Source organism: Arcobacter defluvii (genome assembly GCF_013201725.1).
GTDB classification, from domain to species: Bacteria; Campylobacterota; Campylobacteria; order Campylobacterales; family Arcobacteraceae; genus Aliarcobacter; species Aliarcobacter defluvii.
Window position 1 is genome coordinate 1843950 of the sequence record NZ_CP053835.1, and the last position, 115343, is coordinate 1959292.

The 115343-nt window shown below is 26.3% G+C and carries 112 protein-coding genes, 1 CRISPR repeat array and 1 riboswitch (2 of these 114 cut by a window edge); of the genes, 45 read left to right on the forward strand and 67 right to left on the reverse strand.

Annotated elements, in window-relative coordinates:
* The 22 genes from virB9 to ADFLV_RS09345 all read left to right on the forward strand — a co-directional run.
* A protein-coding gene (virB9, locus tag ADFLV_RS09245; protein ID WP_129012111.1) for a P-type conjugative transfer protein VirB9 crosses the window boundary here: on the forward strand, positions 1–134 show its 3' end. It extends 751 nt beyond the left edge of the window; 134 of the gene's 885 nt are visible here — the last part of the coding sequence; its start codon lies beyond the left edge, outside the window; its stop codon occupies positions 132–134.
* The gene (gene virB10 / locus ADFLV_RS09250) at positions 124–1296 is read left to right on the forward strand and encodes a type IV secretion system protein VirB10 (protein WP_129012112.1); all 1173 of its coding nucleotides are present in this window, start codon (positions 124–126) and stop codon (positions 1294–1296) included. Before virB9 ends, virB10 begins: the two co-directional genes overlap by 11 nt.
* Before the next feature lie 30 nt (positions 1297–1326).
* Positions 1327–2331, forward strand: a complete 1005-nt coding sequence (gene virB11 / locus ADFLV_RS09255; protein WP_172658817.1) for a P-type DNA transfer ATPase VirB11 — start codon at positions 1327–1329, stop codon at positions 2329–2331.
* Complete coding sequence (locus ADFLV_RS09260) at positions 2315–4147, forward strand: type IV secretory system conjugative DNA transfer family protein (protein WP_129012114.1); 1833 nt, start codon at positions 2315–2317, stop codon at positions 4145–4147. The genes virB11 and ADFLV_RS09260 overlap by 17 nt, the downstream gene beginning before the upstream one ends.
* 363 nt (positions 4148–4510) lie before the next feature.
* Positions 4511–5197 (forward strand): hypothetical protein, encoded by a 687-nt coding sequence (locus ADFLV_RS09265; protein WP_129012115.1) that lies wholly within the window; start codon positions 4511–4513, stop codon positions 5195–5197.
* Between the two features lie 24 nt (positions 5198–5221).
* The gene (locus ADFLV_RS09270) at positions 5222–5407 is read left to right on the forward strand and encodes a hypothetical protein (protein WP_129012116.1); all 186 of its coding nucleotides are present in this window, start codon (positions 5222–5224) and stop codon (positions 5405–5407) included.
* Positions 5407–6468, forward strand: coding sequence for a toprim domain-containing protein (locus ADFLV_RS09275; RefSeq protein ID WP_129012117.1), 1062 nt, complete (start codon positions 5407–5409; stop codon positions 6466–6468). Before ADFLV_RS09270 ends, ADFLV_RS09275 begins: the two co-directional genes overlap by 1 nt.
* A complete protein-coding gene (locus ADFLV_RS09280) occupies positions 6465–6677 on the forward strand; it encodes a hypothetical protein (protein WP_129012118.1) in 213 nt (70 codons plus the stop codon). The genes ADFLV_RS09275 and ADFLV_RS09280 overlap by 4 nt, the downstream gene beginning before the upstream one ends.
* The gene (locus tag ADFLV_RS15115) at positions 6653–10249 is read left to right on the forward strand and encodes an immunoglobulin-like domain-containing protein (protein WP_216833237.1); all 3597 of its coding nucleotides are present in this window, start codon (positions 6653–6655) and stop codon (positions 10247–10249) included. The genes ADFLV_RS09280 and ADFLV_RS15115 overlap by 25 nt, the downstream gene beginning before the upstream one ends.
* Positions 10249–10767 (forward strand): restriction endonuclease, encoded by a 519-nt coding sequence (locus ADFLV_RS09290; RefSeq protein WP_129011278.1) that lies wholly within the window; start codon positions 10249–10251, stop codon positions 10765–10767. Before ADFLV_RS15115 ends, ADFLV_RS09290 begins: the two co-directional genes overlap by 1 nt.
* Positions 10768–10951: 184 nt before the next feature.
* Complete coding sequence (locus ADFLV_RS09295) at positions 10952–11629, forward strand: TrbM/KikA/MpfK family conjugal transfer protein (protein WP_129011279.1); 678 nt, start codon at positions 10952–10954, stop codon at positions 11627–11629.
* Positions 11630–12118 (forward strand): lytic transglycosylase domain-containing protein, encoded by a 489-nt coding sequence (locus ADFLV_RS09300; protein ID WP_129011280.1) that lies wholly within the window; start codon positions 11630–11632, stop codon positions 12116–12118. It abuts the gene before it with no gap.
* A 34-nt stretch (positions 12119–12152) separates the two neighbouring features.
* Positions 12153–14327 carry a DNA topoisomerase 3 gene (locus ADFLV_RS09305; RefSeq protein WP_129011281.1) on the forward strand — a complete coding sequence of 725 codons (2175 nt, stop codon included), beginning with the start codon at positions 12153–12155 and terminating at the stop codon, positions 14325–14327.
* Positions 14328–14562: 235 nt separating this feature from the next.
* On the forward strand, positions 14563–20256 hold the full coding sequence (locus ADFLV_RS09310; protein ID WP_129011282.1) for an SNF2-related protein: 5694 nt from the start codon (positions 14563–14565) through the stop codon (positions 20254–20256).
* A 203-nt stretch (positions 20257–20459) separates the two neighbouring features.
* Positions 20460–21386 (forward strand): hypothetical protein, encoded by a 927-nt coding sequence (locus ADFLV_RS09315; RefSeq protein ID WP_129011283.1) that lies wholly within the window; start codon positions 20460–20462, stop codon positions 21384–21386.
* A gap of 109 nt (positions 21387–21495) precedes the next feature.
* Entirely contained in the window at positions 21496–22143 is a 648-nt protein-coding gene (locus tag ADFLV_RS09320) for a hypothetical protein (protein WP_129011284.1), read from the forward strand.
* 455 nt (positions 22144–22598) lie between these two features.
* Positions 22599–22799 carry a helix-turn-helix domain-containing protein gene (locus tag ADFLV_RS09325; protein ID WP_129011285.1) on the forward strand — a complete coding sequence of 67 codons (201 nt, stop codon included), beginning with the start codon at positions 22599–22601 and terminating at the stop codon, positions 22797–22799.
* Entirely contained in the window at positions 22796–23179 is a 384-nt protein-coding gene (locus ADFLV_RS09330; protein WP_129011286.1) for a hypothetical protein, read from the forward strand. Before ADFLV_RS09325 ends, ADFLV_RS09330 begins: the two co-directional genes overlap by 4 nt.
* 82 nt (positions 23180–23261) lie before the next feature.
* Entirely contained in the window at positions 23262–23387 is a 126-nt protein-coding gene (locus ADFLV_RS15245) for a hypothetical protein (protein WP_268812261.1), read from the forward strand.
* A gap of 66 nt (positions 23388–23453) precedes the next feature.
* On the forward strand, positions 23454–23717 hold the full coding sequence (locus tag ADFLV_RS09335; RefSeq protein WP_129011287.1) for a hypothetical protein: 264 nt from the start codon (positions 23454–23456) through the stop codon (positions 23715–23717).
* A gap of 56 nt (positions 23718–23773) precedes the next feature.
* Positions 23774–24403 carry an ATPase gene (locus tag ADFLV_RS09340; protein ID WP_172658761.1) on the forward strand — a complete coding sequence of 210 codons (630 nt, stop codon included), beginning with the start codon at positions 23774–23776 and terminating at the stop codon, positions 24401–24403.
* An 11-nt stretch (positions 24404–24414) separates the two neighbouring features.
* Positions 24415–24774 carry a hypothetical protein gene (locus ADFLV_RS09345; RefSeq protein ID WP_129011289.1) on the forward strand — a complete coding sequence of 120 codons (360 nt, stop codon included), beginning with the start codon at positions 24415–24417 and terminating at the stop codon, positions 24772–24774.
* Between the two features lie 3 nt (positions 24775–24777).
* Here the strand turns inward: ADFLV_RS09345 and mobP1 are convergent, their stop codons facing one another.
* The gene (gene mobP1, locus ADFLV_RS09350) at positions 24778–26004 is read right to left on the reverse strand and encodes a MobP1 family relaxase (RefSeq protein ID WP_129011290.1); all 1227 of its coding nucleotides are present in this window, start codon (positions 26002–26004) and stop codon (positions 24778–24780) included.
* Between the two features lie 2 nt (positions 26005–26006).
* A complete protein-coding gene (locus ADFLV_RS09355; RefSeq protein ID WP_129011291.1) occupies positions 26007–26564 on the reverse strand; it encodes a hypothetical protein in 558 nt (185 codons plus the stop codon).
* Between the two features lie 272 nt (positions 26565–26836).
* Here ADFLV_RS09355 and ADFLV_RS09360 point away from each other — a divergent pair, with 272 nt between their 5' ends.
* From ADFLV_RS09360 to ADFLV_RS09370, 3 genes are read left to right on the forward strand one after another with little or no spacing between them, the layout of a single operon-like run.
* Positions 26837–27103: a hypothetical protein gene (locus ADFLV_RS09360; protein ID WP_129011292.1), complete on the forward strand. Its 267-nt coding sequence runs from the start codon at positions 26837–26839 to the stop codon at positions 27101–27103.
* A complete protein-coding gene (locus ADFLV_RS09365) occupies positions 27096–27458 on the forward strand; it encodes a hypothetical protein (RefSeq protein ID WP_129011293.1) in 363 nt (120 codons plus the stop codon). Before ADFLV_RS09360 ends, ADFLV_RS09365 begins: the two co-directional genes overlap by 8 nt.
* Positions 27455–28057, forward strand: coding sequence for an ATPase (locus tag ADFLV_RS09370; protein WP_129011294.1), 603 nt, complete (start codon positions 27455–27457; stop codon positions 28055–28057). The genes ADFLV_RS09365 and ADFLV_RS09370 overlap by 4 nt, the downstream gene beginning before the upstream one ends.
* On the opposite strand, the gene ADFLV_RS09375 is transcribed toward ADFLV_RS09370, so the two are convergent.
* From ADFLV_RS09375 to ADFLV_RS09385, 3 genes are all read right to left on the reverse strand, one after another.
* A complete protein-coding gene (locus ADFLV_RS09375) occupies positions 28049–28228 on the reverse strand; it encodes a hypothetical protein (protein WP_129011295.1) in 180 nt (59 codons plus the stop codon). The two genes, ADFLV_RS09370 and ADFLV_RS09375, sit on opposite strands and share 9 nt — an antisense overlap.
* A gap of 611 nt (positions 28229–28839) precedes the next feature.
* Complete coding sequence (locus ADFLV_RS09380) at positions 28840–29625, reverse strand: SprT-like domain-containing protein (RefSeq protein ID WP_129011296.1); 786 nt, start codon at positions 29623–29625, stop codon at positions 28840–28842.
* A 559-nt stretch (positions 29626–30184) separates the two neighbouring features.
* Positions 30185–30685, reverse strand: a complete 501-nt coding sequence (locus tag ADFLV_RS09385) for a 3-isopropylmalate dehydratase small subunit (protein WP_014474487.1) — start codon at positions 30683–30685, stop codon at positions 30185–30187.
* A gap of 176 nt (positions 30686–30861) precedes the next feature.
* Here ADFLV_RS09385 and rpoD point away from each other — a divergent pair, with 176 nt between their 5' ends.
* Together rpoD and ADFLV_RS09395 are read left to right on the forward strand one after the other, a co-directional pair.
* Entirely contained in the window at positions 30862–32748 is a 1887-nt protein-coding gene (gene rpoD, locus ADFLV_RS09390) for an RNA polymerase sigma factor RpoD (protein WP_014474488.1), read from the forward strand.
* A 4-nt stretch (positions 32749–32752) separates the two neighbouring features.
* A complete protein-coding gene (locus ADFLV_RS09395; RefSeq protein ID WP_014474489.1) occupies positions 32753–33436 on the forward strand; it encodes a hypothetical protein in 684 nt (227 codons plus the stop codon).
* 8 nt (positions 33437–33444) lie between these two features.
* On the opposite strand, the gene ADFLV_RS09400 is transcribed toward ADFLV_RS09395, so the two are convergent.
* The 4 genes from ADFLV_RS09400 to hemL all read right to left on the reverse strand — a co-directional run bounded on the left by ADFLV_RS09400 (position 33445) and on the right by hemL (position 35977).
* Positions 33445–33993, reverse strand: coding sequence for a hypothetical protein (locus tag ADFLV_RS09400; protein ID WP_164968514.1), 549 nt, complete (start codon positions 33991–33993; stop codon positions 33445–33447).
* On the reverse strand, positions 33980–34282 hold the full coding sequence (locus ADFLV_RS09405; protein WP_172658780.1) for an AtpZ/AtpI family protein: 303 nt from the start codon (positions 34280–34282) through the stop codon (positions 33980–33982). The genes ADFLV_RS09400 and ADFLV_RS09405 overlap by 14 nt, the downstream gene beginning before the upstream one ends.
* Before the next feature lie 2 nt (positions 34283–34284).
* Positions 34285–34602 carry a pyrimidine/purine nucleoside phosphorylase gene (ppnP, locus tag ADFLV_RS09410; protein WP_014474492.1) on the reverse strand — a complete coding sequence of 106 codons (318 nt, stop codon included), beginning with the start codon at positions 34600–34602 and terminating at the stop codon, positions 34285–34287.
* Between the two features lie 94 nt (positions 34603–34696).
* Positions 34697–35977: a glutamate-1-semialdehyde 2,1-aminomutase gene (hemL, locus tag ADFLV_RS09415; RefSeq protein WP_129011297.1), complete on the reverse strand. Its 1281-nt coding sequence runs from the start codon at positions 35975–35977 to the stop codon at positions 34697–34699.
* Positions 35978–36106: 129 nt separating this feature from the next.
* On the opposite strand from hemL, the gene ADFLV_RS09420 reads away from it, so the two are divergent.
* Positions 36107–36817, forward strand: a complete 711-nt coding sequence (locus tag ADFLV_RS09420) for an energy transducer TonB (protein WP_172658781.1) — start codon at positions 36107–36109, stop codon at positions 36815–36817.
* A gap of 8 nt (positions 36818–36825) precedes the next feature.
* On the forward strand, positions 36826–37524 hold the full coding sequence (locus ADFLV_RS09425; RefSeq protein WP_129011298.1) for a hypothetical protein: 699 nt from the start codon (positions 36826–36828) through the stop codon (positions 37522–37524).
* A 53-nt stretch (positions 37525–37577) separates the two neighbouring features.
* Here the strand turns inward: ADFLV_RS09425 and ADFLV_RS09430 are convergent, their stop codons facing one another.
* On the reverse strand, positions 37578–38684 hold the full coding sequence (locus ADFLV_RS09430) for an FtsW/RodA/SpoVE family cell cycle protein (RefSeq protein ID WP_129011299.1): 1107 nt from the start codon (positions 38682–38684) through the stop codon (positions 37578–37580).
* 19 nt (positions 38685–38703) lie between these two features.
* Between ADFLV_RS09430 and ADFLV_RS09435 the strand changes: the two genes are divergently transcribed.
* The 8 genes from ADFLV_RS09435 (at position 38704) to ADFLV_RS09470 (ending at position 46232) form a co-directional block, all read left to right on the forward strand.
* Complete coding sequence (locus ADFLV_RS09435) at positions 38704–39690, forward strand: RluA family pseudouridine synthase (protein WP_129011300.1); 987 nt, start codon at positions 38704–38706, stop codon at positions 39688–39690.
* A complete protein-coding gene (locus ADFLV_RS09440; protein ID WP_228712384.1) occupies positions 39638–40918 on the forward strand; it encodes a fibronectin type III domain-containing protein in 1281 nt (426 codons plus the stop codon). The genes ADFLV_RS09435 and ADFLV_RS09440 overlap by 53 nt, the downstream gene beginning before the upstream one ends.
* Before the next feature lie 13 nt (positions 40919–40931).
* Positions 40932–42125, forward strand: coding sequence for a tRNA (guanosine(46)-N7)-methyltransferase TrmB (gene trmB / locus ADFLV_RS09445; protein ID WP_129011301.1), 1194 nt, complete (start codon positions 40932–40934; stop codon positions 42123–42125).
* Positions 42122–42784 carry a cell division ATP-binding protein FtsE gene (locus tag ADFLV_RS09450; RefSeq protein WP_014474500.1) on the forward strand — a complete coding sequence of 221 codons (663 nt, stop codon included), beginning with the start codon at positions 42122–42124 and terminating at the stop codon, positions 42782–42784. The genes trmB and ADFLV_RS09450 overlap by 4 nt, the downstream gene beginning before the upstream one ends.
* On the forward strand, positions 42771–43589 hold the full coding sequence (locus ADFLV_RS09455) for a hypothetical protein (RefSeq protein ID WP_014474501.1): 819 nt from the start codon (positions 42771–42773) through the stop codon (positions 43587–43589). Before ADFLV_RS09450 ends, ADFLV_RS09455 begins: the two co-directional genes overlap by 14 nt.
* Positions 43582–44895: a murein hydrolase activator EnvC family protein gene (locus tag ADFLV_RS09460; protein ID WP_014474502.1), complete on the forward strand. Its 1314-nt coding sequence runs from the start codon at positions 43582–43584 to the stop codon at positions 44893–44895. The genes ADFLV_RS09455 and ADFLV_RS09460 overlap by 8 nt, the downstream gene beginning before the upstream one ends.
* On the forward strand, positions 44892–45341 hold the full coding sequence (locus ADFLV_RS09465) for a YaiI/YqxD family protein (RefSeq protein ID WP_129011302.1): 450 nt from the start codon (positions 44892–44894) through the stop codon (positions 45339–45341). Before ADFLV_RS09460 ends, ADFLV_RS09465 begins: the two co-directional genes overlap by 4 nt.
* An 81-nt stretch (positions 45342–45422) precedes the next feature.
* A complete protein-coding gene (locus tag ADFLV_RS09470; RefSeq protein WP_228712385.1) occupies positions 45423–46232 on the forward strand; it encodes a DUF234 domain-containing protein in 810 nt (269 codons plus the stop codon).
* On the opposite strand, the gene ADFLV_RS09475 is transcribed toward ADFLV_RS09470, so the two are convergent.
* The 16 genes from ADFLV_RS09475 to ADFLV_RS09550 form a co-directional block, all read right to left on the reverse strand.
* Positions 46229–48016: an ABC-F family ATP-binding cassette domain-containing protein gene (locus ADFLV_RS09475; protein ID WP_129011304.1), complete on the reverse strand. Its 1788-nt coding sequence runs from the start codon at positions 48014–48016 to the stop codon at positions 46229–46231. The two genes, ADFLV_RS09470 and ADFLV_RS09475, sit on opposite strands and share 4 nt — an antisense overlap.
* A gap of 139 nt (positions 48017–48155) precedes the next feature.
* Complete coding sequence (locus ADFLV_RS09480; RefSeq protein ID WP_129011305.1) at positions 48156–49343, reverse strand: tetrahydrodipicolinate N-succinyltransferase N-terminal domain-containing protein; 1188 nt, start codon at positions 49341–49343, stop codon at positions 48156–48158.
* Between the two features lie 59 nt (positions 49344–49402).
* Complete coding sequence (locus tag ADFLV_RS09485; RefSeq protein ID WP_129011306.1) at positions 49403–51250, reverse strand: primosomal protein N'; 1848 nt, start codon at positions 51248–51250, stop codon at positions 49403–49405.
* Positions 51250–51564 carry a hypothetical protein gene (locus ADFLV_RS09490; protein WP_129011307.1) on the reverse strand — a complete coding sequence of 105 codons (315 nt, stop codon included), beginning with the start codon at positions 51562–51564 and terminating at the stop codon, positions 51250–51252. Before ADFLV_RS09490 ends, ADFLV_RS09485 begins: the two co-directional genes overlap by 1 nt.
* Positions 51565–51679: 115 nt before the next feature.
* Positions 51680–51889, reverse strand: coding sequence for a hypothetical protein (locus ADFLV_RS09495; protein ID WP_014474509.1), 210 nt, complete (start codon positions 51887–51889; stop codon positions 51680–51682).
* Complete coding sequence (locus ADFLV_RS09500; protein WP_014474510.1) at positions 51882–52082, reverse strand: hypothetical protein; 201 nt, start codon at positions 52080–52082, stop codon at positions 51882–51884. Before ADFLV_RS09500 ends, ADFLV_RS09495 begins: the two co-directional genes overlap by 8 nt.
* Before the next feature lie 47 nt (positions 52083–52129).
* Positions 52130–52546: a tellurite resistance TerB family protein gene (locus ADFLV_RS09505; RefSeq protein ID WP_014474511.1), complete on the reverse strand. Its 417-nt coding sequence runs from the start codon at positions 52544–52546 to the stop codon at positions 52130–52132.
* 80 nt (positions 52547–52626) lie between these two features.
* Positions 52627–53931 carry a sensor domain-containing diguanylate cyclase gene (locus ADFLV_RS09510; RefSeq protein ID WP_164968515.1) on the reverse strand — a complete coding sequence of 435 codons (1305 nt, stop codon included), beginning with the start codon at positions 53929–53931 and terminating at the stop codon, positions 52627–52629.
* Positions 53932–54024: 93 nt separating this feature from the next.
* Positions 54025–54366: a hydrogenase/urease nickel incorporation protein HypA gene (gene hypA / locus ADFLV_RS09515; RefSeq protein WP_129011309.1), complete on the reverse strand. Its 342-nt coding sequence runs from the start codon at positions 54364–54366 to the stop codon at positions 54025–54027.
* Positions 54366–55364, reverse strand: a complete 999-nt coding sequence (hypE, locus tag ADFLV_RS09520) for a hydrogenase expression/formation protein HypE (protein ID WP_129011310.1) — start codon at positions 55362–55364, stop codon at positions 54366–54368. Before hypE ends, hypA begins: the two co-directional genes overlap by 1 nt.
* On the reverse strand, positions 55365–55721 hold the full coding sequence (locus ADFLV_RS09525) for a nucleotide pyrophosphohydrolase (protein WP_129011311.1): 357 nt from the start codon (positions 55719–55721) through the stop codon (positions 55365–55367).
* A 20-nt stretch (positions 55722–55741) separates the two neighbouring features.
* Entirely contained in the window at positions 55742–57178 is a 1437-nt protein-coding gene (locus tag ADFLV_RS09530) for a hypothetical protein (RefSeq protein ID WP_129011312.1), read from the reverse strand.
* Between the two features lie 18 nt (positions 57179–57196).
* Complete coding sequence (hypD, locus tag ADFLV_RS09535; protein WP_129011313.1) at positions 57197–58324, reverse strand: hydrogenase formation protein HypD; 1128 nt, start codon at positions 58322–58324, stop codon at positions 57197–57199.
* Positions 58325–58328: 4 nt separating this feature from the next.
* The gene (locus tag ADFLV_RS09540) at positions 58329–58610 is read right to left on the reverse strand and encodes a HypC/HybG/HupF family hydrogenase formation chaperone (protein ID WP_129011314.1); all 282 of its coding nucleotides are present in this window, start codon (positions 58608–58610) and stop codon (positions 58329–58331) included.
* Positions 58611–58616: 6 nt separating this feature from the next.
* Positions 58617–59390 (reverse strand): hydrogenase nickel incorporation protein HypB, encoded by a 774-nt coding sequence (gene hypB, locus ADFLV_RS09545; protein WP_129011315.1) that lies wholly within the window; start codon positions 59388–59390, stop codon positions 58617–58619.
* 123 nt (positions 59391–59513) lie between these two features.
* Positions 59514–59906 carry a NifB/NifX family molybdenum-iron cluster-binding protein gene (locus ADFLV_RS09550; protein WP_129011316.1) on the reverse strand — a complete coding sequence of 131 codons (393 nt, stop codon included), beginning with the start codon at positions 59904–59906 and terminating at the stop codon, positions 59514–59516.
* 117 nt (positions 59907–60023) lie between these two features.
* On the opposite strand from ADFLV_RS09550, the gene ADFLV_RS09555 reads away from it, so the two are divergent.
* Both ADFLV_RS09555 and ADFLV_RS09560 read left to right on the forward strand, forming a co-directional pair.
* A complete protein-coding gene (locus tag ADFLV_RS09555; RefSeq protein ID WP_129011317.1) occupies positions 60024–60668 on the forward strand; it encodes a hypothetical protein in 645 nt (214 codons plus the stop codon).
* 122 nt (positions 60669–60790) lie between these two features.
* Positions 60791–62755, forward strand: a complete 1965-nt coding sequence (locus tag ADFLV_RS09560) for a methyl-accepting chemotaxis protein (RefSeq protein WP_129011318.1) — start codon at positions 60791–60793, stop codon at positions 62753–62755.
* A 16-nt stretch (positions 62756–62771) separates the two neighbouring features.
* Here ADFLV_RS09560 and ADFLV_RS09565 read toward each other — a convergent pair whose 3' ends face one another.
* From ADFLV_RS09565 to ADFLV_RS09610, 11 genes are all read right to left on the reverse strand, one after another.
* Positions 62772–63614: a YitT family protein gene (locus ADFLV_RS09565; protein ID WP_129011319.1), complete on the reverse strand. Its 843-nt coding sequence runs from the start codon at positions 63612–63614 to the stop codon at positions 62772–62774.
* Between the two features lie 7 nt (positions 63615–63621).
* Positions 63622–64860, reverse strand: a complete 1239-nt coding sequence (locus tag ADFLV_RS09570) for a BaiN/RdsA family NAD(P)/FAD-dependent oxidoreductase (RefSeq protein WP_129011320.1) — start codon at positions 64858–64860, stop codon at positions 63622–63624.
* Between the two features lie 60 nt (positions 64861–64920).
* The gene (locus ADFLV_RS09575; RefSeq protein WP_129011321.1) at positions 64921–65247 is read right to left on the reverse strand and encodes a DMT family transporter; all 327 of its coding nucleotides are present in this window, start codon (positions 65245–65247) and stop codon (positions 64921–64923) included.
* Positions 65229–65630 (reverse strand): allophanate hydrolase-related protein, encoded by a 402-nt coding sequence (locus ADFLV_RS15120; protein ID WP_129011322.1) that lies wholly within the window; start codon positions 65628–65630, stop codon positions 65229–65231. The genes ADFLV_RS09575 and ADFLV_RS15120 overlap by 19 nt, the downstream gene beginning before the upstream one ends.
* A 1-nt stretch (position 65631) precedes the next feature.
* On the reverse strand, positions 65632–66960 hold the full coding sequence (gene atzF, locus ADFLV_RS09580; protein ID WP_129011323.1) for an allophanate hydrolase: 1329 nt from the start codon (positions 66958–66960) through the stop codon (positions 65632–65634).
* Positions 66957–70553 (reverse strand): urea carboxylase, encoded by a 3597-nt coding sequence (gene uca, locus ADFLV_RS09585; RefSeq protein ID WP_129011324.1) that lies wholly within the window; start codon positions 70551–70553, stop codon positions 66957–66959. The genes atzF and uca overlap by 4 nt, the downstream gene beginning before the upstream one ends.
* Positions 70554–70654: 101 nt before the next feature.
* Positions 70655–71275 carry an urea amidolyase associated protein UAAP2 gene (locus ADFLV_RS09590; protein WP_129011325.1) on the reverse strand — a complete coding sequence of 207 codons (621 nt, stop codon included), beginning with the start codon at positions 71273–71275 and terminating at the stop codon, positions 70655–70657.
* 10 nt (positions 71276–71285) lie between these two features.
* Positions 71286–72008 (reverse strand): urea amidolyase associated protein UAAP1, encoded by a 723-nt coding sequence (locus ADFLV_RS09595; RefSeq protein ID WP_172658782.1) that lies wholly within the window; start codon positions 72006–72008, stop codon positions 71286–71288.
* A complete protein-coding gene (locus ADFLV_RS09600) occupies positions 72005–72742 on the reverse strand; it encodes an ABC transporter ATP-binding protein (protein ID WP_129011326.1) in 738 nt (245 codons plus the stop codon). Before ADFLV_RS09600 ends, ADFLV_RS09595 begins: the two co-directional genes overlap by 4 nt.
* 2 nt (positions 72743–72744) lie before the next feature.
* Positions 72745–73557 carry an ABC transporter permease gene (locus ADFLV_RS09605; protein WP_129011327.1) on the reverse strand — a complete coding sequence of 271 codons (813 nt, stop codon included), beginning with the start codon at positions 73555–73557 and terminating at the stop codon, positions 72745–72747.
* A gap of 15 nt (positions 73558–73572) precedes the next feature.
* On the reverse strand, positions 73573–74649 hold the full coding sequence (locus ADFLV_RS09610; RefSeq protein ID WP_129011328.1) for a putative urea ABC transporter substrate-binding protein: 1077 nt from the start codon (positions 74647–74649) through the stop codon (positions 73573–73575).
* A gap of 40 nt (positions 74650–74689) precedes the next feature.
* Positions 74690–74788, reverse strand: a riboswitch (guanidine-I (ykkC/yxkD leader).
* Positions 74789–74965: 177 nt separating this feature from the next.
* On the opposite strand from ADFLV_RS09610, the gene ADFLV_RS09615 reads away from it, so the two are divergent.
* The gene (locus ADFLV_RS09615; protein WP_129011329.1) at positions 74966–76078 is read left to right on the forward strand and encodes a DUF808 family protein; all 1113 of its coding nucleotides are present in this window, start codon (positions 74966–74968) and stop codon (positions 76076–76078) included.
* 82 nt (positions 76079–76160) lie between these two features.
* On the opposite strand, the gene ADFLV_RS09620 is transcribed toward ADFLV_RS09615, so the two are convergent.
* The gene (locus ADFLV_RS09620; RefSeq protein WP_129011330.1) at positions 76161–77672 is read right to left on the reverse strand and encodes a B12-binding domain-containing radical SAM protein; all 1512 of its coding nucleotides are present in this window, start codon (positions 77670–77672) and stop codon (positions 76161–76163) included.
* 83 nt (positions 77673–77755) lie between these two features.
* Between ADFLV_RS09620 and ADFLV_RS09625 the strand changes: the two genes are divergently transcribed.
* Together ADFLV_RS09625 and ADFLV_RS09630 are read left to right on the forward strand one after the other, a co-directional pair.
* On the forward strand, positions 77756–78058 hold the full coding sequence (locus tag ADFLV_RS09625) for a DUF3817 domain-containing protein (RefSeq protein WP_014474536.1): 303 nt from the start codon (positions 77756–77758) through the stop codon (positions 78056–78058).
* Positions 78059–78523, forward strand: coding sequence for a DUF420 domain-containing protein (locus ADFLV_RS09630; RefSeq protein ID WP_014474537.1), 465 nt, complete (start codon positions 78059–78061; stop codon positions 78521–78523).
* A 34-nt stretch (positions 78524–78557) separates the two neighbouring features.
* Here ADFLV_RS09630 and ADFLV_RS09635 read toward each other — a convergent pair whose 3' ends face one another.
* Genes ADFLV_RS09635 through thiI form a run of 3 tightly spaced genes read right to left on the reverse strand, consistent with a single transcriptional unit; the run spans position 78558 to position 82280 of the window.
* Positions 78558–80399 carry a hypothetical protein gene (locus tag ADFLV_RS09635; RefSeq protein ID WP_129011331.1) on the reverse strand — a complete coding sequence of 614 codons (1842 nt, stop codon included), beginning with the start codon at positions 80397–80399 and terminating at the stop codon, positions 78558–78560.
* Between the two features lie 16 nt (positions 80400–80415).
* Positions 80416–80808 (reverse strand): DUF3465 domain-containing protein, encoded by a 393-nt coding sequence (locus tag ADFLV_RS09640; protein ID WP_129011332.1) that lies wholly within the window; start codon positions 80806–80808, stop codon positions 80416–80418.
* Positions 80808–82280, reverse strand: a complete 1473-nt coding sequence (gene thiI, locus ADFLV_RS09645; RefSeq protein WP_129011333.1) for a tRNA uracil 4-sulfurtransferase ThiI — start codon at positions 82278–82280, stop codon at positions 80808–80810. Before thiI ends, ADFLV_RS09640 begins: the two co-directional genes overlap by 1 nt.
* Positions 82281–82407: 127 nt before the next feature.
* Here thiI and ADFLV_RS09650 point away from each other — a divergent pair, with 127 nt between their 5' ends.
* Both ADFLV_RS09650 and ADFLV_RS09655 read left to right on the forward strand, forming a co-directional pair.
* Complete coding sequence (locus tag ADFLV_RS09650) at positions 82408–82599, forward strand: hypothetical protein (protein ID WP_014474541.1); 192 nt, start codon at positions 82408–82410, stop codon at positions 82597–82599.
* A 10-nt stretch (positions 82600–82609) separates the two neighbouring features.
* Positions 82610–82864 (forward strand): hypothetical protein, encoded by a 255-nt coding sequence (locus ADFLV_RS09655; protein ID WP_014474542.1) that lies wholly within the window; start codon positions 82610–82612, stop codon positions 82862–82864.
* 31 nt (positions 82865–82895) lie between these two features.
* On the opposite strand, the gene ADFLV_RS09660 is transcribed toward ADFLV_RS09655, so the two are convergent.
* The 5 genes from ADFLV_RS09660 to ADFLV_RS09680 all read right to left on the reverse strand — a co-directional run bounded on the left by ADFLV_RS09660 (position 82896) and on the right by ADFLV_RS09680 (position 87543).
* On the reverse strand, positions 82896–84350 hold the full coding sequence (locus ADFLV_RS09660) for a potassium/proton antiporter (RefSeq protein ID WP_014474543.1): 1455 nt from the start codon (positions 84348–84350) through the stop codon (positions 82896–82898).
* A gap of 104 nt (positions 84351–84454) precedes the next feature.
* Entirely contained in the window at positions 84455–85951 is a 1497-nt protein-coding gene (locus ADFLV_RS09665; protein WP_129011334.1) for a DUF1538 domain-containing protein, read from the reverse strand.
* A gap of 3 nt (positions 85952–85954) precedes the next feature.
* Entirely contained in the window at positions 85955–86341 is a 387-nt protein-coding gene (locus ADFLV_RS09670) for a CBS domain-containing protein (RefSeq protein WP_014474545.1), read from the reverse strand.
* Positions 86342–86350: 9 nt separating this feature from the next.
* On the reverse strand, positions 86351–86701 hold the full coding sequence (locus tag ADFLV_RS09675; RefSeq protein ID WP_014474546.1) for a P-II family nitrogen regulator: 351 nt from the start codon (positions 86699–86701) through the stop codon (positions 86351–86353).
* Positions 86698–87543 (reverse strand): universal stress protein, encoded by an 846-nt coding sequence (locus ADFLV_RS09680; protein ID WP_014474547.1) that lies wholly within the window; start codon positions 87541–87543, stop codon positions 86698–86700. The genes ADFLV_RS09675 and ADFLV_RS09680 overlap by 4 nt, the downstream gene beginning before the upstream one ends.
* 176 nt (positions 87544–87719) lie before the next feature.
* Between ADFLV_RS09680 and ADFLV_RS09685 the strand changes: the two genes are divergently transcribed.
* Positions 87720–88118 (forward strand): DUF3010 family protein, encoded by a 399-nt coding sequence (locus ADFLV_RS09685; RefSeq protein ID WP_014474548.1) that lies wholly within the window; start codon positions 87720–87722, stop codon positions 88116–88118.
* Positions 88119–88152: 34 nt separating this feature from the next.
* Here ADFLV_RS09685 and ADFLV_RS09690 read toward each other — a convergent pair whose 3' ends face one another.
* From ADFLV_RS09690 to ADFLV_RS09790, 21 genes are all read right to left on the reverse strand, one after another.
* Positions 88153–88569 carry a hypothetical protein gene (locus tag ADFLV_RS09690; RefSeq protein ID WP_129011335.1) on the reverse strand — a complete coding sequence of 139 codons (417 nt, stop codon included), beginning with the start codon at positions 88567–88569 and terminating at the stop codon, positions 88153–88155.
* Between the two features lie 313 nt (positions 88570–88882).
* Positions 88883–91129, reverse strand: a complete 2247-nt coding sequence (gene hypF, locus ADFLV_RS09695) for a carbamoyltransferase HypF (protein WP_129011336.1) — start codon at positions 91127–91129, stop codon at positions 88883–88885.
* Positions 91130–91495: 366 nt separating this feature from the next.
* Positions 91496–95244: direct repeats of the CRISPR family, unit length 30 nt; unit sequence GTTTCAATACATTATATGTTTAAGTTCAAG.
* 165 nt (positions 95245–95409) lie between these two features.
* A complete protein-coding gene (gene cas2, locus ADFLV_RS09700) occupies positions 95410–95721 on the reverse strand; it encodes a CRISPR-associated endonuclease Cas2 (protein WP_129011337.1) in 312 nt (103 codons plus the stop codon).
* Positions 95718–96722, reverse strand: a complete 1005-nt coding sequence (gene cas1b / locus ADFLV_RS09705; protein ID WP_129011338.1) for a type I-B CRISPR-associated endonuclease Cas1b — start codon at positions 96720–96722, stop codon at positions 95718–95720. The genes cas2 and cas1b overlap by 4 nt, the downstream gene beginning before the upstream one ends.
* A 9-nt stretch (positions 96723–96731) precedes the next feature.
* Positions 96732–97232 carry a CRISPR-associated protein Cas4 gene (cas4, locus tag ADFLV_RS09710; RefSeq protein WP_129011339.1) on the reverse strand — a complete coding sequence of 167 codons (501 nt, stop codon included), beginning with the start codon at positions 97230–97232 and terminating at the stop codon, positions 96732–96734.
* Positions 97233–97350: 118 nt separating this feature from the next.
* Positions 97351–99540 (reverse strand): CRISPR-associated helicase Cas3', encoded by a 2190-nt coding sequence (gene cas3, locus ADFLV_RS09715; protein WP_129011340.1) that lies wholly within the window; start codon positions 99538–99540, stop codon positions 97351–97353.
* Entirely contained in the window at positions 99540–100256 is a 717-nt protein-coding gene (cas5, locus tag ADFLV_RS09720) for a CRISPR-associated protein Cas5 (protein WP_129011341.1), read from the reverse strand. Before cas5 ends, cas3 begins: the two co-directional genes overlap by 1 nt.
* Position 100257: 1 nt before the next feature.
* A complete protein-coding gene (gene cas7i / locus ADFLV_RS09725; protein ID WP_129011342.1) occupies positions 100258–101193 on the reverse strand; it encodes a type I-B CRISPR-associated protein Cas7/Cst2/DevR in 936 nt (311 codons plus the stop codon).
* Between the two features lie 14 nt (positions 101194–101207).
* The gene (locus ADFLV_RS09730; protein WP_129011343.1) at positions 101208–102935 is read right to left on the reverse strand and encodes a hypothetical protein; all 1728 of its coding nucleotides are present in this window, start codon (positions 102933–102935) and stop codon (positions 101208–101210) included.
* Positions 102932–103681 carry a CRISPR-associated endoribonuclease Cas6 gene (cas6, locus tag ADFLV_RS09735; protein ID WP_129011344.1) on the reverse strand — a complete coding sequence of 250 codons (750 nt, stop codon included), beginning with the start codon at positions 103679–103681 and terminating at the stop codon, positions 102932–102934. Before cas6 ends, ADFLV_RS09730 begins: the two co-directional genes overlap by 4 nt.
* Before the next feature lie 104 nt (positions 103682–103785).
* The gene (locus ADFLV_RS09740; RefSeq protein WP_129011345.1) at positions 103786–104667 is read right to left on the reverse strand and encodes a VIT1/CCC1 transporter family protein; all 882 of its coding nucleotides are present in this window, start codon (positions 104665–104667) and stop codon (positions 103786–103788) included.
* Between the two features lie 13 nt (positions 104668–104680).
* Positions 104681–106213 carry a Kae1-like domain-containing protein gene (locus tag ADFLV_RS09745; RefSeq protein ID WP_129011346.1) on the reverse strand — a complete coding sequence of 511 codons (1533 nt, stop codon included), beginning with the start codon at positions 106211–106213 and terminating at the stop codon, positions 104681–104683.
* A complete protein-coding gene (locus tag ADFLV_RS09750; protein WP_014474614.1) occupies positions 106197–106787 on the reverse strand; it encodes a hydrogenase maturation protease in 591 nt (196 codons plus the stop codon). Before ADFLV_RS09750 ends, ADFLV_RS09745 begins: the two co-directional genes overlap by 17 nt.
* Positions 106788–106872: 85 nt before the next feature.
* Positions 106873–107550, reverse strand: coding sequence for a cytochrome b/b6 domain-containing protein (locus ADFLV_RS09755; protein ID WP_041655243.1), 678 nt, complete (start codon positions 107548–107550; stop codon positions 106873–106875).
* Between the two features lie 19 nt (positions 107551–107569).
* Entirely contained in the window at positions 107570–109312 is a 1743-nt protein-coding gene (locus ADFLV_RS09760; RefSeq protein ID WP_014474616.1) for a nickel-dependent hydrogenase large subunit, read from the reverse strand.
* Positions 109312–110547, reverse strand: a complete 1236-nt coding sequence (locus tag ADFLV_RS09765) for a hydrogenase small subunit (RefSeq protein ID WP_014474617.1) — start codon at positions 110545–110547, stop codon at positions 109312–109314. The genes ADFLV_RS09760 and ADFLV_RS09765 overlap by 1 nt, the downstream gene beginning before the upstream one ends.
* A gap of 257 nt (positions 110548–110804) precedes the next feature.
* Entirely contained in the window at positions 110805–112160 is a 1356-nt protein-coding gene (locus tag ADFLV_RS09770) for a nickel-dependent hydrogenase large subunit (RefSeq protein ID WP_129011347.1), read from the reverse strand.
* 2 nt (positions 112161–112162) lie between these two features.
* On the reverse strand, positions 112163–113056 hold the full coding sequence (locus ADFLV_RS09775) for an NADH-quinone oxidoreductase subunit B family protein (protein WP_041654830.1): 894 nt from the start codon (positions 113054–113056) through the stop codon (positions 112163–112165).
* Entirely contained in the window at positions 113046–113636 is a 591-nt protein-coding gene (locus ADFLV_RS09780; protein ID WP_164968518.1) for a TetR/AcrR family transcriptional regulator, read from the reverse strand. The genes ADFLV_RS09775 and ADFLV_RS09780 overlap by 11 nt, the downstream gene beginning before the upstream one ends.
* Positions 113637–113733: 97 nt before the next feature.
* Positions 113734–114462 carry a hypothetical protein gene (locus ADFLV_RS09785; RefSeq protein ID WP_129011349.1) on the reverse strand — a complete coding sequence of 243 codons (729 nt, stop codon included), beginning with the start codon at positions 114460–114462 and terminating at the stop codon, positions 113734–113736.
* Between the two features lie 85 nt (positions 114463–114547).
* Positions 114548–115343 carry the end of a bifunctional aconitate hydratase 2/2-methylisocitrate dehydratase gene (locus tag ADFLV_RS09790; protein ID WP_129011350.1) on the reverse strand. Its footprint extends 1781 nt past the window's final position, so only the last 796 of its 2577 coding nucleotides appear in the window; its start codon lies beyond the right edge, outside the window; the stop codon is at positions 114548–114550.

The following is a 115343-nucleotide window of genomic DNA, read 5'->3' on the forward strand; positions in this document are numbered from 1 at the left end:
CAGCTAAACAGATGATTTTAAGAAGTGGTAAGAGAATAATTGGAATTTTAAATAAAAGTTTTGGAGTTAATCCTCTTGAAGATTTTAAAAATACTAATTCACCTAATATAGAAAGAGTTCTAAATGGAAAATAATACTAATAATGAAGAATTATCTATTAAAAAAGAAGAAATAAATATTATGAATCATAATAAAAGTGAATTAGTTGATAATAAAAATTCAACTGTAAAAAAATTACAGTTTTATATAATTATGATACTTGGTTTTATAGTTACTATTTTGATTATTTATTCATTATTTAAAAATATTATAATTAATTATAATAAAAAAGATGAAGTAAAAAAGATAGAGACGGCTAATGTAAAGGTTCTAAAAAAAGAAGATATTCCTTTAGAAAAAACTATATTATTTCCACCAGCTGAATGGAAAACTAAAGAAGTTGAAGATAAAAAAGAAGAAAAAATAGAAACTACTGACAATATGTTTTCAGTAACACCTAAAGAACCTCTTTTTAAAGCAAAAATAATAAAAGGTTCAACGGGTACTTTAGTTATTAATAATAATGATTTAAATTCCAAAGAGCAGAACAATTATAAACAACAAATAGATGAGTTAGTTGCTAATCAACAAAATATTAAAGAAGAAGATAGTAATAAAAATTTTACAGGGGATACATTTGTTCCAACTGCTGCTAAAATGAATGAATTTAATCCTGATTTACTTTTGCCAAAAGGTTCTTTTATTAGTTGTAGTTTAGATACACGATTTGTTTCTGCTATTGAAGGAAATACATCTTGTACAGTTAGCAACAATATTTACAGTTCAAATGGAAATGTTCTATTAATAGAAAAAGGTTCAAAACTTTTTGGAAATTTTAAAGGTGGTGAAACAAACGATGGAACAAGTAGATATTTAGTTATTTGGCAAGAAGTAAGAACACCTAATCATTTAAGAATACCTTTATATAGTGGAGCAACAGATGAACTTGGAGCATCTGGACTTGAAGGAGAGATTGACCATAAATGGTTAATGAGATTCGGTAGTTCAATAATGTTAAGTGCCGTTGATGATTTATTTAATGTTTTAGCTTATAAGTTAACAAATTCTAATAATAATGATGATGATATAGATTATAGCGAGAACACAAGAGATAATGCTTCAAATATGGCAACAATTGCTCTTGAAAAATTTATAAATATAAAACCAACTATTTATAAACAACATGGTGATTTAATAGGTGTTTATGTAAATAGAGATGTTGATTTTTCAAAAGTTTACAAACTTGAAAAAAAGTAGTTCAAAATGAATGATAAAAACGAAAATAATATTTCAAGGTCTTTAAAAATACAAACAGAATCTATTTTTGGAGATTTCTTAGCCGATGATTCAATAAATGAAATATGTGCGAATGGAGATGGTAGCATTTGGACTCAAGATTATAATGGAATTTGGGAAGAGCATAAAAAAGAAATACCTTATAAGCAAATGTTAGCTTTTGCAGTTCCAGTTGCAAGTCATAAGGAAGATACTATAAAGGCTAATAAACCTATTTTATCTGCAACTCTAAACAATGGAGAAAGAGTACAGATAGTTGTTCCTCCTGTTACAAAAAAAGATATGTTATCAATTACTATTAGAAAACCATCTAAAACAAGATATACAATTGAAGATTATGAAAAACAAGGAATATTTAGTAATATAATACATGAAGATGATGTTCAATTAACTTTAGATGAAGTTAATTTATCTAAATTATATAATGATAAAAAATATAAAGAATTTATTACTGAAGCAGTAAGAATTGGAAAAAATATTGTTATTGCTGGAGCAACTGGGTCGGGTAAAACTACTTTTATGAAATCTCTAATTGATTTTATTCCTTTAGAAGAAAGATTAATAACAATAGAAGATACAGAAGAAATAGTTTTTTATAAACATAAAAATCATGTACAGTTATTTTATCCTTCTGAAGCAAAAGAAGGAGACCCTGTTACAAGTGCTATTTTATTAAAAAGTTGTCTGCGTATGAAACCTAATAGAATACTTTTAGCAGAGCTTCGAAGTGGAGAAGCTTATGATTATTTAAATGTTTTAAATTCAGGTCATGGAGGAAGTATTACTTCACTTCATGCTGGAAGTGTAAGAGAGACTTTTACACGACTTTCATTAATGATATTACAAAATCCACAAGGACAAAAATTACCCTTTGAAATTATCCAAAAAAACTTAAATGATGTAATTGATATTGTAGTACATATACAAGCACATAATGGTAAAAGAAATATAAGTGATATCTATTACAAAGGAGCTAAAGATGAAAAATATAAATAAAGGAAGTTTATTATTTTTTGTTTTCTCTGTAATATTTTTTACATATTTAACATCAGGTCTTTTAATCTTTTTTTTAAATGGATATTTTAATCTTAATTTATTCAAATTGATTAACAATAATTATGATTTATTATTTACTTATAAAGCAATTATTAATAATTATCCAAGAATTTGGGAAGCTATATTTTATAGTGCTTCATTTTATAGTGTAGTTTTTTTTATTTTAATACTTTTACCAAACAAAAAAAGCTTACATGGAGAAGCTCGTTTTGCAAATAGAAATGAAATAAAAAAGATGGGTCTTTTTCAAGACAAAGGTTTAGTTGTTGGAAAATTAGAAAGTGGTGAACTTCTTAAATGGAAGAGTAGTGAGTTTCTAGCTTTAGGAGCTCCTACAAGAAGTGGTAAAGGTGTTGGTATAGTTATACCCAACTTAATGGAATGGGAAGAAAGTTGTGTTGTTTTAGATATAAAACAAGAATGTTTCGATTTTTCAAGTAAATATAGAAGAGATATCTTAGGACAAGAAGTTTATTTATTTAATCCTTTTGACTTTAGAACTCATAGATACAATCCTTTAACTTATATAGATTTAGAAAATGAAACAACAAGAGATAATGACCTATTAGACTTTGTGAATTTACTTTATCCAGCTGATGGAGATAGTACAACAGTTTTCTTTAACCAATTAGCTCAAAATCTTTTTATAGGTCTTGCATATCTTTATAAAGATTTAGCACTAACAAAGAATGGAAGAGAATTTTTAGAGGAACATAATTTAAATGTCGAATGGTCTATGTGTGGTTTATTAAATTTAAGTGCTGGATTTGATTTATCAATTCCAAGTGAAGAGGAAGAAGATACAAAAATTACAGGGCTTGATGATACTTTTGAATATTTAGAACATTTAGAAATAATTTCTAAACCGACTAAAGAAAAATTGAATAGCTATTTTACAATAGATAGCCAAAATACTAAATCAGGAGTTATGAGTTCTTTTAATGCTCCACTAATGATATATAGGAATCAACCAATAACAACTGCAACAGCAACAAGTGATTTTGATTTAAGAGATTTAAGAAAGAAAAGAATGACTATTTTTATAGGTATAACACCTGATAAACTTGCTATTGCAAGACCTATTTTAAATATCTTTTTTTCGCAATTACTTAGTGTAAATACAAAAGAGTTACCACAAAAAAATCCTGATTTAAAATATACTTGTTTATTGTTATTAGATGAGTTCACAAGCATTGGGAATATGCCAATTCTTAAAAAAGGTGTTTCATATATTGCTAGTTTCCATTTAAGAATTTTGATGATATTTCAAGCAATATCTCAACTTGAAGCTAGAACTCCTGATGGATATGATAAAGAGGGAGCTAATACCCTACTTCAAAATATGGGAGTAAAAATTTATTACACACCTAACGAATTTGAAGAAGCTGAAAAAATTTCAAAAAGATTAGGAGATACAACATTTAAAGCAATTTCTAAATCTTATAATCACGGTAAGTTTTTAGAAGCTGGAAGTTCTTCTCATTCTGTTAGTGAACAAAAAAGAGCCTTAATGTTACCACAAGAACTTATGGAGTTATCACAAAGTAAAGCTTTATTAATGATGAATTATCAAAAACCTATATTATGTAATAAAGCTTTTTATTACAATGATGAATATTTTATTAATAAATTTAGACAAGTTTCACCTTTTATGAAAAGTATTAAAAATCCTAATCATAAAGATTGGGAAAAAATGCTTCAGTTAAATGAAACTAATATAGAGATTCCTATTCAAACACTAAATAATAATTCTTAGACCAATTAAAATTGGTCCAGGTATTATTTAAAATTAAAAAAATTCAGAACTTATAAATTTAATCTATTTTAATAGATCAAATATTTATAAGTTTTACAATATACGAATTTATAATACTTTACTAGAAAAACAAAATATTAAAAAATTAAACTTTTTAAAATATTAAAAGAAATAGAAATAATATAAAAAAAGGTGGGACTCTTTTGAGTTTCACCTTTTTTTATATCCAAATTTTATTTAGGAGGTGTGAAATGTGAAATTAAATTTTAAAACAGAAAAGAAAAAATTGGTGAAGCTTTAAAAAGTTTTAGATTATAGAATATTTTCGATGATTAGTCGATGATAAACAAGAAGGACAATAAAATGGCATTTATAGAATTAACAAAAGAAGAAAAACCAAAATTAGCAGTTCAAGTGAATAATTCTTTAAAATATAAAGATGCAGCTGGAAATTTACAAGATAGACAAAAAGTAACAGCTTTAATTAATATCGTAAAAGAAGCTGGACAAGTTGCAAATATGAATAAAGGAGCTGTTACGGTTTCTTTAAATACAGAAAAAGGTTATAAAAACTATTTTGTAAATAAAACAGATAAAGATGATATTGCTTTAGTACCAATGGATAAAACTTTACAAGAGGATAAAGACAATTTTATTTACTTCAATAAAAAAGTAGATATAAATAATCCTGATAAATATTTTTATAATATGAGTAAAGCTGGTAATGCTGAACAAGTTGTTGAAAGTATAAAAGTTACTGCAACTGATAAATCAGCTTACTTAGGTGCAAGAGTTACTCTAAAAAATGACGAAATTAAAGATTTATTAATTGATAAAGAATTTGATACTAATCAAAGACATACAGCAATAATTGGAAAAAATAAACTTGAAATTATATCAAATGGAGAGCTTCAAGCTAGAAGAGAATCAAAACAATCTCAAGAGCAAGATAAAAGTAAAGAAGCTCCAACCAAAGATACTGAAGATAAAAAAAAAGCATTTAAACCACAAAATAAATCAAAAGTAAAAGAACAAGATATAGAGAGATAATCTCTATATCATAAAGGCTTACAAATGTATAAAAAAGAAGATTATTCTAATTATACAGGGTATTCAGATTCTGACCCTACTCCTAGCCCTAAGCTTTTTGGAGAAAAATCTGAAACTAAAGAACGAACAAACACCCCTCCTCCTCCAGTTAAACAAAGAACTTTTAAACCTAAACAGAAAAATAAAAATCGTGGAAATTTTAGTAGATAATGGCTTTAAATGCAGATAAAGAACAAGTGATGAATGCAATTTCATCACTTGGCTACAAAGTATTTAAAAATGGTAGTTTCCATTGGAATAGTTCAGATACTCCTGATATGAAAATTTGTGATGATGGAAGTATTCATTGCTGGACTACTTCACCATTTAAAAAAATTTTAAAAACAACTATTGGTGAAAAGGTTATAAAAACAGAAAATTATGGGAATCATGGTGATTTAATAGCTTTTATACAACTCACAAATACTAATATGGATTTTCCTGAAGCTCAAGAAGAAGCTTACAAATTATTAAATTTAGAACTACCATCTTTAAATGCTTATGAAGGACATTATTCTAACACAATAAAAAAAGATGGTTTTATTAGTAAAGAGTTTATGAAAGAGTTTGAAAAGCAAAGAGTAGAAAACTTTGATAGGTACAAAGAGTTATTAAAAGAAGCCTTACCTTCTTTAAATTTTGATAAACAAAAAAAAATAGCATTAATGTACCAAATTGGCTATATAAAACAATCAGATAGATTATGTATGCCCATTCTTGATGACTATGGAAATATCTTAACCCTTTGGAAATATAACAAAAATCCTAAACCTTTTTTTAATACAGATGGCAAAGAAATTAAATTATCTAAAGTTTTATTTTCTAAAGGTAGAAAAAGAACGACTTTTAATCTTGCAGATTTAAAAGAGTATCGAAAAGATAAATCAATTGAAGTATATCTATGTGGGGGAGAAAAAGATGTTTTAAATATGGTTGGTAATGGTTATAGAGCTGTTACTTTAGGAGCTGAAAATAATGATATTCCAAAAGAACATTTGGAACTATTTAAAGATTTAAAAATCATAGTCGCTTATGACTATGATAAAGCTGGGCAAGAGGGAACAGCTAAGATGTTGGAACAATTAAAAAATGTTGCAAAAAGTGTAAAATCTTGGAACTGGGAAGATGAAGCAAAAAAACATAAATTGCAACTTTTTAAAGGTTTCGATATGACTGATTTATTAGTATTTATTAGTGAAAAGATTAGAAAAAATAAGGAAATAAAAATATGATTAAAAATATTGAATTATCTTTAAGTCTTAGGAGTTTAGAAATTCTAATAGAAGCATTAGTGGGAGAGATATCTTTCTTATCTTTTCAACAGATTGGGGAAGACAAAAAAAATATAATAAATGAATACAATGAAGTATTAAATGAGTTAAAAAATTTAGAAAAAAATCAATTAAAGGAAAAACTATGGCAACAATTGCAGGAAGTGTAAAAAGCTTATCAAGTGGAATTTTTCATGCAAAAGATGAAAATGGTAATATTAGAGTTTTACAAGAAGGTGATACAATCTATGAGAATGACACGGTTTATGGTGACAATGGAAATTCTTCATCATCAAAAATAGAAATTCTTCTTTCTGGAAATGATGTTATTGTTTTAAGTGAAGGTCAAAAACAATTAATAGATTCTTCTTTAATTGAAACAGCTTTTGGAACAGAAGAGTTGTTTTTTACAAGAGAAGGTTTAGATTTAAAAGCTGATGAACATAATTCAAATGCTGATGTTGATATAACGAATGAAGCGACAGCAGAAGGGCAAGAAACAGTTGAAGATAAAGATAAAAAAGAAGATGAATTTTTAGAGAGAGATGCTGCTGAAACAAATGTTGTTAGTAACCTAAGAACACAATCCTTTACACCAATTGAAGTATTTAAAAAAGATGTTGAAACAAAAAAAATAGTTACAAATACAGATAATCTTGAATCTAATGAGGAGCAAATTCTTGAACCTGAACCAGTTCCAACACCTGAACCTGAACCAGTTCCAACACCTGAACCTGAACCAGTTCCAACACCTGAACCTGAACCAGTTCCAACACCTGAACCTGAACCAGTTCCAACACCTGAACCTTATGTTACAAAGATAGTATTATCTGCTCCACATGAAGTAATTGAAGGTGATGAAATAATTGTTACTGCAACAGTTGATAAAGCTCCTAAAACTGATTTATATGTACTTTTAGATAATGAGCAGCTTATAACTATTAAAGCTGGTGAACTTTCAGGAAGTGTTACAACTACACTTTATACAGATGATAGATATATTCAAGGTGATAGAACTTATGATATTTCAATTTCAAATGCAGAAGGTGGAGGATATGAAAAACTTGATACAAGTTCTAAATTAGACATTATTGTCAAAGATGATGCAGATGTTACAAAGATAGTATTATCTGCTCCACATGAAGTAATTGAAGGTGATGAAATAATTGTTACTGCAACAGTTGATAAAGCTCCTAAAACTGATTTATATGTACTTTTAGATAATGAGCAGCTTATAACTATTAAAGCTGGTGAACTTTCAGGAAGTGTTACAACTACACTTTATACAGATGATAGATATATTCAAGGTGATAGAACTTATGATATTTCAATTTCAAATGCAGAAGGTGGAGGATATGAAAAACTTGATACAAGTTCTAAATTAGACATTATTGTCAAAGATGATGCAGATGTTACAAAGATAGTATTATCTGCTCCACATGAAGTAATTGAAGGTGATGAAATAATTGTTACTGCAACAGTTGATAAAGCTCCTAAAACTGATTTATATGTACTTTTAGATAATGAGCAGCTTATAACTATTAAAGCTGGTGAACTTTCAGGAAGTGTTACAACTACACTTTATACAGATGATAGATATATTCAAGGTGATAGAACTTATGATATTTCAATTTCAAATGCAGAAGGTGGAGGATATGAAAAACTTGATACAAGTTCTAAATTAGACATTATTGTCAAAGATGATGCAGATGTTACAAAGATAGTATTATCTGCTCCACATGAAGTAATTGAAGGTGATGAAATAATTGTTACTGCAACAGTTGATAAAGCTCCTAAAACTGATTTATATGTACTTTTAGATAATGAGCAGCTTATAACTATTAAAGCTGGTGAACTTTCAGGAAGTGTTACAACTACACTTTATACAGATGATAGATATATTCAAGGTGATAGAACTTACGATATTTCAATTTCAAATGCAGAAGGTGGAGGATATGAAAAACTTGATACAAGTTCTAAATTAGACATTATTGTCAAAGATGATGCAGATGTTACAAAGATAGTATTATCTGCTCCACATGAAGTAATTGAAGGTGATGAAATAATTGTTACTGCAACAGTTGATAAAGCTCCTAAAACTGATTTATATGTACTTTTAGATAATGAGCAGCTTATAACTATTAAAGCTGGTGAACTTTCAGGAAGTGTTACAACTACACTTTATACAGATGATAGATATATTCAAGGTGATAGAACTTACGATATTTCAATTTCAAATGCAGAAGGTGGAGGATATGAAAAACTTGATACAAGTTCTAAATTAGACATTATTGTCAAAGATGATGCAGATGTTACAACTGTATCTATTAATAAAATTGAAGTTCCTGAAGAAATAACTATATATAGAGCTAATTCTACGACTGAAAATACAGGGAAAAGTAATTTAGTATATCTTGAAAATAGAACTGATAATTTACTACTTCAAGGTTATATTAAAGATGATGAATTGTATCAAATAGAAATGAAAGATTTTTATATTAAAAATAACGCTTGGGGTAAAGATGAACAAGGTTCTTTTTTAGAATTTGTATTAACAATTCCTGAACCAATTACAAATGATTTAATCTTTTTAGCAAATAATTTACTTAAACCTAAAAATAGTTTTGAAGAAAATAGTAACAATACAGAATTTATTACTATTAAAGCTGGAGAAACAACGGGAATAGGTAAATATTATATTACAGAGTTTAAGGATTTACCTTATACGGATGAACCTAGAGAGTATGGAACAGGAGCAATTTTTGCAGAAGATGCTTCTTCTTCTAATTATTCTTCTTTTTTTAGTATTGGTGGTAATGATTTTAAATTAAACATTAATGGAGATTCTACTATTGATACAACAACAATTGATATTGCAGAGGTTATAGATAACATTGATGGAACAATGACTTTAAAAATAGAGTTATCCAATCCCCCTATTGAGAATGGTAGAATTGGAGGAAGTGGTAGCGTATCTTTTTTTGTAAATGGAGAACATTATAGAATACCTTTTGAGCATGGTGTACAAGAATATTATTTAACAATAGAAAAAAAATTTGATACAAATGGTTCTATAAAAATTACACATTTTAATGCAGATGCATATTTTGAAGATATAAGTATTCCTGATAAAATGGGAGATTCTAGTGTTGCTGTTATTATAAAACAAGGGTATGATACTTATGAAATTGAAACTTCAAATCCCCCTGATGGAAATAAATACAACTTTGTTAATACATTTCCTATTGCAACAATAGAAAAAACTTCTATTGATTATAGCAATAATGTAACTAAAGAAATTTATGAAGTTAATTTAGATAAGAATGGAAAAGGTACTTTAGTTATAAATACAGATAGTACACAAAAATCAACTAATTTAAAAATTTTAGAAATTGGTGGAAATTTTGAAAAAGTTGATTTTGTAAATAATGATATTAATTTAAGTAATTTAGAAAATATTATTACAGATAATAATATAAACTTGAGAAATGAGAAAATAGATAATGTTAATATTACTTTAGAAGATGTTTTAAAACTTGCTCCACAAAAAGAACTTACAATTAATTGTGATAATTTTGACAATTTAAATTTTAAAAATACTATTTCTAATGGAACGGAAAATAATTGGAGTAAAGCAACTGGTTCAGGTATTGATAGTGGATATGATATTTATACAAATAGTGGAGATTTAAGTATTCAAGTAAAAGTTGAGCAACCTATTTCAGATGGAATAACTAACTAATGTTAAATATTTTTATTTTTTTATATAAAAAAATTTTCTTTTTGTTTAAAAAAGAAAAATACTCTCATAAATGGAGAAAAGATTCAGCTCATAAAATTCTAAAAAGATTAGATACTTTAAATGAAGCCCAAATATTTGTATATTTAAGAAAAATTGACCCTTTTACAATGGAAGAACTTATCTTAACTGCATTAGAAAAAAGAGAAGATATTAAAATAGAAAGAAATACAAAATATACAGGTGATGGTGGTGTTGATGGAAGATTTTATCTTCTAAATAAAAATAGAAAACCTTTAAAATGTATTATTCAGGCAAAAAGGTATAGTTCTTTAATTAATCCAAAGCATTTAAAAGAATTTGCTAATCAAATTAATCAAGAAAATGCCTATTTAGGTTTTTTTATTCATACTGGGAGAACCAGTAAGAACTCTTTTGCTTATGCAAAAAGTATAAATAATTTAAGAATCATATCAGGACAAAGATTAATTAAATTAATCAAATTTGGTGCAATAGACTAAAGCCAAAAACAATATTTTATTCCTTTCGGTATAGCTTAATTTTAGTCGCTATTAGCAAGGTATTTTTTTTGATAAAGTATATCTCTATCTCTAAAAATTTCCAACCTTATAGCCCCTTAGGGGGCTTATTAATTTGAAACACATCTCAATATTATAATTCAATATCATAATAAAAGGAAAATATATGACAAAAATTATTGTTGGAGCAATTAGTGCTTCTTTTTTAACATTAAATTTAATTGCAGCAGAAAATGATTTTAAAGCAGAACTATTAACTGGTGATACAAAACTAGCTTGCGAAGCTATTTTATGTTTAAGTTCAAGTACAAGACCTAGTGAATGTAATCCCTCTTTAAATCACTACTTTAGTTTAAAAGCAAAGAAGTGGAAGAATACTGTTAAGTTACGAAGAAATTTTTTAAAACTTTGTCCTGATGGTGGAGATGAAATTGAAGATTTAGTATATAAAGATTATAGAGATAATTTTTTACCTAATGCAGCTGACCCTAGAGAATGTACAGCAGAATATTTAAACAAACAATTGGAGAACAAAGAAGAATTTTCTTATTTAGAAAATAAATTTTCTTTAAGTTATAGAGTTAATCCAAATATGCCAGCACCATGTATTACTTTATTTAAGCATCCATATACAGCTATTTCAAAACCAAATTATATTTGTACAGGAGAATTTTATACTTCTTTAGAATGGAAATTAAATGCTAAATTAATACGAATTTCTTATAAAGATTATACATATCTACCAAATTATGAGAAATATGAAATCTATATACCTGATGGCGAAGGTGGATATACAAATTATTATAAAAAAGTTCCTTTTTCAAAAACTTGCTGGATGGATTAGATGTTAGAAACTTTATTTATTGAAGAATGTAAAAATATAAATGTTCGAACTCCTGTAGTAAGTATGATTATAAAAGAAGAAAGTTCAAAAAATCCGTATTCAGTGAATGTAAATAAAAATGGAAAAAGTTTAATTTCATTTTCTCCAAAAACAAAAAATGAAGCTAAAAAAATCGCTCAAAATTACATAAATGCTGGATTTAGTGTAGATGTTGGATATATGCAACTTAATAGTGATAATTTTAAGCTGCTAAATATAACTTTAGATGATGCTTTAGACCCTTGCAAAAATTTATATTTTGCTTCAACCGTATTCTATAATTTTTACAAAGATACTAATAAAAAAGATAGCTACATCGATAGAGTTAAAAAAAGTCTTAGTGCATATAATACAGGTTCTTATGAATTAGGTTTTACAAATGGATATGTAGCCAAATATGATAAATATTTAGAAGAAAAATATAAACCTATGTTAATAAAAAATATTTAGGAGTAAATATGGAAAAAAATAAGGAATTAGAAAGATGAAATTATTTATAGCAGAAAAACCTGAACTTGCAAAAGCAATAACAACAGGATTAAATGGAACAGTTCAAAGAGAAGATGGTTATTTTAAAGTTGGTGATAATCTAGTTACTTGGGCTTATGGACATATTTTAGGTCTTGCAATGCCTGAAGATTATGATGAAAAATTCAGAAGTTGGAATTTAAATGATTTACCACTACAAATAGATACAAATAACTTCAAATATTTACCTCTTGATAATTCAAAAAAACAATTAAAGTTAATTGTTGATTTGATAAATAGTAAAGATATAAAAACTATTGTAAATGCTGGGGATAATGATGAAGAAGGTCAAATACTTGTAGATGAAATATTAGCCTATGCAGATAATAAAAAACCTGTTGAAAGAGTTTTAATCTCTGATTTAACAGAAAAAGGTGTAAAAAAAGCTCTTCAAGATATAAAATCAAATGATGATTTTAAAGGATTATCTGATAGTGGATTTTCTCGTTCTCAAGCTGATTGGCTAGTAGGAATAAATTTTACTAGAGCTTACTCAAAATTGGCTCAACTTCAAGGTTATCAAGGTGTTTTAAGTGTTGGAAGAGTTCAAACTCCTATTTTAGGCTTAATTGTTGCAAGAGATAAAGAACATGAAAGTCATCAAAGTAGCTTTTATTATTCTATTAAAGGGACTTTTAATACTAATAATATACTTTTTAATGCAAATTTAAAACTAGATGAAAAAATTACAACTGAAGATGAAGCAAATAAAATTTTAAATGATTGTAAAGGGAGTTTAGGAACTGTTTTAAAAGCTATAAATGAGCCAAAGAGAACAAATCCTCCATTACCATACAATTTACTTGATTTACAAGCAGAATGCTCTAAAAAGTTTAGCTATAAACCTGATAAAACTTTAGAAATAACACAAAGTTTAAGAGAGAAGCATAAACTTATTACTTATAACCGTTCTGATTGTAGTTATCTTCCTGAAAATTTATTTGAAGAAGCTCCAGCAACTTTAGAAAGTATAAAAGCAAATTTATTAGATTTCAAAGATTTTATAGATCATGCAGATAGTTCTATAAAATCTCTTGCATGGAATACGGCAAATACAACAGCTCATCATGGAATTATTCCAACAGATAAAAGAGTAAAAATTGAAGATTTATCAAAAGATGAATTAAATGTTTATACTTTAATTGCTAGAAAATTTGTAGCTCAATTTTATGAAGCAAAAGAATATATCCATACTCAAATAGAAATATCAGTAAAAGATAATATCTTTACTACAAGTGCAAAAAGAACAACAAAACAAGGTTTTGAAGTGCTGTTTAAAGGTGAGATTGAAGATGAAGAAAATGAAGAGTTAGAAAATAATACTAACTTAGAAAACATATCTCCAAATGCTCCAGTAAATTGTGAAGATATAACAGTATCAAAAGAGAAGACTAAACCAAAACCATATTACACTGTGTCATCACTTCTAAAAGATTTAACAAGTGTAGCTAAGTATATAAAAAACCCTGAAATTAAAAAGCTTTTAATTGAAAAAGATAAAGACAAAAAAGGTGAAAATGGTGGAATTGGTACACCAGCTACAAGGTCGGCACATATTAAAAATCTTTTTGATAAGGGTTATATAGTAGAAGATAAAAAAGCTATTAAATCAACTACTACAGGAAGAAAATTAATAGAGTTATCTCCAGCAACTTTATCAAGTCCTGATATGACTGCTCTATGGTATGAACAACAAAAAGATATTCAAAATGGAACATTATCAAAAGAAGAGTTTTTAAACAATGTAGAAATTTATATCAATGATGAAATAAATAGAATTAAAAACTCTAATAAATTTGAATCTCTTGCAAATGAAAATTCTATTAAATGCCCTACTTGTGAAACTGGAGTTTTAAGAAGATTAAAAAGTAATAAAGATAGTAAATTCTTTTGGGGTTGTAGCAATTATCAAGATGGTTGTAAAACTTCATTTTCTGATGATAAAGGTAAACCTTTAATCATTAAGCCAAGTGGTCATAAATATAAATGTCCTGATTGTAAAGATGGAGATTTAATCAAAAGAAAAACTATAAAAGATAAAAAAACATCTTATTGGTGGGGTTGTTCAAATTATTCAAAAGGTTGTAAATATACAACTTTTGATGATAAAGGTAAACCTAAAAAGAAATAAATCAGAAGAATTATTAAGAAAAAAATGTAATTCCTTTGTTTATCAAATAGAAAACAATTAATAAACTGGCATAAATATAGTACCAAGATTTTATCCTGGTACTATATTTTTTTTTGGCTCATTTTTAATTAATAGTATTATCTAATATTAATTAATATTATTTAGTATTTATTAATATTTAAAGATATTTTTAAGCATTAATTAACATTAAAAATTATATTGTTAGGAAACTAAAATGGCAAAAGCAAAAAAGAAAAAAGATAGTGAACTTTATAAAGGTTTATCTTTATTTGATTTTGTATCAAATGAGATAGAGAATAAATTAATAGATTTAAAAGAAAGGGTAGAAGATGGAAAGAATACAAGCGGAAGTGAACTGGGATTATTTGGAAGCGAATTTAACACAAGAACTGTATCGGGAGATAGAGGACGAATTGGGGAACAGTGGAACAATAATGACTCCTTACAACTTGGAAATACTGGAGAGATGGATAAGGGAATTTCCAATAATCAAGACATTAACAGAATTAACAGGACTCTCAACAGCGATGAAATTACAAGGACAGATGGAGCTGGAAATATTGGAAAGCAATATAGCCAACAAGATGAGAGCGAATGGAATAACGGATATGGAGATACTAGAAGAGAGAGGGATAGACCCGTTCAAATTCTTCAAAGAAATAATGATTTAAAAATTGATTTTAAATCAAATGATGAAGTTATTATTACAGGTACGAAAGATAAATATAATAAAAATATAGAAGCTATAAAGCTTTTAAATATTCTTCAAAAAGAAAAAAGATATGCCACTCCTGAAGAACAATTAACATTAAATAATTATTCGGGATGGGGTGGTATTCCTCAAGCTTTTGACAAAAATTCATCTTCTTGGTCTAAAGAATATGTAGAACTAAAAAATATACTTACAGAAGATGAATACAAAAGTGCTAAAACTTCAACGATGGATAGTCATTACACTCCTAAAATAGTCATAGATACTATTTATAATGCTTTGGATAAATTTGGATTTAATAAATCAAAAGAAACTAAAGAAATACTAGAACCAAGTGCTGGTAATGGTGCCTTTCTAAGTTTTTCTAAAAATCATTTTAATAATTTTAATTTTGATTGTGTTGAACTAGATAAAACATCAGCTAATTTATTGAGGAAGTTATATCCTAACCAAAAAATTTATAATGTTGGTTTTGAAATTTTAGAATCTAAAAAGAAATATGATGCAGTAATTGGTAATCCTCCTTATGGACAAAAGAAGATATTTGATATGAATAATAATGATATATCAATGTTAAGTGTTCATAACTATTTTATGGCTAGAGCTATAAAAGAATTAAAAGATGATGGTATAGTAGCTTTTGTAACTTCTAGCTATTTCTTAGATTCTAAAGATTCAACATTAAGGGAACAATTAAGCAATGAAGCTTCATTTGTTGGTGCTATTAGACTTCCGAATAATACATTTAAAAATAAAGCTGGTACAGAAGTAACGACTGATATAGTTTTCTTTAAAAAAGGTATAGATAAAGATATACACAAAGATTTTAAAGAAACAACAATATCAACGCATCATACAAAAGATATTGAAAAACCTATTTTTATAAATAAATATTTTGAGGAAAATCCTTCAAATATTTTAGGAAAAATGGATTTTGTAATGAGTGGAATAGGAGAAACTACTCAATGTTTAGATATAGGTCTAAATATGGAAGAGGAACTTAAAAAAGCTATTTCAAGACTTCCTGAAAATATTTATAAATATCATAATGTTAAAGAACAAGCACAATATTTTGAATTAAAAAATCCTGATTCACATTTATTAGATTTAAAGAAAAACAATTATTTTTTAAAAGATGATGAGATTTATATAAAAATCAATAATTTAGATACGGATGATGGAAAAGTTTTATCGTATAAAAAACCTATATTAAACCAAAATGAAAAAAATAAAATACTTAAATTTATAAATATTAGAGATACTTTAAATTACATTATTGAACTTGAACAAGCTCCTATCGAAGATACTAATCCAAAACTTGTTGAACAAAGAGCATTACTAAATAAATATTATGATGAATTTGTAAAAAAAGAGGGTTATTTACATAAATCTACAAATAAAAAAGCTTTTGCAAATGATGTTGAAGCTCAAAAAATACTAGCTTTAGAATTAGAATATTCAGCTGGAGTTAGTAAAGAAGTTGCTAAAAAGAATAATATTGAACCTGTTGAAGCTAGTGCAAAAAAAGCTGATATTTTTGAAAGAAGAACTATATCGCCTTTTGTAAAAATAGAAGTAAACAATCCAAAAGAAGCTTTAATCTCTAGTTTAAATCAGTTTGGGAAAATTGATTTAAACTATATGGAAAATGAATTAAATATATCAAAAGATGTAATCATAAAAGATTTACTAGAAAAGAAATTAATATTCATAGACCACACAACTATCAAAAATGACGATGTTAGTTATGTTCTTGCAGAAAAATATCTATCAGGAAATGTTAAAAGTAAATTCCAAGAAGTTCAAGAGTTGGTTAAAGAGCATAGAGAATTAGAGAGTAATTTAAACAGTTTAAATGAAGTTTTACCAAAAGATTTAAAAGCAGTTGAAATTAGTGTTTCTTTAGGTACTTCTTGGATACCAAAAGAATATTATCATCAATTTTTTGAAAGTCATTATAAAACAAATAGGGATAATTGGAATTTATTACACAATAAAACTTCGGGTGAGTGGACATTTGACGGGAACGGGAATTATTTACCAAGAGATATAGTTTCAAAATATGGTACTTCTAGGGTTGGAGTATTTAGAATTGCTGAGAATGGTTTAAAAAATAGTCCTATTAAAGTATTTGATACTTACTTAGATGAAGAGGGCAAACAAAAACAAAAAATTAATCAAGAAGAAACAGCTCTTGCAAATTCTAAATTACAAATTTTAAAAAATGACTTTTCTGAATGGATTTATAAAGACATAGATAGAAGAACTGATTTAGAAAAAATTTATAATGAAACATTTAACACAGATGTAGAGCCTAACTATAATGGTTCTCATTTAACATTCCCTAATCTTAACAATTCAATTAAATTAAGAGTTCATCAAAAAAATGCGATTTGGAGAGCAATACAGGATAAAAATGTATTATTCGACCATCAGGTGGGTGCTGGAAAAACTTTAGTTACGATTTGTTCTATTATGGAACAAAAAAGAATGGGGTTAGTTAATAAACCTATTATAACTGTACCAAACCATTTGATTGGTCAATGGGAAAAAGAGTTTTACAAAGCATATCCTAACGCAAATTTATTAGCAACAAATAAAGAAGATTTAGAAAAAAATAATAGAGAACAATTTTTTGGAAGAATTGCTACAAATAATTATGATGCAGTCATAATGTCACATAGTCAATTTAAACTTTTACCAGCTCCTTATGAAATTGTAAAAGAGCAAATAAATGAGGATATTTCTATTTTAGAAGATATGCTTGAAACTCAAAAAGAAATAGCCCAAAGAGATGGTAAATCAACTAGAGGTTTTTCAATTAAAGCTACAGAAGGAAAAATAAGTAATTTTAAAGCTCGATTAGATAATTTATTGCAAGAAAATAAGAAATCAAAGAGTATTGATTTTGGAGATTTAGGAGTGGATTTATTAGCAGTTGATGAAGCACATACTTATAAAAATTTATTAATTACAACTTCTATGGGAGATATATCAGGATTAGGAAATTTGAAAGGTTCTCAACAAGCTTATGATATGTATTGTAAAACAAGATATTTAAATGAGAAAAACAATAAAATAGCATTTCTTACAGGTACACCTATTTCAAACTCGATAACAGAATTATATACATTACAAAGATATATGCAACCTAAAGAGCTTTCAAAAAAAGGGATTAGTAGTTTTGATAGTTGGGCTTCAACTTTTGGGCAAGTTACTTCTTCGTGGGAATTAGATAGTTCAGGAGTAAACTATAAAATAGTTTCAAGATTTAATAAATTTAACAATGTTCCTGAATTAACAAAGATGTATAAAACTTTTGCAGATGTAATCACAAACAATGATATTAAAAAATTTGCTAAAGATTTTGTACCAAAATTGTATAACGATAAACCAATTAACACAATAGTTCCAAGAAGTGATATAGTTGCTGACTTTATTGGAGTACCTGACTCAAACAATCAATATCAAAAAGGTTCTATTATTTACAGAATGGAACATCAAGAAGAAGATATACATAGAAACAATCTATTAGCTTGTACAACTGACGCAAGGAAAGCTGGACTAGATTATAGATTAATCAATCCAAATGCAGAAGATTATGAAAACTCTAAAGTGAATGCAGTAGTAAATAATGTTTATAAAGAGTATTTAGACTGGAGTGATGTTAAAGGTACACAACTTATATTTTGTGATTTATCAACACCAAAAATAAATTCTCAAAAAATAGAATTAAATGAAGCTCTAAATAGCAATAATAAAATAGAGGAAATAAATTTAAATGATTTGATAGATAATGAAAAATCTAAAAGCAATGATGAGCTTATAGCTGAAACTTCTAAATTTGATATTTATTCAGATATTTTAAAAAAACTTGTTTCGAAAGGTGTATCTCAAGAGGAAATTAGATTTATACATGATGCTAATACTGATTTACAAAAATCAGCATTATTTGATGATGTTAAAAGTGGTAAAGTAAGAGTTTTAATTGGTTCTACATTTAAAATGGGTGCTGGTACAAATGTACAAGATAGAGCTGTTGCAATTCATCATATAGATTGTCCTTGGCGACCATCTGATTTAGAACAAAGAAACGGAAGAGTAATAAGACAAGGGAATAAACTATTTGAAGCCGACCCTGAAAACTTTAGAATAAAAGAGTTTAGATATGCAACTGAAAAAACATACGATGCTAGAATGTGGCAAACTATTGAAAGTAAAGCAAAATCAATAGAGCAATTTAGACAGGCTGGGCTAAGTTTAAGAGAATTAGAAGATTTTACAATGGGTTCAGCAGATGCAGCAGAAATGAAAGCAGAAGCAACAGGAAATCCTTTAATTTTAATGCAAGTTCAACTCTCAAGTGATTTAAGAAATGAAGAAATTTTTTATAATAATTTCAAAAAAGAAATATTTAATAATGAAGAATTTTTGAATAGAACCATAAAAAATAAAAGTGATAGTGAAGTTGAATTAAAAGATTTATATTCATTAAAAGAGCATTTATCTAAACACACTATTGACAATTTTAAAGGTAGTTATTATTCTATTGAAGATGAAGTTAGAAAAAAAATAGATTTTGATATTCCTAAAGAAGATATTGATGAGTCTAATAAAATGGTTCAAACACAATTAAAAAATGCTTTTGATAAAAATGTGGATGAAATGTTAAAGTACAAAAGTGATATTAAATTCTTTGATTATAGAGATATTGCAATTTATGGTAATAGACTAGATAAAACAAAAGTAGAGTTTTATTTAAAAAATGAGAAAGATAGTTTAGTTTATGAACCATCTAATCTTACAATAAGAGCTGAATCAGATTTATTAAATGGACTTAAAGATTCAGTAACATTAACGGGATTAATCAAAAGAGTAAACAATTTTTATGAAAGTTTGGATGATAGAATTAATAACTCTAAATCATATATTACAAAATGTGAAAAAGATATTAGAGAATTATCCATTATTACAGGGGAAAATGCTCCTAAATATAAGAATTTTGATTATCTAACAGCTCTTAGAAGTGATAATGAAAGAATAATTAATGAAATAAAAAGAACATCTAAAGAAAAAGACTATGTTTCAACTTGGAAACCAAAAAGTGAATTAATAAAAAATAAACTTCAACAAACACAAGTGATAAAACCTTTTAAACTAAAAGAAAAAAATAACTCACAAGAACTTGAAAGATAAAAATATAGTACCAAGATTTTATCCTGGTACTATATTTTTTTTGGTTCAATTTTAAATTATCAATATTTTTTAACATTATTTAATATTAATAAATACTTTTAAGTATTAATTAATATTATAAATTATAATATTCAATTAGTGATATTAATTAATATTAATTAATACTATTTAATATCAAATAAATTTTAAGAAATGGAGAGAAAATGAACTCAACTAACAAAATTGATACAACTTTTATATCAAAAATATTTGAAGAAGATAGAATAAATAGATTAAAAGAAGCAAGAAGTAAATTTTTTATTCTTGATGATTTTATTGAATTTGAAACAAATAAACAAATTTTATATGTTCAAAGTGATTTAAGATTAGCTCACCAATTACTGCTTCAAAGTTTGAAATACATTGATGAATGCTCTAATACGAAATATCTAAATTTTAATAATTTTAAAAATCTATGTGAAAATTTAAAATCAAATTTTAAATCAATATTCAAATTTGAAAAAATAGAAAATGATGAATATGAATATAAACAGTATAGAGTTACTATTACAAAAAATAACTCTACTTACACAGCTATACTCACTGAAAATAAACATAAAGAGGATTGGAATTATAAATATTGTAGTTATGCAGCAATTTTTGATGTAAATGAAGATGAAAACTACTATTTATTTAAAGAAAATGTTACAGAAGAATATGATATGTCAGTATATAGAGATTCTAATAGATTTAACTTTTCTAAAATGATAAGACAAATTATATCAGGAACTAAAAAAGAAGATAAAGAGTATAAATTAGAATTAAGACAAAATAATGACTTTTTTATCTCTTCAAAAAAACAAATAAATCAAAATTTTAATGACCTATTAGAACATATTGAAAATAGTATTTCAGAATATGATGAAGAACTAAAACATATAGTAGATGGTAAAAAAGAGTATGTTTTTAAAGATAATGAATATGTTGGTGAAAGTACACTTAAATTAAATTCAAAAGCTCGAAAAGTGATTAATAAAAATAAATACACTTACGATTTATTTATAAAATTACTTGATATTAAATTTCCAAATATTGAAATTATCAAATTTACTTATTTCTTATTGCACTATAAATTAAAAGGAAAATTATGAATATAGAATTATTAGAACAGATAAGAGTGTATCAATCTGTTTCAGGTTATACAAAAAAAGCTCTATCAAAAGAAATTAAAAAAATAGAAAGTTTTGAGGAATAAAAAATATGGTACTTATAACAATTGCAAATTTAAGAAGTGGTGGAAAATCATCTATTGCAAGATTAGTAGCTGAAAAACTAAATACAACTATTTTAAACTTTGATAAAAAAAGAAATAGTGAAGCTTACAATGTAGTTTCAACAATAAATATCCCTGAAAATAAATCTATTACTAGAAAAGAGGATTGTTTAATTTTGAAAGATAAAACAACAGAGCAAACAATAAAAACAAAATCAAATTATTTGATTTGTGATTTAGGTGGATATTTTGATGAAAGATTAGTTGATTTAAAAAGTGATTTTTATATTATCCCCTCTTTTGATGATTATGAAAGTATTAGTGAGAGTATGAGAACAGCTCATTTTATTCTCAAGGGAAATATAAAAGCTAAAATAATCTTTGTACTAAATGGTGCTTTTATTGTAGATAAAACAACTAAAGATGAGAAAATAAAAGAGTTTCAGGAACATATAGAAGTAAATGGATTTAATAGATTCACTACTCTATTCTTACCAAAAACAACTTTAATGAGAAAACTGGTTGATATGGGAACAATGAAAAATGATTTAAAAGGTAAATTTGAACAAGATATTAAGTACAAAAATATAGATAAATTTATAAGTAAACTTGTTAATTTATTAACAACTAATTAGTGTTCATTTCATTTAACTGAAATGAACACTAATTAAAATATTAGGAACAAACAATGAAAATAACACCTTTAGAAAAATATGAAATTATTGGATTTATAATTGCTTTAATAATTTTAGCTTATGCAATATTTTCATAAAAAATAAAAAATAAAAGGATAAAAATGAGCGAAATTATAATTAATTATATATACCCTTTAATGATTTTGATTCTACTTTATATTTCTATTTTACAGGAATATAAAATAAAAGCTGTAAAAAAAGAACTTAATTTAATAAAACAATATATTAATAATTTGGAGAAAAATACGAAAAGGAATAATAATGACAATTTTAATAGATAATAAAAAAGTTTTAAAATGGAAATAACTTTAAATCTATCCCTAATACCAATCTTTTTATATGCAATAGTTATTGTTATGGTAATACATATTAGATATAAATATTGGAATTAATTAATGGCAACAAGACAAGCTCACGCAAGGAAAATGACGAATCAAAGAATTAAAAAAACAAAAGAAAAGATATTTAGCTGCATAAAAGGAATGTTTGCATTTGAATATCAAGATTCAAAAGGTAATTGGCTTATTTCAAAAATTGCAAAAGATACAGGAACAAGTCGAACAACTGTATATAAATATTTAAAGGAAATAAAATGATTGAAATAGTAATTTGTGGTTGGATTTTAACAGTAATATTTTTTCTTGTTGGATTTATAGTATTTTATCTTGAATATGAAGAAAGATATAATGAAAAATGCAATCTAGCAGAAGAACTAGAAGAAGTCTTATTTTTAGTAACAGATATTCTACATGATGAATATAAAAGAAGTCTTTTTACACAAGATGAATTATCATATATTCTTACAAATGCTCGTTTATTTACTAGATATGGAAGAGTAAGTATAGGAGCTCTACAAGATAACCCTACTTTTATAAAAAGAGATAAGGCATTTATAGAATATCTAAAAAATGATGTTTGGATTAAAATATATGGTAGGGCTTTTGATACATTTCAAGATATAAAAGATAATTTATAATGTTAGTTAGTATTTATTAATACTAACTAACATTATGATATAATATAAATAATAAAAGAGTTAATTAGGTCTTGGAATGTAAATGAATAATTTTAAAGATTACCTATTAAATACAAATAAAGTTAGAGTAAAAAATCTCGAAGAATTTCACACAAGAGAAAAAGAAATTACTTCAATAAATATAAAATATCTAATAATAAAGATATAAGTAAAGCAAGTATTAACTAATATTATAAAATATTAACTAATACTAAATAACATCAAAGGAAAGAAAATGGAAAAAAGAAAAATAGAGCCTGTAAAAATAGATGATTTGAATATAACTATTGAAACAAAAGAAATTTCAGATTCAAAATCAGAAAAAGTTGGGCGACCTAAAAAATTTACAAAGAAATTAAATACTCCTGTAAATATATATCTTTCAGAGGGTCAATTACAAGCTATTGATGATAAGTTAAAAGAGATTGGATTTAGTGTAAGACAAGATTATTTTAGAAAGCTTTTAAGAGCTGATATACCAAATTTCGATGAATTGTAATATATTTAAAATAAATATATTATTTAATTCTAAATAACATTAATAAGGATTATAAAATGGCAATAGATAAAAGTAAAGAATTTAATATTTTCGCTGGTGTAAATGGAGCTGGTAAAACAACTTTATATTTTAAACAGTTAGAAACAGAAAAAAATAAAAATTTTGGATTAAGAGTAAATATAGATGAAATTGTACAAGCAATAGGTGACTGGAAAAATCCAAAAGACCAAATCAGAGCTTCTAAAATTGCCTTAAAAATTAGAAATGAGCATTTAGAGAATGGTTATTCTTTTAATCAAGAAACTACTTTATGTGGGAAAAGTATTATCTCTTTTATTCATAAAGCAAAAGATAAAGGATATAAGATAAATCTTTATTATGTAGGGCTAGAAAGTGAACAAATAGCAAAAGATAGAGTGAAAATAAGAGTTGCAAAAGGTGGTCACGATATAGCTCCTGAACTTATTGAAAGAAGATACAAAGAATCATTAGAAAATTTAAAATCAATTTTACCTATTGTAAATAATTTATATCTTTTTGATAATTCAAAAGAATTTAAAAATATAGAAACAAAAAAAGATATTGAAAATACAAATTGGCTTAAAAATATTAATGTATTAGAAAAAATAGTTGAAAAAAAAAATTTAAACCAAAAGATAAAACAATATCTAAAAATCAAGATATAGAGAGATAAAAAATGGAAGCTGAAAGAATTTTTGAAAAATTTTTTGTTAATCAAGCTGAGATATTAATTGATAACTTATTATCTCATTATAATGCCTCGACATATTCAGAGTTAGCATCAAAAATAAATACTACACAACAATCTATTTCAAGCTGGAAACTTAGAAATTCTATTAATGCTATTAAAAAAAAATGTAAAGAACTTGGAATATATAACGAAATATTTAAAGATTTTAATAAACAACAAATCAATAAAAATGAAATCAAAATCAATGATACTTTACTAGAACAAGTAAAAGATAAAGCTTCAAAATTTGGCTTAGAGTTAAACAGTTATATAGAATACTTAATCATTCAGGATTTAAAGAAATAGAGATTATCTATCTCTATCATCTTTTTTAATAGGTTTCCCAAACTTATTAGGCTTTTTACCAGTCGAAATATTTAAGCCCTCTTTAGCTTCTCTCTCTTTTTTCATTCTTATAAATTCTGCTGTTTTATCTACAACTGTTTCAGTTCCATATTTAACTTTTCTGTTATTAGTTTTAGGAACTGATTTTAAATCTTTTTCAGCTCTTCCTAAAATAGAACAATCCCAAACATTTTTTAAAACCGATTTTGTATAAACAGTATATTTTTTAGTTTTCTTATCAAACTTTTTTAGTTTTACTTCAACAGGAACTCTATCTGTAATTTTAAATCTTACATATTCCCCTACTTTTATATCATTATCTTTTACAACTCTTTCTAAATCTTCACTCCATATATCAATTATTTCACCTCTAGTAGTTTTATATTTTACATAAAAACTATCTTTTGCATTTTCATCAAATTTATATTTAGCTTTTCCAAATTCTACAACTTCATAGTGATGATTTTTAATTTTATCTTCATCAGCTCCAGTTAAATTTTTGTCCTGTACTGTTCTATCAAAATTTTTATTTTTATCTAAATCATATTTTACATTTCTACTTGTTGCATAAGCTTCAATTCCTAAATCTCTTAAATTTTTAGCATAATCTCGTCTTAAATCATATCTATCTTTGTGCTTAAAATCTATTCTATGTCCATTAATATCTTGTATTCTTAAATCACAATGTATGTGTGGATTATCTGTATCACCATGAAAACTAAAAACTGCTGGATTGTTAGGATATTTTTCTCTTACACTTTTTATAACTGCTTCCATAAGTTTATCAGCTGGAGTTGAATTATGTTCTTTCATAGAAAATACAAAATTCATAACTTCTCTTCGTTCTTTACCATTTATATTTTCAAATTCAGGAATAGCTCCATCATGATTATATAAATCAATATAATCTTTTATTTCATCTTTTCCTTCGTATTTATTTCCATCATTATCATATAAAGGCAATTCATAATCTCTTGTAATATATTCAATATGTCTTTTAAATACATTAAGATTTTTTGAACTTCCAGTTATTTTTATTACTGCTTCTTTACCTCGTGGATTATCTTTATTTTTTGTAGAATTTTTATTTTTTTGTTTATGATTATATGAAGTTCTTGAAGCATTTTCTAATCTAGTATATACTCTTTTTGCTAATAGTTCATCTTCAAAAAGTCTATATCTTCTAGCCAAAATTAATCCCTATTATTTGCAAATTTTAAAATATCTTTTATTTCATTTGAGATTAAATCTAATTTCTCATTTACTTCATTTATACTATTTTGTAAATTTGTATAATCATCACTTTTTAACTCTTCTTTGAAATTAACTTTTTTATAAATTGAATTTATATTTAATCCAATTCTTTTGATTTGAAAGTTCAAATTAGAAAGTTCTTTTAATTCTATTGGTAAAAAATATTTATTCTTATAAATAGAATTTATCAATCTATATCTTATCTCGCTTGTTAAACTTTTGTTACCAGTTTTTTTTAATTGTTCTTCTAAAAATATTTTTTCTTTTTCTTTAATTCTAAATCTAATTTGTGTTTCAAAAGTATCATCTATATTTTTATAATCTTCTATAAATTCTTTATTATAATTTAATTCTTTTATTTGTTCTAGCTTTTCATTTAAAATAGAAATTACAATTTTTGTTAATGGTATGCTTGTTATTTTTTTTATATCTTTTAACATATTATAAAGTTCATCACCAACATTTAACTCAATTAAATTTAATTTTCTTTTATTCATTTAATCCTCATTTTTTATACTTAAAAAATATTTTTTCGTTAGAAAAAATCTAAAATCGCAGATTTTAGCTAAGAGCTTTGCAGAACAGGTGGGGAAATATATAACAAAAAAAGCCCTGCTTTTTGTGTTATAGTTTCCGTTCCTGCAATACAAATTAATTAAATAATAATACATTTTTAAAACTTTAGAACAATTAAAAAAATAAAATTGATTTAAGATTAGATAATTTATAATTCATTTAAATAGTTTATAATTTAATAAAAAGGAAAGGTATGCAAATAAAAAAAAGTGATGAGATAGTCAAAATTGAAGAAGCTTTAAAAAAAGCAAAACAAAAACAAAAAGAAGCTTTAAAAAAAGCAAATATAGAATTTACTGAAAACATTTTAGTAAAATTAAGCACAGATGATAATTTTAAAATTGAATTTAAATCTATTTTAGAAAAATACAATTTAATTAACTGCATTAATATATTAGAAAATAATTATGATGCATTCAAAATAAATCAAAAACAAATAAAAGAGAAAGAAAATGAATAAATTAAATTTAGATTATGTACCTAAAGAAGTTTTTAAGTATAAAGAATATTTAGATTTTATGGAAAGTAAAAAAGTAAGGAAGGGGAAAGATACAACTTATACATTACTAGATTTTGTTACAGAAGAACAAAGAGAAATTGATAAAAAAGAAAAAAGTATAATTAACAATTTAACTTCTTATGACCCAACACCAAAAGAGATTCAAGAACATTTTAATTTTGTAACAAAAACATTCAATTATTTAAAAGAAAAATATCCTAATGATGAATATTTAATATCTTTAGAAAATGAAGAAAATATGCAAATTATAAAATGTTCTTTTGATTGGTATAAAAAATATGGAATAGAGAAATGAAAGTTATTTTAATATTAGGAGTTAATGGAAGTGGGAAAAGTACATTTTATAGAAATAATCTAAAAGAGCATTTTGAAAAAGAAAATATTTTTTACATAAATGCAGATGAGATAAAACAACAACTTGTAAAAGATGGAATTGAAAATAACCAAGCAAAAATAAAATCAGGACAAATTGCAATTAGTCAAATGGGAAAATATATAAAAGAAAAGAAAAATTTTGCATTTGAAACAACTTTTACTGATGATGGAGCAATGGGAAGTATTGCAATTATGAAAGAACTAAAAAAACAAAACTATGAAATTGAAGGATATTTTATTCATTCAAAAGATGTAAATTTAAATATTGCAAGAGTAGAAGATAGGTTCAGAAAAGGAACTGGACATTTTGTTCCAGCAAATATAATAAAACATAGATATGAACTCTGTGTAAATAATGTAAAAGAATATTCAAATTTATTTAATAAATTAGAATATATTGATAATACGAATTTAGATTTTAAAAAATCAAATGAAAGAAATTTATTTGGAGTAAAAGAAAAAAAACTCTTCTCTCCAAAAGAGAAAATGAAAAATACAGATTTAGATATTTCAAGATAAACTTGAAGTATCTTTCTTCTTAATTATTCTATAAATCTTATTTGAAATATTATAAATAAACTTAGTAAATTCCCATAAAATTTTTAAGATTACTATAAATAATGTAATAAACATTATAATAGTTTTTACTGATTCAATTAAAGCAATTTGAGATTCTTTTTCTATATTCATTTTTTAATTTCCTTATAAAAATATTTTTCATTTTTGAAGATTTTGAGGGTTTGTCTTTTCTTCTTTTTTTTAATTTTTAAGAAGATTAAAAAACTTATCTCTTTTTCTTTAAAAACAAATCTTTTTCACTTTCGTTAGTTCATCGGGCTTTTTATTAAGTGTATCAGATATGTTTTTTCTTGGTTGGAGCTTAAAATTTTTTGAAAGGAGGGATAACGGAACAAAGTGAGTATATGCTCATTTAAAAAATTTTCAGAGTAAAGTAAGAAAATAACATATCACACTTAAATTTTATAAAAAGCTGAACTAACAAAGTTCATTTAAAAAGATTTAAAGAAAAGAGAATAAATAAGTTTTTCTTCTGTTGCATAGCAAAAAATTAAAAAGTTAAAAGAAGTCATTATATTTAAAATAGATAGTTCCAATTTTAATTGGACCAACTATTTTAATCAATTTACTTTACACATGAACTTATAAATTTAATCTATCTCTGATAGATCATATATTTATAAGTTCAATAAAGTATTACTCTGTAATTGTTTGTAGTAAAAATAAAAAGTTAAAAAATCTTACTTTTATGCAGCACTTCTTGTGCAGCATAAAAGACTATATTAAGTAACTATAAAAAAATCAATATTGCAAGAATTACATTTAATAGATAAATTAGGTTTTCCCCAAACAGAAGAACTACATTGTGGACACATATATTTAGTTTTTTGTTTTATTTCATTAAGAGCTCTAACTTCTTCAACTGGTAAGATGTCTTTTATTATCTCTCCAACTGTTGTATATAAATTTTCTAAAATTTTATCATCATCTAAACTATCTATAACATCTTGTAGCTCTTCTTCATCTAGTTCTTGATAATCTTCTTGAGAAAAAGGTGTTTTAACTGTTATTTCATTAGGAAACCTATCAAACCACTTAACATATAGTCCATCTTTAAATATTTTAATACATAACTTTTCAAATTTACCTCCTCTTTCAGGGTAATCATTCATCTTTTGTCCAGTTTTTTTACCTCCAGCTCTTCCTGTATCACTTGGAATTAATCCAATACTTTCCATTTTATTAGCCCACTCTTGGTTATGATAAGTTTTTCTTGATGGAGTACCAAATTCAAACTGCCAAAGATGACACATTTCATGAACTACTGTTTGAAAAATTTCTATAAAATTACAACTTCCAAAATATGCTGGATTTAAAGCTAATTCATGATTTTTCTTACCTTTATCATTTATCCATCTATCAGGACTAAAATATCCCATAACTTGTTTTTTTCTTTGTACTGTTATTAAACAATTAGGTAATGTATTATCAAACAGTTCTCTATTAAAAATATTATAGATTTCTTGTAAATCTTTATAAAATTCTAAAGTAGGTATTTTTTCATTCATATATTTAATCTTTTATATTTAATTTCTTAAATTATATCGTACGATACAAATAAATAAATTAAAATAATCTATTAAATAAAAAAACTACTACAACTGTAGTGTTACTTCTTTTTTGTATTAAAGTATTAATACTATGTATTTGTAGGAATACAAAAATCTATAGATACCAAATAAACATATTATTTTTGGCATACCATTAATTTTATAATTAATGGGGATAAATTAAAAAATTGAGTAGGTATTAATTTTATAATTAAGGGGAATTAGTTTGTACATTTGGTGGGTATTAATTATAAAATTAATGGTTAATTTTAAAATTAATAGTAATTTTATTTATAATTCAAAAGCTACTTTATTTTTAGCAAAATATTTATTTTTCTATTTTATAAGGACACCTAAAAAGACACCTTTTTTATAAAAATGAAAAGTATAAAATCATTTCTTCAAATAAAAGCCTATTTTATGGGCTTTTTAAATGGCGACCCCAGCAAGATTCGAACTTGCGTGTTCTGGAGGAAATCCCATCACCTTTGATTATTGATATATTGTAGTTTTTCATTTATTTAGCCTTTACCATTTCTGCTTTTGCATAATTAATTAATCCACCTGTTGCAATTAATTCTTGCATAAAAGGAGGAATTGGAATAAATTTATATGTTTTATTAGTAGTATTATTTGTAATTTCACCTTTATCTAAATCAATTGAAATTTCTTCACCCTCTTTAATTTCTAAAGATTCAGGTAATTCAAATATTGGTAATCCCATATTAAATGCATTTCTATAAAAAATTCTAGCAAATGAAGGTGCAACAACAGCAGCAACTCCTGCAGCTTTTAATGCGATTGGTGCATGTTCTCTACTTGAACCACATCCAAAGTTTTCACCAGCAACAATAATGTCACCTCTTTGTAATTTTTTTGGAAATTCAGGATCTGCATCTTCCATTACATATTTTGCTAAATGTTCAGGATCTGAACTATTTAAATATCTAGCTGCAATAATAACATCTGTATCAATATTTGCTCCAAAATTCCACACTTTTCCAGTAATTTTATTCATAATATATGTCCTTGTATTTGATAATTCTTAAAAGTTATCAAATAAATATTTTCAAAAAAAATGCATTTTAACTAATTTTTTAGTAATATTTGTTTAAATCTATTTTTTTTAATAAGATGTTTAATTAATTTGGGTATAATATCCGACCATCTTAATAAAGAGGATTTCCGAACACAATGAGCGTAAAAGATATAAATAAAACTATCGAGCAATTGGTAAAAGAATACAAAGATTCTATACTTACCTATGAGAAAATTATTAAAATCTTTCCTAAAGCACCTTCAGGTCCAAACATTAAAAAACTTTTAGCATTAATACAATTATATAATGTAACTGTAATTAGTTCTCAAGAACAAGCAAAAAGAATGAATGCTGAAGAAGCTAAAAAAAGAAAAGAATTAAGAGAAAAGTTAATCGAAAACGAAGATGACGTTTACGATTTATTAAAAAATAAAGAACTACTTGAATGGTCAAGATCAGATTCTCCTGTAAGAATGTATCTTAGAGAAATGGGACAAATTCCTCTTTTAACAAAAGAAGAAGAAGTTGAAATTTCTAAAAAAATAGAAATGGGTGAAGATATTATTCTTGATGCTATTTGTTATGTACCATATCTAATTGATTTTATTTTGGAATATAAAGAACCTTTAGTAAATAGAGAAAGAAAAGTAAAAGAATTATTTAAAAATTTTGATGATGATGATTCTGAAAATGAAGATGAAGAAAACTTAGAAGATGAAGATATTGAAGATGAAGATATTGATAGTGAATCTGATGAATCTGATGAAGAAAAAGTTAGTGGAAAAAAACAGAAAAAACTTGATAAAAGAGCACAAACTATTATTGAAGCCTTCAAAAATTTAGAAAAAGCTAAAAAAGATTGGCTTAAATTTTCTGTAAAAGAGACTGCAAAATCAGATGATGAAGTTGATCAAATGACTTTCAATCTTGCTGTTGCATTTAAAAAGAAAATTTTAAAAGAAGCTTTATTAGATTTAGGTCCAACTTCTAAACTTATTACTGAAATTGTAAAAGCGATGGAAACTGCACTTAAATCTGATACTGGTTTTGATAGTGAATTAAAAAGATTAGAATATAAATTACCATTATTTAATGAAACTTTATTAAAAAATCACAAGAAGATTTTAGATAATATTGTTAATTTATCAAAAGCACAAATTACATCTATGGTTCCAGAAGCAACTATGGTTTCTACTTATATGGAAATAAAAAAACTTTTCCAAACAGCAGAAGCAAGTAAGGGAGGATTTGATTTATCACCTGAAGAACTAAGAGATGTTCTTGAGCAAATAAAAAGAGGTAAACAAATTACTGATACTTCAAAAACAAGGATGGCAAAATCAAATCTAAGACTTGTTGTATCAATTGCAAAAAGATATACAAATAGAGGTTTACCCTTCCTTGACTTAATTCAAGAAGGAAACATCGGTCTTATGAAGGCTGTTGATAAGTTTGAATATAAAAAAGGTTATAAATTTTCTACTTATGCAACATGGTGGATTAGACAAGCAATTTCAAGAGCAATTGCAGATCAAGCTAGAACTATTAGAATTCCTATTCATATGATTGAAACTATTAATAGAATTAATAAAATCATCAGAAAAGGTATCCAAGAAAATGGAAAAGAGCCTGATGTTGATGAAATCGCAAAAGAAGTAGGACTTCCTGTTGATAAAGTAAAACAAGTTATTAAAATTACAAAAGAGCCTGTATCTTTAGAAGCTCCTATTGGAAGTGATGATGATGGTAAATTTGGAGATTTTGTTCCTGATGAAAAAGCTCCAACACCAGTTGATAATATCATGAAAGAAGATTTACAAGGTCAAATTGATCAAATTTTAGGTCAATTAAATGAAAGAGAACAAGCTGTTATTAGAATGAGATTTGGTCTTATGGAAGATGCAAGTGATAGAACATTAGAAGAAATTGGAAAAGAACTTTCTGTAACAAGAGAAAGAGTTAGACAAATTGAATCAAGTGCCATTAAAAAATTAAAGCATCCAAAAGTTGGTAAAAATCTTAAAAATTATGTAGAAAGTTAGAAAGATGAGTTTTTTTGAAGAATGGGTTGAGCTGGACTTAAATCCTGTATTATCTTTTTCATCTAGCTCTAAAATAATATATTCTAATTCAGAAGCTCAATTTTTATTAAATAGAATAAAACAAAAAGAACTATTTGATTTAGCGTTAACATATGCTCCAAAAACTTTTGGAGCATTAACTTCTTATATAGATTTAACAATTAAAAATTATACATTTTATGCAATTACAGTTATGTATGAAAATGAAGATGAAATTCATATGAAACTATATAAAAGTGCAATGGTAAAAAAAGAATCAAAATTAAATATAAAAAATATTAATAGTACAAATATTTTTACGTTAGTTGATTTAGCAATTTCTACAAGTAAAATTAAAACTGATATAAATTTTACAAAAAATTATGATCCTTCAATTCCTGAATTTAAATTAGACGCAAGTTCATTCATAAAAACGTTAAATCAGATTTTTGAAGCATTTACAGGAAGAAAACAAGTTTCTTGCTCTATTTTATTGAAAATTGGTGAATATATAAAAATTGATGGAAAAAAATATTCTTTAATTAGTGTAGAAATTGCCTCGAATGAAAGTGGAGATTTCTCAAAAATCAATCTAAAAGAGAATCATCACTCTTTTATATTAACTGCTGATGATAGTAAAGTAACTATAGATTTACCTCTAATTTTATAATTTCAAAGCTATTTTCTAGTTAGCTTTGAAATTAGAACTCCTAGTGGAACGATACCTAATCCAATTATAAAAGCAATTGGAATAAATATTTTATTATTATTCAATGCAAAAAAACCAAAAATCAAAAATCCATATCCAATAACTCTATAAAGAGATAAAAAACCACCTGTCGCAAAAAGTGTATTCTTAAATGTATTCTTTTTTACTTTTGATTTTTCATCATTTATTATTTCTTTAATTTTTTCAGGTGTAAGCTCTGATTCTGGAATTTCTTCATATTCAGTATATAAATCGTATGGATCATCAATTTCATCAATTTTATCTCTATTTTCTAAAGTAGATGATTTTGATAAATCTAAATTTGATAATCTATTTTGAATATTTTTTTTATAAGAATAAAAAGAAGCAATTGTAATAAATAAAGAAGATACAAAAGCTACTTGAGTATTTAATAACCAAATATTATTTTGAAAAATTAATGTATAAATAAAAATGCAAAGGTCTAAAAAAATAAAAACCCTTACAAATCTAACAACTTCTGGATTAATCTTCATCATCAAAAGATTTATCTCCATGTTTAGCTCTATATGAATATCTAGGATCGTTTTCCATCCCCTCAAACTCTTTTTGAGCTCTCTTATATGCTTTATAAACATTCATAAAAGCAGCTAAAACTCCCCAAAAAATACCAAGCCATAAAGTCCAAGTATATCCAGTTAATTGTTTTAAACCATATCCAATACCAAAACCTATTATAATTGCAGCAACAATAGATATACCTAATGATAGATTATCTAAAGCAGCTATTTTATCTTGATGTTTTGGTTTTTCATATTCTTCTTGCATAATTATCCAATATAAGTACAACAATAATCTGTTATTTCAATTACTTTTATATCAAAACTACAATTTGCTGGAACTTCAAAATATTCACCTGGTCCATATGTTTCCCAATTACTATCACCACAAGCAACAAGTACTTCAACTTTTCCTGCAATAATTTCCATATGCTCTGCTTCATTTGTACCAAATGTATATTCACCTGGCATCATAATACCTAAAGATTTTTTAATACCTTTTTCATCTACAAAACTTCTACTTGTAACTTTTCCATCGAAATAAATATTCGCTTTTTTTGTTAATTCTACATTTTTTAATACTGGCATAATTTTCCTTTTTATTTTAATATTAAATTTCTTTTAACACTTTGGCAAAGCCAAACTTAAAGAAACAAACTCTAGAGAGAACAACTAGTTGTTCTTACAACTTTTGCATAATTTCATCTGCAGCATTTAAGCATACATCTATATCTTCATTTGTAATAGTAGTACAAACAAAACCTGTTTCGTATTGAGAACAAGCGAAATAAAAACCTTTTTTTAACATTTCATGGTGAAATGTTGCAAATCTTTTAAAATCACAAAGCCCTACTTCAACAAAATTCTTTGGAGCTTTTTCACAAAAGAAAAATCCAAACATACTTCCTCTTGTATCTACTTGCATAGGAATATTATATTTTGTTGCTATATCTTTTAAACCATTTACCAATTTTTTTGCTTTTGCACTTAAATCAGCATAAATTTCTGAATTTGCTTTTAATTTTCTAAGACTTACTAATCCAGCAGCCATAGCAACTGGATTACCACTTAAAGTTCCAGCTTGATATACTTTACCTTCAGGTGATAAATGTCCCATAATTTCTTTACTTGCAGCAAAAGCACCAACTGGCATACCAGCACCTATTACTTTTCCAAATGTGATAATATCACCTTGAGTTTTTAAAATTCCACTTGCACCTTTTAAACTTGCTCTAAATCCTGACATAACTTCATCAAAAATCAGAAGTGCACCATATTTATCACATAGTTCTCTACAAGTTGCTAAAAACTCTTCAGTTGCAGGAACTAATCCCATATTTCCAGCAATTGGTTCTATAATAATACAAGCAATATCAGAGCTTTCTTCAAAACATTTTTTTAAGTTTTCTATATTATTATATTCACAAACTAAAGTATGTTTTGTTAAATCAGCAGGAACTCCAGGACTACTTGGTGCTCCAAATGTTGCCATTCCTGAACCTGCTTGTACTAAAAGAGAATCTGAATGTCCATGATAACAACCTTCAAATTTGATAATATCATTTTTACCAGTAACACCACGTGCTAATCTAATTGCAGACATTGTAGCTTCTGTACCAGAACTTACAAATCTAACTTTGTCGATATTATCGTACATTTCCACAATTTCATTTGCTAATTGTGTTTCAAGTTCTGTTGGTGCTCCAAATGACAATCCATTTTTTACAGTTTTTATAACAGCTTCTTCAATATCTTTATCACAATGACCAAATATTAAAGGTCCCCAACTTTGAACAAAATCTAAGTATTTATTTCCATCTATATCATATAAATACGCTCCTTCACCTTTTTGAATAAAAGGTGGTGTTCCGCCTACACTTTTGAAGGCACGAACAGGAGAATCTACTCCTCCAGGAATCACTTTACAAGCTTCTTCATAAGCTTTTATTGATTTTTCAAACATTCACATTCCTAATTAATCATTTATTAGCGGAATTGTACTATAATCCCGCTTATGAAAATTATTATCCTAGCTTTTATTATTTCAATATCTTTACATTTGCTATTATTAAAAAAATACAAAGATAAAGAATTGCCTGAAAATACACCTAAAAAAGAGATTGTAGAAAAAAAATCTGATGTGAAATTTGTAAAATTAAAAAAAAATGAGATTCAAAAAACTGAAATAGAAAAAATTGAAACTCAAGTAGAAAAAATTGAAAAACCACAAATTACAAAAAAAGTAGAAACTGTAAAAAAAGAGATAAAAGAGAATAAATCTACTCCTAAGAAGATTGGCAAAAAAGTTGAAAGAAAAAAAGAGATAGATATTGAAAAATCTAAAAAATTCCAAAAAAGTATTTTACAAGAACAAATTGTAAAAGAAAATAACTCTTTGCAAGAAAAAACTTTAGAAAATTTTTTATCACAAAAAGAACCTATAAACAAAGAAATTCTTAATGAATTAGAGAGATTATATGGGGAAGAATATCAAAATTTTACAAAAGTACAAAAAGCTTATTTAGAAAAAAATCTAAATAATTTTCAAGTTATTACACAAAGAGTTTTAGATAGATTAGGTTATCCAAAACTTGCTGCTAAACTTAAAATTGGAGGAATAAATATTGTTGAATTTATGTTTCATCCAGATGGAAGTATAAGTGGATTAAAAATTATAAATTCTTCTGGTTATGCTGTATTAGATGATTATACAATTGAATTAATTGAAATTGCCTATAAAGATTATCCAAGACCAACAACTCCAACAAAATTAAGATTTAAAGTATTTTATAGGCTATTTTAGGGAAAGAAATGATTTTAGAAAATAAAAAAAAATATTTAAGTAGACTTTTTAAAGGTGAAATTCCATTAATAATTGTTTTTTGGTTGTGGTTTGTTTTTATTTCTATCTGTATAGAAATTTGTCTTCAAGTAAATCTTATAAAATTTGAATCTGAATACTTACAGTTTTTTATTTATTTTATGGTTTTAATATATTCAATAGCAATATTTTATATCACCTTTAAAAGTGCTTCTAAATATACAGGTTTAAAAGTTTGGTCTTTTTTAGCAAAAATTATTGTTACAATAAATTTATTTTTTTCATTAGCTCTTATTATTGAAATATATAAATACTATTTTTTAGAAGATTATCTTATTGAAAAAGATATTGAAGACTTTAAAAATAATTTACCTATACAAGTTGATGCAAATAGCATTTTGATAGATATATATATAAAAGAAAAAACTATATTTTATGTATATACTCTAATTGGTGTTGATTTAACAGAAGAAAAATCTAAAAATATTTTCAAAAAACAAATTAATGATTCCCTTTGTGATAGTGAAACTACTTTAAGTTTATTAAAAAAAGATTATATTTTATCTTATAAATATACAAATGAAAATGATGAAGAGATAATAAATATTGAAACAAAAAAAGAAAACTGTGGAGATTCAATTTATGATTTAGACATTGTAAGTAATTTATTAGAAAAGCAAGGAGTTTAAATAAAATTTTTTATATTTTATTTAAACTCAAATTATTACTTAAAAATTTTATTTTATAACTTTCTTTCATAATTATATAAATTCATATATCTAAATGCTAATAAATTTTCTAAAATTGCAAATGTCACAATAAAATTTATAAAAGAACTTCCACCATATGAAAATAACGGTAAAGGAAGCCCAACAACTGGTGCAAAACCAATAACCATTAAAACATTAATACTCATATTAAAAAATATTAAAAGTCCTAAACCGGAGGCAAAAGCTCTAATTATATAATCATCTTTAAAAAAATAATTCATTGTTAATAAATGTAAAATAATCAACAAATATAAAAAAATCAATCCTATTGCACCTAAGAATCCATATCTTTCAACGAAATAAGCAAAAATAAAATCACTTGTTGCAATTGGCAAAAATTTCAATTGTGTTTGGGTTGCATCTTCACTATCTTTTCCCGTAAGTCCACCTGAACCAATAGCTATAATTGATTGTTGAACATGATAACTAGGCTTTTCAGAAATAAAATCATGAATTCTTTTTTTCTGATAATCTTTTACCAAATAAGTATACATAAAAGGAGAAGCAACTCCAACTATAACTATTATACTAACCCATATTTTCCAATTTACACCTATTAAAAATAAAATTCCATAACCAACAAAAAGTAAAACTAAAGCTGTTCCTAAATCTGGTTCAATTGCAATTAAAACAAATGGTAACAATATATAAAATGAAAAATATATAAAATCACTAAATCCATAACCATTTTTTGGTGGTGGCTTATGTTGTATTAAATATCCTAGCATCAAAATAAATATTGGTTTAATTAGTTCTGATGGTTGAATTGTAGTTCCAATAAATGGTATATAAATCCATCTTTTTGCACCTAGTTTTGAAATTCCTATAAGTTCAACAGCAATTAGTAAAATTATTCCTATCCAGTATAAAGCTGGAATAATTCTCACCTTTTTTCTTATAGGCAACATAAATACTAAAAGAAATGCAAATATAGAAATAGTATAATACACCAATTGTTTATTAGCCAATTGTTCGTTTGTTTCACTTATTAAATGGTATGATAAGAATATCAAAGGTAAAACAAATATTATTAACAAATAATCAAAGTGTGAAATAATTCTTTTATCAATTAAACGCATAGTGAAAGAGTATCTAAATATGGATAAAAATTTTATTGTTTTTGAAACAAATAGATTGGATAAATTTTTAGCTTCACAAATTGAAGCTTCAAGAAATCAAATTGAACAACTTATAAAAAAAGAGTATGTTAAAGTAGATGGCAAGACTGTAAATAAAACAGGACTAAAATTAAAAGAAAATCAAGTAGTTGATGTCCATTTTCCAAAAGCAGAATTTAATAATATAAAAGATGAAGAGTTTATAATAAACTCTTTAGAAGGAAAAGAGGTAGAAATTATTTATGAAGATGAACATATTCTTGTAATTAATAAACCTTATAATTTAACAGTTCATGATGCACCAAGTGTAAAAGATGCAACATTAGTTGACTGGTTAAAAGTAAAGAATATCTCTTTATCTACAATTAGTGGTGAAGAAAGACATGGTATTGTTCATAGAATTGATAAAGGTACAAGTGGAGTTATGGTTGTTGCAAAAACAAATGAAGCTCATGTTGGATTATCAAAACAACTTGAAGATAAATCTATGGGAAGATATTATCTTGCAATAGTTGATATGCCATTAAAAGAAAATACAATTATTGAAAAATCAATTGGAAGAAATCCTAATAATAGATTAAAAATGTCAATTGAAAAAGATGGTAGATTTGCAAAATCAGCTTTTTCAAAAATTGCATTAAGTGATAATGAAAAATTTGAATTAATTGCAGCAAAATTATATACAGGAAGAACTCATCAAATTAGAGTTCACTTAAGTTCGATAAATAGGCATATACTTGGCGATAATTTATATGGTTTTAAGGGCGAATTAAATAAAATAAATAGATTTTATTTGCATGCTTATTATCTTTATTTAACCCATCCCATAACAAATAAGCAAATGAGTTTCAAAGCAAATTTACCAACAGATATAAATGATTTTTTAACTAAAAACTTTCAAAAGGGGAATATAGATGTTAAAATTGATGAAAGCTACATCATTAACAGTTTTACTTTTTCTATTTAGTGGTTGTACCAACATATTTGATAATTTAAATACACCAACAAAACCTAAAATTAATAACTCAGTTGAAACTGTAGATTTTAATTCTATAAAATCAATTCCAGATATGACTTCAATTGGATTTGAATGGCAAAGATCGAATGACCCAAAAGTTGTAGGATATAATTTTTATCGAATGGATTTACAAAAAGATGGAAAAACTTTAAGACTTATTAAATCTATTGATAACAGATATGCTACACATTATGTTGATAAAGATCTAGAACCAAATACAAAATATGCTTACCAAATATCTGCGAGATTAGCAGATGGTAGTGAATCTCCTACAACAGATGCATACATAGCACAAACTTTACAAAGACTTCCTGCTGTTGAATTTGTACAAGCAATTTCTGATTTACCAAATAGAATAAAAATAATTTGGAGACCACATCCAGACCCAAGAGTTCAATACTATAGAATTGAAAAATTCAATACAACTTTAAATGAATGGATTTATTTAAAAACTATAAATCAAAGATTATCAGTTGAATATATTGATACAGGGTTAGACAATAATACAGCTTATAAATATAGAGTTAAAGCATTTACATTCAATGATGTTGAATCAGCAACTTCAAAACCTGTTGTAGCAAAAACAAAACCTCTTCCAACTGGACCTTCAAATGTAAGAGCTTCAAATAACATTCCTAAAAAAATATTTTTAGCTTGGGATGTTTCCCCAACACAAGATATTATTAAATACGATATTCACCGAAGTATTTATTCATCTTTTGGATATAAAAAAGTTGGAACTGTAAATTCAAATATTCTTGAATTTACAGATAAAACAGATGATGATGGAAGAGTTTATTACTATAAAGTTATTGCTGTAGGAAAAGATGGATTAGAAAGTTCTTTTGATATTACACCTATAAAAGGGATTAGTTTACCAAAACCTGCAAAACCAGTATTAACTCTTGCACAAATTCAAAATAATAGAGCTATTTTAAACTGGAAAGCGGGAGATAATAGAGCTGTATCATATAATATTGAGAAGAAAATCAAACAAAACTTTTTTGAATATAAGTTAGTAAAATTTAATAACATAACAGATACAAGATTTGAAGATACAGATATTGTAAGCGGTGTAGAATATAAATATACAGTTCAAGCAAATGATGAGTTTGGATTAGTATCTGAAAAAACAAATGAAGCGTCATTAACAATACCAAAAACAAATTCAAAATAATAAGAAAGAATAAATGCCACATATCGTATTTGAAAGAAAAGAGTTAATAAATACACCATCAGAAAAAGATGGTGTAGAGTTTAAATTTATAGCAAAGTCATATAACTTTACTCAAAAAGAAAGAAAAATAGAATATAGAGTTGCTGTTAAAAACCAAGGAAAAGAATTTTTATTATCTTTAAAACCTAAAGATGAAAACTTTATGATAAAAGCAGATAAAGTTACGAGATTATCACCTGTTACTCTTGTAAAAAATGCTTTAAATGCCTATGTAAATCTAAATGAAGCCAATGTATTATTTTCAAATACAAATAATCTTCAAGTAAAAAAAGAGACAAAACATGAATATCTAAAAGATATAAACTATTTTGTTGATGATTTTAAGACAGATAAAGAGATTCAAATAGAGATAGGTTTTGGAAGTGGAAGACATCTTTTACATCAAGCAAAATCAAATCCAAATGTTCAATTTATTGGTCTTGAAATTCACTATCCATCAATTGAACAACTTTTAAAACAACTTGAAATTCAGGGTATTACAAATGTTTTAGTTGTAAATTATGATGCAAGATTATTTATGGAATTTATTGAATCAAACAAAGTTGGAAAAATCTTTGTTCATTTTCCGGTTCCTTGGGATAAAAAACCGCATAGAAGAATCTACTCTAATGAATTTGTAAATGAAGCTTTAAGAGTTTTAAAAGTTGGTGGAACATTAGAACTTAGAACTGATAGTAGAAAATATTTTGATTTTTGCACAGAAGTTTTAACAAATCTTCCAAAAGGAAGAATTACTATTGATATAAATAAAGATTTAGCAGTTTCTAGTAAATATGAAGATAGATGGAAAAAACAAGGTAAAAATATCTATGATGTAGTTCTAGAGGCTTTTAATGAAGATAAAAACATCAATTTAAACTTTGATTTTTCATTTGATTCAGAAATTGATTTTAGTAAAATTTTAAAAGGAATTCCTACAAAATCACTTATTGAAAAAAATTATTTTATTCACATTGAAGAATTATATATTATTGAGAATAAAAATAATTCGGGATTAATAAAAGTAACTATGGGAAATTTTGATAGACCTGTTACAAAATATTTACTTGTTGAAGAAGGAGAAATTACTTATTATCAAGGAAATCCTCTTCCAACAAGCTCAAATATAAATGCACATAAAAAATTAAAAGAGATTTTAAGTAAATGATTGAAGCTAAGAATATTTACCTTACTTATGATGATAATAAATATATTATAAAAAAAGGAAACTTTTCAATAAAACCTAAGGAGTTCATATTTATAGGTGGAAACTCAGGTAGTGGAAAATCTACTTTATTAAAATCATTTTATGGAGATATTCCTTTAAAACATGGGAGTTTAAAAATTGAAAATCAAGAAGTTTTTGGAATAAAAGGTAAAAAACTAAGACTTCTTAGAAAAGATATTGGTATTATTTTCCAAGATTATAAACTTGTAAATGAATTTACAATAGAAGAAAATATCATGATACCACTTAAAATAAATGGCTATTCTCATGAAGTTTCAAGAGATCAAGCAAATAAACTATTAGCTCATGTTAGACTTACTCATCGAGCAGGATATTATCCAAATGAGTTAAGTGGTGGAGAACAACAAAGAGTTGCAGTAGCAAGGGCTTTAGCACATAATCCAAAAATCATAATAGCAGATGAACCAACAGGAAATCTTGATGATTATTCAGCTGAAGTTGTATGGAATTTATTAAAAGGTGCAAATGAACAATTAGGTATAACTGTTGTAGTAGTAACACATAGAGTTCCTAAAAATTTAGGAATAAAATTTAGACAATTATCTATTGAGGATGGAATCATTTATGAAGTTTCTTAAAAATATATTTGCTTTTTTAATTCCATTGCTTTCTATGTTAATTGCATTTTCAATTTTTTTACTAATAAATAATGTAGTTGATAATTATAAAACTCAAATTTCAAGAGATTATTCTATAGTAATTGTAAGTAATACACCTATTGAAAAAGATACATTTAGTGAACTTGCAGGTATAAAAGTTGAAAGAATACAAGCTTTGCCAAATGAAAAAATTATTGCAAATATCAAAACTAATTTATCAAATAATTCTATCGAATTACTAAAACAAAAACTTCCAAATTTTTATCAAATATATTTAGAAATTTTTCCAACAAGTAGTGAATTAGAGGAAATAAAACAAACTTTACTTCAAAATAAAAATATTAAAAAAGTAGAAGTATTTTATAAAAACCATAATCAAATTTATCTTTTATTACTTTTACTAAATAGTGTTTCATTTATACTATTTTTTATTATTACTATTTTTGCAATAATTATTATTGCTAAGCAAATAAAACTATGGTTTCATGAACATAATATAAAAATTTCTATACTTAGATTGCATGGAGCTTCTATTTTATACAGTGCATCATCTATTTTAAATTATGCACTTCTTAGTTCTTTTTTAGCATTTTTAATTACAACTTGTTTTCTTTATTATGTTTCAAATAATATGGATGTATTATTCCCTTTGGAATTACATGATATTGTTGATATTGAAATAAATTTACCATTTGAATTGATGAAAATATTTCTACTATCTTTTTCAATTTCAATTTTTACAATATTTGGTGTATTATTAAAATATAAGATAAAAAATGACTAAAATATTTTTTCTATTATTGTTTTTTGTAAATTTGATTTTTGCTTCAAATATTGATAAAAAAATCAAACAAAATAAAGAAATTTTAAACTCAAATCTTGAAAAAAAAGAGACTACAAATCTAAAAATAAAAGATTTAGCAGATAAAATTGAATCACAAAATACAAATATTATAAATTTAGAAAAAGAGATAAAACAAGTTAATGAAGATATAGAACAACATCAGAAATTACTTGAAGATTCAAAAAATAAACTTGATGAATTAAAATCGAAATCAACTGAATTAATAAAAGAAAAAAGTAGTAATGAAGAAGAAATAGTTGACACTATCATTGAAGAGTTTTCAGTATCAATGGCATTAAAACTTGCTTCTGAAAACTCTTTACAAGAATTAATTGATAATGAAATATATACTTTATTATCTCAATATTCAAAAGAAAAAGTAACTAAATTAAATAGTACATATACTGTTTTATATACAAATACAAAAAACAATCAAAAAGATATTGAAAAAATCTCTTCATATATAGAAGATAGACAAAAAACAAAAGATAAATTAACATCTTTAAAACAAAAACATTCAAGTTCATTAGCAAATCTTGAAGAACAACATAAATCTTATCAAATAGAATTGAATAAAGTAGTAAAACAACAAGAATCATTGAAAAATTTACTTGCTGAATTAAATATTTTAAAAGAAGAAGAAGATAAAAAAATTGCACAAAGAGAAGAAGAGGAAAAAAGAAAAAAATTACAAACACTTTTAAATACTAAAAAAGGTTCAACAACAACTCAAGAAGATACAGTAAATGATGATGAAATACAAACATCTGATGTTAGAAATCAAAAATATGCAAAGAATCTAAATTTAGATGTAAAAAAAATTGGTTCTTCAACTGATGGAATAAAAATAATAAAATATAGAGGTGAAAAATCTATTGCTCCATTAAAATCATTTAAAGTTGTAAAAAATTTTGGAACATATTATGACCCAATTTATAAAATAAAACTTTTTAATGAATCTATTGTTTTAAAAAGCAATGAACCTAAAGCAAAAGTTGTAGCAGTTTTAAATGGAAAAGTTGTTTATGCTAAAAAAAATGCAGGTATGCTTGATAATGTTGTAATTATTCAACATGAAGGTGGATTACACACTATTTACTCTCATTTAGATGAAATTTCTCCAACTTTAGTTGTAGGAAAATGGATAAAACAAGGATACGTTGTTGGAAGAGTTGATGATAGTTTAATGTTTCAAGTAACGAAAGATTCATCTCATATTGATCCAAAAGATTTGTTTAAAATATGAAACTTTTTATAGATGGTGATGCTTTTCCAAATTTGTTAAAACCAATTGTTTTAAGAGCTATTGAAAAACAAAAAATAGATACAATTGTAATTGCAAATAAAAAAATCAATATAGGCACTTCTAATTATATAAAATATATAATTGTTGATACAAAACAAGATGAAGCAGATGATAAGATAATTGAAATGTTGCAAGAAAATGACCTTGTAATAACAGCAGATATTCCACTAGCTGATAGAACTATACAAAAAAATGCCCATGCAATAGACCATAGAGGTGCAACTTATACGCAAGATAATATAAAACAGTATCTTGCAATTAGGAATTTAATGCAAGAAATAAGAGATAGTGGAGAAATGACAAAAGGTCCAGCTCCTTTTAGTCAAAAAGATGCACAACAATTTGCAAATTCATTTAATGCTTTTTTGCAAAAATATTACAAATAATAAGGATTTACCATAATTTTAATAGACCAATCAACAAAAAATCAATTTAGAATTTTTTGTAAAGAAAACAACATCACAGATATGGAAAAAGCTGTTCAATACTTTATAGTATTTGGTGGTTTAAATATAAAAATAGATACAAACAAACCAATACTAGAACTAATAGAACAACATATTTTAAATAACTATTTACAATTAAGAAATGAAATTCACAGTTTAACAGGTGGTTATAAAGTTGACCATGCTATTTTAACAGGAATAGCTCAAGGCGATAGAAGAACAAATTCATCTTTTAAAAGAGCATTTGTTAGTTTTGAAGAAGGTTCTAAATGTGTTGAAAAATTAGTTGAAAGAGGAATAATAGAAGTTGAATCATCTCAACATCACTTAGCAAATAAAAGAGGTGATGACAAAGTTGCAAGAAAACTTCTATTTACTACACCATTTTTAAGATTTTGGTTTGCTTTTGTTTCTCCAATTTATAAAGGTATAAAAGAGAAAAATTATGAAGAATTTTATACTCTTTTTGAAAACAAACAAGCTGAATTTGGGAACTTTGTATTTGAAGAATTATCAATGGAATTTATCAGAGATTTATTAAGTGAAGACCCAATAAAACAGTTTGGAAAATATTGGGATGAAAAAAGAGAAATAGATTTAGTTGCAAAAACAACAAGTGGAAAAATTATTGCAGGAAATTGTAAATATATAAACTCTAAAATCAAAAAAAATGAATTAAATAAACTAATGGATGATTGTAAAAGTGCAGGTCTAAATGTAGATATCTTTGTAATCTTTAGTAAAAATGGATTTTCAAATGAGTTAAAATCACTAAAAAGTGATTCTTTAAAACTATTTACGCCAAAGAGCTTTAAGCTATTATTAGCTTAAACCTCGTTCATTCTTCTTTCAAACTCTTTATTCATATCATCAAGTTTGAATTGAGTTGCTTCAAGTAATTCAAATTTTTGTTCAATCTCTTTTTCAATTTTTGGAATATCTCTTGAAAGTTTAACTCTTGCATCTTCTAGTGCATCTTCAAGTTTTTCTATTTGTTCTTCTAAATCTTGAATCTCTTTTTTAAGTGGTGCTGTTGCTTTACTTTTTTCAGAAACAATTGCAGCTCTTAATTTTTTGCTCTCTTTTTTATTTACTTTTGGTTTTTCAACTTTTTTCTTTTCAACTGTATCATCTTCATCCCAACCAATTTTTTCTAAAAATTCGTCATAAGTTCCATTGAAATAATCAGCTCCATCGTTTGTAAATACAATCAATCTATCACAAACAGCTCTTAATAAATCTTCACTGTGCGTTACAATAATACAAGAACCTTCAAAAGCTTTAATTGCATTTGTAAGAGCATCAATAGAATCCATATCAAGGTGGTTTGTAGGCTCATCTAGGAAAAGTAAGTTTACATCTTTTGCTATAATTTTTCCAAGCATTACCCTACTTTTTTCTCCTCCCGAAAGAAGTGAAATTTTCTTTTTAGCATTATCTCCACTGAACATCATTAATCCAGCTATTCCTCTAATAGTTGACTCAGGAAGTTTTACATTTGTAGAGTGAATTTCATCCATAATCGTATTGTTTTTATTTAAATGAGAAATATTTGTTTGCCCAAAATGTCCAAAAACTGTACTTGTATGATAATCAATTGTTCCAGTTAAAGCTTTTAATTCTCCTGCAATTACATTTAATAGTGTAGATTTACCTTTACCATTTTTCCCGATGATTCCAAGAGTTTCACCACGACTAAGAGCAAAAGAAATATCTTTAAACAAAATATTTTCAGGTGTATATCCAAAACTCACATCTTTTACTTCAAGTAAAAATTTTGCTGCTGTATCTTTATAATTGAAATTAAAACTTAGATTTGAATCATATTGTAAATCTTCCATAACTTCCATTTTTTCAAGGATTTTTACTTTTGATTGAGCTAGTGTTGCTGTTGCTGCACGTGCCTTGTTTTTTGCAATAAACTCTTCAAGTTCTTTGATTTTTTTCTCTTGAGCTATTTTTTGTTTTTCATAATGTTCTTCATTTGAAGCTAAAAGTTCATAAAATTTATGTGTACTTCCTTGAACCATAAAAGCACTTTTTCTAATAATACCCATAGTATGAGTACAAACACTATCCATAAAATCTCTATCGTGAGTGATAAGAATTACTTCACCTTCAAAAGATTTTAAAAAGGCTTTTAGCCATCTAATAGATAAAATATCCAAGTAGTTTGTAGGCTCATCAAGTAAAAGCATATTTGGTTCAGTTAAAAGAAGTTTTGCTAAGTTTATTCTGATTTGATAACCACCTGAAAACTCTTTTGGCGCTTTTTCTAAATCTTCTTGAGAAAATCCAAGTCCAAATAAAATCTTTTCAGCTTTATAAATGTTATATTTATCATCTTCACTCAAAGCTAAAGCTGTCTCATCAAGTAGAGTTTTTTCTGTAAAATCAAAGTATTGCTTTAAAGCACCTATCTTATAATTTTTAGGAAGTGCTATCTCACCACTATCTGGTTGTTCTTCCCCTAAAATTAGTTTAAAAAGTGTTGATTTTCCACTTCCATTTCTTCCCACAAGTCCAACTTTATTTCCAGCATTTAATCTTAAATCTAAGTTACTATAAAGTTCATTTGTTGGATAACTTTTTGATATGTTTACTAGTTCTATCATTATTCTTCTTTTATTGTATTATTCTGTTTTTTAAGGTTGCGATTATACGATATATGTGGTTATATGTTGATTAGAAAGTTAAAATAAAAAAAGGTAAGAAGAAAACTTCTTACCTTTTAATTAAAAAATACCATAAAAATTAGTGTAAATCAGCGTTTAGTTTGATTTCTCTTGTACTTCTCATAGCAATAGTTTGACCAGTTGAAGAATTTACTCTAAAGTGAACTCCATTTACTCCGATAAAATCGCTACCTTTCATAACAGTAGAGATTTCTTTTCCAGGATTTATAGCTTTTAATGCTTCAACAGCTTTATCAGATAATGCGATTTTTGTTCCAGGAAGGATTGTAACACCTGCATCTAAAATACAACCATCACCGATAGTTGTTCCAGTACAAGAATTTGCTCCTAAAAGTGTGTTTTCTCCAATAGTAACAGGCACACCATCAGTTCCAGATAAAACTCCTAGAATTGAAGCTCCTCCACCAACATCAGACCCAGCTCCAACAACAGCACTTGAAGAGATTCTTCCTTCAACCATAACTGAACCTAAAGTTCCAGCATTGAAGTTGATATAAGCAGCACCTGGCATAACTGTAGTTCCAGCAGCTAATTGTGCTCCCATTCTAACTTTTGAAGACTCTAAAATTCTTGTATTATCAGCAGGAATAATGTGTTGTAAGAATCTTGGGAATTTATCAACAAAATCAATATTTGGATATTTACCTGAAAGTTTTAATACAATCTCATTTGCTCTTAACCAATCTAATTCAATTGGTTGATTTCCAATCCAAGCGCAGTTGTGTAATTTACCAAATGCACCATTTAAATTAAGACTTCTTAATGCTGCTTTTCCAGTTGAAAGTGCATAAAGTTTTAAATATACAGCTTCTGTTGATTCAGGTGCTGCATCTTCAAAAATAAATACTACTCTATAATCATCAGCACTTAATCCTGAATCTATTGGTAAAGATGCTAATGTTGAAACAACTTGAACATTTTTATGTGCATCACCTTTTGCTTCTGGAATAAATGGTCTAAAAGCTTCAATACAAGAAGTTAAAAATTCATCTGAAATTTTGCATACTAATTCTGATTTTGATGTATCAACATCAACTCCAGCAACTTTTAAAGCGTTTAATAATACTGCTGCACTTCCAAAATTCTCATTCCAATTTATTACAGGGAAAGTCGCTTGTAGTATTTTATCTTTATTTATTTGTCCTCTATCAACTTTTGCAATACCAAATCCGATTGGATTTTTGTACCAAGGTTGTGATTGAATATCATCTACTAATTGTTTAAATTCATCTTTTGTATAAGCCATTAGTTCTCCTATTAAATTTTTGGTGTATTTTACAATAAAGTTGACTAATATAAGGTTAATTAATAAATTGTATCCATATCAATAGTTGCATTGGGCGTTTGTACAGAATGTAGAGCTTGTAATAATGCTTTTATATTTGAAGAACGAAGAAGTATCTCATATCTATATTTATTTGACATTTTGAAAATAGGACTTTGACCAAAACCTACAACTTCAATATCTTTATTTTCTTTAAAAAGTTTTACATACGAATCCATTTCATCTTTAACTTTAAGACCATTTGAGTGAGAAAACATCACTTTTGCAAGTTTTAAAAATGGTGGATAAAAATCTTTTCTAAATTCAAGTTCTTCTTCCAAAAACTCTAAATAGTTTGACTCATTTAAATAGTGATTAAAAAAATCTTGATTTTTTGTTTGAATTATTACTTCACCTTCACCACTTCGTCCACTTCGTCCTGCTATTTGAATAAGTAGTGAGAGAGCCTTTTCCCTTGCTTTATATGAATTCATATTTAAAACTGAATCAATTCCTAAAACAACAGCAAGTTTTACATTATGATAATCATGCCCTTTTGAAAGCATTTGAGTTCCAACAAGAATATCTATTTTTCCATCATTAAAATCATTTAAAACTGTTTTTAATTGATTATCAGTTTTTATTTCATCTCTATCAAATCTTTTAATAGTTTTATCAGGGAAAATTAGTTTTAACTCCTCTTCAATTTGAGCAGTTCCAACTCTTAGATTATGAATAATTCCATTATTACAAGATGGACATGAATCTGGAATTTTTTGAGTATATCCACAATAGTGGCATTTTAAAGCCAAATCATTTTTATGTAAACTCATAGAAACAGAACAAAAAGGACACTCTACAGATTTTCCACAAGTTGTACAAATCTGATATTTAAAATTTGCTCGTGTAGGTAAAAATACAATTACTTGATTATTACTTTTTAACGTTTTATCTATTTTATCTATAACTTTTGAAGATAAATTTGCATCGCTATCTTCAAAACTATATAATTTTTTTGTTTTGTGATAAGTCTCATCAAGTCTAAAAAATGGGATTTTATAAAAAGAACTTGTACTTACAGTTGCACTTCCAAGAACAAGTTGTAAATCAAATTTTTTTGCTATATAAATTGCTAAATCTTTAGTATGAAATCTTGGTTTTGAATCACTTTTATATGAATCATCATTCTCTTCATCAACAACAATTACTCCAAGATTTGAATATGGTAAAAAAAGTGCAGACCTAGCACCTGCTATTAGTTTTATGCTTCCTTCTTGTAGACCTTTTAAAATCTCTACTTTCTTTTTTTTAGTAATTTTTGAGTGCCAAATAGCTACACTTTTTCCAAAAACTTTTTCTAATCTTTTTTGCATTTGTGGAGTCAAAGAAATCTCAGGCATCAATAAAACAGCTTGTTTTTGGTTATTTAGATGTTCTTCAATAATTTTTATATAAATTTCTGTTTTTCCAGCACCTGTATTTGCAAATAAAAGTGCTTGTTTTTTTTCTTTTAAAAATTCTTTTGCTTTTTCTTGAAAACTTGATAAAACTATTTTACTATCAAATTTTCCTTCTATTTCAATTTTATTTATATTTTTATCAAAAGCATTATAAACACTTAAAGCTTCGCCAAGAGAACAAACATAATATTGAGAAACAAAAGATGAAATTTGAAGCATTTTTTCATCATAAAATTCATTTGTAATTTCGTTTATATCAGTACATTTAAAAGTTGGTTTTTCCACTTCTTTTATGATTACAGCTTCATCTAAAACTTTTCTTTGTCTTAGTTTTATTAAAACCTTTGTTCCAATTTCAATTTTATTTTCACTTTGATATGTCAAATTATTTAGAGGTGACCTTAAAATTGCAACTTCATAAAAATACACTATTCTACCTCTTTACAAATATTTTCTTCACTTTTACAAACAAAAGTTCCATTTTCAAAAGCAAATAAAACAGAATTTGAAGGTAAATAAAAAGTATAATTTTTTGATGAAAGTTTTGACCAACTTCCTATCTTTTTTTCAATTGTATCAGTTGATGTAACTGAAAAATCAACTATTTTTGAAAAAAGTTTTTCTGCTTTTTTATTTATTGAAGCATCATCCAAAGAATCAATTTCATTTGAATTTCCTAAAAGTACATTTTTACTTTTTAGTTTTGTTATTCCGTTTTGAATTAAATATATCTCAGATTTCAATGATACTAAACTTGATTTATTATTTATTTGAGTTAATTTGGGAATTGAAAAAGAGATAATTATAGCTATTACTACTATTGCTATAATTATTTCTAATAAAGAAAAACTTTTGATATTAAAACCTTGCTAGTTTATTTGTAATATCTTCAACATCTTTTTTAAAAAGATGATAATCTTGAGATAATTGAAGATATGCTATCAATAAATCTTTTGTATCATTATTTTTATTTAAATCTAAATATTTAGTTAATTCTTTGTATATTTTTTCATCAACATTTACAGTATAAGCCATATTATTTATATGGAATGTAACTTCTTTATTCACTCTTTTGTGCCTTTATCAATGTTAATGTACTATCGATTCTTAAAAACATATCTTGATTATTTCTAACTAATTCATCATTTTCATTTTTTAACTTCTCAAGTTCCTGAATCAACGAAAGATTCTCTAACTTTAGCTTTTCATAATCATGAATTAATTTATCAATTTTATTATTTAATGTTTCTATTATTTCCATAAGAAGATTTTATCTAAAATTTCTTATTATTTAAGTTTAAAATATTTTTATTGAATCTTTTTTTTCTCATTTATGAAAATTTTTGCTACTTCATAAAGCATAGCAACTGATTTTCCCCATTGAGAATAATCATTAACATCGTCTAAATCAATACCAAAACTTATTGATATTTTTTCCATCAATTTTTGTTCGTTTATATTAAAACTATGATCTATATGAATCAAAATCATTAATTCTAAAATTACAATTCTTTTACTCGATTCAGATTTAAAGTCTTTTAAAATATTATCTAAACTAAAATTTTCCATATCAAAAGAATCAAGATTTTCAATTCCCATTTCTGTACAATATTCAGATATTATTTCTTCTTCTCTTTCCCCAAATTTATTATCAATTCTTGCTAAATAGTGAGCTAATTGCAAGAAAGAAAACTTTTCTTTAGATTGTAACTTCATTAATAACATTTATTCATTTCCTATTTATATATATTTGCATATTATAATAAAAATAAGTTAACAATCAATAAATAATATTTTATATAAATCTAAATAACACAATTCTTTCCAACTCTTTTTGCTTCATATAAAGAATCATCTGCTCTTGAAATTAAATTGTCAATAGATATATCACCTTTTTGATAGTGCGATACTCCCACACTAATAGTAAAATTAAACTCTTTATTTTTATTATACTCATTAATTTTATCAATAATTTTCATTGCAACTTTTCTTGCATCTTCAACATAAGTATTTGGTAATAAAATAACAAATTCATCACCTCCTAGTCTTATTATCAAATCATTGTCTCTTATACAATTTTTTGATATTTTAACTAATTCTTTAATCACAATATCACCAATTTCATGTCCAAAAGTATCATTTATTTTTTTAAAATCATCTAAATCTAATAAGAGTAAAGATAACTCTTTATTTTCTCTTTTTATTATTTTTAAATATTGTTCTGAAAAATTATAAAGATACCTTCTGTTGTAAGCACCTGTTAAAGCATCTGTATTAGCTAAACTTTCTTGATAAGCTCTCTTTGTCTCTTCTAAAATCAATTCTTTTGTTCTGTTATCTAACTCTTTTAGCATTTTTGTGAAATTACAACTTAATCTATCTATTTCAAAAATTCCACAAGATTCTAATTCAATAGATGCATCTTTTTTACCAAAAGTTTTCGTTAAATCTACAATTTTAGATAATGGTTGATTTATTTTATAAACAAAATTTTTTGCATTAAAAGAGATATAAAAAAATGAAATTAAATAAAATATAACTATTCCAAAAATAAGTATAAACTCCAAATTTCTACAATACTCAACTAAGATATTAATCTCTTTTAAAATCTCTTTTTCATCTATAAAACAAACTAAATAAAAGGAAGAATTTGATAATTTTTTTGAAAAGATTAAATAGTTTTCATTATCTAATACAATTTTTTCTACGATTTTTTCAGCTAAGATATCTTTAAAATAATAACTTATTTTGTAAGTATTATTTTTGAAAATATCATCATCTTTTTCTATACCTAAAAGATTTCCTAATTTTGTATTGGTAAATTTTATTTTTCCTATATTATCAAGAATTATTATTTTACCATTGTATGGATAATTTTTATTTGATAGATATTCTAAAAATTGTTCAGTTTTTATTTTTGATTGGTTATCAATCATTAAAGATATAAATGTTTCAAGATTACTTAAAATCAAATCTTTACTTTTATTTACTATATTTTTATTGACTATAAAATAAAAAGATATTAAAAATAATCCAATAAAAAATACTGATATAAAAGATGTTTTTAAATACTTTCTATAAAGTAACCTTTCTAATGTAATTTTTTTCATTTTAAAGCCTTTCATATAGACTCAATGAAAAAATAATATCACAAATTTAGAGAAAAAGCTAATAAATCATAAAACAGAATAAAAAATAATCTTTTATTCCATTTCTAAACTCATCAAAAACATATCCTCGCCATCTGTTACTTTTATATTTACACTTTGACATTTGGGGCAAGAAAACTCATGTTTTTCTAAAGTTGATTTTGTATTACAATCAAGGCATAAAATCTCTATTTTTTGAACATTTATCAAAAACTGAGCATCATGGCAGACGGTTTGTTCTTTAAAAGTATCAAAGGCAGTTTGAAGTAAATCAGGCTCAACTCCACTTAAAACTCCAATCTTTACTACTACTTTTGTAACTTTTTTTGCGTCATTTGCCTTTACGTGTTCTTCACAACTTTCTAATAATGATTGAACTATACTATATTCATGCACTAGCAAATCCTTGGAAGAAGTTCACCAGTTGGTGTATCTAAAAATCTTTTTGTACCCCAAGAACTATTTAAAATAACTTTTTGTGGATATTGAGAAGTTACTTTTCCTATGATACAAGCATTTGAAGCCTCAGGAAAGTTGTGTAAAACCTCTATTGCACGTGCTACATCATCTTTTGATATTGCAAGTACAAATGTTCCCTCATTTGCTAGATTTGTAGCTTCAAACCCTAGCATTTCACAAATTCCCTTAACCTCATCGCTAACTGGAATATTTTCTTCTTCTACTTCAATACAAATATTTGATTGTTTTGCCCACTCGTTTAACACTGCACTCACTCCTCCTCTTGTAGCATCTCTAAGAGCTGTAATTTTAACTCCACTATCAATAAGTGCTTTTACTTGAGGATATAAAGAGTTACAATCACTTTTTAAGTTTGAGTGCATATCCATACCTTCTCGCGCAGTAAAGATTGTAGCACCGTGAGCTCCAATATCCCTGCTTACAAGTATCAGGTCATCTTGTGTGATACTATTTGAGCTAATTCCACTATAAAGTATCTCTCCAATTCCAGTTGTATTTATAAAAATTTTATCAACTGCACCACGTGGTACTACCTTTGTATCTCCACTTACAATAATCGCTTCATTTTTAGCTAACTCTTCTTTCATAGAGTTTACTATGACTTCAAGTTGTTCTACTTCAAAGCCCTCTTCTATGATAACTGAACAAGTAAGATATTTTGGCTTTGCACCCATCATGGCTAAGTCATTGCAAGTTCCACAAATAGCAAGTTTTCCTATATTTGCTCCATTAAAAAAAAGTGGACTAACTGTAAAACTATCTGTACTAAAAGCAAGTTTTCCATTTTCTATGATAGCTGCATCTTCACTTTTTTCTAATATCTCATTTTTAAAAGCATTGTAAAATACCTTTGTTATTAGTTCATTGTTTTCAGCTCCACCATTTCCTTGGGCTAATGTAATTGTTTTTGTCATTTATCTGTTTTCCCTACTCTTACTATATTTTTTGCTTCCACCTTGTGATGTTTCTGCTGGATATTTAGCTTCATTTTTTGTCATCTTATTTAATATAGCTTCTTCAAGATTTATATCAAGCTTCATACAAATTCTTATAAGATAAATAGCAATATCTGCAACCTCTTCTTTTGTATGTTCTTTTACATCATCAGGTAAGTTTATTGACTCTTCAAAGTTTAACCATTGGAATATTTCATTTAACTCTCCAACTTCTCCACTTAAAGCCATAACTAGATTTTTTGGATTGTGAAATTCATCCCAATTTCTATCATCACTAAATTTTTGTATTCTATGTTTTATTTTTTCTATGTTCATATTTTAAATTCCTATATTTCCTAGACATTATCTAAAATTTTTATTGCTTTATCAAAATTTTTTTTCATCACTTCTATTCTATATAAAATTATAATAACAGAACTTATCGTATTTGATATTATTCTTCTTTGTCCATCTTCACCCCAAAAGAACTTATTCATATCAATATTATAATGTGCTAAATAATTTCTTGTACTATAATAAATAGCTAAATATTTTTCTAAAGATATTTCTGGTCTAAAACAAATTTCATTTAATTGAAACATACTATTTAATATATTTGATTGAATTCTATAGTTGCTCCACTTGATTCTTTTTAAAATATAAATTCTCTCATCTTTTTCAATTAAGTTATCTAATAACTTTAAAAGTTCATTTCCATTTGAATATTCTTTCTCTTTTATTCTAAAATTCTGAAAAAGAGTACTATCTTTTGCTAATTTCTCTAAACACATATCAAATTGTTTAATTGATATATAATTTTTAATAACTTCTTCAACACTTAATACAATACTTCTTGTTATAGCACCCATTGTATGTTCATTCATTTTATTAGCATTAAGTCTGTTATCAAGTTCTATACAAGAAAAAAGAATATCCTTATGCTTATCATTTTTTGTAAGTATTGACATAAAATCATTTATATCAATATTACTATTAAATAATTTATTTATCTTCGTTAAATATAATTCAAAATGATTTTTACTCTCTTCTACATACAGAGGTTTATAAATATATATTTCATGTAAAACTGAATAAGTACCTCTCATATACTTATAGACTTCTTCATATATTTCTTTTAAAGAAATTTCTTTATCAAGTAAAAGTACAATTGTTTCTTGTATATAAACTTCTATATTCCACATAAGTTTATATTTTTCATTATCCTTTAATTCTTGATGAAATCTATATAAGAAATTTAAATATTCATATAACTCTTTAGTTTCATATTCTGATTTTTTCAAATACTCTAATAAACTATCATGTAAAGAATTTTCTATATCAGAAACTTTTCCCAATTCTTTAAAATTGATATAATTTCTTACATTTCTTATAATATAATTTTTGTATCTTATTTCTGCAATATATTTAAAATACTCTAAATATTTATAAAATTCTTTTTCATTAATAAATCGTACTTTTTCTTTTTTTATACTAATGAGAAACAACAACCATTCAGGATATACAAGATGTTCAGTTGAATTAGCATTTGACTTATAAATATTTGATAAAATCATATTATTAATTTCATCAAATTCATATTTATAATTATTAATTACAAATAAATCTTGATGTATATATAACTTATGTTCTTCTATCATCTCTTTAATATCGTCATCATAATTATCATTTAGTTTATTTAATTTGTAATATTTTTTTAATTTTTTTTCATCAAAAAAAATTTTTGAATTAAGTATTTTAAATTCGCTATTCAATTCTATTTCAAATAAACTCACTGTTTTGTTCTCTTTTTTTTAATTTATCAAATTCCCATATTTATAATAAGCACTACAAGCACCTTCACTACTAACCATACAAGAGCCAACTGGGTTTGTTGGAGTACATACATTTCCAAAGATTTTACAATCAGTTGGTTTTGCAACTCCCATTAAAATCTCAGGGCATTTACAAGCTTTATTCTCTTTTACTTCGCTAGTTGGTAATATATCTTTATAAACTATTTTTGCATTATATTTACTATATTCATCTTTTAGTTCATAACCACTTTCTTCTACCTCACCCACTCCTCTAAATTTGAAAGGAACTTTTTTGAAGTATTTATTTATAAGCTCTTGTGCTTTTAGATTTCCCTCATAAGAAACAAGTCTTTTATACTCTACTTCTAAATTGGCTCTTTTTTCTTTAAACTGTTTTACTATCATAGAGATACTTTGCATCACATCTACTGGTTCAAATCCACTTACAACAACTGGTTTATTATAATCCCTTGGAAACTCTTCATATATTTTACTTCCACTTATTACGCTAACATGTGATGGTCCTAAAAAAGCATTTATCTTACAATCACTATTTTGTACTAATACACGCATAACTTCAGGAACTGTTATATGATTTATATGAAAAAGAATATTTTTTATATCTTGTTTTATAACTTGTTCTAGTAAAGCACAAGTCATTGGAGTTGTTGTTTCAAAACCAATTGCAAAAAATACTACTGTTTTATCTTGATTTTCATCTGCAATTTTAAGACAATCCATAGGAGAATAAACAAATCTTACATCAGCACCTTCACTTCTTGCCTTTTGTAAACTTCCCTTACTCCCTGGAACTTTTATCATATCTCCAAGTGTTACAAGTATTACATCTTTTTGAAGGCTCAACTCATAAGCACTATCTATTCTATCTTTTGGCATAACACAAACAGGACATCCTGGACCATGGATAAAGTTTATTTTTTTGTTTATTAGTTGTGGTATTCCATACTTCATAATAGTATGTGTATGTCCTCCACAAACTTCCATGATATTTATAGTTCCATCATAATCTTTTAAATCTTCATCAATGATTTGTTTAAATGCTTTTATAGTTTTAGCATCTCTAAAACCATCGTATAAATCTTTTAATTGTAATTCTTTTTCCATGATATTATCTATTTGGGCAATTTTCAGCTTCTTCAATAGTTGCTAAGCGATCATTTTCTTCCATCTTATCTATGATTTCTTGATAGACTTTTAAAGATTCTAAAGCATCCTCTTCATCTATTTTATTCATTGCAAAACCAATATGAATTAAAACATAATCTCCAATTTTTACATCTTGGTCTATTAAGTCTAAACTAGCACTTCTTTCAACTCCCATAGTATCAACTACGCAAGTGTTCATTTCTGTATCTATACTTTTAATTTTTGAAGGTATTGATAAACACATATACTTCTATCTCATCTTTCTTTTGAAATTAATCCAATCAATTACATTTTGAAGTGATTGTTTATCTTTGATATTTACTTCTAAAATATCTACATTTGGTTTTAGTTTTCTAGCTTCCATTTTCTCTTTTTCAATATCATAATCAAAATATGGAAGTAAATCTGTTTTTGTAATAAGTATTAAATCAGCACTTCTAAACATAACTGGATATTTTGCTATTTTATCTTCTCCTTCAGGAACTGAAACAAGAACGATATTTAAGTGAGTTCCCACATCATAAGATGCTGGACATACTAGATTTCCTACATTTTCCACAAAACAAACATCAATACCATCTAAAGAGATATCATGTAAACCTTTATGAACCATAAACGCATCTAAATGACATGCACTTCCTGTTTGTATTTGAACAGCATTTATTCCTTTTGCTTTTAATCTATCTGCATCCCTTGAAGTTTCTAAATCACCTTCAACTACTGCAAATTTAAAATCTACCATATCAGCAATATTTTCTAAAAGCGTAGTTTTTCCACTTCCAGGACTACTCATTAAGTTTATTCCTAAAACTTTATGATTATCAAAATGAGCTCTATTGTGAGCTGCTTCGTGGTCATTTTTATCTAAGATTTTTTGAATAACTGAGATTGTTTTTGCATCATTTAATTGAGGATTATGATGAAGTGTTTCGTGAGCTGCTTGGTGAGATGCACTATGTTCATGTGAATGATGTTCATGATGATGTTCTTGTCCTGCTATTGTACAACCGCAATCTTTACACATATATTTTTCCTTTTTGTTTAAACTATTTTTGGTGAATATTTATTCATTTTAAATAGTTTAACTCAAAAAGTCTAAATATCATATAACAATATTAAATCACTTATATATATTTAGAACAAGTTTTTAAATAAATTGTGCTGATGTTTCTTTTAAAATAGTATTTACATCATTTGCTTCACCATTATATTTAACAAGTTTTATACCTTGAGAAGTAAAAGAGTTTGCTGTATTTTTACATGCTTTTTTAACAACTATATAATTGCACTCTTTTAGTGCTATCCCCATTTTATTGTGTTCTTTTATATGTTCTTCATCATCATGAGCATGCTCACAAGCATGATCTTCTTCTGCATGGTCATGATCCAAATCAGTTCTTGGGTTTGTTATTATAGAATTTAACTTAAATGATTTAAATATTCCTGAACCTAATAAATCATATATAGCAAATTTTGGAGTATGTCCTGCATTATTAAAAAATGTCAAACTTTCATCTTTTACTGGAATTGCTATTTTCATTTTTGTACCACCTTATTTTTGTTTAAATATATCTTACCTTAATATTTAGATAATGCAATTATCACTCCATATAAAAATTTTATTATTTAATAATACAAAAATGATAAAATACTTCTTATGATTTGCCCAAACTGTAAAAATACTACCTTTTATATCCTTGCAGATGATTATATCAAATGCAAAACTTGTGCAAAAAAATTATCTCTAAAAAAAATAAAAAAAGATGAATCTATTATAAAAAAATTTTGTGAAGATAAAAATGCACTTGAAACAGCAAAAGAATTGAGATTAAATTACAAAACTGTAAAAGATAGATTTGATTTATTTAGAAAAAAAATTGCTATTTTTTTAGAAGAAGAATATCACAATTCAATAAAAGACTATACAGAATATGAAGAGTTTTATTATATAAAAGAAAGAGAAAAAAAGAAAAAAAGAAAATCTTTAAGCCAAGCAGTAAATATTATAGGTTTTTACTCAAATGAAAGAATCTACACTTTACTTATGCCAAAAGTTGGAAATCGAGCTTTTGATGTAGAAGATGGTTTTATTCAATATCTAAACTGGTATAAAATACACTCAAAAAACTCTCATCAAACAAAATTAAATGAATTTTGGAAATATCTTGAATCGAACCTAAAAAAGTATAAAGGTTTTGATGAAGATAACTTTTTTTTCTATTTAAAAGAATATGAATTTAAATTTAACTATCAAAAAGAAGAACAAATAGAGATACTAAATCAGTTATTTTTTCTTTCTTAAAAAATTATATTATAATTTTATTTTATCTTAATTATAATTTTTTTCTTCATACTTTAAGCTATATTTATGGTATTATTATATAAATTCACTTATTATTATATTTTTTCTTAAAAGGTGTTCTCATGTTAAAAAGTTTCTCAACGAAGAAGAAGTTATTTCTTTTACCTGTAACATTTATCATTATTGTTATTGTTTCAGCTTTTGTCTTTAGCTATTTTAATAGTATTTCAAATGGAAGAATTCATGTTGCTTCACAAACAGATTTGTTCATACAACAACTATTAAAAGGTCGTATTTCCGTCTATCAATTTCTTAGAACACCTAGTGAAAATACAGCCCAAAATGTAAAAAATGACTTCAAAGAGTTTGATAATTATGTTAACAGTTTAAAACCTCTATTGATTGAAAAAGAAAATATTGATTTATCAAATAAAATCTTAGAATTATCAAAAAAATACATTGAAAATTTTGATAAATTTTATTCTAAAAGAGTTACAGAATTTAATAATGATATATTAAAAGAAAGCCCTGAAGTTCAAAAAATAATAAAAGATATGGTTGATGTTGGACTTGAACTTGAAGATAAATTATCAATTATAAATAAAAATGCTATCGAATTAAAAAATTCATCAGAAATAACAATGAATAATGTTTTAATTATTATTGCCATAATAGCAATATTATTTTTTGTAACTTTCTCAATGTTTTTATCAAATCAACTAATTAACTCTTTAAATAATTTTCAAAAAGGATTATTAAGTTTCTTTGGTTATGTAAATAAAGAAAACTCATCAGTTGAAATGTTAGATGATAGTTCAAATGATGAATTTGGGAATATGGCAAAAGTTGTAAATGAAAATATTTTAAAAACAAAAACAACTATTGATTCAGATAATAAATTTTTATCAGAGATAAATGAAGTAGTTGAAGTAGTAAGAAATGGTTTCTTAAACAAAAGACTTGAAAATAAAGTTCAATCTGAAAGTATGGAAAAACTTAGAGTTCATATCAATGATATGTTAATGAGCTTACAACTTAGAGTTTGTACTAATATCAATGATATTTCTCATGCACTAGAAAGATATGCAAAACTTGATTTTACACATAGAATAAGAGGTTGTAATAGTGGAGTTACTGTTGGATTAAATAATCTTGCTGATATTATAAATGAAATGCTTGTTGAAAATAAATCAAATGGATTAACTTTAGGTGAAAGTAGTCATATATTACTTAAGAATGTTGATACATTAAATAAAAATTCAAATGAAGCTGCTGTTGCTTTAGAAGAAACTTCTGCTGCTGTTGAAGAGATTTCAAGTAACATTTCAAACAACACAGATAATATTATTCAAATGTCAAGACTTGCTTCAAGTGTTACAAGTTCTGTAACAAATGGACAAACACTAGCAAGTCAAACAACAAGTGCAATGAACGAAATAGACAAAGAAGTAAATGCTATAAATGAAGCGATTACAGTTATTGACCAAATTGCCTTCCAAACAAATATTCTTTCACTAAATGCTGCTGTTGAAGCTGCAACTGCTGGAGAAGCTGGAAAAGGATTTGCTGTTGTTGCACAAGAAGTGCGAAATCTAGCAAGTAGAAGTGCTGAAGCTGCACGTGAAATAAAAAATCTAGTTGAAAGTGCTACACAAAAAGCAGATCAAGGTAAAAAAATATCAGAAGATATGATAAGTGGATATAAAGCATTAAATGAAAATATTATACAAACTATTGAACTTATAAAAGGTGTTGAATCTTCAAGTAAAGAACAACTTGCAGGAATTGAACAAATAAATCATGCCATCAACTCTTTAGACCAACAAACACAAGAAAATGCACAAATTGCTTCACAAACATATAGTGTTGCTGTTCAAACAGACACTATTGCTAAATTAGTTCTTTCAAATGCAAATGACAAAGAATTTATAGGAAAAGATGAAGTAAAAGCAAAAGCACTTTCAACTAATGAAGATATTGAAACAAAAACAATAACTAAAAAAGAGATAAAAAAAGTAACTTCTTCGAAACCAAAAGATGAAATAAAATGTGCTAAAGTAGATGAAGATGAGTGGACAAGTTTTTAAAACTTGTTCATATCAGCTATTTTAAACCTCTGCCTAAAAACTCTGAAGCTTCTGTTATTATCATAAAAGCATCTGGATCATATTTTGTTATCAAATTTTTTAATAAATCAATTTTACTAGCTTCAACTGTAACATAAATAATAGTTTTATTTTGTCCTTGATGAAGTCCAATTCCTGTTAAAATCGTACCATGTTCTTCGATTCTTTCTCTTATTTGTTCTTTTAAAACTTCTACATTATTTGAAACAATATTTACTATTTTTTTAGAAGGACGCCCCGTTAAAATCATATCAATAACTCTAATCCCAACATAAACACTAAGCATACTATAAAGGGATTTATTTATATCGTTGTAAACAAAAACCGATGCAAACATAATAGTCGCATCAATAACAAGTAAAACTTCTGCTGCTTTATATTTTGTTTTTTTTGCAACTATTTCTCCAACAACCGAAGTACTTCCAGTTGATGCTCTTCCTTTTATTACAAAACCAACGCCTAAACCTATAAAAATCCCACCAAAAATTGCAGCCAATAAAATATCATTTGTCATCGGTTTTACGTGTAAAACTTCTTTTAAAACGTCTGTAAAAGTTGATAAAAGTACTACTACAATAAATGTTTTAAATAAATAGTATTTTCCAAAATAAACATAAGATAAAATCAAAAATGGAATACTTACCATTGCCATAAAAATACCTAAAGTAATTTGAGGAAAAAGTGCATGTAAAAGTAAAGAGATTCCTACTCCTCCACCTGTAATTATCTGATTTGGAGACAAAAAACATACTGTTCCAAATGCCATTGCTAATGAACCTAATACTATAAATATATAATGTTTTAAATTTATTTTTTTCATATTTTTCCTAATTTTTATTTAATTTTCCAGCTAAAAACCCACTTGAAAAAGACCATTGAAGATTATATCCACCGCAAGGTCCATCTATATTTACAACTTCCCCACAAAAATATAAACCATCTATTATTTTACTTTGCATAGTTTTTGAATCTATCTCTTTTAGTTCAACTCCACCTCTTGTAATCATGGCATTTTTAAATCCCTCATGACCTATGATTGTAAAAGGTGTCCAAGCCAAAGTTTTAACTAATTTTTCTCGCTTAATTCCCTCTATTTGTTTAAATCTCAAATTTAAATCAATTTCACAAATATTTAAAACTTGCGTTGCTACACTTGTTGCTAGTAAAGTTTCTAAATTTTCTAAGATAGTATGTGTTGAATTTTTTGCTATTTCATTTTTTAGATGAGAAAAAATCTCTTCTTCATTTTTCCCTTTTAAAAAGTTTATCAAAAGTGGAACTTCACTATGTTTTGCTAAAATAGGAGTAATTTCTCTAGCAAAATCCAAAATAACTGGACCTCGTAAACCTTCCTTTGTGAAAATCAAATCACCAACAAGTTTTAAGTTTTTGTATTTTGGAATATTTACTTTTAATATAGCTTTTGCGATTGTATCAGCTTTACAAGAAGCAAAGTTTTTCTCTTTTGTTATTAGTGGCATCATAGCTGGATGTGTTGAAGTGATTTTATGCCCAAAATCTTTTGCATAGATATATCCATCACCCGTTGCTCCTAAAATTGGATAACCCAAACCTCCAGTTGCAATGATGATATTTTTTGATTTATAGATTTTATCTTTTGAAGTAATGATAAAAATATCTTCTTCTTTTTTTATAGTTTCAATAGCAACTGAACACTCAACTTCCACTCCAACTCTTTCTAACTCTTCATCTAAAGCACTTAAAATTATACTTGAACTATGATTTACAGGAAATACTCTAAAACCATCCCTAGCTATTGTTTCAACTCCAATTTTGGCAAAAAAATCTCTTAAATCAGTTGCATTAAAAACTTCCAAAGCATGGCTCATAAAACGACCATTTTTACCAAACTTTGCCATAAACTCTTCAGTTGATAGAGTATTTGTAAGATTACACTTTCCTCCACCTGTTGCTTTTAGTTTAGCTGCAATTTTTGGAAGTTTTTCAAGAAGTAGTACCTTGTTATTTTCACTAGCACAACTAATACTAGCTAAGATTCCAGCAGGTCCGCCACCAAGTACTATACAATCATAAATATCATTCAAATCAATCTCTTTATATTTTTTTCGTATTATATATAAAGCTTTAAGTGCATCTTCTTAATACTATGATATTTTTAAGCCTACAATTCCAATCAAAATAAAAAGTATAGAGATAATTTTTTGAAAATTTAAAACACCATTTAGATAAAAATACTCTATTAAAACCAAACTAACTATTCCTATTGCACACCAAATTGCATAGGCAAAACTAACTGGTAATACTTTCATAGCTTTTGAAAGAAGAAAAAAACTTGAAATTACCAAACATAAGGTCAAAATAGTAGGAATTGGTTTTGAAAAGCCCTCGCTATATTTCAAACCAATTGCCCAAAAAGCTTCAAGAAGTCCAGCTATAAAAAGATAAATCCAAGCTACTGTTGTTGCTGACATAAGAAGTTTCTCCAGCTTCCTAAACTTGTTATCTCTTTTGAATTTTTAACATAATCTGCTTCACATAAAAAACCATAAACACTACTTTCATCTTCTAAAAATACCGTTCCTATTCCAAGTGGACTTGCTATTTGTTTCATAAACTTTCCAAAATTTTCTACTTTCATAGACCAAACTTCAAGTTCTAATTGACTTGAAACTCCACTATCATAAATCATTCCAGGTCGAATTGGAGTTTTATTTTCAAGTAAAAAAAGTCTATAACCTTTTTTTGTTTTGCATTTTTTTACAAAAGTGGCTTCCAAATCAGTTAATTGCCAATTTAAAGGCAAACCACTCATATGAGCTCCACAAACTCCTATTAAAATCTCATTTTCATTCATCTTAAACTCCTAAATATTTTGAAGTATAACTTAATAGTTTTTCTTCTTCAAAGTTTTTAGCAACTACTGTAACTCCAAAAGGTAAGCCATTTTTCCTAAATCCAGCAGGAACTGCAATAGCACTTAAATCAAGTAGATTCATATAATTTGTGTAATATCCAAGATTTGTATTTAGTTCTATTGGATTGTTGTTTACTTCTTCTATTTTATAAATCGTTCCTGTTGTTGGTGTTAACATAAAATCAAACTCTTCAAACAATTTTTCAGCTTTTTTTCTATTTTTTTTCAAGATATATTCTGATTCAAAATAATTTATTGCATTTATATTTTCTCCACTACTTATGATTTTTCTAACAGTTGGCTCAACTACTTGTGGAGTTTTTGTAATAACCTCTTTTATAGCTATAAATCTCTCCGTTACCCAAGGTCCACTATAAAGTAAGTTTGCACTTTCATTAAATGGCTCATAATCAATCTCAAAAGCCTTTCCACCTAAACTTTCAAACTTTTTAACTGCCTCATCAAATAGATTTTTTGCTTCCTCATCACCAAAAAATTTTAATTGCTCTTTTTTTGGAACTGCAAAAGAGAATTTTGCTTTTTCTTCAAACTCTACTTTTTCATAATGTCTACTATAAATATCCTCTTCATCATAAGCATTTGCTACTTTAAATACCTCTTTTATACTATCCAACTCTTTTGCAAATACTGTCACACAGTCCAAACTTCTACAAGCGGGAACAACTCCAGAAGTGCTAAGAACTCCTTTTGTAGCTTTTAATCCTATTAGATTATTAAAAGCTGCTGGTACTCTTCCACTTCCTGCTGTATCAGTTCCAAGTGAAAAACTAGCCATTTCAAGAGCTACTGCAACAGCACTTCCAGAGCTTGAACCACCTGAAATATACTCTTTGTTTATTGAGTTTTTACACTCTCCATAAGGACTTCTAGTTCCCACAAGTCCCGTTGCAAATTGGTCAAGATTTGTTTTTCCAATTGGAATAGCTCCAGCTTGGATTAACTTTTCAACCACAAAAGCAGATTTTTTTGGAGTATAAGAAAATTCAGGACAAGCAGCCGTTGTAGGAATATTTACTAAATCAATATTATCTTTTATAGCAAAAGGAATACCATAAAGTGGTAAATCCTCTATATTTTTATTTTCTAAATTTTTTAAATAAAAACTTATTTCTTCTTCAGTTAAAGTATAAATCCAAATATTATAATCTCTTGTTTGCTCTATTTTCTCAAAAATAGATGAAATTACTTCTTTTACAGTAACTTCACCACTTAAATATTTTGCTCTTAAATCTTTAATATTAAGTTTCATAAATTATCCTTTTTGATGATTACTAAAACATCACCAGAATTTATATTATCACCCTCTTTAAAAAGAATTTTTTCAACAGTTCCACTAATATTTGTTTCAATATCAACTTCCATTTTCATTGATTCTAAGATAACTAAAACTTCACCAGCTTTTACTTTATCTCCCTCTTTAACTTCAATTTTCCAAATATTTCCAGACATGATAGATTCAACGGCTTCTTCATTCTCATTTAAAATGATTTCATCTTTTACTTCAATAACATCAGCTTGAACATTAAATTTATCAAGTCCTTTTTCTTTCCACATCAATCTTTCATCTTCAAAAGCTTGTTTTCGCATTGATTGGAAACTTGTATGCTCTTTTTTGTTGTTTTCTAAAAACTCTTTATATTCTTTTAGTTTAAATGTTCCATTTTCAATTTTTAAAGGATATTTTCCATATAAAAACTTCTCTCTAATATCATGTAACTCATCACTAGAAACCAAATAAAACCGAACTTGGTCAAAGAATCTTAATAACCAAGGTTTACTAAACTCATTTGTACTTCTATATGTATTCCACATTTGTAAAGTTCTTCCAAAAAGTTGATAACCTCCTGGTCCCTCCATTCCATAAACACATATATAAGCTCCACCAATTCCAACAGAATTTTGAGCTGTCCAAGTTCTTGCTGGATTATATTTTGTTGTTACCATTCTATGAGCTGGATTTAATGGAGTTGCAACAGGAGCACCTAAATAAACATCACCTAATCCCATAACTAAATAAGAAGCATCTAAGATAATTCTTTGAACTTCATCAACATCTCTAAGTCCATTTATTCTTCTAATAAACTCAATATTTGAAGGACACCAAGGTGCATTTGATCGTACTCCTTGTTGATATTTATCAATTGCTAATTGAATTGATGGGTCATTCCAAGAAAGTGGTAAATAAACTGTTCGTGATTCTACTTCTAAATTTTCAATATCTTTTAGTGAATTTATCGCTTCTTCTACAAGTTTTAAAATCTCACTTCTATCTATCTCTAAAGAGTTAAAATGAATTTGTAAACTTCTAATACCTGGAGTTAAATCAATGATTGAGCTTAAATTTTTCTCTTCAATATAAGTCATTAAAGCGTGAATAAAAAATCTTAATTCAATATCAAGTTTTAACTCCCCTGCTTCAACTAATACAAACTCATTTCCAGCACTTCTAATAACAATATCTAAATCTAACTCTTTATAATTAAAAGTTTTTATAATTGGCGTTGCTTTTTCTTCATCAAAATCAATAATAAAATCAGCCAAATTTGGTAAAACTTCATTTGTTTTTATAGCTTTTTCAAAAGCTAAATTCATCAAATCTGCATTTTCTAAACTAACTGGCTTAAACTTGATTTTATCACCAGTTTTAAGCTGACCAATTTTATGTAATTCGCAAGAAATAATTGTAGCAGGACAAACAAATCCTCCAAGACTTGGACCATCAGGTCCTAAAATTACTGGCATATCTCCTGTAAAATCTATTGTTCCAAAAGCATAAGCATTGTCATGGATATTTGAAGGATGAAGTCCCGCATCTGCTCCATCATTTCTTGCCCATTTTGGAGTTGGTCCTATTAATCTAACACCCGTTCTACTTGAGTTAAAGTGAACTTCCCAAGAAGTAGCAAAAAATTCTTTTATATCAACACCCGTAAAGAAATCAGGGCTTCCATGAGGACCATAAACAACTCCGATTTCCCACTCATTTACTAAATTTATTTTATTTACAAGCTCTTCATAAACCTCATCTTTAGTTTCAAAATAGTTTAACACATCACCTGCTTTAAGCGCACGTCCTGAGTGTCCTCCAAACTCACCTAAAGTAAATGTTGAAGCACTTCCAAGATATGAAGCTACATCAAAACCACCTTTGATAGCTAAATATGTTCTATTTCCATTTCCAATAACTTTTTTAAACTCTAAAATATCATTCTCTTTTACATTTATTGCTTTATACATCTCTACACTATTTCCATTTAGTGTTGCTTGCATATCTGCCCCACCAAAAGAAATAGTTGTAGCACTTCTAAATTTAAAAGTAGCTCCCATAAAAGTCATCTCAATAAATGCAGCTTTTTCATCATTTTTTAATAGATGATTTAAAAGTCTTGGTGTTAGATTGTCCATAGCTCCAGATGGTGGAATACCAACTGCCCAGAAGTTTTGTCGTGCAGGATAATCTTGAATAGTAGTCATCGTTCCTGATTTTAAAATATCAACTTTAAATGGTTTATATTCTAATTTCTCTAATACTTTTGTATAAAAGCTTGAATTTTTGAAAAAGTCTTGTTTTAAAATTGCTTCTAAATATGAAAGATTTGATTCAATTCCATATATTTTTGAAGTTTTTAAAACCTCTTGTAATTTTGCTAAATTTTCCTCTCTACTATTTCCATAAGAGATTAATTTTGCTAAAAGTGGGTCATAAAATGGACTTACCTCACATCCATCTTCAATCCATGTATCTATTCTTAAATCTTTTGGAAATTCTACTTTTGTGATAAGTCCAGTGCTTGGTTGGAAATTTTTACTTGCATCTTCAGCATAAACTCTAAGTTGTATTGCATGACCTTTTGGATTATGAATATAATCAAGTAGTGGTTTATTATCACCATATGCAATTTTTATCATCCACTCAACTAAATCAACTCCACAAACCTCTTCAGTAATTCCATGTTCAACTTGTAATCTAGTATTTACCTCTAAAAAGTAAAACTTATTTGTTTTTGTATCATAGATATACTCAACAGTTCCAGCACTTTTATAATTTACTGCAAGTGCTAGTTTTTTTGAAGCTTCAAATAACTCTTTTCTTAACTCATCACTGATATTTGGAGCTGGTGTTTCTTCTATAACTTTTTGGTTTCTTCTTTGAATTGAACAATCTCTCTCACCTAAAGTTTTAACATTTCCATTTCCATCACCAAAGATTTGAACTTCAATATGACGAGCTGTTTCAATATATTTTTCTAAAAAAACTCCACCATTACTAAAGTTTGAAGTAGCCAGTTTTATAACGCTTTCATAAGCTTGAACTAACTCTTCTTCATTAAAGCAAAGTTTCATTCCTATTCCACCACCACCTGCTGTACTTTTTAACATAACAGGATAAGAAATAGTGTTTGCAATCTCTTTTGCCATTTCTAAACTCGTAAGAAGTTCACTTCCCTCTAACAATGGTACATTATTTGCTTTTGCAATATCACGCGCAGTGTGTTTTAATCCAAAATCTTCTATTTGTTTAGAAGTTGGACCAATAAATGTAATACCGTTTTTTTCACACTCTTTTACAAAATTTACATTTTCACTTAAAAACCCATATCCTGGATGAATAGCATCAACATTATACTCTTTACAAATCTCAATAATTTTTTTATAGTTTAGGTAAGTTTCTTCTAGTGTAGTTCCATGAAGTTGTACACTTATATTTGCATTTCTTACAAATGAAGCATGTTTATCTGCCTCACTATAAATCGCAACTGACTCAATACCCATCTTTTTTAAAGTTCTAATTACTCTATTTGCAATCTCAGCTCTATTTGCAATTAATACTCTTTTAAACACTTTATATCCTTGAAGTATAATTTTGGGCCGTCCCGTATGAATATATCTTATAAGTCGTCTAATAAGATAAAAAGAATTAGCTCTTTTGGGCTTTTAACTAACTATTTGTCCCAAATAATTAATTGTATTGGAGTTGGGTTATATCCATTACATGGATTGTTTAATTGTGGGCAATTTGATATCAAAACTAAAGTATCCATATGTGCTACCATTTCCACATAATCACCTGGTTTTGAAATACCATCTACAATTGCTAAATGTCCATTTTCTTCAACAGGAACATTCATAAAAAAGTTAATATTATTTGTGATATCTTTTGGACTCATTTCAAGTTGTGCCACAATTGTTAAGTAATTATCTCTACAAGAGTGCATATATTTTTTATCTAATCCAAATCTAACACTATTACTCTCAGCGCTACAATGTCCACCTAAAGTATCGTGATTTCCACAAGTGTCTTCTGTAATTTCCATTAAAACATTATCATCTATAGAGATTAGTTTTGTACCAGTTGTAATAAAAATACTTCCTTGTTCTCTAATAGTATCATTTGCACTATATCTATCATTGTAATTATCGTTATTGTAAAAAAGTGTATCTACTGCTTGACAACCTTCTAAATCAACAATTCTGAAAGTTTGCCCTTTTTTAATAACACCTGCCCATGGAAGACCTGATGGTAATTTTTCATTATAAATTGCATTTTCTATATTTTTTGACATCTTTTAATCCTTAAACAAAATATCTATTTGTATTTATAAAGCCTCTTTTAGCTTCATCACTATAGTTTTTATAATCTTCATCTTTAAACTCAACACTATCAAAAATAGTTATTTCAATATCACTTGGTTCATAAACTCCACTTTTATCCATAGCGTGTGGTGTATTTGATAATACAAGTAAAACATCCATGTGTGCTGTTAATTCTATAACATCATTCTCTTTTGCTTTTCTGTCACTTAACACGAGTTTTGAACCCTCTTTAACATCTACTTTTCTAAATAGATTTAGTGCTGGAATTAAATCTTTTTTTGTCATTCCATATTTTCCAAGTTCAATTAAAAAGTTTTCTTTATCACTTTTATAATAACCATTTCTACAACTTTGATAAGTTGCTTCTCCTCCAAAATTTTCTTTGATAGTTCTTTCATTTGAAATTCCACCTAAAATATCAAATAAACCATCAGTAGAATCTTCCGTAATTGCAAATAAAACTCTTCCCATTTCAGAAAATAGAACTTTTTCTTTTCCTAAAAAAGCATTCCATTGGATTTTTACTGTATCTGCACTATTAAATCTCTCTGCTACATTTGAAGCGTTGTAAAACATAGCACTTAAACTTGCATTTTCACCTTTTGCTTTTAGTTGTATTGTTTGCCCTCTTTTTATAATTTTTGACCATTTAACACTTGAAGGGAAAATTTCATTTAAAACCACTTTATTACTTCTTATCATTTCATCTTTCCTTTTTCTTTACTCGAATCTATATCATTTATTATTGTTGAGCCATATCTATTTGGGAAATTCTCATCAACTTTTATTTTGTCAAATACCAAAACTCTTGTTCCTAATTTAAAAGCTTCACTAATATCATGAGTTACCATCACAACCCCAAAATTTAGTTTTGAATGAATATCTAAAAGTAACTCATGCATATCTTTACTAATTCCAGGGTCAAGCGCACCAAACGGCTCATCTAAAAGTAAAAGTTTTGGCTCTTTTACAAGTGATTGAGCAATAGACAATCTTTGTTTCATTCCACCACTTAACTCATGTGGATATTTAGTTCTTGAGTGATATAAACCAACTGCTTTTAAAATCTCATCAGCGCTTTCTACAGCCTCTTTTTTTGCTTTTCCAAAAAGTTTCCCAAAAAATGGTGACTTTTTAAACTCTAAACCAATAATCACATTATCAATCACATTTAAGTGATTTAGTGTTGAATATCTTTGAAAGACTATCCCTCTATCATCACTTGGCTCTTTTGGATACTCTTTATCTTCAAAAAACAACTCACCTCGTGATGGTTGTTCAATCCCAAGTAACATTCTTAAAAATGTACTTTTACCACAACCAGATGGTCCAACTAAAGTACAAAACTCTCCACTATTCATAGAAAAATTTACTTTTTCTAAGATTATATTATCACCATAATTTTTCCAAATATTTTTTGCTTTAATTAATCCCATAATCACTCCTTTCCAAACCAAGGAAATAGTTTTTGATTAAATTGTCTTAAAACAAAATCTATTAAAAATGCTAATAGTGTAATCCATACAACATAAGGCAAAATCACATCCATAGCTAGATATCTTCTTACTAAAAATATTCTATAACCTAAACCTTCAGTTGCAGCTATTGCTTCAGCTGAAATCAAAAATATCCAAGCAGTTCCTAAAGTCAATCTAATAGAATCAATCAATCTTGGAAATATTTGAGGAGTTACAACTCTTGTTATTATTTGCCAAGTATTAGCTCCCAAAGTTTGAACTTTTATAATTTGTTCACTTGGTATTTCTCTTACTCTTTGATAAATATCTCTTATCATAATTGGTGTAATTCCCAAAATAATCAAAACTACTTTTGAAATCTCACCTAAACCAAATACTATAAAAAGTATCGGTAAAATTGCCATTGTTGGAATCAAAGAAAAAAACCAAATAAGTGGTGATAAAGTTGAAGTAATCATAGGAATAACTCCTATAGAAATACCAACAACTAAAGCAATAACTGCACTTATTCCTACACCTAAAGCCAATCTTTTTAAACTTGAAACTGTGTCATCATAAAGGATATAACTTCCAGTTCTTTTATCCTCTTCAAAAGCCAATTTACTCATACTTTCAATACATTTTTCTATTGATGGCAATAGTTTATCATTTGGATTTTCAGCAAGTCTAGCATTTGAAGAACCTATATAAACTATCACTATTAATAGAAAAGGTAATAATCCCAAAAAAATATTTGTTGTTTTTGATGGAATTTCATTTATTAACCTTTTCATATTTTTTCCTAAAAATTAAAGTTTTCCCTCTAGTGCCATTTTCATATATGTATCATCAAATCTAAGTTTGATATTTCCTTTATCTCCAATAATTTTTCCATTTGGAAACTCAATTCCTACAAATCCATAATCACTTGCACCCTCTCCATATAAACCATGGTCAAATGAGAACTTAGCAACAAACTCCATAGTTTTTACTATTTCATCACTATTGTTAAATTTAACAGCTTCTGCTGGTGTGTAATACATATTTGTAGTTTTTAATTGGTCTTCAAATCCAGCTAAATCCGTTCCAGATGCTTTTGCCATAATTGTTTTAGCTTCGATTGATTCTTTTGAGTTAGAAGTCATTAAAGTCATCATTTCATACCAAGCACCAACTAATGCTTTTCCAAATTCTGGATTTTCTTTTAAAGTTTGAGTGTTAGCAACCATTAAATCTATAATCTCACCAGGAATTTTCGAACTATCAAAAATAGTATTTGCATTTGGCATTTTTTGAATTTCACTCACTTGTGGTTTCCAAGTAACAACACTTGTAACATCAGCAGTTGTATAAGCAGAAACCATATCAGCATCACTTGTATTTACAACTTTTATATCTTTTTCACTCATTCCATTTTTTTCTAAAGCTCGAGCTAATAAATAGTGAGAAATTGATAATTCAACAAGATTTATATTTGTTCCTTTTAAATCTTTGATTGATTTTGCAGTTTTAGAAATAACAGCATCATTTCCGTTTGAATAATCTCCAATGATTAAAGCAGTTGAATCAACTCCACCAGCAGCAGGAATTCCTAATGCATCAGTATTTGCCATCACACAACCATCAAATTCACCTGAACTATATTGATTGATTGATTCTATATAATCATTTATTTGAACTATTTGCACATTAATTCCATATTTTTTAGCCCATTTATCCATGATTTTTTGAGATTCTATAACATCCCAAGGCATCCAACCAACATAGATACTCCAAGCAACTTTGAAATCTTTTTTTGTTCCAGCAAAAAGCGAAGTTGATGTTAATCCTAAAAATAGAACAACCAATGATAGTAGTTTAAAGATTTTTGAAATCGAAAGTTTCATGTATTACTCCTAAATAAAATTAAACACGAAAGAGGTTTTCACCTCCCGGGCTTTTATCCCTCCGTGTAACTCTAATTTAAGAGTCGATAGCTCTTGGACCAGTCAACTTAAAAAGTTCGGAACCCTAGCCATCTTTGCAGTTCTTTAAGAGGCGAAATTGCCTCTAACATGTTTGATAAAGTAATTATAAATAAAAATTAATCTTTATTGAATAGTTTTATTGTTTAAAAAATATACAAATAAATTTTTTAATAAAAAATCTTTCTAAGTAACTATTAAATATCATTACATATTAAATTATTTTGAAGGATTATAATTGGCTGGAATATTAGGCTATTTATCAGTTTTAGCAGATGATATAAGTTCTCTTGCTGGAAAAACTATGGCAACAACTGCCAAAAGTTTAGCAACATCACTTGATGATATAGGATTACTGTTTGATGATATTGCAACTTACACAAAACTTGCAAGTGTAAAATCTAGTGGTCTTTTAGTTGATGACTTAGCTGCTATTGCAAATTTTACAAATGAAACAACTTCTGATATTTTGAAAAAAGAGTTAGAAAAAGCAAAATCTGTTGAAGAGTTCAAAGAAAACATCGAAAAACTTGATGTTAATGAACAAAAAAAGATTTTAGCTGAACTAGAAAATATAAGAAATATTGCAATGCTTGAAGCAAAAAGAAAAGCAGCACTTAGGGAACTTCCTATTGTTTATAAAATTGCACTTGGAAGTTTTAAAAATAAATTTATCATTATCCCTATTGTATTAATTTTAAGTTATCTTGCTCCTTTTTTAATTGCTCCTATTTTGGTACTTGGTGGTTCTTATTTAGCTTATGAAGGAGTTGAAAGTATCTTAGAAAAGTTTGGTAAACATCATGAAGTAGATGATGTTAAAGAGACAATAAAAGAGCTTTCAAGTGAAAAACTAGAAGATATCAAAGTAAAGAGTGCAGTTAAAACTGACTTTATTTTATCTTTTGAAATTATAGTTATAAGTCTTAGTTTGATAGAAGAAACTGAGTTTTTAACAAAAGTTTCTGTTTTAATTCTTGTTGGAATTTTAACAACAATCTTTGTGTATGGAATTGTTGCATTTATTATAAAACTTGATGATATAGGATTTTATTTACAAGAGAAAAAAAGTGCAATGTTAAAAACTATTGGTGATGGATTTGTAAAATCAATGCCTTATATCATAAAAACTATCGGTATTTTAGGAACGATTGCAATGCTTGCTGTTGGAGGAGGAATTATCTCTCATGAAACACATATCTTACACTCATTTGATGAGATTTTAAAAGCTATTCCTCTTGGAGGATTTTTAAGTGAGATTATTTTAGGGACGATTGTGGGTTATGTTGTTGTTTTAATAGTTCCAATTATTTCAAATATCTTTTCAAGATTTAAAAAAAGTAACTCTTAATAATATCTGCTAAAATATAAAGCATTAGTAAAGTGAAGATAATCTTATTGTAATTCATAAGATTATCTTAGCTAAAAATATTTTAATTTTCTTGTCTTAACACTTGTCTTTTATTTGCTTTTGAAACCTCTTTTTGAGCGAAATCATAGTTTTCTGGAATAATTTTCTTTAGAAATGGTGGAATTTTTCTTCCCCCTACTTTCATAACATCTTCCAAAATTATATTTGCAATTTTTTCTTTATCAAATTTTACACTCATATATTCAAATAAAAACTCAGCCATTCTATCAAGAGAGATTTTATAAGTAGATTCGCTTCTTCTATAAAGCCATTTACTCAAATCATAGAAGTTTTCAAAAACTTTTCCATCTTCAAAAAGTAAAGCAGTTGTTTTTTGAAAATTTCCACTATTGTAAACTATATCCCAAAATCTAGCAAATCTTTTCATCTCTTGCATCAAAGAAAAATCAATCAAATCATTTTGTAAAATATCATAAGGAGGTAAATCACTATAAACCATACCGTAAACTTTATCATGTCTATCAAGCGTAGTACCTGATAATTTTTTCAAAATACCAACTTGAATTTCACCAGTAGAAAGGGTATAAAGTAAATCAAGATTTTTTCCAAAACTCTCAATAGTTTCACTTGGAAGCCCAATAATCAAATCTATATGCATATGAGCGTGAGTTTGGGTTGATAAGAACTTTAGATTATCTTTGATTTTATCAATTCTTAGATTTCTATGAATCTCTTTTGCCACATCTAAATTTAGAGTTTGAATACCAACTTCAAGTTGTAAACTTCCAGCTTTAAACTGTTTGATTAATTCTCTTAATTCTTCAGGGAAATTATCAGGAATTACTTCAAAATGTAAAAAATACTCTTCTTCTTTCTCTAAAAAATAGTTTAAAATAGCTTTTGCATAAGAGATTTTGATATTAAAAGTTCTATCAATAAACTTGAAATTTCTTGCACCTCTTTGCCATAATTTATCAATTTCTTCTAAAAAAACTTCAATAGACAAATATCTCATTTTTGTATCAATTGAAGATAAACAAAACTCACATTCAAAAGGGCAACCTCTTGCCATTTCCACATAAATATGTCTATTTTTGATATCAAAATCTGTATAGTCATCATAAGGTAAAACAATATTTTCTAAATCAACTTTTGGTGAATTTATAACTCTTGTTTCTTTACAATTTCCATTTAAAATATCAAAACATAAATTGTAAAAACTTACTTCTCCCTCACCTGTGATTATATAATCAGCCATATCAAAATTTACTCGTAAAGGAGTATAACTAACCTCGGGACCTCCTAAAACAACTATTGTTTCAGGTGATACTTTTTTTATAGTTTGCACAAGTTCAGCAACATCAGTTGCATTCCAAATATAAACAGCAATTCCAACTATTTTTGGTTTATGTTCTAGTATTTGTTCTGCTATTGTTTGATTTGATGAGTTTATAACAAACTCTAATATTTTAGCTTCTTCTTTTAATTCTTTTAAATTTGCATATAAATATCTCAAAGCTAAAGATGTGTGAGAGTATCTCGCGTTTAATGTAGTAAGTATTATATTTTTCATTCGCGATTGTAACACAAAGTTATTGATATTAACTTTTCATAAACTAAAGTTCATTATACTACGCCTTTTAAAAAAGGATAATTATGTTAAACGATACTTTTTCAAGATTTAGAGTAATCTCATTTGTAGAAGGTCTTTCTTACTTAATTTTAGTATTTATTGCAATGCCTTTAAAATATTTTGCTGGTTATGAAATTGCAGTAAAAGTTGCTGGAATGACTCATGGTATTTTATTTATTTTATTTTTTATTGCTTTATTTATGGCAATGAAAAAATATAATTGGAAGTTCTTAAGTTTTCAACTTTTTGTTTATTCATTAATTCCATTTGGTTTTATTTTAATTGAAAAAACTATCATGAAAACTCCACCTAAAAAGTTAAAATAGATGTTTTTTTCAAAAGGTTTTTTGGGAACATCTGCTCCATTTTATTTAGATTTAGCAACAATTTATTTTGCAATATTACCTTTTTTATTAGCTATTAGTATCTATTTTGCTATTAAAAAAGAGTATAACAAACACTTTCTTTCACAAGCAATAATATTAGGTATCACTTTATTTATTGTTGTTATTTTTGAAATAGGTGTTAGAATAACTGGTGGATTTATTGAATATTCAAAATATAGCAATATCTCTTTTGATTTTATGGTAATCTTTTTAGTAATTCATATTTTAATAGCAATTGCAGCTGTTGGTGGTTGGCTATATTTATTTATCTCTTCATATAAAGATTATGTTCATCGAAAACTTAATCCTAAAAAACATAAAAAAATGGGTAAAGCTATTTTCTTAGCATTAACTGTAAGTTCTATTATGGGAATTTTTATCTATTTATTTTTATTTGTATTTTAAATATTAAGGTTTTAAACCTTAATATTTTTTCTTTTTAGTGTGTAACTATTTCAATATCAGCTATTTCTATTGGATAGTTTTGTTGATCTAAATCACCTGTCTCAGGAACTATTTCATAAGCTTTTGCTTTAATATCAACATCATTTAAAGCACCTGCTCTTAAATTTATTTCTAAAACATCTAAATCTTTTACATCTATTACTAAACTGAACTCTTTTTCGATAGCTGTATCTGTCCAGTTTTCATCCCATCCTTCAACTAATAAATATGATGAGATTACATTTTTTTGTAATCCACCATTCCAGATTTCACTTCCTGCATTGTAAAAATTAATTTTGTCAAAACTTTTTGTTGAATGTTTTTTAATTCTTGTTGCATCTGTAAGTTGAGGGAAAGAAACAGATATTCCTCCACTTGAAATTACTTCTAAATTAGTTAAATATTTAAAATTTACTTTTAAAAGATTATTGCCAATAAACTCATAATCATAAAATACACCTTTTCCTGTATCATTTTGTCCTAATGTTGTATCATTAAAACTCTTTTTTTCAGGAAAAACTAATTCTTTTTCATCTAATACTTTTTTATTATTTACATAAACACCATCATTTTTCAATTCTGCTTCAAATCTTTTTAAATTATTAGGAGCATCCATAAAATCTACTTTTGAATCTGGTTGTTTTAGATTTAGTAAATTTTTTACATTTAGTGCTGTATCATTATCTAAATCTATTGCCAATTTTATAGTTTCAAAAATATCTTTTATATTTTTTGCATCTTCAATAGAACCATTTTTATTTAATCCTAAAGATAATTCATATTTTAAAGTATCAAAAATCTTTTGATTTTTTATCATATAATTAGTTGCACTTCCATTTGATGATACAGAAATTCCGCTTTGAAATAAAGATTTTAAATACTCTTGATAATTTTCATCTTCTAAATATTTTGTTATTTCATCTAATTTTTTTATTGGTAATTTATCAACTACAAAATTTAAAGATGTTTTTTTCAAATTAGCAATTTCTTCATCATATTTTTTTGCATGAATTTCATCAAATGATATTTCACTTTTTCCTGAAACATTAAGTTCATCTTTTTCTGTATTTGATTTTATTACTACATTTTTGATATTAAATGATAAATCAGAACTTTGAAACTCAAAATTTTGAATAGTCAAATCTGAAACTTCTTTTTTATCATCAAAAATATAATCCAAATTTAAATTATCTAATTGAAGAAAATCTTTTGCAGAATTATCTGTACTTGATAATTTTACTAAAGGTAATTTCATATTTTTACTATTTCCTTCTAAACCACGAATAGTTAAAAACATTAAATTTGGAATAACTGTATCAATATCTGCCAATTTATAATTTGCATTTCTATCAATTGTTACTTTTAGTTTTTTATCTTTTACAAAATTTAATAACCAAGTATCAGCTTGACTATTTGGATTATTAGCAAGTAAATACATATTTTTTTTAGATAATTTAGATAAATAGATATTTGTATTTACATCCATACTTAAATTATTAATTAAAAAATCATAATCAAAAGTAATACCTTCAAAAAATTTCTCTTTTTCATATAAAGAAACTGAATTAAACTCTTTTTCTAAAGCTTTTTTTATTTCTTCATTTTTTATTTTACTAAAAATATATAAAGCTACTTTTTCAGGATAAATAACTTCAATTTGTCCATTTCCATTTGTTTTTAAATAATTTGATGTTTGTTTATGAGTTACTAAAAATCCATTATTATTTAGCTCTTCAATTTTTGCTTTTATCAAACTATCAGATTTTATTTTAAAACCTACAACTACAGCTATTATAACTACTAAAATAGCTATTATTCCTAAAATAATTTTTTTCATACTTCCCCCTTTTTTCTTATTGATAAATTGTTCCTTTGTGTTTTAACCAGCCATCTTTATGTTTTTTTCTTGGATCATGGTGAGTCCAATGAATTACTCCACCTTTATTATTCCACTCATATTCTCCATAAAATTCGACAGTATCACCAACTTGTAAATCATCTATTCTTTTAGCTAAATCTATATTATGAGCAACTAAAATTGATAATTTTGTTGGTAATTTTAATATAAATCTTTGATGTTTTGAACCTTTTGTATCATCTTTTAAAATTTTAATAACTTTTCCACTTCCTTGAACTTGAATATCACTTTGTTTGTTATGATATGCTTTATCTATAATTGGATTTGCAAAAACTAAACTTGTTGATAAACAAAATGCTGTAAAAAGTGCTAATAAAAACTTTTTCATTATTTAATCTCTGGTCTATAAACTTTTATATTTGTATAACCTTCACTATCTCTTAAATATTGGGCATGTAATTGACTCATTATTCCTTTATCACAATAGAATAAATAAGTTTTATCTTGAGGTAGTTTTTTTAATTCATTTTTTAACTCATAAAATGGAATTTTTAAAGTCTCACAAGAAGTTTCTATACAATCAGGAGTTTGTCTAATATCTATAACTGTGTAATCTCCACTATTTAAATCAGTAATTATCTCCATTTGCCCTATTTCATTTACATCTTGATCTATTTCATCTACATTTACAAATACAGATTTTTTAACAGATTCATCTAAAATAGAATAATCAAAAGCTTTTGCTTCTTTTTCCATTCTTTCATAACTTCCATGAGTTACTGGATTTTTTGAAATTACTCCACAATACTCAGGCATAGATTCTGCAAATCTTCTTGTTCCAATTTTATAAGCAATATCAATAATATCTGGTTTACTCATCATTGCAAGTGGTCGTAAAACAAGTTTATTTGTACATTGGTCAATTAATGCTAGATTTCTTAATGTTTGACTTGAAACTTGTGCAACACTTTCACCAGTTACTAAAGCATCTATTCCCATACTATTTGCTATTTTTTCACTTGCTGTTAGCATCAACCTTTTTAACATAACTCCCATATAAGGTTGACTCACACTTTTAAAAATTTCAGTTACAACATCATCAAAAGGTACACTAATAAATGAAACCCTATGAGAACTTCCAAATTTATTCCAAAGATAATAAGCTACTTGTTTTACTCCAATTTCATGCGCTATTCCACCAAGATTAAAAAAAATAAAGTGAGTTTTTATTCCTCTTTTCATTGTAAGATATGAAGCAACTGTTGAGTCAAATCCACCTGACATCAAAGATATTATACTTCCTTGAGTTCCAATAGGAAAACCTCTAAGTCCCATATGTTTTTTTGTAATAATATTTAACTTTGTATGTTCAAGCTCTATGTTTATAGTTACCTCAGCATTTTTTAAAGCAACACCTTTTGTTTCTGGGTTCATTGCTAACATATAACCACCAACAGTTTGTTCTATATTTGTAGATTTAAAATCTTGTGTTCCAGTTCTTTTTGCTCTTATAACAAAAGTTTTACCTTTTATTTCATCTGCCATCATTTCATTTACTTTTACTTTAATATCATCTAAAGTATTCATATTATCAAATTGCAATGCTTCTAATATTTGTTCTATTCCTGGAGTATCAAGTAGTTTTGTTCGAACTTGGTCAACTACTTCTATAGGACAAACTATTTCTACTTTGTCAAAAAATTTTTTGATTTGTATATCACTTGAAATTCTTGATAAAAGATTTACAAGATTATTATAAACTTGGGCTATCATCTGTCTTTTTGCAGTTGTGCCTTTTATCATAATTTCTGTGAAATATTTTATTATGAATTTTTGTGTTTTGATTTGTGATTTATCCATGTATTTGAAAGACCTTCTATTTTTTATTGGTGCGAATTATAACATAACAGTTGTAAAGGTAAGTATTTTTATTTTTTTCTATAATTTTTTTTGACATAATACCCGTTTGTAAAAAAAGGAATAAAGTATGCAAGAAAACCAATATGAAAAAATTAGATTATTATTTTTTAAACTAATTGCTGAAACTAAAGAGTTAACAACTAATGAATTTGAAAATATAATAAATCAAGTTTTTGAAGCAAATCCATCAATAACAAAAGAGATGAAAGAAAGACTGGTTATTGATATTACAAAAATGAGAGAAGATTTATTAAAATAAAGAGGAAAATATGGATATAGATACTTTAGAAGATTTAGCTAAAGAGTTAAAATCTGATGAAAATGAAAATGCACTAGAACTTTTTAAAGAGTATGCAAAAATCAACAAAATTGATGAAGAAGAATTAGAACAAATTCTTTCAAAAAAATATGATTGTTTCAAATGTGAAAGTTGTGATAAATTTTATTGTTATGATGAGTATTCATTTTTTGATGAAAAATGTATTTATTGTTGTGATACAGATACAGAAGATGAGGATTATTAAAACAAGCTCAGAATATAGAGCTTGTTTTCTTTTATGGTTTAAATCTTTTTAGAACTTTTTTATATCTATTTTCACTATTACATTGGATTAATAACATATCATTTTCTTCTAAGATTGTAGAACCAGTTGGTTTTAAATAATCATTTTCTCTTTTTATTAGAAGAATCAAAAAATCAGCAGGAAGATTTAATTCCACTATACTTAAGCCAATAACTTTCGAATTTTCTTCAATATAAAATTGTTTTAAAGTATGATAAAAAAGTGGTGAAGCTATAACATTATCTGGTTTAAAATCTTTACTTTTTGATTCAACATTTAACCATTTTGCCATAAGAGGAAGAGTTGTTCCTTGAATCAAAATTGAAAATAAAACAATAAAAAATACTATATTAAAAATCAAATTTGATTTATCAAATCCTTGTAAATATGGGTATGTTGCCAAAATAATTGGAACAGCTCCTCTTAAACCAACCCAAGAAATAAAAGCTTTTTCTTTTATGGTAAAAGAACTGAAAATCGTACTTATAAAAACCCCTGCTGGTCTTGCTATAAACATTAAACAAAAAGCAATAAGTAAGCCAGATAAAGCAATATCAGGAAGTTCAGATGGGAAAACTAAAAGTCCAAGAGCTAAAAAGACTGTTATTTGCATAATCCAAGATAAACCTTCATGGAAACCAATTAGATTTTTTTTATGTACAAACTCTTTTGTATTTGCAACAATACCTGCTAAATAAACAGCTAAAAAACCATTTCCTTCTAATAGTGATGTACTTGAAAATAAAAATAGAATCCAACCAATAGTAAATACAGGATATAATCCATAAAAACTCAAATGTATTCTATTTAATATGGGAGGTAATAATATTCCAAAAATATAACCTAAAGCTCCACCTATTATAAATTGTAAAAAAAATCTCAAAATCCATTCTGTTATACTTGAGCTTTCAGGTAACATCAAAATTTGTAATATAGCAACTGTTAAAAAGATTGCCATTGGATCATTACTTCCTGATTCAAGTTCTAAAAGTGGAGTAAGTTTCTTTTTTAAAGAAATACCTTTTGCTCTTAATATTGCAAAAACTGCAGCTGCATCTGTTGAAGAGATAATCGCTCCAACAAGTAAAGATTCCAAAAAAGTAAATCCAAGTATATAATAAACACAAATTGCAACAAAAAAAGCTGTTAAAAATACTCCAACTGTTGCTAAAATCAATCCATCTTTTAAAACAGGTTTTATTGATTTCCAAGCTGTATCTAAACCACCACCAAATAAGATAAAAATAAGAGCTAAAGTTCCAATATGTTGAGCAAGTTCTACATTGTCAAAATGTATGCCTAAAATTCCATCTGAACCAGCTAACATTCCAAGCCCTAAAAATATAAATAAAGAAGGTATTCCAAAATTACTAGATAGCTTACTAGCTACAACACTTAAAAGCATCAAAAAAGCAGTAATTAATAAATAAAATTCAATAGATGCCATAAAACTCCTCTTTTATAAATAATAAAAATTATATCTTAAAAAAATTAAATTATTATAGTCACTATTGATTAATAAAAAGTACGAAATAGAAGTATAAAAGCTTTCTATGTAGCTTTTATACTATTTATTAAATTTATGATTATACTATAAGTCATAACTGTAATCATTGGAAAAACTGAAGCAAAAGCAATAAGACCAAATCCATCCATTAAAACATTTCTTCCTTCTATATTTGAAGCTAAAAATATTCCAAAAGCAGTTACAATGGGAACAGTAATTTCAGAAGTTGTAACTCCTCCTAAATCAAAAGCAAAAGCAACTATTTGTTTTGGTGCAAATATAGTTAAAATTACAACTATACTATAAAGAATAGTTATCAATAACCAAATATTATATCCATTTACTATTTTATAAGCTCCAAATAAAATACCACTTCCGACTCCTATGGCAACTAATAATCTGATAATTGTTACATTCAATCGAATACTTGACATTTTATCAGCTTGTTTTATAACTGCAATCAAAGCTGGTTCTGCCATTGTTGTTCCAAATCCAATTAGAAATGCGAACAAATATATAAAAAATACATTATTCATTTGTACTAGATTATTTGCTATTGATTCACCAATAGGGAAAAGTCCTAGTTTTATTCCAACGATAAAACCATATAAACCAATAATTAAAAAAATAAAACCAAATATCACACCTGAAAGATTTGCTAAAGGCTTTTTAATAACTAAATATTGAAATATTAAAATCGTAGCAATTATTGGAACCAAATTTAGAAAAGTTTTAAATAAATCTATAACTATTCCAAATAGAGTAAAACCCTTGTCATAGTGTGCTTCATCTTCAACATTTGATATAAATTCTATAGTTTCACTTCCAAAATCGCTTCCTAAAGCAAATATTCCATAAAGTTGAATACTAATCATAGGAGTAATAGCTGCAAGTGCAACAAAACCAAAACCATCTTTTAAAACACTTCTTCCTTGTAAAGCAGAAGCAATACCAACACCTAAAGCGACGATTAAAGGAACTGTTGCTACATTTGTAGCAACTCCACCAGAATCATAAGCTAAGCCTATGATTGCAGTTGGTGTAAAATAAGTCACTATTAAAACTATTAAATATCCAATTATTATAATAACTGCTATATTCCAACCTATAATTGTTCTTATTATTCCAAAAGCAGTAATTAATCCTACACTTATAGCAATTATTATTCTTAAAGTTAAAGGATTTAAGGCTCCTTGAGTAATCTCTCCTGCTTGAGAAGCTACAGCAATAATTGCAGGTTCTGCAATAGATGCACTAAAACCTAAAGAAAATCCAAAAAGTGCAAATAATAGTATAGATTTTCTTTCTAAAAATTCACTAGATAAATTATTGCCTAAAGGGAAAATTCCTATTTCTAGCCCCATTAAAAAAAATGTAACTCCGACTATTACAATTATAAAACCTATACAAATTGAAATTACATCTTGTGGTAAACTTTGAAAAACAAAAAGTTGAAATCCTATGATTATTAATAAAATTGGAATTAAATTTACAGCTGATTCTACTAAAGTATATCTAAACTGTTTTATTAACTCATGCACATTTTACTCCACCCAAGTCATCAAATAGTTAGTTAAATCTGTAATTGACAAAACACCTTCAAGTTCATTATTATCTGTAACAACAACTCTTTTAATATTATGTTCTATCATTATTTTAGCAGCATATTTAACATCAATTTTTGAAGATACACTAAATGCAGGCTTTTTATATAAATCATAAACATTTAATAAATCAATATCACCATCTTCAGCTACAATTGCTTTTAAAATTTGTGTATTTGTGATAATTCCATAAGCATCAGATGGAGAATTTTTTTCAACAACCAATACTTTTAAATTTTTTTCTTTCATAAGTTGTAATGCTTCTTTTAAAGTTGCATAAGGCTTAATAGTCGTAACATCTTTTTTCATCAAATTTTCAACTAACATACTTTTCCCTTATAAATCATCTTCATTTTTTATTGTATCTTCAAATTTTTTTAAAACTTCTCTATCTAAACCAATGATATGAGATATTGGCATTGTAAAAGCAACACAATTTGTACCTTTGTTCAAAATCTCATTATTTATTGCTTTAAGCACCTTTTTTGATAATCTTTCTTCAAGTACATAAAGAATAACTGTTTGATTTCCATCAAAAGTTAAGGAAAAAAAACTCTTTTTATTCCCCGAACTACTTCCTCTTGCTTGTACAATAGTTGCTCCATCAGCACCATATTCTTTAGCTACTAATTTAATTTTATCTTCATGTTCAGAAGATGCTATAACAACTAATGTAACAAATTTCATACTATATCATCCTCTAATATTTTATAAATAATTACATCTTTTGTTGAGTGTTCTAATAAATCAAATGAAAAAATACTCAAACTACTTCCAACAGACAAACTTAATAAATCAATTGTTTTATATTCAATTGACTCATCAACCATTGTTTTTATATCTATAAATTTTTTTGCTTTTGTAAATAGTTTTATATCTTTTGGAATATCTAAATTATTTATAAATTTATTCAAATCATGTTCTGCTTCTGTTGCATAAAAATCCACAAAGTCATGAATTTCATCTTCATCAAAACCATATAATTTAACTCTATCTTCAAAAAATGTTTTATAATAATGCTCTATATGAAAATTTGCTTCAGGAAATAAATTCACTAAATACTCTATATTTTTTTTTGAAGATTTAGATAAATCTGTTGGGATTAATATATTTTTATACTCTGGTTTTTCTTCTGTTTTTACCACAAGAACTGGAATATCAAGCTTTCTTATTATTGAACTTAGATTTGAACCATTAAAAATATCTTCAAAAAAAGTTCTTTCTCTTTTAAATCCAGCAATTACAGTTGAGATATTATGTATTTTTATATGTTTTTTTACAATCTCTATAAAATCTCCACACTCACAATAAACATCTGCTTTATCTTTATAAATATCTTTTAATATAGATTTACTTTTTTCCAAAGAACCTTCTGTTTTTTCTTTAAAGAATTTCAAAAATGATTCATCTTCTACGTGAAGTACATTTAACTCTTTGTTATATTTATCTGCTAAAAATATTGCTTTTTTTGCAACAATTTCAGTAAATTCTCTTAGATCACTTAAAACTAAAACTTTGTCTTTTTTCATAATGTACTCCTTTTTTACAATTGATAATTGTTATTATTTTGATTGTACTTACTCTATACTTAATATCATTTGAAAATTTTAATTATTTAATTATTTTATTGCATTTTGTAATAAAATCAATTCAAAATAAAATAGTTCACTATAATTTGATTAATTTCTAATAATAAAGGGAAAATATGAATATTTGTGGTATAGAATTAAAATCTAATAATCTTATTTTAGTAATTCTAAATGATAAAAAATATCAAGATAATAAAATAAAAAAAATTATATTTGAAGATGATGAGAAACAAGAAAATATCAGAAAATTTTGTAATGAATTTTTAGATTTTTTACAAAAAAATCAAATTGAAAAAATTTACATAAAAAAAAGAGCAAAAAAAGGAAGTTTTTCAGGTGGAGCAGTAACCTTTAAAATGGAAGGACTAATACAATTAAATCCTATTTGTTCTGTTGATTTAATCTCAACTCAAACTATAAGTTCTTTTGAAAAGAAAAATCAAATAGTATTTCCAAAAGAGTTAAAAAAATATCAAGAACAAGCTTTTTTAACTGCACTTTGTATTAGCAACTAATAATTGCTAATACGACAAAAATATCTTTATTTTTCTAAAATACAAAAGCAATCTCTTTTATACTAATATTATAAATATTCACTTTCACTCCGTCACTATCAACAACACTATAAGAAATAATCAAATCATTTGGATTTTCAATTGTTTCATTTTCTTCAACAAATTTTACATATTTATCATAATCAATTATGCTATAAATAAATTTTGCTTTTTCAATAAATTTTTCATTGTTTATATATTTTTCATAAATTTCTTGATAAGTATCTTTATCATATTTATTATGAAAATTGTTTTTATACATCAGTTCACAATAAGCAGTTTTTTTGAAATCTTTCGAAGAATACAAAAGATAATCACCAGCAATTATTGGTTCTAAATCTTCATGAATTTCAAAAAGATTATATTTTTTATATCCATTTTCATCTGATATTAAAGAAGTGGTTTTAATCATAACAAGCTTTCCTATTTTTATTTTTATTCTATCATACTCTAAATTTATATTTACTATTTATCTTTTTATGTATAACATATAAGATATAATTATTTATATACTATGTATAAATATTTTTTGATTTATTTTATATTTATTTAAAATATTTTTTATTGATTTTTTTGAAAAAATTATTTTTTCTACAAAAGCCTATCTTATAGCATATTTAAATATTTTTATTACATTTTATATCTATCTTATAGAATATTAAATATTTATATTATGTATAATTTATATGTTTTATATAAAGAAGATTTTTCTTGATATTTATACTTTATTCAAATTGATGGTAAATTTGACCAATACTGATACCGCCATCATTTGATGGGATATCAATATTAAAGTAAAATTCCCTACCCTCTTTTTCAAATTCATCAAGTAAAATTTCAAGTAAAAGTTTATTTTGAAAAACTCCTCCACTTAAAACAACTGGAAAATTTTTATAAATATTTGAGATTTCTAAAATAAGATTTACAAGAGTATTTATAAATTTTGTACAGATAAGCTTTTTATCTTTTTCATTTATAATTTCTTTGATCATAGGTCTTAAATCAATTTCTTCTTCAAAAATTTCATAAGTGTATGAAGAAATAATTGATTTATCATAATTTTGCTCTATTTGTAATCCAGTTTCACCCTCATAAGTTTGAACTTGTAGAATATCTGCAAATGATGAAATAGCATCAAATAAACGACCTATAGAACTACATAAAGGGCTATTTAAACCTTTTTGCCACATTGTATAAAACATTTTTATCTCTGTATCTTTAAATGCTTTTACTGTTGGAATATCCATAGCAAAAACTTCATCTAAAGAAAAAGTATCAAACAACAGACTTAAAGCCACTCTTTTGGGTTCTTTTACAGCAATTTCACCACCAATTAGCCTAAAATATTTGATATGTTTTACTCTTTTAAACTCTTTTCTAGAACTAAGTAATACCTCTCCACCCCAAATATTTCCATCATCTCCATAGCCAGTACCATCAAAAGCAAATCCTAAAACTTCTTTTTCGATATTTTCTTGTGCCATAACAGATAATATATGTGCATAGTGATGCTGAACTTGTACAAGCTTAATATTTGGATTTTTTTCTTTTATTTTCATTGCAAATTTTGTAGATTCATAATTTGGATGTTTATCACAGATTATAACATCTGGTTCAAAATCATAAAATCTTTTAAATGTATTTATAGTTCTTTCAAAATATTCAGATGATTCAATAGAATTTAAATCTCCAATATGAGGTGATAAAATTAAATTATTTTTAAAAGCAATCGAGATAGTTGATTTTTGATTTGCACCAAGAGATAAAATCTTTTTTTGAAGTTCTTTTTTCAATTTTATAGAAGTTGGAGCATAACCTCTAGCATTTCTCAGTTTGATATTATATTTTCTAACATTTTGTATAATAGAATCATCACAAGTGTTTATAATTTCTCTATTATAATCTAATACAAAATCTATTACATCTTCTAGTTTGTCTGTTATCTCTTCTTTTGTTCTTATTATTGGTTCATCTTTAAGATTTGCACTTGTTGCAACAAGTGGTTTATTTATATATCTAAATAATAAATAATGCAATGGTGTATAAGCGATAAAACATCCTAATTTATTAACATTCGGAGCAACGAATTTTGAAATAATAGTATTTTCTTTTTTATTAACAAGAACTATTGGTCTCTCTTTTGAAGTTAATATTTGTTCTTCAATGATATTTATTTTTGTATATCTTTTAATAGTATTTATATTATTAAACATAAGAGCATATGGTTTCATTGGTCTATTCTTAACTACTCTTAATTTATTAACAATATTATCATTTGTTGCATCACACATCAAATGAAAACCACCTAATCCTTTGATTGCAATTATATATCCTTTATCTAATAATTCTGCTGTTTTTTTAATAGCTTCTATATTGTTAGATATTACAATATTATTTTTATTATACAAAGTTACATTTGGGCCACAAACTTCACAAGAAACAGGTTGTGCGTGGTATCTTCTATTTGCTGGATTTTCATACTCTTCTTGACAATTTTGACATAATTTAAACTCTTTCATAGAGGTATTACATCTATCATAAGGAATTGTTTCTATTATAGAATATCTTGGACCACAATTTGTACAATTTGTTAAACTATAATTGTATCTAAGATTATTAATATCATTTATATCTTTGATACATTCCTCACAAATTGATATATCAGGAGAGATAATTGTAGTTTTATTTTTTGATGTTGAACTATCTATTATTTCAAAGCTTTTATATTCTTGTTTTTTAGTTATTTTTCTTATTCTTATAGAATCAATTTTTGCCAAGATAGGAGAATTTGATTTTAATTCTAATATAAAATTTTCAATACTCTCTTCTTGTGCATATAATAAAATATTTACACCTTTTTCATCATTATTAACCCAACCTTTTATATCATGTTTAATTGCTAAATTATATACAAAAGGACGAAACCCTACTCCTTGAACAATGCCTTTTACTTTTATAAAAAAAGTTACCATTAAATCCTCAATTTTTAATATTTTTGATTATAAAAAATTATAGCTTTATAACATATTGTGATAATTTTGTTTTTATATGAATCTGTGTAAAATCCACTTTTTATAAGTAAAATAAAGAAATAAATTTTTATGTTTACAAGTGCTATAAAAGAAGAACTTTTCCTAAAACTAACATATCATATAAAAAAAGCTTATGAAGAGAGTTATTATATTCTTTAAGATTCAAAGATTGATACTTTACAATCTTTATTAAATTTTTTGACACTTGAATATAATATTGTATGTTTGCATTCAAGTTTTAAAGCTTTTTATTTTATTAAACATTGTTCAAGTAAGAAATGGTTTTGAACCTAATGAAATTTTGAGGTTTCAATACATTATATGTTTAAGTTCAAGAGGCATTAATAGCTGCATCACTAAGAGGTAAATCCTGTTTCAATACATTATATGTTTAAGTTCAAGTATCTACTTTATCTCTTCGTTTTTTTTCTTCTTCCGTTTCAATACATTATATGTTTAAGTTCAAGGATTTCTAGCATCAACAATAATATTTATTATTTGTGTTTCAATACATTATATGTTTAAGTTCAAGTAAATACAGCAACAACTACCACTGTAAAAGATACTAGTTTCAATACATTATATGTTTAAGTTCAAGAATTAGAGGATGAATTAAAAACTTTAACTGATACGTTTCAATACATTATATGTTTAAGTTCAAGGAGAGCTCTTAGCCGAAAGAGAACAGCCTGAGATGGTTTCAATACATTATATGTTTAAGTTCAAGATTAGGAGGAGCGTCAGGAACACAAGTTTCACCATTGTTTCAATACATTATATGTTTAAGTTCAAGATTATCCCTGCTACTTTTGCAGAAGGACTAAGAAAGTTTCAATACATTATATGTTTAAGTTCAAAGCAACTAATTCACCTAAACCAGAAGCTTCAGATTAGTTTCAATACATTATATGTTTAAGTTCAAATAATCCATCTGGCAAACTAAATTATAATGGTCAAGTTTCAATACATTATATGTTTAAGTTCAAAAATTTTCCATAACGACATCTCTTCTGAGTATTATTTGTTTCAATACATTATATGTTTAAGTTCAAAACAACTCAAAAGGGATTTGCTGTAACTATAAAAAAGTTTCAATACATTATATGTTTAAGTTCAAATTTAAACAATTTCCAAAAGTATCATCAATACATCCGTTTCAATACATTATATGTTTAAGTTCAAATAACTCCCCTTGAATATATCGGGCATATGTTTGATAGTTTCAATACATTATATGTTTAAGTTCAAGTTAAGACAAATTGGAGCAGCTCTACAAATTCCTTAGTTTCAATACATTATATGTTTAAGTTCAAGTCTTAATCTATTTACATCCTCATACCAAGATTGATGTTTCAATACATTATATGTTTAAGTTCAAGCCAAAACGAAAGAATAGCTATTGCAAAAATGGGAAAGTTTCAATACATTATATGTTTAAGTTCAAGCTTTAGTTTTAGATTATGTAAATGAAATAGTTTAGTTTCAATACATTATATGTTTAAGTTCAAGTTGAAAGATATTGCAACTTCATTTATAAATAGCTTGTTTCAATACATTATATGTTTAAGTTCAAGAATTTCATATCGTCAAATTCAGCCGTGTTATAGCGGTTTCAATACATTATATGTTTAAGTTCAAGGAAAATGAAGGTGAAAGATATGACTGGTGGGCTGAGTTTCAATACATTATATGTTTAAGTTCAAGACATTTACCAAAATTTAATAAAACTCCTATTTTTATGTTTCAATACATTATATGTTTAAGTTCAAGTTAATTCCTTCAACTTTTAAAAAGTCATTTATTTCGTTTCAATACATTATATGTTTAAGTTCAAGTTATTACTAGTTGGATAAAGTGCTTTTTCTACGCCTGTTTCAATACATTATATGTTTAAGTTCAAGTAGTGGTACAATATAAGGCAAATTATTAGATAGCGGTTTCAATACATTATATGTTTAAGTTCAAGTTTTGTTTATTTAATTGTTTAAATTGTTCATTAATGTTTCAATACATTATATGTTTAAGTTCAAGAAAACCCAGCTAATTATGTAATTATCCCAAAGTTGTTTCAATACATTATATGTTTAAGTTCAAGTTTTTTTATCAATCTTCTAAATTCAATATTTCTGCGTTTCAATACATTATATGTTTAAGTTCAAGTTTAGAGATTTACTAGATGGTATTGATTTAACAACGTTTCAATACATTATATGTTTAAGTTCAAGTAACTCTGGTTTTGTTTTTTTCCATTTGAAATAAGTGTTTCAATACATTATATGTTTAAGTTCAAGTAATGCGTCCGAACTATCAATTTTTATTTTTAATGAGTTTCAATACATTATATGTTTAAGTTCAAGAAAAAATGCTTATTGGTTTTACATTTGTTCATATGTTTCAATACATTATATGTTTAAGTTCAAGAAGCGTAAACAATAGCGCAAAATTTAAAGTTGATTTGTTTCAATACATTATATGTTTAAGTTCAAGGACTTGCCGTTAAGCGAACTTAGTGAAGTTATTAAGTTTCAATACATTATATGTTTAAGTTCAAGAATTTTTCATTTTCTTTTATGTTATTAGATACGCTGTTTCAATACATTATATGTTTAAGTTCAAGCAGCTCTTAATTCAGCGTTTAATTTTCCTTGTGATGTTTCAATACATTATATGTTTAAGTTCAAGAATTTAAATCAATAAATGTTATCGAATCTGAAGAGTTTCAATACATTATATGTTTAAGTTCAAGTATGCTCAATCACATCTAGTCTTTGATTTACTTCTGTTTCAATACATTATATGTTTAAGTTCAAGATACTTCAACTTTAAAAAACATAAAGACTCGTTAGTTTCAATACATTATATGTTTAAGTTCAAGCTCATTATGGTGATTTTGAAGCAAATAATTATAAGTTTCAATACATTATATGTTTAAGTTCAAGAATGTCAAATGGTTCTATCATTATATCAATTCTCGTTTCAATACATTATATGTTTAAGTTCAAGCTCAATTCATCTAACATATCATCTTTAATTGTTACTGTTTCAATACATTATATGTTTAAGTTCAAGTCAATACTAAATCACACCATTTATTCTGAATTTGGTTTCAATACATTATATGTTTAAGTTCAAGCTATGGAAGAGGTAGAGCCTATCGTTTCTAGTCAGTTTCAATACATTATATGTTTAAGTTCAAGAAATGCGGTTACTTTTTATAGTCAAACTTATATTAAAGTTTCAATACATTATATGTTTAAGTTCAAGTGAAAACATTAATGAGTAAAAGACTTGTAATAGCGTTTCAATACATTATATGTTTAAGTTCAAGTATAGTGATATATTAAATTTTTTTGATAAAATTGTGTTTCAATACATTATATGTTTAAGTTCAAGGTTGAATTAGATATGCAAGACGGTAAAAAAAACAAGTTTCAATACATTATATGTTTAAGTTCAAGTTAATGATAGTAAGTTATATCACAGCAGTTACACTAGAGTTTCAATACATTATATGTTTAAGTTCAAGTTGTTCTAAAAGAACTTTCATCAAGTCCTATTACAACGTTTCAATACATTATATGTTTAAGTTCAAGAATGGAAAATTTAAAGCCTATTGATTATTTAGTTAGGTTTCAATACATTATATGTTTAAGTTCAAGTTTTATGATAAGTTGATTTTTTAGGTTTTGTATTTCTGTTTCAATACATTATATGTTTAAGTTCAAGTATTTTCCATGACCAATACAATCACAAATTTTAGGTTTCAATACATTATATGTTTAAGTTCAAGTCTCTATGTTTCATACTTCTTTTTTTTAAATCATTAAAGTTTCAATACATTATATGTTTAAGTTCAAGTTACAGCTGATAGGTTAATTGGAGGTTTTCATTAGTTTCAATACATTATATGTTTAAGTTCAAGATTTTCTTCTATGTTTATGAAACTAAAGTTTAGTAAGGTTTCAATACATTATATGTTTAAGTTCAAGCTTGTATTTAATTACTTCTTTGTACTTAATATCAGGGTTTCAATACATTATATGTTTAAGTTCAAGGAAGAAAAAATCGACATACTACACATCAATTATCCCTAAAAATCGGTTTTAAAACTAATTTTTCCAATCAAAAGTTCAATTAACAATAAGTTGTAAAAGAACTCTTCAAATTGTCGATATTATAGCAGTTTGATTATTAATTTCATTTATAAATAGTTGGAAAAATTAGATAAAGATTGATTCTACTTCTTTTTTATCATTTCCCAAAGTCTTTTCTACAAAACTCCCACTATTTTGCACTTTTATTATAGAAATAAAATCCAAATCTTTATCTATCACTTTTTTTAGTTCGGTTTCTAGTTTGAGCTGATTTGCAGGAGTGATATTTCCTCTGAAAATAGATTTTTGATGATGTTTTAGATATTTTTTACAGATTTTAAAAACTTTTGCAACTCTATATTTTCCAGCTTCACTAAATTCATCGGCAATATCATAAAATAAAAAAGCGTAGTTGTAATTAAACTTATCTTTACTCACATTTTATCCTTTAGTCTAAAAGGCACAAACTCTTTTCCTTCTACGATATATTTGATAAGTTTATATCCTTCAAGTTTTAAACAATGTTTATATGTAGTTTTTCTTTTTAGTTTGGGATGCATAAAAGTTTCATTTAGCCTTGTTTCAAAAGCATCTATAAATATTTTTTTACCATCTTCATTTAAAAGTGCATAGTTTAAACTTTTATCAAAATGTTTTTCCACTTGAAGCTGTTTTCTACCAACTAAATCAAAAATAGTTTTAAACACAATCACAGGTTTAAAAGCCTCACTTATATCTAAACACAAGCTAAATCTTCCTTCTCTTGGACTATGCAAAAAACTTATGGCTTGATTTAGATGAGTTGTATATATAGCACTTATTGTTTTTGTATAAAGCAGTGTATTTCCAAAACTCACAAGTGCATTCATAGGATTATCTGGTGGACGCTTTACTCTTTTGTTCATCAAAAAATCTTCACTTAAAAAATGTTTAAAACTATCATAAAACTTATTCCAAATCTGCCCTTCTATAAACATAATTTGCTCTATAGTTATATCTTTATCCAAAAACTTTTTTGGTTCACTTTTGAGCCAATCAAGAGTTGGTTTCAAATCTTTTTTATCGTGTCTATAATAATGATATAAAGTTTCATGAATATTATCTGCAATTGCTTGAACTATTGATTTTGCAATTTTCAATCTATTTTCAACATAACATAAAGCTTGTTTTATACATAAATCTCCACTTATTAATTGCTCTTTTGGATAAAAAGTTCCACTATAATTTCCATGATAATTAAACAAATGCAAAGTAATTCCAGCACGACTAATAAAATCCAAAAACTTAGTATTGAAACTAACTTCATTCATACAGTAAACTTCTCTTGTATCTTGTACAGGAATATAAAAATTGCCTTTTTCATTTCTAAAAGCTATTGAATTATCTTTGCGTTTTAGTTCACCCATTGAGAAGATATAACGTGTATGATTTTTTGCCACTATTTACTCCTATATAAAACAGTATTCAAAATAAGCACATTTTTTACACTTATTCTCAAATTTTGGTTTTGGTGGAATTGATTGATTTATAAGATTTTCGATGTTTGTTAAAACTTCTAAAAGTTCTTTTTCATTTACTTCATCAAGTTCGATAAATTCTATCTTTTTATCGCCTCTTTTTTCTATGTATTCAATTTTGCCTTTTTTCTCTACACCTTTTTGTTTTAGTTTGTAAAGATAGAGTAAAACTTGCCATTTTACAGCTTGCGGGTCACTATCTGATTTTTTAACTTCGATAAGATAATCTCGTGTGATTTTGTCAATTTTGATATTGTCAATGCTAATTTCAGTTTGTTTGCTTTTTTCTTCATTTATCTCATGTAAAACTTTTCCTATTCGAACATCTTCACTGTTGTCTTCTAAGTTTATACGGTTTGCGTGGAGCCATAGTTTTGTTTTACAAATAAAATAGTACGAGATGAGTGTTCCATTAACAGATAAATTCTTCACTATACAACCTTTTTTACTAGCTAAAATAAATAACTTTTTTTATCATACTTCCGAAAAAACATAAAATATTTAAAACTGTACCTCTGAATATTACAAAGATGAAAATAATTCATCAGTATTATTCTCCTAATTCATTTAAACCATTATTTTCATCAATATATATAATTCCTTCTTGAAAAGAGTATTTTAAATTTATGATTTCATAGTTTAATTTTTCTTGCGTTTGATACAAATATTCCTTTTCAAAATAAGTTGGTAGAGATATAGTATATTCATATTTAATTTTGTCATTCATATAATCATCATAAAGTAAATAATCATTTTTTTGAAGTTTTTTATCTATATCTCTTAAATCATAATCATCTGGAGATTTGTTTATTCCTGATAATTTTTTTATTGTTTCATCATATTTTAAATAAGCAGAATCAAAAAGTCTTGAAACTTCATTATTGACGCTTTTATCCATTTCAAAAAGTTTATCATACACAGTATTTAGCCATTGTACATATTCTCCCAACTCAAAATATCCATCTTGAACAACATCAAAAGTTAAATCCAAAAGATATGAGTTTGTATATGGGGATACTTTAGAATATTTATAGATATAAATTTCACCTTTGTTATTTTCATCTTTTTTACGATTAACTCTTCCAAATCTTTGAATTAAACTATCGATTGGAGCATTATCAGTAAACATCACATCAAAATCAATATCAAGTGAAACTTCTACGATTTGTGTTGCAACAAGAATAAAAGGTTTGTCAGAACCTAATTTTTCAAAAATTAATTCTTCTTTTTTTTGCTTATCCATCTTTTTAAATGTTGAGTGATATAGTACAATTTCTTCATCATCCAAAGAAAACATATCTTTTAAATATTTATATGTATCAGTCGCACTTTTAACGGTATTTCTAATGATTAATATGTTTTTTGATTTTTCAAATTTTTCAAAAATGAAATTGGAATCATCATCTAGTTCATAATCTCTTTTTATAATTTCATTTGCTTTTTTCTTAAATAAATTATTTTCCGTAATAACGGGATAATCTTTTATATTTAGTAACTCTTTTATTTTATTTGGTATGGATGCACTCATCAAACATACTCTTACATCATGCTCACAGCAAAGTTCTAAAAATCTTTTTAAAAACCCCATCAACTTAAAATCATAAGAATGCACTTCATCAATGATAATTACTGAATTTAGAAAGTTTTTAGTTGCGATATTGAATCTTCCAATATTGATGAAATATTTGAGTAATGAATCTATCGTAGAAACAGTTACTGGTTTATTAAAGCTTTTACTAACCAAAAAATTACTATCAAACTGTTTATCGACAATTCCATTATCTTTTTCGTACTCTTTTTCTAAAAATATTTTTGCATTTGAATGAATCAAGCCACACTCGTTTTTATCAAAAAAGTTTTGAACTCTTTCATAGAGTTTATTAGATGTAGTTTGCGTTGGCAATGTATAAATTATTTTTGTATTTTCGTTGTATATATTTTTAATTGCCCAAAATAAAGAACCTTCTGTTTTTCCCTCACCGGTAGGAATCTCAACTAAAACACTTTGTGTACAATCTGCTAATTCATCTTGAAAATCTCTTAACTTATCAAAAGTTAAATGGCTCATAAAATCATCTTTTGAAGGTATAAAGCCAAATATTGTAATCGGTGTAGTTTGACTAAATCTTGCACTAGCAATCCAATCAGCCAAATTTAAAATACCTGATACATAGGTATATAAAATTCTTAATTTATGAGTTTGTTGAATTAGTTTTAAATCATTTTCTATATTTTCAATTTCAAATTTAATATCATCTGAAATATGAAAATTGAAAGAGTAACTACATTCTTTTTCAAGCATTTCTTTATATAAAGTTTTGTAGTTTTGAAAAAAATTTTTTGCTTTATCAAGAAAAATAAATTTTGAAGAATTGGCTGTATAAGGCATTAAAGAATGATGAGTAAGTGTAATTATCAATAAAAGATTAATATAAATATCATCTTCTAAAAATTCGAAATCACCAATTGATTCTAACACACTTGCTGAATACATAGCATGATAAGATTGTGTTCCAGTTGTGATTGTATTTTGAAATTCTTTAGTTGCTTTACCAACATCATGAAAGTAAGCACTAAAAAATATCAAATCTTTGATTTTATCTGTACTCCAACCAGAGATATTGGCTACCTTTTGAAGTGTTTTATTATCAACTTGTTTTAAAGCTTCCTCAATAACCCATAAAGTATGCTCTTCTAAAGTTTGATACTCATCATTTAACTTTTTAGCCCAAATATCCATCAATAAAATACCAATCTATTGTTATTTTCTACATCCACATAACTGATAACTCCATCAATCTGCATATTGCAATTAATGTATTCAACTTGTGGATATTCTTCAACAACCTCTTTTGAGATTCTATTTCCTTTTTTATCAAATGCAATAAATTTAATAGGTATCAAATTAGGTGTCGGTAACTCTATTGGTTTATTTTGCGCTTTTATAAATGTTTTGTAGGTGTAGCCTTTATTTAAAAATACAGAATTAACCCTGTTTGTATCGTTTGGTTTAATAGATTCACTTACATCTTCTACATTTTTGATAATCACAAGCTCATCATCAAGCCCTAGGGACGGAGTATTTTTCGGATTTTTTAGAGATTCAAAAATATCATCAAAAAGTGTTTGCTCTTTTATGTAAACATAAATAGTGTATTTTGACAAAAATAGCTTATCTCTCCTGATAACACTTTTCCCCATATTTCCTTTTTCTAAAGTTTTATAACTCCATAAATCTTTAGTTTTCCCACTAATTTCATCTATAACAACCGACACATCAATTAGCTCTTTATCCAGTATTTCAAAAAAATCTTTTTGTGGTCTTAAAGAGATATTACATAACATCCCTATAACTGTTGTTTTCGGTGGAGCTAAAAAAGTTTTATGATATGTTCTGAAAAAAGGGATTCTAAATGAATTTAATAATCCCTCCAATTCAAATCTAATTACTTTCATTTTAAGCTTCTATACAATTTTTGTACATTTCAATAGCTTGTGCAACAGTTACAACATTTGGAAATATATCTCTTATCTCTTGTTCATTTGCAAAAATTCCTTTTGCAATTCCTATCGTATATTGTTCTGTTGTGTTATCTGCCAAAGCTTCTTTGATATTTTCAATATTAATATTGTCATTATTATCCACACTAAGAGCATTTAGTAAAAATGGGTTTCCTGTTTTTTGTTTAGAGATAATTATAAACTTCGGTGCAATATCCTCAAGATTTCTAGCTTGTTTTGCTCCACCGTTAAATGATTTGATTGCATCAAGAAGAACATTTAATCTTTTATTTTTTTCTTTATCGTCCAAAATAGCTTTTGATTCATAAGTATATTCATTGATTTCATTTCCAATATGAGAAGTATTTATCATGATATTTCCTCTCATAAAATTCTTTGTGTCTATTTCTACTTGAACAATATTCCCACTTTTCTTACTTTCATCTTCCATTTTTTGTTTTCTTGTAAGATAATCGTATTCACCTTTGTAAGGTAATAATGAAACTAATGGGCTGACTTTTACAGGTGACCATCTTCTACCACCTTGTGGTAACATGTACCCAAATAAATCTAAGTCACAAACTGACTTATACATTTTATTTAATATATCAGCATCTATTTTTTTATTTAAATCAAGAAAGGTTTCTTTGCCATTTTTATCTTTATCTAAAAAGGTTGGATTCCCTTTTTCATCAACACTACTGATTTTTTCTTCAAGTTGCATAAGTGTCTCTTTTAGGTATCTTCGCAAAGCCTGACCTGAAACATAAGCAAATTCATCACCATTGGCATTTGAGATTTTTTTCATTACCGTGACATTTCCACCACTACCCTCGCCACCATTAAGTGAAGCTACATTTACTTTTGTGATATATGCGATATTTAAAAACATTTTATTTCTCCTTTTTATTTTTTAGGTTGATTTTTTGCAAAATCAACAGATTTAAATTTATCTATTGCATATATGGCAATATAGTCTCGTACAATTTCCCAGTTTTGTTCAACATTAATCAAAATATTTTCCAATGAATCATTAAACTCATTAGTAAATCGTGCTTCTTCTTTATTTTTTAAAGCCGAAAATTTTAAGTCTTTAAAATAAGACACCAACTGTTTATAATTTTTGACACTTCTTAGCTTAAATAGCAAATCCTTATCTCCAAGCTCTGCACAAAAATGACCTACGCCATCACCAACTATTTTTGAATCTTCATGAATACCCATATTCTTACCTCCTAATATATAATTTAAATAACTTTGTTCAAATAAAAACAAATTATCACCTATTCTATTGTAATAGCTATCTTGTTTCTTATCCTCCATAGTTTTTAATATTTCAAAGCTCGTAAGATACAAGATATTTCTAGTCTCTTGAAAATTCAATATTTTCAGACAAACTAATTGAGTGTATTGATTATATATTTCTTTAGCCTCAACTTTTTTTTTCTTCTTAGCTATTGAAATATTGTAAAGTAAATCAGCAAAATATTTAAATAAGTTATTCTCTTTTAATACTTGAAAAAATTGAATTAACTGATAAGCTCTTGTATATTCACTTAATGACGTTTTAAATGTTCCATCATCTGTATAAATAACAAAACTCAAATATTGTAATGTTTCAAAAAGCTCTTTTTGTCGTTCTCGTCTTCGCTCGTTTGCTTTTTCATATCTCTCTTCAATATGATACATCATTGAAAATAGATACATAAAAAATTTCAATTCAAACTCTTCTGCACTTTTTGAGATGTAAAAATGCTTATTTACAATCTCATCTTTGCTTAGTACTTCAAAAAAATCGATATTTGAAGATGTTGTAACTATCTTATCTTTTTCATCTCTGTATTCTCTTTTGTCGTCATCAATTTGCAAAAACTCTTTAAATTTATTCAATGCTTGTAAGTTGGATGAGTTAGGATAAATAAAATACGAAAAATTATAAAATCTTTTTGTTCTTCCACCAAACCAATAAATGAGTGCATTCCATTTATCAAGTTTGTAACTTTTTGGCTGATTTAACATATCATGAAAAGAACATTGCCCATCTTCAAAGGAGTGTATTTTTGAATCAATAGATAAAATATCATTACTTACAAAATATTTACTAAATTTTTTAATTGCTTCATCAAGTGTTATAGCAACAATAACTTCATTCTTTTTATTTGGAACTTTTAATTTTCCGTTTGGTTCTTTTTCAGGTTTAAAATTTGTTTTTTCGCAAAAATCAAGATAAAGTCTTTCAACTTCTTCTCGTGATAATCCTAGTTCTGAAATCTTTTTATAGAGGTAAACACCATTTCTCAAGTCATTTTTTTGACCACCTTTTGTATCAAACTTTCTATCTAAAATAAAATTCATTTTAGTTTCATCAAAATACCATCTATCATTATCTGTTTGGTAAACTATTTTGTTATCTTTTAAAAAAGTATTTAAAATCTGGTTATAAACTTCATCCTGTTTTTGTGAATCTATTTTCAAAATAAGCTCATTCTGATTTAATTCATACTCAAACTCAAAATCTCTCTCTTTTAGAAAATGATATAAATTGGCTATTCCATTATTAAAAAACACATCTTTTAAACTAAATTTTTCTACCACTATTTCATCTGTCATATCGAATAAACTTTTTTCTTTCATCTCATCCCCTTCCAAATCATAAAACCACCACCATACGAACTTTTTTCACCCAAACCAACACCCAAACTCAAAAATGCCAACTTTTGACTTATTTCATCTTCATTTGGAATGATTCTAAATTTATTTCCTATAAGCCTTATTTTTTTCTGCATTTCATTTTTTGTTGTTGTGAAACATACAGATTGAGGTTTATGATTTTTTATTTCAAGTAGTTGGATAAAATTTTGACTTACTTTTAGTTTCTCACCAAAAAACTCTTCATATTTTTTAATTAGGTTTTCTTGTAGTTGGTTTTGAAGTTCTATTATATCGCCACTTTTTTCTAAAGTCCAAAATAGTTGATGACTTTTTTCATTTTCTTTTTTAAGTGACACTACAACAGGTGTTGCACTATAAATTTCACTTATAAAAAACTGTTTTATATCTCTTTTTTCAACTTGTACAATTTGTAAATATGGATTATTTATATTTGCTCGTAGCAAATTAGATAGCTCTTTTGCAAACTTTTCATCAATTGTTCTAAAAGTAAAATAATAAGTATTACCTTTTTTATAAAGCTTATCTTTTTCGATAGGGAAGAAACTTCCAAAACAGTAATTATTAAATACATTTTGATTATGTTTTTGTTTATATTCATCTTTTTGACAAATTGAGTAGTTGATAAATTTTGAGATAGAATCAAAACTATCTTCAAAAGATACATCTTGTTTTAAGTATGTTATACATTTTAGTTCAAATATTTTCATAAAAATAACCTTTACGATAAGATAATTTATTTTATCTATCTAAAGATTATTTTTTTATTAATATTTAACTTATTTTTTATTATTTAATAATTATTTTTAGTTATTTATATTTCTATCCCAAAATAATATTTTACTAAATATCCAATCAAAAATGAGATTATCGCAACTCCAAAAGTGATAGCTGACATTTGTAAAACTCTTTTTGTAAAGCTCAAATCTTTTGCAACACTTATATAAAAGTTATAAGAAACTATTGCCAAAAATGCACAAACAAACATCAAAATCAAAGCTTCAATAATAGAATCAAATATAAAAAATGGTACAACTAAAATTGCAGTTGTTAAGATATATGAAACTCCCGTATACAAAGAATATACCAAAGGATTTATCTCTTCACTTGGATTCTCTTTTGCTTCAAAATATGCAGACCCTGCCATTGATAAAGATGCTGCAATTCCCATAATAAGACCAGTAAGTCCAACAACCAAACTTTTATCAAAAGCAAAAGCTATACCACTTAAAGTTCCTGTTAATTCAACTAAAGCATCATTCATTCCTAAAACAATTGCACCTGCGTATAAAAGTTTTTTATCATTTAACATATCAATAAGTTCTAGTTCGTGTTGAGTTTCTTGTTCATATATTTTTTTTGATTCTGGATAAATTTCAAAAAGTTCTTTATAAAACTCTTCTGCTCCTGATTCTCTTTTTTCTAAAGATTTTAATGTAAAAGATGTTCCAAAAATTTTCACAAGAAAAACATACCACCAAACGATTAGATTTTGTGCATGAAGTTGTTTTTTTGTTATTTTTACCCAAAAATCATAATGACTTTTTTCTTCTTTCGCAATTTTTTCAAATATTTTTTTATTATTTTCATCTTTTTGAAAAAGTGCTAAAGCTTTATAAATAGTATAATCATTTATTTCATTTTGTTGTTGTAGTAAAGCTTTTTTGAGATTTTTTTTATCAGATACAATATTCATTTAATTTCCTTTCTTAATAGTCTAAAGGATACTCTTTAGGTAAGATTGTATTATAATTTTTACTTAAAGTTTTTATTGCTTTTGATAATAAAATAGAATTAGCAAACATATTTCCACACAAAACAACATCTGTTGCTTTTGTCTCTTTTGCAATTTCATTTACATAATTACTTATAAACTCACTCAAGCTTTCATAAAATGAATAAACCAATGTAATATTATCAACATCTGCCATTTTATAAGCCATTATTGATTGAACTATTCTTCTATAATCTAAATAATTTATTCCATCAAAATTTATAAGTTTCATATCAATCTGAATACCACTTGATAAATTTGCACTCAAAGCAGTATCTTCAAACTCTTTAGCACTATTTATTCCTAAAACTTTTGCACATAAATTAATAATAGACTCAAAACCATTTGCATTTGCTGGAACATCACTTTCTAAAACAAATGGAAATTTTTTACTAAAATTTGTAATTAATCTTGCACAATGTTCATCAATATCAGCTATTTCTTCAAAACAATTTTTTATATTATTATGAATGTTTGGAATAACTATAATTTGTTTTATACCTTTTGTAGGAAGATTTATAGATATTGAACTTTTTTGATTATTTTGAGAAAAATAAACTCCAATACTTGGAACTAATCTTTTTGCTACTTGAGCTAAAATAGCTTTATAAACACCACCATTTTCATCAAAATACTCTTTTGAACTATTAAACTTTTTTCTCGCAATAAAATCATATTTAGGGAATAATCCTTTATCACCACTTACTATGATATTTTGTTCTTTATTATATGTAACTTTTAGGCCATCTTGATAAACTTCATCATTTGCATATAAAACATAATCTATTCCATTTTCTTTTAAAGATTTGGCAAATAAAACAACTTCTTTATCATCAGGAATTTTTGCATAAATAAAGTTTGTTGAACTAAACTCTTTATTTGCATTTTTTAAAAGTTTAAATTTCAACTTTACAAGTGGTCGTTCTATTGAACATAAAAGTTGAAAATCTTTCATATTTAAATCAAAAATTTCATCAAGTTTAGTAGTATTTGTAATAAGAAGTTTTACTTCATAACCTCTTTTTTCAAAGTCTTCTCTTATATTCTTATTTGGTAAAAAGTAATCTTTTAAACCATTATGTGTTTCAAATCTTGAAATCTCACCTTTTGAAATTTTTACAATATCGTTTAAAAAATCGATATTATTCTCTTCAATTATCTGTTTTATTGCATCGTTTGTTAGAAGAGTCAGATTTTGTTTTATATCAAAATCTTCAATTTCTTCTAAATTTTCATCATAACTCTCAACAACATAAGAGTTTCCTATAAATATTGACATTGGCAATTTTTTTTCAAGTAGTGCAAAAAAACTCTCAATATTTGAAGCTTCTTCCTCTAGTATAATTAAAATAAATCCTTGATATTGTTTGCAAATAGCATTTACTTTTGCTTCTTTTATAAGTTTTTCTATAATATATTTAAAATATAAATTCGTTGTATTAAATTCTATTTTATAGATTAATTGCATGTGTAAAATCTTCCTCATTTGGTATTCTATTTAAGTGCTCGCCATTATAACTTCCTATCATACTTTTTACGACATCACTTATTGCAATATTATCTACTTTAGTAGCTTTTATACCTAAAGATTCTATCTCTTTTATACCATTTAAAATAAACTCTTCAAACTTATCTTCCATTTTTTGTGTTAATCCAATTTCAACACTTATTATATCTTCTGGAATAATTCCTATAATTGTTACATTTGCATGAGAATCTAAAACAGAAACTATCTCTAACATCTCAACAATTTCAACTTCGTGAGCTGTTTTTCTATAGTTCCCAAGTCCCAAAAGAACATCACTTGGAAGTCTATAAATTCCTCCAACTTCATCCTCAATAGAAACTGTATCTAAAATAATTACATTGTCATATTCTTGAAAATATGCCATTAGTTTAAAACCTAATGTTCCACCATCAATAATTTCTAAGTCTTCATCATCAAACTTATAATTTTGTTTGATATATTCACTTGCATAAATTCCTATACCTTCATCTTTGAAAAGCATATTTCCAACGCCAATAACAATATTTTTTTTCATTAAATTACACCCTTTATAACTCTTTTATAAATTTAGTAATTAAACTTATAAAAAAGTTAATAAGGTTAAGCCTTTATGCTTAACCCTATTTTTCTTCTTTTTCTCTTACGAATTTACTTCCACCAATAACAATAGCAATATCTCCCTCTTTCCAGAAGATTGTTCGCCAAATTTGGTAATAAATATGACACATTACCCAAACTAAGATTAAATACATTGATGTATGATGAGCAATTCTTACTCCCATATTTCCACCAAATACATTTAATGTCCAATCTGTTGCAATATGAAGCATTGCTGGCCACCAAGCTCCAATAGAACTTTCACCTGAAGCTAATCCGTGAACATATAATTGAAGACCAGTAAATAACATAAATATTAATAATAGGTGAAATATCGTAAAAAATACAATATTATAACTATCACTATGAGAAGAATCAAAATTTTTTCTTCTATTAAATGTTATTAAATTTAAAAATACCTCAAAAAACTCTTTTATATTTTTTCCTGTTGGAATCAATTTTTTATATGGTTTTTCAAATCTTGAAAAGAAATATAAATAACCAATTAATACAGCAGTTACATCAAATATAATTGCGACAATAAAATGTCCCCATCTATTCCAAGCCATTACATACTTATCCACTGCTGGATCAGCAATAAAGCTTTGATAATATGGATGACCTATATATAAACCGGTTATAACAGCAACAACCATACATATAGCATTTGCCCAATGTACGATTCTCATAGTTGCTGTCATTCTTTTAACCTCTTTTATTTTAGGCACGGCTTGTTCCTCCAATTGGATCTACTTTATAAACTCCTAACTCTTTACCGTTAGTATCAATAATATGTACAGCACAAGCAATACATGGATCAAAACTATGAACTGTTCTTAAAATCTCAAGCGGTTGATCTGGATTTGCTACTTTTGTACCAACTAAAGATGATTCATAAGCTCCCATTCTTCCTTTATAGTCTCTTGGAGCTGCATTCCAAGTTGATGGAACAACAGCTTGATAATTTACTACTTTACCATCTTTGATTTTTATCCAGTGACCTAAACCACCTCTTGGAGCTTCAGCCATTCCATAACCTTGTGCTTCTTTTGAAACATTATCAAAGTTAAATTCTGTCCAAGTTGATAAATCACCATGTGCAACATTTGAAGCTAATTCATCAACCCATTCCATCATAACATCTGCCATAAGTTCAGTTTCTATTGCACGTGCTGCTGTTCTACCAACTGTTGAGAATAAAACTTTTGTTGGTAAATTTCCATTTTTTAAGAAAGTTGTTACATACTTAGAAATTCTTTCATCACCTCGTGCAACACCAACTATCATTCTTGCAAGTGGACCTACTTCCATTCTTTCATCATTATATAATGGTGATTTAATCCAAGAATATTTTTTTGTTGTATCTAAATAAGCAACATTATCTTCTTTTTTACCAAACCCTGTATAATTAGGTTTTGTTACTCCATCAAATGGATGTAAATTTGTAGCACCTTCATACCAAGAGTGAGTTACATCTTCTGTAATTTTTGTTTGGTCAATATCAAAAACTTTTGATAAATCTCTATTTTTTACAATACCTGAAGGGAAAAGTTTAGCTGATTCATAAAAAGGTGTATCATCAAGTCTAAAATCACCATACGACATATAGTTTCCTATACCTCCACCAATTCCTTCAAGAGCTTCATCAGCATACATTGTTCCAGCCATATAAACATCTGGTAAATATGCCTCTTTTGTGAATTTTTGACCTCTTTTTAAGATTTGTTTAAATTCTGCAATTCTTGCAGGATTTTTAATATCTTGAACACAAGTTACTCCACCAACAACAAAAGATTGTGGATGTGGATTTTTTCCACCAAAAATAGCCATCATTTTTGCTAAATCTCTTTGTAATTCAAGTGCATCTAAATAGTGAGAAAGTCCTATCAAATTTTGTTCAGGAGTAAGTTTAAATCCTTTACTTCCCCAATATGCATTTCCAAAAATTCCAAGTCTTCCTTGTTTTACATATTTTGTAACTCTTTCTTGAACAGCTGCATAAACATCTTCATTTGCATTCCATGGTCTATGACCTGACACACTTGCCCATTTTTGAGCTTCTGCAACTGTTGCTTTTGGATCAGCTTTAAGTGCTTCAGTGATATCAACCCAGTCAAGTGCATGTAAATGATAGAAGTGAACAATATGGTCATGTAAATATAAAGCACCTTGAATAAGGTTTCTTACTAATCTTGCATTTTTAGGAATAGTAATATTAAAAGCATGTTCAACAGCTTCAATACTTCTTTGATAGTGAGTTCCTGTACAAACTCCACAAATTCTCATCGCTAATAAACCACAATCTCTTGGATCTCTTCCTTTTAAAATCTCTTCAATTCCTCTAAACATAGTTGAAGAAGAGTAAGCATCTGTTACAACATTGTTTTCATCAATGATTGCCTCAATTCTAAGATGTCCTTCTATTCTTGTAATTGGGTCAATTACTAAATGTTTTTGTGCCATTATTTTTCTTCTCCTTCATTTGATTTTTTACCAGCAACAATAGATGCTACGGCATGAACTCCAATTCCAACTGCAGTTGCTGTTAATAATCCAAGTCCAAATTCATCAACAGTTTTTTCAACTCCACCAGTAGGAGCTTTTATTTTTGCATTTGCCATTGGTCTTTCATATGCATATTTATCCCAGAAATCTGGCTCAGAACATCCAATACACCCTCTTCCTACCCCAATTGGCCAGTTTGTACCTTCGTTATATCGAACAATTGAACAGTTATTAAATGTCATTGGTCCTTTACAACCAACTTTATATAAACAGAAGTTATTTTTAGCTCCTTCATCTCCCCACTCTTCAACAAATTCACCAGCATCAAAGTGAGCTCTTCTTTCACAATTATCATGGATTCTATAACCAAATGCAAATTTTGGTCTTAATAATGAATCAAGTTCTGGAATTTGTCCTGTTAAAACAAAATGTAAAATAACTCCTACCATATTTGCTGGATTTGCAGGACAAGCTGGAATATTTACAACTGGTTTTCCTTTTACTAAATCCATAACTCCAACTGCACCTGTTGGATTTGGTGCAGCTGCTGGGATTCCACCAAATGTAGCACAAGTTCCTACTGCAACAACAGCTGCTGCATCTTTTGACATTCTCATTAAATGTTCATGAAAAGTCTCACCACTAGCACCTATTGTTCCATATTGACCATTCATTCCCATAGGAATTGCACCTTCAACAAATAATAAATATTTACCTTTAAAATGCTCAACTGCCTCTTCAAGTTGTTTATCAGCATCAAATCCTGCACAAGCTTGTAAAGTTTCATGAAATTCTAAACTTAATACATCAAATAATAAATCATCAACAGTCGGAGCACTACTTCTTAGTAATGCTTCAGAATTTCCAGCACAGTCTTGTAACTCAATCCAAATAACTGGCACTCTATTCATAAGTTCAGTTGCCTCTGCAACAAGCGGAGCAAACATAGGAGGAAGCATAAGTGTAGCAGTTGTTGCACTAACCCACTTCATAAAATCTCTTCTATTTATTCCTTCACTATCAATTATATCCATCATATCAATATCTTTAAGTGGCTCTTGAGCTCTTAAAGTTTTTAATCTTTGTTTAGCTTTTGCAAATAAAGTGTTATAATATACTTCACCTTTATTTGTTTCAACTCGCCCTGATTTTTGGGTAAAAACTTTTTTTACCATCTGTGTTGAATCAATCATAATCTCACTCCTTAAAAAATGAATATTCATTTACTTTATTGTAAAATAACAATAAGAAACTTATGTCTCTCTTAATAATAATTTACAAAAAGTAGCTTAAAAATAGCAAAAAAATATTTATTAGTATAAAAGAAGTTAATAATTATGATTTTGTGGGGTTTATTTTTCTTATTTGTTCTATTTTTATATAAGAGTTAATCTGTTTCAGTTTTTTTTAACTTTGTTACTAATATACACTTTTTTTGAATGATTATTCACTAATGTGTTGTACAAACTGAACACACGTCAAAACTTCTCAAAACAATTTTTGCAATTTCAATAGAAGGCAATCCTATCATAGCATTTTGAGCTATTCCTTTTTGTTTTTTATAAACAGGACCTAAATTCCAAACAGTTGGAGTTATTACATCATAAGATTTTATTTTGCCTTTTTCTATATTTATTTTATGATATAAAGAACCTCTTGTTGCTTCAACTACTGAAATTGCACTAGCTTTTTCAATTTCACTTAGAATTATTTTAGGTTTAATAAAAGAATCTTCTTTTATATTTATTTTTGAGATTAATGATTTTGTATCATCGATTAAATATGCAAGTTCATCAAGTCTTGACATTACTCTTGTAAAAACAGAATCTGCATAATTTTTATGAATATCTTTTATAAATTTTCTATTTGAAGTTATTGCTCTTGCAAGTGGACCTGTTTCATAAATATTGTCATTATAAGAAACCGATTTACTCCAAGTATGCTTTTTATCATTGTATTCTTTTTCATTCATTGAAAAAGTAAAATCACTATTTTCTGAAACTTTTGTCAAATCAATTTTATTTACTAACTTTATTTTTATTTTTCCATTCTTGAAAAGATTTGTTTCTCCTAAAGTTATAAATCTATTATATGATTTACCAAAATTTTGTAAATTATGTTTAAAACATAAATCTTTGAAACATTTCATATCTGAGTTTAATTTTTCAATATTATTTACACTATCAAAAGATAAATAATTTTCTAAAGAGATTCCAGCAATAGATTTTTCAAAAAAAACAAGTGCAGAATGAAGATAGTTTTGAATATTTACTAAATCCATTAAAGTTGGATCACTTACAACTCCACCAGGAAGCATATAAGAACTATGAGGCCATTGACCACCAATAATTGCTAAAGATTTTATTGTTTCACTTGCTGTTTTACAAGCTTCAAGCCATCTTTGTCCTTTTAAAGGTTCATAAATTCCTAAATCATTGCTATCAAGTTTTATAATATCTGGCATAATAAACAGATAAAACCATTTTATATGAGAATCAATAATTTCAATATTTAAACCAATTTGTCTTAAAAGCTTTGCTTTTTGTGTAACTTCAAGTTTTTCACCAATGTTTTCATATACATTTTCTAAAGCATCAACAGTAGCTTTAAGATGAGCTTGACCACAGATTCCACAAATTCTGGGAGTATATATCAATGCATCTAAAGGTGATTTTCCTTCTAAGATATATTCAAAACCTCTAAAATTCAAAAAATCTATTCTTGCATCACTTATTATTCCATCTTTCCACGTACAGTTAAGTTTAGCTTCACCTTCAATTCTTTCTACTATATCTACTGTCTTCACTTTTATTCCATTAGTTTTTTATGTAATCTATCTATTTTAAAAGTTTTAGCAACACCACTTATACTTAAATATGCTCGTTTTGAAATTCCTAAAGGAACTTCTTGAGGTATTCCCATATTTTTTTTTGTTTCTAACATATTATTTCTTGGAAAATCTGTTTCTGTACAACCAATACAAGGCATTCCAACTCTTGTTTTAGAACTTATTTCATTCCATAAAATTTTATTGCAAGAACTATGAGTCATAGGACCTCTACATCCTTGATTATAAAATAAACATCCTTCTTTTTGTCCAAAATTTCCTTCTACTTTCCACTCAAAATATTCATTTCTGGTACAACCATGATGAGCTAAAGTACTATAAAGTTCTTTTGGTCGTCCAACTTCATCTAAATCTATTTTGCCAAAAGTTTTTAAACTAAAAAGTGTTTGAAAAATCCATTCTGGATGAACAGGACACCCTGAGAGATTTATTATTGGATGAATAAGAGTTTGAAGATTATTATTTTCTAAAGCCTCTTTTATTCCACAAATATCATCATTTTGAGTAAATTTTGCATGAATTCCACCAAATGAGGCACATGAACCTACTGCAATAATGTACTTTGATCTTAAAGCTAATTTTTCTAATAAGTTTTTTGATGAATCATTTGAAATTGAAAAAATAAATTCATTTGAAGATATTGAACCTTCAACTAATAAAAAATCTATCTCTTTTTGATTTTCTAAAATATATTCAAGTGAATTATTTATAGTTAAACTAGGATGATATATAAGATTAAAACTATTTAAAAAAAGTTCAAACCTATTTGAGTTTGAACTTAATAGTGAGTGTGTATTTCCATTACAAGTAATTGCTTGAAACCAGACTATAGTCGGTTTAAACTCATGCATCATACTTTAATGCTCGATAAATATTTTCTGCTACTGCATCTGAATAACTTAATAAATCTTTATCTAAAACATTTTCTCCACTTAAAAATGCGAATCCACCTAAACATCCCATAATCATTCCAAATGCAGGGAAAAATTCTTGTTCTCTAAACTCTTTTTTTTGTGCACCATCATCAAGTAAAATCATAACTTCTGTTACAAACTCTCCTACACATAAAAAGCCTTCACAACCTTGTTTAAAAACTTCTCTATTTGATAAGTAAACTCTTAAAAAATATTCAACAATTTCAGGAGATTTTTGAACATTTTCTAAATATTTTTTAACAAATAAATAAATCTTCTTTTTTGAAGTTATATCCATATTGTTAACTTCTCTTAACTCTTCTGCTAAAATATTTGTAGAATATTTAATTGCAAATTTGGCTAATTCTTCTTTTGAAGAGAAGTAATTATACATATTACCCACACTCATTTTCATAGCTTTTGCAATATCTGGAATTGTAGTATTATAAAAACCTTTTTGAGAAAAAAGTTTTAAAGCATTTTCTATAATTGAATTCTTTTTGTTTTCTTTATTATTAATAACATATCCTTTAAAGAATTTTGACTATGATATTATATTTATTATTAATAAAATATGAAGTAAAAAAGTAAGAAATAAAATAAAAGGTTTTAACCTTTTATTTTGTTAAGAGTACATGAGAATCTACAACTAAAAAACGTTCTTCTTTAACACCAGTGGTTAAAGTTTCAGTATTTAGTTGAAATATTAATCCAATATCTTTTGCCAAAAAACTATGTAATACTTCATCACTAACACTGTCTACACATATTTCTTCTATTACATCATTGTAAGTTTTTGTTGAAGTAGAATATTCTTTTCCAAAAAAACTATTTATTGTATCTTTTACATTAATAGTGTCATAATGTTTATTTAAATTACAAGTCCAAACGCTACCATCTGTATCTGTTTCACTAATAATCTTTTCTCCTATAGCCACATTTCTGGTAATTACTTCTACACTATTATCATAAAAATATGTGTACTTTATCACGTCAGTTAATATTTCAAACTCTGCAAAAACTGTTTTTGAAGCAATTAGTTGGTTATATTGATCAATTGTTGAAATAGTATTATTGTGAAATTCATATTCATTTATTTTATTACTACTATTTTTATTATAAACTGTAGCATCAACATACTTAATAGTTTGAACATTATCTGCATATATTGTAAATGTATTATTTTCAACTGAAATTTTATCTTCACTTAAAACACTTGGATTAATCGAATAACTATACAAATCATATTTTTGTATAGTTGGAGTTGAAGAGCTACCACCTCCACCACCACAACCAACAAATAATAAAACACTACATGAAAGCATTAAAAATTCTTTTTTAAACATTAAATTCCTTTTTTATAAGTTATTATATTATTAAATATAGTAAATAAAAAAACCAAGGATTAAATCCTTGGTTTTTTAGAATTAATTATCTTGAAGAAACAAGAGTAGTTAATTGTTCAGGTGAAACTTTATGGAAGTTTAAGTATTTGTAAACACCATCTTTATTTTTTTCAGTAATTTTTTTAGAAACAATTTCCATATATTCAGAAACAGATGGTAATCTTCCTAAAAGTGCAGCAACAGCAGCAACTTCAGCAGAACCTAAATAAACTTTAGAGTTTTTACCAAGTCTGTTATCAAAGTTTCTTGTTGATGTAGAGAATACAATTGAACCTTCACCAACTTGTGCTTGGTTACCCATACATAATGAACAACCTGGAATTTCTATTCTAGCACCAGCAGCAGCAAATGCAGCATAATATCCTTCTTCAGTTAATTGAGCTTCATCCATTTTAGTTGGAGGTGCAACCCATAATTTTGCTTTAGCAACACCTTCACCTTTTAATACTTCTCCTAAAGCTCTGAATAATCCGATATTTGTCATACAAGAACCAACAAATACTTCTTCAATTTTTTTAGGTCTGTTATCATCAGCTAAGATTTCAGATAAAGTAGCAACATCATCTGGATCATTAGGACAAGCTAAGATTGGTTCTTTGATATCATCTAAATTGATTTCGATTGTAGCTAAATATTCAGCATCTGCATCTGGCTCTAATAATTGTGGATTTTTAATCCATTCTTTCATTTTATCAGCTCTTCTTTGAAGAGTTTTTTTATCTTCGTAACCTTCTTCAATCATTTTTTCAATTAAAGCAATGTTTGAAGATAAATATTCAATAATTGGCTCTTTATTTAATTGAACAGAACAAGCAGCAGCA

What these genes read in the sequence shown, in the direction of transcription:
- ADFLV_RS09675 (WP_014474546.1), bottom strand. Translation starts at nt 86,701, where the DNA reads ATGAAATTTGTTACATTAGTTGTTATAGCATCTTCTGAACATGAAGAT.
- ADFLV_RS09280 (WP_129012118.1), top strand. Translation starts at nt 6,465, where the DNA reads ATGATTAAAAATATTGAATTATCTTTAAGTCTTAGGAGTTTAGAAATT.
- ADFLV_RS09405 (WP_172658780.1), bottom strand. Translation starts at nt 34,282, where the DNA reads ATGCAAGAAGAATATGAAAAACCAAAACATCAAGATAAAATAGCTGCT.
- ADFLV_RS09385 (WP_014474487.1), bottom strand. Translation starts at nt 30,685, where the DNA reads ATGAATAAAATTACTGGAAAAGTGTGGAATTTTGGAGCAAATATTGAT.
- ADFLV_RS09595 (WP_172658782.1), bottom strand. Translation starts at nt 72,008, where the DNA reads ATGATAAGAAGTAATAAAGTGGTTTTAAATGAAATTTTCCCTTCAAGT.
- ADFLV_RS09480 (WP_129011305.1), bottom strand. Translation starts at nt 49,343, where the DNA reads ATGGCTTATACAAAAGATGAATTTAAACAATTAGTAGATGATATTCAA.
- ADFLV_RS09610 (WP_129011328.1), bottom strand. Translation starts at nt 74,649, where the DNA reads ATGAAACTTTCGATTTCAAAAATCTTTAAACTACTATCATTGGTTGTT.
- cas7i (WP_129011342.1), bottom strand. Translation starts at nt 101,193, where the DNA reads ATGTTTTTAAATATCGCATATATCACAAAAGTAAATGTAGCTTCACTT.
- ADFLV_RS09745 (WP_129011346.1), bottom strand. Translation starts at nt 106,213, where the DNA reads ATGCAATTAATCTATAAAATAGAATTTAATACAACGAATTTATATTTT.
- ADFLV_RS09360 (WP_129011292.1), top strand. Translation starts at nt 26,837, where the DNA reads ATGCAAATAAAAAAAAGTGATGAGATAGTCAAAATTGAAGAAGCTTTA.
- ADFLV_RS09295 (WP_129011279.1), top strand. Translation starts at nt 10,952, where the DNA reads ATGACAAAAATTATTGTTGGAGCAATTAGTGCTTCTTTTTTAACATTA.
- ADFLV_RS09270 (WP_129012116.1), top strand. Translation starts at nt 5,222, where the DNA reads ATGTATAAAAAAGAAGATTATTCTAATTATACAGGGTATTCAGATTCT.
- ADFLV_RS09560 (WP_129011318.1), top strand. Translation starts at nt 60,791, where the DNA reads ATGTTAAAAAGTTTCTCAACGAAGAAGAAGTTATTTCTTTTACCTGTA.
- ADFLV_RS09380 (WP_129011296.1), bottom strand. Translation starts at nt 29,625, where the DNA reads ATGAATGAAAAAATACCTACTTTAGAATTTTATAAAGATTTACAAGAA.
- ADFLV_RS09440 (WP_228712384.1), top strand. Translation starts at nt 39,638, where the DNA reads ATGTTAAAATTGATGAAAGCTACATCATTAACAGTTTTACTTTTTCTA.
- ADFLV_RS09750 (WP_014474614.1), bottom strand. Translation starts at nt 106,787, where the DNA reads ATGAAAAAAAATATTGTTATTGGCGTTGGAAATATGCTTTTCAAAGAT.
- ADFLV_RS15245 (WP_268812261.1), top strand. Translation starts at nt 23,262, where the DNA reads ATGAATAATTTTAAAGATTACCTATTAAATACAAATAAAGTTAGAGTA.
- cas5 (WP_129011341.1), bottom strand. Translation starts at nt 100,256, where the DNA reads ATGAAAGTAATTAGATTTGAATTGGAGGGATTATTAAATTCATTTAGA.
- ADFLV_RS09355 (WP_129011291.1), bottom strand. Translation starts at nt 26,564, where the DNA reads ATGAATAAAAGAAAATTAAATTTAATTGAGTTAAATGTTGGTGATGAA.
- virB10 (WP_129012112.1), top strand. Translation starts at nt 124, where the DNA reads ATGGAAAATAATACTAATAATGAAGAATTATCTATTAAAAAAGAAGAA.
- ADFLV_RS09785 (WP_129011349.1), bottom strand. Translation starts at nt 114,462, where the DNA reads ATGTTTAAAAAAGAATTTTTAATGCTTTCATGTAGTGTTTTATTATTT.
- ADFLV_RS09565 (WP_129011319.1), bottom strand. Translation starts at nt 63,614, where the DNA reads ATGAAAAAAATAAATTTAAAACATTATATATTTATAGTATTAGGTTCA.
- ADFLV_RS09670 (WP_014474545.1), bottom strand. Translation starts at nt 86,341, where the DNA reads ATGTTAGTTGAAAATTTGATGAAAAAAGATGTTACGACTATTAAGCCT.
- ADFLV_RS09760 (WP_014474616.1), bottom strand. Translation starts at nt 109,312, where the DNA reads ATGGCACAAAAACATTTAGTAATTGACCCAATTACAAGAATAGAAGGA.
- ADFLV_RS09365 (WP_129011293.1), top strand. Translation starts at nt 27,096, where the DNA reads ATGAATAAATTAAATTTAGATTATGTACCTAAAGAAGTTTTTAAGTAT.
- thiI (WP_129011333.1), bottom strand. Translation starts at nt 82,280, where the DNA reads ATGGATAAATCACAAATCAAAACACAAAAATTCATAATAAAATATTTC.
- ADFLV_RS09345 (WP_129011289.1), top strand. Translation starts at nt 24,415, where the DNA reads ATGGAAGCTGAAAGAATTTTTGAAAAATTTTTTGTTAATCAAGCTGAG.
- ADFLV_RS09310 (WP_129011282.1), top strand. Translation starts at nt 14,563, where the DNA reads ATGGCAAAAGCAAAAAAGAAAAAAGATAGTGAACTTTATAAAGGTTTA.
- ADFLV_RS09635 (WP_129011331.1), bottom strand. Translation starts at nt 80,399, where the DNA reads ATGAAAAAAATTATTTTAGGAATAATAGCTATTTTAGTAGTTATAATA.
- ADFLV_RS09460 (WP_014474502.1), top strand. Translation starts at nt 43,582, where the DNA reads ATGACTAAAATATTTTTTCTATTATTGTTTTTTGTAAATTTGATTTTT.
- ADFLV_RS09755 (WP_041655243.1), bottom strand. Translation starts at nt 107,550, where the DNA reads ATGACAGCAACTATGAGAATCGTACATTGGGCAAATGCTATATGTATG.
- ADFLV_RS09630 (WP_014474537.1), top strand. Translation starts at nt 78,059, where the DNA reads ATGTTTTTTTCAAAAGGTTTTTTGGGAACATCTGCTCCATTTTATTTA.
- ADFLV_RS09620 (WP_129011330.1), bottom strand. Translation starts at nt 77,672, where the DNA reads ATGAAAAATATAATACTTACTACATTAAACGCGAGATACTCTCACACA.
- ADFLV_RS09510 (WP_164968515.1), bottom strand. Translation starts at nt 53,931, where the DNA reads ATGAAAAAAATTACATTAGAAAGGTTACTTTATAGAAAGTATTTAAAA.
- hypE (WP_129011310.1), bottom strand. Translation starts at nt 55,364, where the DNA reads ATGACAAAAACAATTACATTAGCCCAAGGAAATGGTGGAGCTGAAAAC.
- ADFLV_RS09260 (WP_129012114.1), top strand. Translation starts at nt 2,315, where the DNA reads ATGAAAAATATAAATAAAGGAAGTTTATTATTTTTTGTTTTCTCTGTA.
- ADFLV_RS09680 (WP_014474547.1), bottom strand. Translation starts at nt 87,543, where the DNA reads ATGAAAAAAGACAAAGTTTTAGTTTTAAGTGATCTAAGAGAATTTACT.
- ppnP (WP_014474492.1), bottom strand. Translation starts at nt 34,602, where the DNA reads ATGCCAGTATTAAAAAATGTAGAATTAACAAAAAAAGCGAATATTTAT.
- ADFLV_RS09685 (WP_014474548.1), top strand. Translation starts at nt 87,720, where the DNA reads ATGAATATTTGTGGTATAGAATTAAAATCTAATAATCTTATTTTAGTA.
- ADFLV_RS09340 (WP_172658761.1), top strand. Translation starts at nt 23,774, where the DNA reads ATGGCAATAGATAAAAGTAAAGAATTTAATATTTTCGCTGGTGTAAAT.
- trmB (WP_129011301.1), top strand. Translation starts at nt 40,932, where the DNA reads ATGCCACATATCGTATTTGAAAGAAAAGAGTTAATAAATACACCATCA.
- ADFLV_RS09605 (WP_129011327.1), bottom strand. Translation starts at nt 73,557, where the DNA reads ATGAAAAGGTTAATAAATGAAATTCCATCAAAAACAACAAATATTTTT.
- ADFLV_RS09625 (WP_014474536.1), top strand. Translation starts at nt 77,756, where the DNA reads ATGTTAAACGATACTTTTTCAAGATTTAGAGTAATCTCATTTGTAGAA.
- ADFLV_RS09690 (WP_129011335.1), bottom strand. Translation starts at nt 88,569, where the DNA reads ATGATTAAAACCACTTCTTTAATATCAGATGAAAATGGATATAAAAAA.
- hypF (WP_129011336.1), bottom strand. Translation starts at nt 91,129, where the DNA reads ATGGTAACTTTTTTTATAAAAGTAAAAGGCATTGTTCAAGGAGTAGGG.
- ADFLV_RS09315 (WP_129011283.1), top strand. Translation starts at nt 20,460, where the DNA reads ATGAACTCAACTAACAAAATTGATACAACTTTTATATCAAAAATATTT.
- ADFLV_RS09650 (WP_014474541.1), top strand. Translation starts at nt 82,408, where the DNA reads ATGCAAGAAAACCAATATGAAAAAATTAGATTATTATTTTTTAAACTA.
- ADFLV_RS09370 (WP_129011294.1), top strand. Translation starts at nt 27,455, where the DNA reads ATGAAAGTTATTTTAATATTAGGAGTTAATGGAAGTGGGAAAAGTACA.
- ADFLV_RS15120 (WP_129011322.1), bottom strand. Translation starts at nt 65,630, where the DNA reads ATGAATGAAAATGAGATTTTAATAGGAGTTTGTGGAGCTCATATGAGT.
- ADFLV_RS09325 (WP_129011285.1), top strand. Translation starts at nt 22,599, where the DNA reads ATGGCAACAAGACAAGCTCACGCAAGGAAAATGACGAATCAAAGAATT.
- ADFLV_RS09450 (WP_014474500.1), top strand. Translation starts at nt 42,122, where the DNA reads ATGATTGAAGCTAAGAATATTTACCTTACTTATGATGATAATAAATAT.
- ADFLV_RS09455 (WP_014474501.1), top strand. Translation starts at nt 42,771, where the DNA reads ATGAAGTTTCTTAAAAATATATTTGCTTTTTTAATTCCATTGCTTTCT.
- ADFLV_RS09525 (WP_129011311.1), bottom strand. Translation starts at nt 55,721, where the DNA reads ATGAACATAGAAAAAATAAAACATAGAATACAAAAATTTAGTGATGAT.
- ADFLV_RS09465 (WP_129011302.1), top strand. Translation starts at nt 44,892, where the DNA reads ATGAAACTTTTTATAGATGGTGATGCTTTTCCAAATTTGTTAAAACCA.
- ADFLV_RS09660 (WP_014474543.1), bottom strand. Translation starts at nt 84,350, where the DNA reads ATGGCATCTATTGAATTTTATTTATTAATTACTGCTTTTTTGATGCTT.
- hypD (WP_129011313.1), bottom strand. Translation starts at nt 58,324, where the DNA reads ATGGAAAAAGAATTACAATTAAAAGATTTATACGATGGTTTTAGAGAT.
- ADFLV_RS09425 (WP_129011298.1), top strand. Translation starts at nt 36,826, where the DNA reads ATGATTTTAGAAAATAAAAAAAAATATTTAAGTAGACTTTTTAAAGGT.
- ADFLV_RS09430 (WP_129011299.1), bottom strand. Translation starts at nt 38,684, where the DNA reads ATGCGTTTAATTGATAAAAGAATTATTTCACACTTTGATTATTTGTTA.
- ADFLV_RS09335 (WP_129011287.1), top strand. Translation starts at nt 23,454, where the DNA reads ATGGAAAAAAGAAAAATAGAGCCTGTAAAAATAGATGATTTGAATATA.
- hemL (WP_129011297.1), bottom strand. Translation starts at nt 35,977, where the DNA reads ATGTTTGAAAAATCAATAAAAGCTTATGAAGAAGCTTGTAAAGTGATT.
- ADFLV_RS09265 (WP_129012115.1), top strand. Translation starts at nt 4,511, where the DNA reads ATGGCATTTATAGAATTAACAAAAGAAGAAAAACCAAAATTAGCAGTT.
- ADFLV_RS09375 (WP_129011295.1), bottom strand. Translation starts at nt 28,228, where the DNA reads ATGAATATAGAAAAAGAATCTCAAATTGCTTTAATTGAATCAGTAAAA.
- ADFLV_RS09590 (WP_129011325.1), bottom strand. Translation starts at nt 71,275, where the DNA reads ATGTCAAAAAATATAGAAAATGCAATTTATAATGAAAAATTACCATCA.
- ADFLV_RS09775 (WP_041654830.1), bottom strand. Translation starts at nt 113,056, where the DNA reads ATGATGCATGAGTTTAAACCGACTATAGTCTGGTTTCAAGCAATTACT.
- ADFLV_RS09320 (WP_129011284.1), top strand. Translation starts at nt 21,496, where the DNA reads ATGGTACTTATAACAATTGCAAATTTAAGAAGTGGTGGAAAATCATCT.
- ADFLV_RS09435 (WP_129011300.1), top strand. Translation starts at nt 38,704, where the DNA reads ATGGATAAAAATTTTATTGTTTTTGAAACAAATAGATTGGATAAATTT.
- ADFLV_RS09475 (WP_129011304.1), bottom strand. Translation starts at nt 48,016, where the DNA reads ATGATAGAACTAGTAAACATATCAAAAAGTTATCCAACAAATGAACTT.
- ADFLV_RS09500 (WP_014474510.1), bottom strand. Translation starts at nt 52,082, where the DNA reads ATGGAAATAATAGAAACATTAAATAATAAAATTGATAAATTAATTCAT.
- ADFLV_RS09765 (WP_014474617.1), bottom strand. Translation starts at nt 110,547, where the DNA reads ATGATTGATTCAACACAGATGGTAAAAAAAGTTTTTACCCAAAAATCA.
- ADFLV_RS09640 (WP_129011332.1), bottom strand. Translation starts at nt 80,808, where the DNA reads ATGAAAAAGTTTTTATTAGCACTTTTTACAGCATTTTGTTTATCAACA.
- ADFLV_RS09575 (WP_129011321.1), bottom strand. Translation starts at nt 65,247, where the DNA reads ATGTCAGCAACAACAGTAGCTTGGATTTATCTTTTTATAGCTGGACTT.
- hypB (WP_129011315.1), bottom strand. Translation starts at nt 59,390, where the DNA reads ATGTGTAAAGATTGCGGTTGTACAATAGCAGGACAAGAACATCATCAT.
- cas6 (WP_129011344.1), bottom strand. Translation starts at nt 103,681, where the DNA reads ATGAAAATATTTGAACTAAAATGTATAACATACTTAAAACAAGATGTA.
- cas3 (WP_129011340.1), bottom strand. Translation starts at nt 99,540, where the DNA reads ATGGATATTTGGGCTAAAAAGTTAAATGATGAGTATCAAACTTTAGAA.
- ADFLV_RS09740 (WP_129011345.1), bottom strand. Translation starts at nt 104,667, where the DNA reads ATGAATATTGTATCTGATAAAAAAAATCTCAAAAAAGCTTTACTACAA.
- ADFLV_RS09395 (WP_014474489.1), top strand. Translation starts at nt 32,753, where the DNA reads ATGAGTTTTTTTGAAGAATGGGTTGAGCTGGACTTAAATCCTGTATTA.
- ADFLV_RS09550 (WP_129011316.1), bottom strand. Translation starts at nt 59,906, where the DNA reads ATGAAAATAGCAATTCCAGTAAAAGATGAAAGTTTGACATTTTTTAAT.
- rpoD (WP_014474488.1), top strand. Translation starts at nt 30,862, where the DNA reads ATGAGCGTAAAAGATATAAATAAAACTATCGAGCAATTGGTAAAAGAA.
- ADFLV_RS09600 (WP_129011326.1), bottom strand. Translation starts at nt 72,742, where the DNA reads ATGGGATTAATTAAAGCAAAAAATATTTGGAAAAATTATGGTGATAAT.
- ADFLV_RS15115 (WP_216833237.1), top strand. Translation starts at nt 6,653, where the DNA reads ATGGCAACAATTGCAGGAAGTGTAAAAAGCTTATCAAGTGGAATTTTT.
- ADFLV_RS09730 (WP_129011343.1), bottom strand. Translation starts at nt 102,935, where the DNA reads ATGAAAGAAAAAAGTTTATTCGATATGACAGATGAAATAGTGGTAGAA.
- ADFLV_RS09330 (WP_129011286.1), top strand. Translation starts at nt 22,796, where the DNA reads ATGATTGAAATAGTAATTTGTGGTTGGATTTTAACAGTAATATTTTTT.
- ADFLV_RS09655 (WP_014474542.1), top strand. Translation starts at nt 82,610, where the DNA reads ATGGATATAGATACTTTAGAAGATTTAGCTAAAGAGTTAAAATCTGAT.
- ADFLV_RS09555 (WP_129011317.1), top strand. Translation starts at nt 60,024, where the DNA reads ATGATTTGCCCAAACTGTAAAAATACTACCTTTTATATCCTTGCAGAT.
- ADFLV_RS09505 (WP_014474511.1), bottom strand. Translation starts at nt 52,546, where the DNA reads ATGTTATTAATGAAGTTACAATCTAAAGAAAAGTTTTCTTTCTTGCAA.
- ADFLV_RS09300 (WP_129011280.1), top strand. Translation starts at nt 11,630, where the DNA reads ATGTTAGAAACTTTATTTATTGAAGAATGTAAAAATATAAATGTTCGA.
- atzF (WP_129011323.1), bottom strand. Translation starts at nt 66,960, where the DNA reads ATGAAACTTAATATTAAAGATTTAAGAGCAAAATATTTAAGTGGTGAA.
- ADFLV_RS09275 (WP_129012117.1), top strand. Translation starts at nt 5,407, where the DNA reads ATGGCTTTAAATGCAGATAAAGAACAAGTGATGAATGCAATTTCATCA.
- ADFLV_RS09540 (WP_129011314.1), bottom strand. Translation starts at nt 58,610, where the DNA reads ATGTGTTTATCAATACCTTCAAAAATTAAAAGTATAGATACAGAAATG.
- ADFLV_RS09305 (WP_129011281.1), top strand. Translation starts at nt 12,153, where the DNA reads ATGAAATTATTTATAGCAGAAAAACCTGAACTTGCAAAAGCAATAACA.
- ADFLV_RS09400 (WP_164968514.1), bottom strand. Translation starts at nt 33,993, where the DNA reads ATGATGAAGATTAATCCAGAAGTTGTTAGATTTGTAAGGGTTTTTATT.
- ADFLV_RS09470 (WP_228712385.1), top strand. Translation starts at nt 45,423, where the DNA reads ATGGAAAAAGCTGTTCAATACTTTATAGTATTTGGTGGTTTAAATATA.
- ADFLV_RS09290 (WP_129011278.1), top strand. Translation starts at nt 10,249, where the DNA reads ATGTTAAATATTTTTATTTTTTTATATAAAAAAATTTTCTTTTTGTTT.